At 54.8% G+C, this 81,464-nt stretch carries 62 protein-coding genes; 32 read left to right on the forward strand and 30 right to left on the reverse strand.

What is annotated here, in order from left to right:
* Positions 1-251: hypothetical protein (locus tag ACI9KD_RS02450; RefSeq protein ID WP_414979561.1), on the reverse strand; the 251-nt coding region annotated here is incomplete at its 3' end.
* Positions 252-466: 215 nt separating this feature from the next.
* Here ACI9KD_RS02450 and ACI9KD_RS02455 point away from each other — a divergent pair.
* Positions 467-1,984, forward strand: a complete 1,518-nt coding sequence (locus ACI9KD_RS02455) for a DUF885 domain-containing protein (RefSeq protein WP_414979562.1) — start codon at positions 467-469, stop codon at positions 1,982-1,984.
* Between the two features lie 26 nt (positions 1,985-2,010).
* Here the strand turns inward: ACI9KD_RS02455 and ACI9KD_RS02460 are convergent, their stop codons facing one another.
* From ACI9KD_RS02460 to ppdK, 7 genes are all read right to left on the reverse strand, one after another.
* Positions 2,011-5,334 (reverse strand): mechanosensitive ion channel domain-containing protein, encoded by a 3,324-nt coding sequence (locus tag ACI9KD_RS02460; RefSeq protein ID WP_414979563.1) that lies wholly within the window; start codon positions 5,332-5,334, stop codon positions 2,011-2,013.
* Positions 5,335-5,341: 7 nt separating this feature from the next.
* Positions 5,342-6,259, reverse strand: coding sequence for a DUF3014 domain-containing protein (locus ACI9KD_RS02465; RefSeq protein ID WP_414979564.1), 918 nt, complete (start codon positions 6,257-6,259; stop codon positions 5,342-5,344).
* A 167-nt stretch (positions 6,260-6,426) separates the two neighbouring features.
* A complete protein-coding gene (locus tag ACI9KD_RS02470; RefSeq protein WP_414979565.1) occupies positions 6,427-7,056 on the reverse strand; it encodes a flavin reductase family protein in 630 nt (209 codons plus the stop codon).
* Entirely contained in the window at positions 7,040-7,534 is a 495-nt protein-coding gene (locus tag ACI9KD_RS02475; RefSeq protein WP_414979566.1) for a thiol-disulfide oxidoreductase DCC family protein, read from the reverse strand. The genes ACI9KD_RS02470 and ACI9KD_RS02475 overlap by 17 nt, the downstream gene beginning before the upstream one ends.
* A 32-nt stretch (positions 7,535-7,566) precedes the next feature.
* Positions 7,567-7,782 (reverse strand): DUF2892 domain-containing protein, encoded by a 216-nt coding sequence (locus ACI9KD_RS02480; RefSeq protein ID WP_414979567.1) that lies wholly within the window; start codon positions 7,780-7,782, stop codon positions 7,567-7,569.
* A 114-nt stretch (positions 7,783-7,896) separates the two neighbouring features.
* A complete protein-coding gene (locus ACI9KD_RS02485) occupies positions 7,897-8,868 on the reverse strand; it encodes an NAD(P)H-dependent flavin oxidoreductase (RefSeq protein WP_414979621.1) in 972 nt (323 codons plus the stop codon).
* 30 nt (positions 8,869-8,898) lie between these two features.
* Positions 8,899-11,505, reverse strand: coding sequence for a pyruvate, phosphate dikinase (gene ppdK, locus ACI9KD_RS02490; protein ID WP_414979568.1), 2,607 nt, complete (start codon positions 11,503-11,505; stop codon positions 8,899-8,901).
* Positions 11,506-11,679: 174 nt separating this feature from the next.
* Between ppdK and ACI9KD_RS02495 the strand changes: the two genes are divergently transcribed.
* Positions 11,680-14,082 (forward strand): TonB-dependent receptor, encoded by a 2,403-nt coding sequence (locus ACI9KD_RS02495; RefSeq protein ID WP_414979569.1) that lies wholly within the window; start codon positions 11,680-11,682, stop codon positions 14,080-14,082.
* A gap of 123 nt (positions 14,083-14,205) precedes the next feature.
* On the opposite strand, the gene ACI9KD_RS02500 is transcribed toward ACI9KD_RS02495, so the two are convergent.
* On the reverse strand, positions 14,206-14,466 hold the full coding sequence (locus ACI9KD_RS02500; protein ID WP_414979570.1) for a hypothetical protein: 261 nt from the start codon (positions 14,464-14,466) through the stop codon (positions 14,206-14,208).
* Positions 14,467-14,560: 94 nt separating this feature from the next.
* Complete coding sequence (locus ACI9KD_RS02505; protein WP_414979571.1) at positions 14,561-16,012, reverse strand: amidohydrolase family protein; 1,452 nt, start codon at positions 16,010-16,012, stop codon at positions 14,561-14,563.
* Positions 16,013-16,074: 62 nt separating this feature from the next.
* Between ACI9KD_RS02505 and ACI9KD_RS02510 the strand changes: the two genes are divergently transcribed.
* Positions 16,075-17,535 carry a sulfatase gene (locus tag ACI9KD_RS02510; protein ID WP_414979572.1) on the forward strand — a complete coding sequence of 487 codons (1,461 nt, stop codon included), beginning with the start codon at positions 16,075-16,077 and terminating at the stop codon, positions 17,533-17,535.
* A 33-nt stretch (positions 17,536-17,568) separates the two neighbouring features.
* On the opposite strand, the gene ACI9KD_RS02515 is transcribed toward ACI9KD_RS02510, so the two are convergent.
* The 3 genes from ACI9KD_RS02515 to ACI9KD_RS02525 form a co-directional block, all read right to left on the reverse strand.
* Positions 17,569-19,485: a gamma-glutamyltransferase family protein gene (locus ACI9KD_RS02515; RefSeq protein ID WP_414979573.1), complete on the reverse strand. Its 1,917-nt coding sequence runs from the start codon at positions 19,483-19,485 to the stop codon at positions 17,569-17,571.
* A gap of 68 nt (positions 19,486-19,553) precedes the next feature.
* On the reverse strand, positions 19,554-19,766 hold the full coding sequence (locus ACI9KD_RS02520) for a hypothetical protein (RefSeq protein ID WP_414979574.1): 213 nt from the start codon (positions 19,764-19,766) through the stop codon (positions 19,554-19,556).
* Positions 19,685-20,089, reverse strand: coding sequence for a mechanosensitive ion channel domain-containing protein (locus tag ACI9KD_RS02525; protein WP_414979622.1), 405 nt, complete (start codon positions 20,087-20,089; stop codon positions 19,685-19,687). Before ACI9KD_RS02525 ends, ACI9KD_RS02520 begins: the two co-directional genes overlap by 82 nt.
* Positions 20,090-20,835: 746 nt before the next feature.
* On the opposite strand from ACI9KD_RS02525, the gene dinB reads away from it, so the two are divergent.
* The 8 genes from dinB (at position 20,836) to urtE (ending at position 30,087) form a co-directional block, all read left to right on the forward strand.
* On the forward strand, positions 20,836-21,957 hold the full coding sequence (gene dinB / locus ACI9KD_RS02530; protein WP_414979575.1) for a DNA polymerase IV: 1,122 nt from the start codon (positions 20,836-20,838) through the stop codon (positions 21,955-21,957).
* A gap of 159 nt (positions 21,958-22,116) precedes the next feature.
* Positions 22,117-23,580, forward strand: coding sequence for an agmatinase family protein (locus tag ACI9KD_RS02535; protein WP_414979576.1), 1,464 nt, complete (start codon positions 22,117-22,119; stop codon positions 23,578-23,580).
* A 36-nt stretch (positions 23,581-23,616) separates the two neighbouring features.
* Entirely contained in the window at positions 23,617-24,420 is an 804-nt protein-coding gene (locus tag ACI9KD_RS02540) for a peptidyl-prolyl cis-trans isomerase (protein WP_414979577.1), read from the forward strand.
* Between the two features lie 165 nt (positions 24,421-24,585).
* Positions 24,586-25,905, forward strand: coding sequence for an urea ABC transporter substrate-binding protein (urtA, locus tag ACI9KD_RS02545; protein WP_414979578.1), 1,320 nt, complete (start codon positions 24,586-24,588; stop codon positions 25,903-25,905).
* Positions 25,906-25,963: 58 nt separating this feature from the next.
* Positions 25,964-27,553: an urea ABC transporter permease subunit UrtB gene (urtB, locus tag ACI9KD_RS02550; protein ID WP_414979579.1), complete on the forward strand. Its 1,590-nt coding sequence runs from the start codon at positions 25,964-25,966 to the stop codon at positions 27,551-27,553.
* A complete protein-coding gene (urtC, locus tag ACI9KD_RS02555; RefSeq protein ID WP_414979580.1) occupies positions 27,553-28,638 on the forward strand; it encodes an urea ABC transporter permease subunit UrtC in 1,086 nt (361 codons plus the stop codon). Before urtB ends, urtC begins: the two co-directional genes overlap by 1 nt.
* Positions 28,631-29,398 (forward strand): urea ABC transporter ATP-binding protein UrtD, encoded by a 768-nt coding sequence (gene urtD / locus ACI9KD_RS02560; RefSeq protein ID WP_414979581.1) that lies wholly within the window; start codon positions 28,631-28,633, stop codon positions 29,396-29,398. Before urtC ends, urtD begins: the two co-directional genes overlap by 8 nt.
* Positions 29,392-30,087 carry an urea ABC transporter ATP-binding subunit UrtE gene (gene urtE / locus ACI9KD_RS02565; RefSeq protein ID WP_414979582.1) on the forward strand — a complete coding sequence of 232 codons (696 nt, stop codon included), beginning with the start codon at positions 29,392-29,394 and terminating at the stop codon, positions 30,085-30,087. The genes urtD and urtE overlap by 7 nt, the downstream gene beginning before the upstream one ends.
* A gap of 228 nt (positions 30,088-30,315) precedes the next feature.
* Here urtE and ACI9KD_RS02570 read toward each other — a convergent pair whose 3' ends face one another.
* A complete protein-coding gene (locus ACI9KD_RS02570; RefSeq protein WP_414979583.1) occupies positions 30,316-31,047 on the reverse strand; it encodes a PDZ domain-containing protein in 732 nt (243 codons plus the stop codon).
* A gap of 156 nt (positions 31,048-31,203) precedes the next feature.
* Here ACI9KD_RS02570 and ACI9KD_RS02575 point away from each other — a divergent pair, with 156 nt between their 5' ends.
* On the forward strand, positions 31,204-33,486 hold the full coding sequence (locus tag ACI9KD_RS02575) for an NADP-dependent malic enzyme (RefSeq protein WP_414979584.1): 2,283 nt from the start codon (positions 31,204-31,206) through the stop codon (positions 33,484-33,486).
* Positions 33,487-33,521: 35 nt separating this feature from the next.
* On the opposite strand, the gene ACI9KD_RS02580 is transcribed toward ACI9KD_RS02575, so the two are convergent.
* The 4 genes from ACI9KD_RS02580 to bglX form a co-directional block, all read right to left on the reverse strand.
* Positions 33,522-34,217 (reverse strand): hypothetical protein, encoded by a 696-nt coding sequence (locus ACI9KD_RS02580; RefSeq protein ID WP_414979585.1) that lies wholly within the window; start codon positions 34,215-34,217, stop codon positions 33,522-33,524.
* 51 nt (positions 34,218-34,268) lie between these two features.
* Entirely contained in the window at positions 34,269-34,856 is a 588-nt protein-coding gene (locus tag ACI9KD_RS02585; protein WP_414979586.1) for a hypothetical protein, read from the reverse strand.
* Positions 34,857-34,965: 109 nt separating this feature from the next.
* Positions 34,966-36,795 (reverse strand): glycoside hydrolase family 3 protein, encoded by a 1,830-nt coding sequence (locus tag ACI9KD_RS02590; protein ID WP_414979587.1) that lies wholly within the window; start codon positions 36,793-36,795, stop codon positions 34,966-34,968.
* A 20-nt stretch (positions 36,796-36,815) separates the two neighbouring features.
* Positions 36,816-39,038 carry a beta-glucosidase BglX gene (gene bglX / locus ACI9KD_RS02595; RefSeq protein ID WP_414979588.1) on the reverse strand — a complete coding sequence of 741 codons (2,223 nt, stop codon included), beginning with the start codon at positions 39,036-39,038 and terminating at the stop codon, positions 36,816-36,818.
* A 417-nt stretch (positions 39,039-39,455) separates the two neighbouring features.
* On the opposite strand from bglX, the gene ACI9KD_RS02600 reads away from it, so the two are divergent.
* From ACI9KD_RS02600 to ACI9KD_RS02610, 3 genes are all read left to right on the forward strand, one after another.
* Entirely contained in the window at positions 39,456-40,832 is a 1,377-nt protein-coding gene (locus ACI9KD_RS02600; protein ID WP_414979589.1) for an MFS transporter, read from the forward strand.
* Positions 40,833-41,097: 265 nt separating this feature from the next.
* Positions 41,098-42,228: a sensor histidine kinase gene (locus tag ACI9KD_RS02605; protein WP_414979590.1), complete on the forward strand. Its 1,131-nt coding sequence runs from the start codon at positions 41,098-41,100 to the stop codon at positions 42,226-42,228.
* 2 nt (positions 42,229-42,230) lie between these two features.
* Positions 42,231-43,019 (forward strand): LytR/AlgR family response regulator transcription factor, encoded by a 789-nt coding sequence (locus tag ACI9KD_RS02610; RefSeq protein WP_414979591.1) that lies wholly within the window; start codon positions 42,231-42,233, stop codon positions 43,017-43,019.
* Positions 43,020-43,090: 71 nt separating this feature from the next.
* Here ACI9KD_RS02610 and gap read toward each other — a convergent pair whose 3' ends face one another.
* Positions 43,091-44,119, reverse strand: a complete 1,029-nt coding sequence (gene gap / locus ACI9KD_RS02615) for a type I glyceraldehyde-3-phosphate dehydrogenase (RefSeq protein WP_414979592.1) — start codon at positions 44,117-44,119, stop codon at positions 43,091-43,093.
* A 136-nt stretch (positions 44,120-44,255) separates the two neighbouring features.
* On the opposite strand from gap, the gene hexR reads away from it, so the two are divergent.
* From hexR to pgl, 7 genes are read left to right on the forward strand one after another with little or no spacing between them, the layout of a single operon-like run.
* The gene (gene hexR / locus ACI9KD_RS02620) at positions 44,256-45,140 is read left to right on the forward strand and encodes a transcriptional regulator HexR (protein ID WP_414979593.1); all 885 of its coding nucleotides are present in this window, start codon (positions 44,256-44,258) and stop codon (positions 45,138-45,140) included.
* Complete coding sequence (gene ppc, locus ACI9KD_RS02625) at positions 45,137-47,794, forward strand: phosphoenolpyruvate carboxylase (protein ID WP_414979594.1); 2,658 nt, start codon at positions 45,137-45,139, stop codon at positions 47,792-47,794. The genes hexR and ppc overlap by 4 nt, the downstream gene beginning before the upstream one ends.
* Positions 47,795-47,823: 29 nt before the next feature.
* Positions 47,824-49,650, forward strand: a complete 1,827-nt coding sequence (gene edd, locus ACI9KD_RS02630; RefSeq protein ID WP_414979595.1) for a phosphogluconate dehydratase — start codon at positions 47,824-47,826, stop codon at positions 49,648-49,650.
* Between the two features lie 2 nt (positions 49,651-49,652).
* On the forward strand, positions 49,653-50,630 hold the full coding sequence (gene glk / locus ACI9KD_RS02635; RefSeq protein ID WP_414979596.1) for a glucokinase: 978 nt from the start codon (positions 49,653-49,655) through the stop codon (positions 50,628-50,630).
* Positions 50,630-51,274 (forward strand): bifunctional 4-hydroxy-2-oxoglutarate aldolase/2-dehydro-3-deoxy-phosphogluconate aldolase, encoded by a 645-nt coding sequence (locus tag ACI9KD_RS02640; RefSeq protein WP_414979597.1) that lies wholly within the window; start codon positions 50,630-50,632, stop codon positions 51,272-51,274. Before glk ends, ACI9KD_RS02640 begins: the two co-directional genes overlap by 1 nt.
* On the forward strand, positions 51,271-52,752 hold the full coding sequence (gene zwf / locus ACI9KD_RS02645; protein ID WP_414979598.1) for a glucose-6-phosphate dehydrogenase: 1,482 nt from the start codon (positions 51,271-51,273) through the stop codon (positions 52,750-52,752). The genes ACI9KD_RS02640 and zwf overlap by 4 nt, the downstream gene beginning before the upstream one ends.
* On the forward strand, positions 52,745-53,443 hold the full coding sequence (gene pgl, locus ACI9KD_RS02650; RefSeq protein ID WP_414979599.1) for a 6-phosphogluconolactonase: 699 nt from the start codon (positions 52,745-52,747) through the stop codon (positions 53,441-53,443). Before zwf ends, pgl begins: the two co-directional genes overlap by 8 nt.
* A 22-nt stretch (positions 53,444-53,465) precedes the next feature.
* Here pgl and ACI9KD_RS02655 read toward each other — a convergent pair whose 3' ends face one another.
* Positions 53,466-53,813 carry an ArsC/Spx/MgsR family protein gene (locus ACI9KD_RS02655; protein ID WP_414979600.1) on the reverse strand — a complete coding sequence of 116 codons (348 nt, stop codon included), beginning with the start codon at positions 53,811-53,813 and terminating at the stop codon, positions 53,466-53,468.
* Positions 53,814-54,014: 201 nt separating this feature from the next.
* Between ACI9KD_RS02655 and ACI9KD_RS02660 the strand changes: the two genes are divergently transcribed.
* Both ACI9KD_RS02660 and ACI9KD_RS02665 read left to right on the forward strand, forming a co-directional pair.
* Positions 54,015-55,004: a threonine ammonia-lyase gene (locus ACI9KD_RS02660; RefSeq protein WP_414979601.1), complete on the forward strand. Its 990-nt coding sequence runs from the start codon at positions 54,015-54,017 to the stop codon at positions 55,002-55,004.
* 51 nt (positions 55,005-55,055) lie between these two features.
* Positions 55,056-56,459, forward strand: coding sequence for an L-serine ammonia-lyase (locus ACI9KD_RS02665; RefSeq protein WP_414979602.1), 1,404 nt, complete (start codon positions 55,056-55,058; stop codon positions 56,457-56,459).
* Here the strand turns inward: ACI9KD_RS02665 and ACI9KD_RS02670 are convergent.
* The 6 genes from ACI9KD_RS02670 to ACI9KD_RS02695 are packed head-to-tail and all read right to left on the reverse strand — an operon-like array spanning position 56,440 to position 65,241.
* The gene (locus ACI9KD_RS02670; protein WP_414979603.1) at positions 56,440-58,575 is read right to left on the reverse strand and encodes an alpha-galactosidase; all 2,136 of its coding nucleotides are present in this window, start codon (positions 58,573-58,575) and stop codon (positions 56,440-56,442) included. The genes ACI9KD_RS02665 and ACI9KD_RS02670 overlap by 20 nt on opposite strands.
* Entirely contained in the window at positions 58,572-59,996 is a 1,425-nt protein-coding gene (locus tag ACI9KD_RS02675; RefSeq protein WP_414979604.1) for an SLC5 family protein, read from the reverse strand. The genes ACI9KD_RS02670 and ACI9KD_RS02675 overlap by 4 nt, the downstream gene beginning before the upstream one ends.
* Positions 59,993-60,994 (reverse strand): UDP-glucose--hexose-1-phosphate uridylyltransferase, encoded by a 1,002-nt coding sequence (locus ACI9KD_RS02680; protein ID WP_414979605.1) that lies wholly within the window; start codon positions 60,992-60,994, stop codon positions 59,993-59,995. The genes ACI9KD_RS02675 and ACI9KD_RS02680 overlap by 4 nt, the downstream gene beginning before the upstream one ends.
* Positions 60,991-62,139, reverse strand: a complete 1,149-nt coding sequence (galK, locus tag ACI9KD_RS02685; RefSeq protein ID WP_414979606.1) for a galactokinase — start codon at positions 62,137-62,139, stop codon at positions 60,991-60,993. Before galK ends, ACI9KD_RS02680 begins: the two co-directional genes overlap by 4 nt.
* Positions 62,132-64,087 (reverse strand): beta-galactosidase, encoded by a 1,956-nt coding sequence (locus ACI9KD_RS02690; protein WP_414979607.1) that lies wholly within the window; start codon positions 64,085-64,087, stop codon positions 62,132-62,134. The genes galK and ACI9KD_RS02690 overlap by 8 nt, the downstream gene beginning before the upstream one ends.
* Positions 64,088-64,098: 11 nt before the next feature.
* Positions 64,099-65,241, reverse strand: coding sequence for an MFS transporter (locus ACI9KD_RS02695; RefSeq protein WP_414979608.1), 1,143 nt, complete (start codon positions 65,239-65,241; stop codon positions 64,099-64,101).
* A 142-nt stretch (positions 65,242-65,383) separates the two neighbouring features.
* Between ACI9KD_RS02695 and ACI9KD_RS02700 the strand changes: the two genes are divergently transcribed.
* The 6 genes from ACI9KD_RS02700 to ACI9KD_RS02725 all read left to right on the forward strand — a co-directional run bounded on the left by ACI9KD_RS02700 (position 65,384) and on the right by ACI9KD_RS02725 (position 75,005).
* Positions 65,384-66,556, forward strand: coding sequence for a dipeptidase (locus tag ACI9KD_RS02700; RefSeq protein ID WP_414979609.1), 1,173 nt, complete (start codon positions 65,384-65,386; stop codon positions 66,554-66,556).
* 183 nt (positions 66,557-66,739) lie between these two features.
* A complete protein-coding gene (locus ACI9KD_RS02705; RefSeq protein ID WP_414979610.1) occupies positions 66,740-67,507 on the forward strand; it encodes a crotonase/enoyl-CoA hydratase family protein in 768 nt (255 codons plus the stop codon).
* A 12-nt stretch (positions 67,508-67,519) separates the two neighbouring features.
* Entirely contained in the window at positions 67,520-68,758 is a 1,239-nt protein-coding gene (locus tag ACI9KD_RS02710) for an acetyl-CoA C-acetyltransferase (protein WP_414979611.1), read from the forward strand.
* A gap of 15 nt (positions 68,759-68,773) precedes the next feature.
* On the forward strand, positions 68,774-69,997 hold the full coding sequence (locus ACI9KD_RS02715) for an acyl-CoA dehydrogenase family protein (RefSeq protein WP_414979612.1): 1,224 nt from the start codon (positions 68,774-68,776) through the stop codon (positions 69,995-69,997).
* Between the two features lie 122 nt (positions 69,998-70,119).
* Entirely contained in the window at positions 70,120-73,143 is a 3,024-nt protein-coding gene (locus ACI9KD_RS02720) for a WD40/YVTN/BNR-like repeat-containing protein (protein WP_414979613.1), read from the forward strand.
* A gap of 305 nt (positions 73,144-73,448) precedes the next feature.
* Entirely contained in the window at positions 73,449-75,005 is a 1,557-nt protein-coding gene (locus ACI9KD_RS02725; protein ID WP_414979614.1) for a M20/M25/M40 family metallo-hydrolase, read from the forward strand.
* 21 nt (positions 75,006-75,026) lie between these two features.
* On the opposite strand, the gene ACI9KD_RS02730 is transcribed toward ACI9KD_RS02725, so the two are convergent.
* From ACI9KD_RS02730 to ACI9KD_RS02745, 4 genes are read right to left on the reverse strand one after another with little or no spacing between them, the layout of a single operon-like run.
* Positions 75,027-76,004 carry a dipeptide epimerase gene (locus tag ACI9KD_RS02730; RefSeq protein WP_414979615.1) on the reverse strand — a complete coding sequence of 326 codons (978 nt, stop codon included), beginning with the start codon at positions 76,002-76,004 and terminating at the stop codon, positions 75,027-75,029.
* A gap of 33 nt (positions 76,005-76,037) precedes the next feature.
* Complete coding sequence (locus tag ACI9KD_RS02735; RefSeq protein WP_414979616.1) at positions 76,038-77,051, reverse strand: DUF1611 domain-containing protein; 1,014 nt, start codon at positions 77,049-77,051, stop codon at positions 76,038-76,040.
* An 8-nt stretch (positions 77,052-77,059) separates the two neighbouring features.
* Positions 77,060-77,950: an alpha/beta fold hydrolase gene (locus ACI9KD_RS02740; protein ID WP_414979617.1), complete on the reverse strand. Its 891-nt coding sequence runs from the start codon at positions 77,948-77,950 to the stop codon at positions 77,060-77,062.
* Between the two features lie 55 nt (positions 77,951-78,005).
* Positions 78,006-78,785: a crotonase/enoyl-CoA hydratase family protein gene (locus ACI9KD_RS02745; protein ID WP_414979618.1), complete on the reverse strand. Its 780-nt coding sequence runs from the start codon at positions 78,783-78,785 to the stop codon at positions 78,006-78,008.
* Positions 78,786-78,945: 160 nt separating this feature from the next.
* Between ACI9KD_RS02745 and ACI9KD_RS02750 the strand changes: the two genes are divergently transcribed.
* Complete coding sequence (locus ACI9KD_RS02750) at positions 78,946-80,982, forward strand: prolyl oligopeptidase family serine peptidase (RefSeq protein WP_414979619.1); 2,037 nt, start codon at positions 78,946-78,948, stop codon at positions 80,980-80,982.
* A gap of 30 nt (positions 80,983-81,012) precedes the next feature.
* On the forward strand, positions 81,013-81,464 hold a 452-nt coding region (locus tag ACI9KD_RS02755; protein ID WP_414979620.1), incomplete at its 3' end, for a phytoene desaturase family protein.

The raw sequence follows: 81,464 nt of genomic DNA on the forward strand, positions 1-81,464 counted from the left end.
TCTCGTTCAGGTCTGAGATTAATGGCATGGACCTGCATCTCCACATCTCCGGCACCTGCAATAGGTAGCGCATTGAAATACACTTCGAACCACGAGTTGTTAGCGGCACCCCGAAAGAGCGTGACGGCCATTACATCATTTTGAACGTCCAGGACTTTTTCAGCCTCCTCCGCGTAAGTCTTGGACAAGGAAAGTAGCGCTGTAAAGAATAAGGTGGTGAGTAGGGATCCGAACGTGACGCGATTGCTCATGAGCCGTCTTTATAGGCATATGAGTGTCGATGAAAGAAGACTACCGACCGTAAGGTAAGCTGTCAAATGTGTCTGGCTGTCTGGCTTCCAGGGGTTGGGTTACGGAGTGGCGGTTGTGGGAATGGATGTTTTTCCCCGAGACCCAACAGGCTTGGCTTGCGTTCAAGCGTGTGAATTACAATCATCGAATGTTTCCTGGCATTAGGAGTACAGGCATGAACGCAAAGTGGATTCAGACGTTGGCTTTGCACCTAAGCCTATTTTTAGTGGCTTTACTGGCGTCTTCGTCAAGCCAAGCACAGGTGACTCTGGTCGCGGACAGTGGCTTTGCGTTTCAGGCTATTTCCCAGTGCGAAACGGATCTTCGTTATCTCAATCAGGTCAGCGGATGGCAAGCTTCCTGGCCACAGCAGTGGGAGGCGGTCGTCTCCTCAGGCACAGCTGATATTGAACAGTCGATTGACCACTGGTCCCAGCTGCCCGACGCTCTGGCTACGTTAAAGCAGCAGCTTCTATCCGGTATTACGCTAAATCAGATGGTCCCGAGACCGGTTGCCTTGCGCGTGCATCAACAAGTCCAGGATGTCGCACTTGCACTGAGCTCGGCTAACTCACCTTATCGTTTCACGGACGCTGATACTGAAGGCCCTAAGAGCTGGAACGTCTTGGTAGACGAGTCGGTCGTAGCAGCGTTTAGCAAGTTTGAACTTTTTCTTCGCACCCAGTACTTACCAAAGGCTCAGAGCGACACCGGCCTGTCAACGACGAAGGGCGGGGGAGAGTGCTTTGGAGCAGCGGCGGTTTGGTGGACCAGCTTGGATCTGCCACCGGATGAGATTGCGGCCATGGGCAACAGGATCCTAAAGGAGAATCACGACGCACTTGCCATGACAGGCAATACAGGAGAAAGCGTTGCCGACATCCTTAATCGGTTACGTATCTCTGCTACCACTGACCCAACATCCGCGGAGGAGCTCATAAGGATTTCAGAGCTTGCTCTAAAACGTGCCCAGGAAAAAACGTTGTCTGCGTTTTCCCATGAGGCAAGCGAGCCGATATCGGTAGAGCCTCTTCCGGTCTATATGCAGGCGGCTTTTCCAGCGGGTCGTTATGTAGGGGCCAATAACAGCACGCCTGCCAGTTACGTTATCAATCCGTCGCGGCCCAACGAACGTCGATTGATGGCGGAGGTGATTGCGTTTCATGAAGGGATTCCCGGGCATCACCTCTTTGCAGCGTACCCGCGAGACAAGCCGCCAATCATCTATGAATCAGGGAATTCAGGGCTTGGCGAAGGCTGGGCTCTCTATTCGGAATATGTTGCTCAAGAGCTAGGCCTTTTCTCTACCCCGTTGGATGTACAGGGGATGATTGCCAAACATCTCTGGGCTGCCAGCCGTCTCGTGGTTGAGCCGGGGTTACATGCCTATGGCTGGTCAAGAGAAGAGGCGGTGCAATTTATGTTGCTCAACACGGTGTTAAGCCGCACGGAGATTGAGATTGAAGTGGATCGCTATCTTGCGATGCCGGGTCAGTCGCTTTCTTACATGTTTGGTGCCGATCTGATTTTAGTAGAAAGAGAGCGAGCTAGAAGCGTGTTGGGAGACGACTTTGATATAAGAGCATTTCATGAAGTGGTGCTTGAGACCGGAGTTCGACCGCTGCCCGTTCTGCGCGATGATATCCGGGCTTGGGTGGCTGCGAATTCAGCCGCAGGCCACGGCGATCATTGACCCTGTGTTGTTCTCTTCTGAGGCGTTTATTCGGACGGCATGATGCGAATAGGTAGGGGCTCCGACGCGTCCAGATGTACGTCGCGCTGCGGAAAGGCAATGCTAATCCCTGCGGCATTAAACTCGCGATAGATAATCTGTCGTAGTTCAGAAGAGACTCGTGGGTAGTCCCGAAGTGCAAAACATCTTAACCAAAGCACTAGAGCATTATCGCCAAAGTCCTCGAAGCTTACGTAGGGTGCGGGATCCTCGATGATTTCTGGGTGCCCGTTCGCAACGTCACACAATGTCTGCATGGCCGCGTCCACGTCTGATCCATAGGCGACGCCAATAGGGATTACTAGGCGAAGCTTGGAATTACTCAAAGACCAGTTAGTTACGACACTGGTAATCAATTCCTTGTTGGGAATCATGAGTTCTTTCCCCTCGAAGGTCTCGATGACGGTTGCCCGAGCATTGATCCTTGTCACGGTTCCGTCTGCGCCGCCTGCATGAATGATGTCGCCGACGCGAATTGGACGCTCAAATAACACGATGAGCCCCGAAATAAAGTTTGCGACAATTTCTTGTAGACCAAAGCCGATACCTACACCCAGTGCCGCCACGAGCCACTGAACTTTTTCCCATTGGAAGCCCAGCATTACCAGTGCGCTGGAAAAACCTATGCCCAGGATCAGATACTGCATGAGCATGCCCGCGGCGTATCGGCTGCCTGGGGTCACATTGGTCCATTCTGTGAGTACCACATTGACCAGGGGAGGCAGGTGGCGAGTGATCAGCGACGTGACTGCAATGATCAGCAGTGCTAACAACAGTACCGACAGGGTGATAGTCCGTAGCTCGCCATCGGGCAGGCTCGCATCACTTGTGGTCCATAAAGTGATCGAATCGAAAATCGACAGGGCAGGTAATGCAGGTGCCCATATCCACCAAAGCAGGGCGCCCAGCGAAAGCAGTCGAGTCAGGCCGAGCAATCGCGAGTAGGCGTCAGACAGAGATGCCACCGCGTCCATGTCACTGCCAGCGCTCTGATCCCCTGACTCTTCATCATTGACTTGCTCGGCTCTGGCTCGAAGCTCTTCCCGGGCATTTCGCTCCAGCCCAGATCTGAAAATAATGAGCAGACGCTGCAGGACATTGGTCACAAACAACGTGGCGATAACTGCAGCAACGGAGCCTGACAGCGCTCGTAAGTAGAGGTGGGCTGCAAAGAGCTGGCCGCTCAAATGCATAAACACGATGGATGCCGAGGTAATCACCCCGATCTGCAGACAATGTCGCAGTATTCGATCGTTGCTAAATTGTCCCGAACGCAGCATTCGCAGCGACGCTATGAGAAGAAGCATTGCCGTAGCCATGCTTCCTATCGCGGCCAGTGCTCCGCCACTGTCCGTGGGGGATGATGCTCGACCGAGTACAGTTGTACCGATGGAGCATGCGATAGCGACGGCAAACCAGGGAAGATCTCGAGCGGCGGCGTCGGCCCGAGGGCTGTTCCATTTCAGTAGTCGACGCCCGACGCCGAGTCTATCCGACATGCGCCGGAGGCTTCCCAATACAAAGAGAATCAGTCCGGCGGCTGCCAGCGCACGGCCCACACCCATCACCACGGGATCTCCCTGGGCGACAACGTAGAACGCTCGACCCACGAGCATCAGCAAGCTCGGCAGGGCCAGCGCTGCTAAGAATGTGAGTGTCAGGGTCTTAAAAATGAGGGCTGAACTTTCGTCTCGGGGTCGAATGGGCTTGCCAAGAGTGTCTTCAAGTGCTGTGGTGATTCGTCGATGTAGCAAAGCTCCAAAGGCGATGATAAGCAAGGCGAGAAACAAGGGGTCGCCTATCAGTCGAGACCAGTGATCTTTCAACCGCAACAGGGGTCGAATCTTCCCCAGGGTCTGCAATTGCTGGAGCACTCGCTGGGGATTAACGTAGGCATAGTTGCGAACCCATAGGAGATTCGCAGTGAGCAAGGTTTCGTAATCACCAACAATCGATGCCAGCTCTTCTGTGGCTTGGTTGCCGTCCACCAATAGGCTCAGGAGTGTGTTTCCCGCCTGCATATTTTCCTGCAAAAGCTCTCGTCGCTGAATGTACAGACGTGCGGCCGTGCTAGTTTCAATGTTGTTCCAGGACGATATATCGCCAAGCGTTGCGGCAAGAAAGCCATTGCGATCTCCCAACTCGCGAAGAGCCTGTTCCGTGTCGATCGCTTTGATAGAAACCGTGGCAATTTGTTCGTTTTGATCGGCGTTCTGACCCAGTATCGAGCGAGGGTCCGGGAGGCTGGCGAGTCGAGTGAGCATGACTTCACCGAGTTTTGACTCCAGACCCGCTACGTTGAGTCGACGCTCAGTGAGGTCGGCATCCTGCTTAACTTCATTGATGTTCTTTCGCGTGCCTGCAACGCGCTGCCGGGCCTGCTCAATTTGTGATGACAGCGATTCGAAGCTGCTCACTAACGTCAGGTTGATGTTGACCATCTCCTGCAGTTCAGCACGAGAGTCCGTCACTTGCGATAGGAAGCGTCGCGCCTCAGTGGCACGCTGCGCGGCAGCGCCCTGGCGTTTCTTGGTGGCGGCGTCCAGCAATTGAGTAAGGAGGGTGTCTGCTTCTGCGATAGCTGCGTCGAGCCAGGCCATGCGTGCCGTACGAATGCCATTTGAGGATGGGCCGCTGCGAAGGCGCAGCTCCAGTAAGCTTAGCTCACTATCCAGTAGTCGCTGGTGGATTGCGGATACGAGTGTGTTGATTCTGTCCTCGACGCCTGAAGTTTGCGCAGCGCTGTCAGCTTGCGGAGGATCATCGGCACGACGCCGGCTTATCTCCGCGATACGGTCTCGGGCGGCTGATTCGTTGTTGGCAAGGTTTGATAGTGTGTCCAGGGCCTCCGTACGCTCTTGAGACCAGGCGTCGCGCTGGCTCTGTACGATACTGAGCTCTGTTTCAATGTTTGCCAGTGAGGGATTGTCACCGAGGCGACGCTGGATCGTAGCGGGGGCATTCTGAACATCCCGCATACGATTTTTGTAGTCGGCGATGAGTAAGTCGCTGCTCTTCAGTGTGTCTTTGATTTCTCGGCGAGAGCTTTTGTATTGCTCCAACTGTGCGCGATCCTGGGCTGCCAGCCGAAGTTTGTCTAACAGCGCTACACGGCGCTCTTCACTGATGCCTACCTCATTAGTAAGGACTGAGCGGAGTGCCTCGAGGCTGTTCGTGGTATCAAAATCTTGAGCGAGGCTGAAACTACTGAGCAATACAGCTAGCAGCAGGCTTGATAAGAGCTTGTACGCTGAAACAGGTTTAGCGAGGAAGCTGCGACCGTGGTGAGGCGAAAGCTTTCCCTTCTTCATGCGTTCTTCATGGGTTTAACAGTGCGTTCCTTACTTTCTGCGCCCATTGCTGCAAGGCCTCGGTATTTTCAGGTCCCGTGCGCAGTAGTTGCTTGTGCAGATCGCTGGAGCTCTCGAGTTCTGAGTCCGCGTAGGCCCACATGGCGCCTTTACTTACCAGCGCAGGGGGTTGCTCCCGGGTAGGTGCCGACAGAACGTTTTCGAGCGCAGCGATTAAGGCGTTGTCTAAAGCATCGCTGGGGTAGCCCAGTGCGGCATAGGCACCCTGGAGCAGCGCTCGTTGCTGATGAAAAAGTGTTGCCAGGGTATCCACCGGTAGAGCGGTGATGGTGCTAACGAGCTTGTCGTAGCGCCGATAGCTATCTCGACTGACCCAGTAGTCGGCACCTTCTTGCGTCGTTTTAAAACTGCCCGCAGGTCTAGCGAGATTGGATGTGCGTGTGGGGACTAGTCCTCGTGCGAGTTGGTCGATACTACTGACTCCTCGATCAAGTAAATAGGCTGCGTTGTAGGCGGAACCCAGGCTGTCTCCCGGAGACAGACCCGCTTCAATCACCGCGCTGCGAAGCTGCTGATCGATCTCTTCAGGGGTGGGAGGGCTCACTACAATCTCTTGGACGACAACTTCGTCTACGGGTGTTTCTATGACGTCAGGAGCACTCGCAATGACCACTGGGATGTCTGGTGCCGCCAAGATCGCGTCGTCCGGGCTTGGCCTGGGTGCCAGGCGCATTGTCTCAGGTGTTTCAGCACTCGTCTTTTGCTCCGGGAGAGGACTTTCGTCGTTGCTGTCTTTGTCTCGTGGCATGAGTAGGTAAACGCCACCGGCAAGAATGAGTACAGCTACTGCGGTTACCAAGGTTTGAGTGCTGTGTCGGCCACGTTCGTCGTCGTTGTTAAAGCGGTCATCGCGATCGGCTTGCATGCTAGCTCCCTAATCTGTTGGTCTTTTTAGTGTAGGCGATAAGCGGTCAAACTGTTAAAAGAATTTGACTCGCAAGCCTCTCAGATAAGGCAACAAAAGGGTTGATTGGTTCACTGTGGAATGCCAAAAGACAGTGCTGCATTGTGGCGTTCTGGGTGTTGATAGACCTAGAGTCGCTGTGGGGCCTTACCGGGTTTTGCATACGCCATGCGCTGTAGAAGTGAGCTTTGGTAGTAGCTGTCGAGACCCGATATTGCGACGCTGTCCGTCTTCGCTGGATCCAAAGCGCCGAGCTCATTGATAGCCTCACTCGGCACTTCCAGAGAAACAATCTCACCGATCACCAGATGAGTTCCGTTGATATTCAGCGGTAGTTCATCACGGAGTGTCATTCCCATGCGCACTGCGGCCTCTGCAACGAAGGGTGCTGTCTGCCCGTCGCGCCACAACTCTGTAAGACCAGTAGCTGCAAACTCCGAGACGTTAGCAGGATAGCGTGCAGCGGTCTGATGGGCGGCATCTACGATGCCTGTATGAACGTGATTAATTGTGTAGCTGCCGGTCTCACGGATATTGTCCAAGGTGTGACGCTCGGCGTTATCCGGTCTAAAAATCAGCGCAAGTAGGGGGGGGTGTGAGCCGATGTGCACTAGGGAGCTCATGATGGCGAGATTGCTGTGTCCCGAGGTATTGGCTGTCCCCACTAGATTGGCAGGCTTGTAACCCGTGATGGAGTTGATGAGTGCTGCTCGTTTGCGGCGCTCGAGACCTTCGATGTCACTAGCTGTCAGGTGCATGGAGTTTCTCTGTGAATTGCTTGCCGTAGAGGCGCTTGTATCGCCAAGTTGCCCACAGGGCGTAGACCGCATCGGCAAAGTGACGAATGAGGGGCCAGCGTAAGATGCGTAACACCCGCCCGTGAGTTGTACCTTCCCACGCGGCGACATTCGCGTCAGCACTTTTGAGCCAGCTTCCATCGGCGCGGCGTAGGTGCAATACACGAAGGAGTTGGTCTTTGCCGGGCTCCGGATTAGCCGCGTCTGCAATATCAGAAGAGTTGAATGCATCGTCTTCGATGCCATGAATATCGACAATGCGCAATGAACCCCCCCGAGCTTTGCGAAGCTGGGCTATTTCGCTAGCGCACAGAGGGCACTGGCCGTCAAAAAAAAGGGTGTCCACCGACGGGCTATCGTCGTTATCAATGTTGGTCAAAGCAGTGCTCTCCGACGACGATAAGTCTTTGATTTTGGTTTTGCGTGTAGCGACGGACATTTGCTCAAACTCGGGAGTCGCCGCCCCCCGGACTAGTAGTTATCCTCCGTTGCACAGCTAGACAGTCCCAGCCACTTCCATAGGTAGCAGTAGCCAAAAACACTGTTCCAAAGCAGCGCAAACGCAGCGATTAGAATAAACGCTTGGGGAGCGCCAAAGCGCTCGGCCGTGAGAATCCAGCCTACGATAGTGACAGCGAGCAAAAAGCGTATCGTTCGCTCTACTGTCCCAATATTTCGGTTAATCATTTCACACACTTGTCTTGCAGATTTAACTCATACAGTCTTACGCGCAAAGTGTGCCGCTGGATGGCTTATGTCTGGCACTTCGCTTAGGGATGTTGCTGAGGGCCGTATTGCGCCCTAACGCGGATAGCTGGTCTCGAGCCTATTGAGCGTGTCCTCAAACTCGGCACAAATCTCCGCAAGAATCTCCGCCACTGGACGAACCCCCTCAATTCGACCACAAACCTGGCCCGTCAGCGGTATGGCGGACTCCATGTCCCCGCCAAAATACAGGTCCTGGGGCTTGCCAAACTCGGTCATGGCATTCACCTCTGGCTGTTTTTCGAGTGCGCTTGTGCGCTCCGTACGCAGGGCACGCAAGCCCGGCGATTGAAAACGGTTAAGAAATACAGTGTCCGTCTCATCGGCATTCACAATCGCTTGCTTCCAGTTCTCGTGTACGGGAGATTCCAGAGCTGACACCATGCGAGTACCCAATTGCACGCCTTCGGCGCCGAGTGCAAAGGCGGCCACCATAGAGGCTCCGTCAACAAAGCCCCCCGCAGCAATGATAGGCACATCAACCTTTGATCGGACCAGCGGCAGGAGCACCATGCTGGCAACATCCTGAGGGCTTTTGAAGCCGCCACCTTCTCCGCCTTCGACTATCAATCCGTCTACACCATATTCCACAGCTTTGAGCGCGGATTTCAGATTGGGTACGACGTGAAACACCGTGAGTCCTGCGCTTTTGAGCAACTCCGTGTAGCGTTCCGGGGAACCAGCCGATGTGGTTACGAAGCGTACGCCCTGATCGATGATGAATTGGGCAATATCAGGGTCGCGTACAAAGGCTTGGGCTATATTTACGCCAAAGGGACGATCCGTAAGCTCACGCATGCGGCGGATCTCATCGCGAATGACGTCAAGCTCCCCCGAGGACGTTTCGATAATCCCCAGTCCACCAGCATTGCACACCGCCGATGCCAGCTGCGATCGAGCGATCCAGCCCATGGGGGCCTGAACGATAGGGAGCTCGGCCCCGGTCATTTGAGTGACGCGATTGTCAAATTTCATGCGATCTTTCCTTAGCTTTTTATGTTCAACGATGGTTATGAGTAGGTCGTTGGCGTAACGAACTTAATTGTCGATGTCGGCGAGGACTCGCGCCTGCGCCGCTGCGATTCGGGCGACCGGCACGCGATAGGGGCTGCAGCTCACGTAATCCAATCCCAGGTCATGACAGAAGCGAATCGAGCGGGGGTCGCCACCATGCTCGCCACAAATACCGTATTTGATGCCTTTCTTGACCTGACGAGACTCCTGCACTGCCATACGCATAAGGCGTCCGACGGCACGCTGGTCCAGCGACACAAAGGGGTCGTCTTCTATGATTTTGGCGTTCAGGTATTGCGGAATAAAGCGCCCGGCATCGTCCCGAGAAAAGCCGTAGGTCATTTGCGTAAGGTCGTTGGTGCCAAAGCTCATAAACTCCACAGCCGATGCAAGGCGGTCTGCACCGAGACAGGCTCGGGGCGTTTCCATCATGGTGCCGATTTTATAACGCAGCGATACGGACTTTTCTTTGGTGACTTTGGCGATGCCGCGATCAATGATCTCACTGATCAGGCGAATTTCTCGCACGTTCACAACGAGGGGGATCATGATTTCCGGGTAGGGGCTCAAGCCTTCTTCTCGCGCTTGTAATGCGGCGCCGATGATCGCTCGGACCTGCATGCGGGTGATCTCCGGATACACCACCGACAGTCGACAACCGCGAAAGCCCAGCATGGGGTTCACTTCAGCGAGATCGTTGCGAGCCTGGATGATCTCTTTGGGGTCTTTCCCCAGACGCTCTGCCAATGCTTCTGCATCAGCTTGGTCGTGAGGCAAGAATTCATGCAGTGGAGGATCGAGTAAGCGAATGGTCACTGGGAGGCCATCCATCACACGATAAAGCTCCAGTATGTCTGCATGCTGAAATTCCTGGAGCTTTGCCAGATGACGCTTGCGCTCCTTTCTGTCCGTAGACAGAATCATGGCGCGCATATGGTCGATACGATCGCTGGCAAAAAACATATGTTCGGTCCGGCAAAGACCAATACCTTCTGCCCCCAATTCGCGAGCTTTGGCGGCGTCTTCTGGGGTTTCAGCATTGGCGCGAACCTTCAGGCGTCGATGCTTGTCGGCCCAGGATAATAATGTTTGAAAGTCATCGGAGGTACTGGCCTCAACCTTGGGAACATCGCCAAGCATTACCTCACCGCTTGCACCATCCAAAGTAAGCAGGTCGCCGCGTCTTATCACCGTGCCGTCTGCTGCAGTGGCTATGCCTTCCTGAACAGACACCCGAAGTTCACCACAGCCTGTAATGGCACAGACACCCATGCCTCTGGCAACCACCGCAGCGTGAGATGTCATCCCCCCAAGTTCCGTGAGAATGCCTTCGGCGACACGCATGCCATGGATGTCTTCGGGGGTTGTTTCCCGACGAACGAGAATGACCTTTTTGCCACCGGCTTCTACTTTGACCGCTTCGTCGGCAGAGAAAACGGCAACGCCGGTTGCTCCACCGGGACTGGCGGGCAGGCCTTTGGCCACAACAGTTCGTGGCGCATCAGGGTCGATCATAGGGTGTAAAAAGGATTGCACATGGTCCGGTGATACTCGGAGCAGTGCTTCTTTTTCGTTGATCATGCCTTCGCGGACCATGTCCACGGCAATTCTTACAGAGGCACGTCCAGTACGTTTGCCGCTGCGAGTTTGCAGGATGTAAAAGCGGCCTTCCTGAACCGTGAACTCAATGTCCTGCATGTCACGATAGTGCTGCTCGAGCATGGCTTGGGCATCCAGCAACTCTGCATAGGCGCTGGACATGCGCTCCTGCATAGCTTCGACGGGCAGTGGTGTGCGTATTCCGGCGACCACATCTTCGCCAGCCGCGTTGAACAAGACCTCGCCGAAGAACAGACGTTCTCCGGTCGAGGGATTACGAGTAAACGCAACACCGGAACCTGAGTCTTCGCCGAAGTTGCCAAATACCATGGACTGCACCGTGACGGCCGTGCCCAAAGAGTCCGGAATATTGTTCATCTCGCGATAAACGTTGGCACGGGGGGTGTACCAGGATTGAAACACCGCCTCTACCGCGAGGCGCAGCTGCTCGAAGGGATCCTCTGGAAACTTGACCATGGTTTTGAAGGTGTCTATGACAGCTTGCCAGTCCTCGGCTTCCATCGCGACGTCAGTTTGATAGGCCTTGTCGTCTTTATAGTCTTCGATGACTTTGTTCATGGCATGGGTGTCAGTACCTAAAACAACATCTGCAAACATCTGGATGAAGCGACGGTAGCAGTCGTAGGCAAAGCGGGGGTTGTTGGTCTTGCGTGCCAGCCCTTCGGCTATTTCGTCATTGATGCCTAGATTGAGGATGGTATTCATCATGCCGGGCATGGAGACCGGGGCGCCAGAGCGCACGGAAAACAATAGAGGATTTTCGGGATCTCCAAAGCGAGCGCCCATTTGCTTTTCCACCAGGTCCAGGGCGACGCGATACTCCTGCTCCAGCAGTGTAGGGAGCTTGTTACCGTTTTCGAAATACTCCCTGCAGGTGGGGGTTGTGATCACAAAACCAAAAGGCACCGGCAACTTGAGGGCGGTCATCTCGCAGAGATTGGCACCTTTGCCACCCAAAAGATCTCGGTCGTCCTTGCTGCCCTCAGAAAACAAATAAACGCGCTTGGCCATAAAGCCTGTTCCACTCTATTGATTGTTTGTCGGGCCGATATGGTAACCGACCTTGCTTCTGTGCTCTCTGTCAATAGGCATATTTGTGAATGATCCTCACTGAGGGCGTTGACCCTGTGCGCGAGAGGCATTAGCGTTGACATTGTCAACATAACTTAAAACAAGGTGACTAGCATGCCCGCTCGAAACAACCTGAAGGCCATTCCCGCAGCGCTTGCCGCCGCTGGTTTTGCTGCATCCGTATCCCTGCCTGCTTTGGGGCAAGGCGCCGGAATGCTCGAAGAAGTAATCGTAACTGCTGCCAAGCGTCAGCAAACACTTCAAGAAATCCCTATCGCTGTGTCGGTGGTTAGCGCTGAGATCATCGAGCAGTCACAGGTCCTCGATATTAAAGATCTACAGACCCTGGTACCTAGCCTTAGGGTCACCCAGTTGCAGGGTAGTGCGCAGACCAACTTTATTATTCGCGGCTTTGGTAACGGCGCCAACAACCCCGGTATCGAGCCTTCAGTGGGTGTATTCGTCGATGGGGTTTATCGTTCCCGTGTGGGTAGCGCGCTCGCCGATCTTCCCAAGCTTGAGCGTGTCGAGGTGCTTCGTGGCCCTCAGAGCACCTTGTTTGGTAAGAACGCATCGGCAGGTGTCATCAACGTAGTCACCGCAAAGCCTGATCTGGCGGGATACAGCGGATCGGTATCGGCGACTCTTGGTAACTACAACCAGAAGATTGTTAAGGGAAACTTCACCGGCCCGATTTCTGACAACGTGGCATTTAGCGTGTCCGGTAGCATGAACCAGCGCGACGGTTACTACGACAACCTTGAATTGGAGACCGAGCAAAACGAAATCAATCGTTGGAACCTCCGCGGTCAGTTGCTGTGGAACCCCAGTGATCGTATGGAAGTGCGCCTTATTGCAGACTCGGATGGTATCGATGAGCAGTGCTGTGGTGTGGCTAACATAGTGAACGGTCCAACCGGAGCGGTTGTGCAGGCTCTGGGCGGTAATCTTGTACCTGAGGCACCGTTTGCCTACGAAGGTTTTTATGACTTTGACCCGCAAAACCGTATCGACACGCAAGGCTTGTCCATGCAGATCGATTACGATTTTGACAGCTTTACCCTGACATCTATCACAGCGATGCGAAAGCTAGAGCAGTTCGATCTGGGTGATGTGGACTATACCAGTGCACGCTTGGTGACACCCGATGCGGCGAACCAGCGTGACACAGAGATCGATACTTTCACTCAGGAACTGCGTCTTACCTCAGCGACAGACGGTCCCCTGCAATGGATGGTGGGTGCGTTTTACTTTACCGAAGAGTTGACCACAGAGGGTAGCTTTGGCTACGGAGACCAATTCCGTTCTTATGCTGACTTCCTGACTCAGGCGGGTACGGGTGGCGCACTGAATCTGGCCATCATCGAGGCGATCTACGGCGTTCCGGCGGGTCTGTCTTTTGCAGAGGGGCAAGGTTTCCCAAGTGAGAGTTACGCTTTGGACGACGACACCTTGTCGCTGTTTGCCCAAGTTGACTTTGATCTCACCGAGGCTATGACCTTGACTGTTGGGGCAAACTATACTGAGTCGGACAAGCAAGCATCGGCTAATCTCGTGTCTACCGACGTCTTTGCAACACTGCCCTTTGGCGGCACGCCCTTTGCAGGTTTGCAGGGACTGCAGTTTTTGCCACCTTATCTGAATTACCCCAACTCAGTAGAAGACGGTAAGTCTAACGACGACGACATCACTTACACGGTTCGTCTGGCCTATGACCTGACGCAAAATATTAATGTCTATGGTGGTGTGAGCACAGGTTTCAAGGCAAGTTCCTGGAACATGTCTCGAGACGCTCGTCCGTTGGCCTCTGATCTTGCCGCATTGGGTGCCGCGGGACTCCTCGTACCTAATATCACCGCGGGCACACGTTTTGCCGGTCCCGAAGAGTCAACGGTATTCGAGCTGGGCTTAAAGGCTGAGTTCGATACTGTAAGCGTGAACGTTGCGGTCTTTAACCAGGAGATTGAAGGCTTCCAGTCTAATATCTTTAACGGTGTGGGCTTCAATCTCGCAAATGCGGGTAAGCAGTCTACCGATGGTATGGAACTGGACGTGACCTGGGTGCCAATCGATGGCCTGCGCGTCGGCTTTGCAGCGACATGGCTGGATCCGCTCTATGATGACTTCCAGGGTGCAGTGGGTCCCGATGGACCCCTTGACCTCTCCGGTCAGCAGCCTGCTGGTATTCCCGAGCTGTCTACCAATACCAACGCAACCTACAACTTCAGCATGGGTAGTGTGATGGCCTATGTGCGTCTTGAGCATGTGTATGAGCAAGACGTTCAGGTTGTGGACAACATCCCCAAGGATATTGCGTCGCGTGAGATCAACTCATTCAACGCGAGTGCGGGTATGACTTTCGCCAGTGGCTTGGAGCTTAATTTCTGGGGGCGGAACATCAATGGAGATGAGTACCTGCTGTCAGCATTCCCATCGGTCGCTCAGGCGGGCAGTGTCAGTGGTTACCCGAACCAGCCGCGCACCTACGGTCTGACCTTGAAGTACAGCTTTGAGTAAGTAAGTAGCCGGGCTCTGGCCAGAACGACGAAGGGCGCTCAATGAGCGCCCTTTTTTTATGCTGCGAGTTTTGTTGATTCAGTCGTTCACAACAGTCCGCTCCAGCAATGTCAGTGATGAATCCTAGTCTTTGGGGTTCATGATCGCCGCTTTGGCTTTTTCCATGTCTACTGCGCTCGCAGCTTTTTCCATGTCTACGGCTTCGGCCGCTTTCTTGTAATCAACGCCGTCGGTGCTAACAGCCGCCTTGGCTTTTTCCATGTCCACGGACTCCGTTGCTTTGTCGGTATCGACTGCTTCCATGAGTTTATTTAAATCCTGAGCATGTGCTGCAGAGATAGAGAACAGCGCCGTCGCTGCTACAGAAGCTAGTAAAGTTTTCATGTTGTATTCCTGAATGTGGGTAGTGATCGATCCTGGGGCCTGAGAACTTAGCCGCCGGACCATAACATAGCACTTTTGAGCAAAGCTTGGTCAATCAGTGTTTGCGTCGATGGTCACGCACAATCTTGCCTCGCAAGATCACTAGCCGGATGTCTCGGCTGTGGCGTATGTCGTCCAAGGGGTTTGTATCCAATAGGAGCAGGTCAGCCTGGTAGCCTTGGGCAACCTGGCCCATACGATCCTCCACTCCAAAAAAGCTCGCGGGCACCAGCGTCGCTGCGGCGAATGCGATTTGCGTATCCAATCCCGCCGCGACAAGAATTTCAAGTTCGCGATGTAAGCTGTAACCGGGGATAGCCCAGCCGATAGGTGTATCAGTACCGGCGCCGATGCGGATGTTCCTGGCGGCGAGCCTGGGAATCATGCCTAAGGTCCATTCTCCTGCGACTTTGTAGCTGTTGGGGTCCATATACATCGACGCCTTCCTCCATTCACTGCTTATGGACTCAGGCAAAGCATCCAGGGCTTGGCCCCAGTCGTTTTGCGCAAAAGGCGGGTACTGCGTCATCGCGTTGAGCCTTGCAGTGGGCACTTGGATCGTGGCGCTAAGGCTGGCGAGCACACGCTCACAACGAGCCGGATCCTCGTTTTGGATCGCGGGATCGCGCTGCGCCCTATGAATGCTGCTGCGTAGACTCATACCTGGCTGTTCTTGTCCTGCTTCTAGCAGAACACGGCGTTCTTCAAGCAGGGCGTCAGCGTCACGAGCGCAGTCCATTTCCAGGTTGCGCAGGTGCTCCATCGATTGAACCCTTGGGGCCGCATCCGAGGCGAGCATTGACAGGGGAACGTGAGCGGCGATGGGTAAGTTGTGCAACGATGCTTCTACAACGAAAGCGTCGAAAACTTCCGGAGATACCATTTCATAAATCTTTATGAAATCGACGCCCGCAGCCACTAGCGCGTTGATCTTGCTACGGGCCTGCGCTGCGGTGAGGTGGCCTTCGCCAATACCTGATTCGTCATTACCGCCATACACCACCGGGGAACCATCCAGTAGTGGGCCTGCAAAAAACACCCGAGGAGCCTCGGCACCCGGGCCGTAGAGTGATGCCAATATAGGCTTCAGGCGCTTAAGATCACCCCCGGTGTCGCGAACGCTGGTAATGCCATAGTCGAGAAACAGATCAGGCATGATGTCGATGAAGCGCGAGTCGTAGCTTAGGTGAACATGCATATCCCAAAGCCCTGGAGTCAGGAAGCGGCCTTGCCCGTCGATAATTGCGGCCCCAGTGGGCGCTGCAAGATTTTTCCCCATGGATTGGATGTGTCCTGCATCGATCAAAACATCCTGAGTTTGCATAAGACCGTGTTTGGCATCTACCGGGGTGACGTTGCGAATCAGCAGCGGTAAAGCTTCTGATTCTGGTGCCGCCGACAAAATTCCACTGAGGACAATTAGCGCTAACCCAGCACAGAGCTTCGCTACCTTTATGGGATAGCCAGGAGAGTGGAGGAAGCCGGACTTTTGCGCGCTATAGTGCATCGCTATTCCTTCAACTAAAAAATCAGACTATGCAACTGCGAACCCTGCAAGTACAGAGTTGTGTGAGTGCCACCTTTGCTTCCGTAGCTTTGTGGCTCCTGATGGCTGCACTGTTTTTTCTTCCGTCGGAAGACGCGGTTGCCCAGAGCAATCGTCAGAACGTGCTGGTGATTTACGTCGATGATTTGGGGTATGGCGATACCGGAGTTTATGGCCACAGTGTGGTGAAGACCCCGAATATTGATCGACTCGCCGAAGAAGGCATGCGCTTTACGCAGTTCTATGCGCCATCCGCGTTGTGTTCACCATCTCGAGCGGGCCTACTCACTGGACGCAACCCGTATCGCACGGGAGTTGAAAGCTGGATACCGAATGATTCACTGGTGGCGTTGGGAGACAACGAGACGACGCTTGCTGATCTAGCCAAGGAACGCGGCTACCGCACTGCGGTGATTGGTAAATGGCATCTCAATGGTGGACTGCATATGCAGAACGCCCCGCAGCCCCGGGACTTTGGTTTTGATTATCAGTATGGACTGGCTGCCTGGGTAAAAAATGCGGCGGTGAGGGAATCTACACAGCTACCTCGACGTGGCGCGATGTTTCCGGACAATATGTATCGTAACAATACAGCGGTAGGACCTACGCAGAAATACAGCGCTGAGCTTGTGAGCGATGAGGCCATTGGTTGGCTTAAGAGCGCCTCGGGTCCGTTTTTTCTGCTGTTGACCTACAGTGAGGTGCATACGCCTATCGCATCGCCGCCGAATTACTTGGCGCAGTATCAGGCCCACCTCAGTCAGGAGGCGAAGGACAATCCTTTGATGTACTACTTCGATTGGCGTGACCGACCCTGGCGGGGTCGGGGGGAATATTATGCCAACGTTAGCTACATGGATGCCCAGCTGGGGAGGGTGATCGAGTACCTTCGGGAGAAGGGCGTTCTGGATGACACCCTGGTTATTTTTAGTAGTGACAATGGCCCTGTTACGGATGCCCCCGTAACACCTTGGGAGATAGGTATGGCGGGTGAAACCGCGGGACTCAGGGGTAAGAAACGCTTTCTGTTTGAGGGGGGCTTGCGGGTACCGGGCATTATTCGCTATCCCGCACGAGTGCAAGCCGGACGCATCGAGCAGCGTCCAGCTACGGCTTTAGATGTCTTCCCTACGCTTGCACAGTGGCTGGGCGTAACGGTGAACCCGTCCGTGCCTCTGGATGGAGAGTCGCTATGGCCGCTTATCGATGAGCAGGAATTTGAACGTCAGCAGCTGCTCTACTGGTCAATCCCAACGCCCGATGGCATGGAGTTCGCAGTGCGAGACGGGGACTGGAAACTGATTGTAGACAGCGAGGGCGTGCCCCGACACTTATTTGATCTGGCGAGCGACTGGTACGAACTTAACAACCTGCTCGAGTCTGAGTCTGCGGTCCGCGAGCGTCTCTTGCAGCTGTACGAAGTTCGACGGGCAGCAGTAGAGACCGATCCGCTGGCGCTCGCAAGGAAAAGTCGCGAGCGCTAACCGACAGTCAAATACAGCGATAGAAGGTCTGTACTACCAAGCGATGCCGTAGTCATCTCCATAGTCACTGGCGCCGCCCTGGAAGGTTCCCTGCTTGGGGTCAATCAGAATCGCTGTAATGGGGCTGTAGGTGCGGTCGACGACTTCAACGTTATAGCCCATCTCCTTAAGACGGTCCCGTGTATAGGGCGGTAATTGGCGTGTCACGTCCAGACGACCAGGCTCGCTGACATGCGCACCAAAGGAGCTTTGCATCTGGTAGCTCGTTACGTTGTGTGCTTCGGCGGCCTGCTGCACATTCATGCCAAACTCAACCACGTTCAAAAAGAACTGCAGCAGATTTTGATCCTGCGTGTCTCCGCCCTGTACTGAGAACGCCATGATCGGCTCTCCGTCTTTGAGTGCCAGGCTGGGGGTCAGCGTGGCGCGAGGACGCTTGCCCGGCGCGACGACATTGAAGGGGTTGATGCGCTCATCCAGGACAAAGCTCTGCATACGCTGACTGAGGCCCACCCCACTGTCGCCCGCGATGAAGGCAGGTATCCAGCCACCCGAGGGCGTTATCGATACGACCCAGCCTTCGGCATCTGCCGCTTGGATGGAGGTCGTGCCGGCAATGAAGCCATCGTCATGATCTGCGCCGGCTTGCTGAAATCCGTCCGAACCATCGGCCGTGGCTGAGGGAGGAATGGGCGACCACTCTTCCAAAAGCTTGCCAAAGGGGTTTTTATCGCCCTGGAAGGGATAGGGGTCGCCGGGTCTGGCCGTAACGTCATTTTTCTCGGGCTTGATGAGTGCACGGCGCTGGGCAGCATATTCTTTGCTTAACAAACCTTCGATAGGTTCTGCCGGAGGGAAGTAGGGGTCACCGTAGTAGAAATCGCGATCTGCAAAAGCCAGATTCATGGTTTGGTACAGCGTGTGAATGTAGTTGGCGCTGTTGTAGCCCATCGCTTTCAGGTCATAGGGTTCGAGAATGTTCAGGGCCTGGAGCATCGCCGGACCCTGTACCCAGGTAGTGAGCTTGTAGACATCGATCCCCTTGTAGTTGGTGCTCACAGGCTCTTCGATGTGGACCTCCCAGTGGGCGAGGTCTTCTTCGGTGAACAGACCGCCTTGCTCGCGGGTCGCGCGGACTATTTCCTTTGCAATGTCGCCGCGATAAAAGCGCTCATAGGCCGCATAAATAGCCTCCTTACGGGATTTTCCTGCGGCGAGAGCCTCGGCTTCAGCGTCTACCAGTTTTTGCAGTGTTGCCAGTAGCTCTAGTTGCTTGAATATCTCGCCGCCGACCGGCGCGGCGCGCTGCTCCGGATTACTGTCGTCCAGATGAGGCAGGAACACACGCTTGGAATCTGGCCACTGCGAAATAATGTCTCGACGGCCTTCGATGTTATCCGCCTGCACGCCTTCAATCGGATAGCCCTCAGCCATTTGCATAGAAGGCGCTAACACTTCGGCGAGGCTCAGGCGACCGTACTCCGCGAGCATAACCATAAGCCCGCCGGGGGTTCCTGGAGTGACTGCTGCTAAGGGGCCGTACTCCGGGGGGTACACCATGCCTTTTTCGCGAAAGAACTCGGGTGTCGCGCCGGTGGGGGCAACGCCGAGGGCATTAATGCCCAGGACTTTTCCGGTCTCGGGGTTGTAGATCAGGGCCTGCGTCTCTCCGCCCCAGCCCAGCGTATCCCACATGGTGGATGTCGCGCCTAGCATCGCACATGCCGCATCAACAGCGTTGCCACCCCGAGCGAACATCATGGCGCCAGCACTCGCGGCGAGGGGCTTACCGGTGACTGCCGCCCAATGTCGACCGTGAAGCACAGGCTTTGCGGTGCTTTGCGCGAATGTGGGTGTTACAGCAGCGACGGCCAGTCCCAGACAGATGCCTAGGGTGGTGGCGACTTGGCCAAAAATTGCGCGTTTGTTATGGATATCAGTGTGAACCACGATGTGTCTCCATCGGTTGATAAGCAAAAGAAAGCCTAAGAAGCTACGTAGGCTAGCTTATTTGTTGATCAGTTACTGCCTTCGGCGGGCGCGGGTATCGCTATTGCCGTTCCGTCACGATTCGCTCTGTAATGCGGCGAAAGAATCTCAATGTTATCTTTTCGAATGATGTCTTGTATATGCGAGTGCATTTCCGACGCTATCGGCTGCTTGGCGGAAGGATTGCGGATATAGGCGTTAAGCTCGTAAGCGACATAGTTGTCATCCAGACTGGTTTGCAAAACAAACGGGGAGGCTCCTCCAAGACATGTGTGGCGACACTGGCAGCTTTACAACGCAGTTGATGCACCCGCGTCCACGCGACGTCGTAACCAATGGTCACCGTTGTGTGCAAGAGAGCGCCCGCTTCTTTGGCCTGCGCACTAAAGTTGACAATGTGGTTGTTCATGACAATGGCGTTAGGTACAGGGACTTCTTCATTTTCTGGCATGCGGATACGCGTCACAAAAGCACTTCGCTCAATCACGTCGCCCTCGGTATCTGCAATACGCACCCGATCACCAACTTTAAATCCACGGGTATAGCTGACCACAATGCCCGACATCACATTTGCCCCGGCCGACGTCGAGCCCAGAGAAACGATTACCGCAAAGAATATGGATAGACCCTGGAAAGCGGGGCTGCTGGAGCCGGGGACATAAGGGAACACGATGACCAGAGTGATGGCGATGATCAGTAGGCGAGATAGGCCCTAACTGGTGTCTGCCCCGCCGGGATAAAAGTCAGGCAAAGTATTGAGGCAAGAATGATGCCGAACTACGCAAAAACAAAGCCGATAATATTGACGGCAAGATCCCGGCTCCATGGGAACTGTGTGAATACAAGGTTCAGCCAACTGATTAGCAGAATGGCTCGCAGTAAGCGCCAAACGCCGTTTACAACGCTGTGCAGTGCACGTGCGAGTTCTCTCTTGGTAAAGATTTGTGATCTTGCACGGTGAGGGCTCGCGCGCCGGAACTCTCCGCATCGATCCAGCGATGAACGCCTTTCCGCCAGCGATCGAGTCATCGCCAGGCTACCCATATCATGAACGATACGAGCAGGAGCGCGCCTGCGCGGGATGCAATGTTCACTCAAAAGGCATTGCCCATCCATTGGGCCAGCCAGAGTTCGAGTGTTTCGAGGCTTTGATTCATAGTTCAGGACGGATAGGCGACTCTTTTTCCAGGATGCGTTAAGCCACCCTGACCTGCCCCGCATGCCAATTCTCTCCAGGTAATTTTCGCTTATAGGGCTAAAGCTGTCCGAAGGTGCTTGCCGGACGTCCACGAGCTTTCTAGTATCGTCCCAATGACCGAAGACTCGTCTCCTAGCGCTCGCAAGATCATCCATGTCGACATGGATGCTTTCTATGCCAGCGTGGAACAGCGCGATGATCCTACGTTGCGGGACAAACCCCTCGCTGTAGGGGGCTCGGCCAAACGGGGTGTTGTGGCTGCGGCCAGCTACGAGGCGCGAAAGTTTGGGGTAAAGTCGGCTATGCCCGGCGTTACCGCTCGGCGCCGCTGTCCTCAACTATTATTCGTAAAGCCTCGCTTTGACGTGTATCGATCAGTGTCCAAGCAATTGCACGAAATATTTGCTCGCTATACGGACCTTATTGAGCCGCTATCGCTGGACGAAGCCTACTTGGATGTCACGGCTGATACCGCGGGCATCGGTAGCGCTACAGCAATCGCAGAAGCTATCCGCCGAGATATCCGTAATGAGCTCTTTTTAACGGCCAGTGCGGGAGTGAGCTATAACAAGTTCATTGCCAAGGTGGCGTCGGACCAAAACAAACCGGATGGTGTGTTTGTGGTGAGGCCCGGAGAGGGAGCTGATTTTGTCGCGACCCTGCCGGCTCGGCGTTTCTATGGCGTGGGTCCCAGAACTGCGGAGCGCATGTCGGCACTGGGTATTCATACTGGTGCCGATATACGCGCTCAGTCCCTGATTTTTCTGGAACAGCATTTTGGCAAGTCGGCCCAGTATTTGTACCGAGCCAGTCGCGGCGAAGACTATCGTTCTGTGCGCCCGGATCGTGAGCGGAAGTCTATCGGAGGCGAGCGCACTTATGCTGAGGATTTGATTGTTGACGATGACCTGCGCAATGCTCTGGAGCACATCATCGATATTGTCTGGGAGCGTATAGATCAAAACAGTACGCAGGGAAAGACGGTTACTTTAAAAGTAAAGTACGCGGACTTTCAGCAGATAACCCGAGCGCGCTCGGTAAGCCCTCCTGTTCAGACTCGCGCTGATTTTGAGCGTCTCTCCCGGGAATTGTTAGAAGCCCTGCTCCCGGTAGTCAAAGGAGTGCGTTTACTGGGGCTCACTTTGTCGGGACTTGAATCATCTCCGGGGGGGCTGATTCACGACCCGGAAGGCGTTGCAGAGTCGAGTCCCGTGCAGGAGTCGCTGGCCTTTTGACGCCATCGGGCCTGTTCTTGTGGCAAAGTGTCCATCCATCGATATGCATTGACCCGTTGGTTGCGCGAAGGTATTGAACGGGCACGCTAATTGCTATGTTTCCGGTGGATATGGTTGCTGCAACCGGAGTGTTGCGATTCCCTTTTTAAGGATCAACGTATGATGCACCCCGTAAAACCCGTCCTTGTTGCCACATTGCTCATGTCGTTGGGCATTGCTCCGCTCATGGCAAAACAAGATATGCCCGAGATTCCCCAGGAGCTCGAAGCCACGTTCGATGCCTTGTCTGTTGAGAAGCGCGAGTACCTTATGGAGGAAGGCGAGGGCTTTGCGGGGACCTGGGAGAAACTGTTTGTGCGTCTTCGGGGCAAGAGTGCCGAGGAGTTAGAAGCCTTTGTAGACGCCATGCAATATCTTGAAAGCGCCAGCAAGTTCAATCCCGAAACAGACATGGCCTCTATTCCTTTGAACATCGAGGCAGAGGATTTTAATGGTTGGAAACTCATGAATCCCCGAGTGTTGGCGACCCAGCGAGAGCCCGGACCTATCAATCTAAGCTATTACGCGGAGGGCTCGCGCGGGGGTGTGCAAACTTTTGCGGGCGCTCCCTTGGCAATTTACCCTGAGGATTTGATCGCCGGTGACGTAGAGGTAGCCATCGTCGGCGCGCCCCTTGATATGGGGACCTACTATCGGGGCCAGCGCTTTGGGCCTCAGGCCATGCGCAGCGGTTACTACCAAGCAGGTAATGACATGGCGACCATGGTCAACCCGAGTAAAGTACTGAGTATTGTGGATTACGGTGATATCGCCATCGACAATATGAGCACCGAAATCAGTGTGCATCACGTGCGGGAGCGCATCGCCGAAATCGCCAAGACCGGAGCCATACCTTTCATTGTGGGGGGTGATCACTCCTTGGAATATCCGGACATCGCGGGGCTCGCCGATGTGCATGGAAAGGGTAGTTTTGGCGTTGTGCACTTCGATTCCCACTTTGACGCGGGCAAGGGGCAAGCGCATTACATTACCCACGGTCAGCCTGTGTACCGAGCGATCAAGGAAGGCCATGTAAAAGCAGAAAACTTTATTCAGGTGGGTCTGCGCGGGCCCTGGCCCGGCGATTGGGGTTTTGAATGGATGCGCAATAACGGAATGCGTTATCACCCTATGGCTGAGATAGAGAAGAAAGGCTGGAAAGAAGTCATGGAAGACGCACTTCGCGAGGCTAGAGAAGGCACCGAGAAGCTGTTTATATCCTTTGATGTCGACGTCTTGGATCCCGCTTTTGTTCCCGGCACGGGTACCCCCGTTCCTGGTGGACTAACCATGCGTGAAGCCATTCCCATCGTTCGGGCGCTGTGCACCGAGAGCGAAATGATTGGCTTCGAAATTGTGGAGCTGGACCCGTTGCTCGATAACACCTATCGCTCGGCACTGAATGCTAACTACATCATGCACGCCTGCTTGACGGGTATAGCCATGCGTAAAATGGGCATAACAGATGGATCTTATCTCTCTGACTTGTCTACTGAAGATCAGCAACCTAAGTCTGGTAAGCGAGGACTCAAGGCCGGTGACGCGGAAGAGATCGACCCCGGGTATGGTCGCCCCCGGCCTTAGATGACGGAGATTTTCGTCTGAGGCGCTGAGTGCACAATGAGTAATGGAGGTCTTATAAGCCGATTGCTTAGGGATCCAGTGCTGGCATTTTTTGCATTGGGTGCGTCGCTATTTGTGGTTTTCGGCCTGTTGCAGCGGGAGGAGGCAGCGCCCGTTTTGCTCAGCAAGGGTGCTCAGGCACTGTTGGTGAGCGAATGGGAAATGCTTACGGGACGATCGGCGGATACCAGTGACGTTCGGCGAATTGTCGAAGATTATTATCAGCGCGAACTGTTGTTTCGCGAGGGTCTCAGTCGAGAGCTCTATCAGAGCGATCTCAGTGTCCGCGAGTTGATTATTGAACTCATGCAGCAGCAGGTCACGGGTGAGCTTCCGGAGCCTTCAGGTAAAGACCTCGTCAACTTCTATACGGACAACATCGATCGCTACTATAGCGAAGCCACTATTAGTTTTAGTCAGCGCTTGTTCCGCGCTGCACCTGAAAACCCCGATGAACTGAGAGCTCAGCTGAAGCAGGGTGATGCAATAAGCGATGCTGTGCCACGGCAGGGTAAGGACTTTCCGGATTATGGCGTGAGTATGATTCGGGGCTTGTTTGGACAATCGTTATTGGCGGTGCTCGAAGACCTATCGATGGGTGATTGGCAAGGACCTTATCAATCTCCTGAGGGCTGGCACTACTTTCGCGTCGTGCGGCGTGAGCAGCCAGCACTGTTGTCGTTTGAGCGCGTGAGCGATCAGGTGATGGCGGACTACCAGGCCGCAGCGGTGTCGGAAGCGGTTGCTGCGTTTATCGAGGCAAAGCGCGCGAAGTACCCGCTCAGGATTGACCCAGATTAGAAACTCCCATGCACGGTTTTTGTGCGCACCCCGGGCGTTTTGCTGGAAATTGGTGCAGCAGTCTTCCGTGTCGATTCCCAGCCGTGATGGCTAGTGCCTGCTAACGGTGGCTCGGCTTTTGCAGAGCTTTGTGGATACGCTGGATATCTCATGGAGAAACCGTTAATGAATTGGCACCTTCGCAGGTTTTTCGCAGCTGGCAGCCTTCACTGCCTGACCCTGACCCTGGGCTTAGTGTTATGTCTGATCTCTTTTGGTGCTCGCAGTCAGGACCCGGAGCCTATTCGGGTCGGCGTGCTGCACTCCTTGTCCGGGACCATGGCAATCAGCGAGACGACGCTAAAAGACACTGTGTTGATGCTTGTTGAGCAACAGAATGCTCGCGGTGGGCTACTGGGACGACCCTTAGAAGCCGTTGTTGTAGATCCAGCTTCGGACTGGCCGCTCTTCGCAGAAAAGGCGAGAGAGTTGTTGGTGCGCGAAAAGGTGGACGTTGTGTTTGGCTGCTGGACCTCGGTGTCGCGCAAGTCGGTGCTACCGGTGTTTGAGGAACTCAATGGTTTGCTGTTTTACCCGGTTCAATACGAAGGTGAGGAGTCGTCTCGCAACGTTTTCTACACGGGGGCGGCGCCCAATCAACAGGCTATACCTGCGGTGGACTATTTGATGACTCAGGGAGTCACGCGCTGGGTGCTTGTTGGGACCGATTATGTATATCCCAGGACGACTAATAAGATTCTGCAGGCCTATCTTGAGCAAAAAGGCGTAACGCCCGACGACATCCTCGTTAATTACACACCCTTTGGTCACTCTGACTGGCAGAGTATTGTGGCTGAAATAAAGCGCTTTGGTAGCACGGGAGCCAAGACTGCGGTGGTCTCGACAGTGAATGGTGATGCGAATGTGCCCTTTTACAAAGAGCTGGCAAACCAGGGCGTCAGCGCTACGGACATTCCGGTGATCGCATTTTCCGTGGGTGAAGAAGAGCTCTCAGGTATAGATACTGCCCCCCTTGTTGGTCACCTCGCAGCTTGGAACTATTTCATGAGTGTCGAGGATGATGCCAACTTTGATTTTATCGATCAGTGGCTGGCATTTATCGGCGATGATAATCGCGTCACCAATGATCCCATGGAGGCGCATTACATCGGTTTCAATATGTGGGCAAAAGCGGTGGAAGTGGCCCAAAGCACGGATTCGGATGCGGTACAGGATGCCATCGTCGGTATAAGCGTGCCCAATCTGTCGGGCGGAATGGCGACCATGCAGGCCAACCATCACATCACCAAGCCAGTGCTTATCGGCGAGATTCTCGATGATGGTCAGTTCCAGGTCGTTTGGCAAACCCCCGAGACTGTTGCCGGCGACGCCTGGTCAGACTACTTGCCGGGTTCAAAGAATCTTTTGGCCGATTGGCGGGCGCCTATGCGCTGTGGCAATTATCAGCAAGAGGAAAAGCGCTGCCTGGCGGTAAGCAACGAATAGCGACCCGTTTCCATCATGTTTTCATGCTGCGATTCGACGCTGCGTCCTGGTTAATGCAATGTTGATGCTGCACTCACTGCTGCTTTGCTTGCTGATCACACTGCCGGTGCAGGCCGCGTCTCTGCGTGACTGGGTTGATGAACTCGGCACAGCAGACACCGAGCAAAAACGTGAGCTTCTCGCGCAAATTGCCGCCAGTGGTGACGATAGGTCCGATAGAGTCTTTGATGCCTTCGCCCGCGGCGCGCTGTATCTGGATCGTCGCAGTTTGTCTGTGGTGATCGCACAACGGAAGGGCGCGGCGTATCTGCTGAGCGATGTGCTCACGGGCGAAGATCTGGGCGGCGCAGGACGTCGAGATGTGCGACGTATTGCTATCGACAACAGCCTGCGCGCAGAACTACAGAGTCTGCAGTCCATAGCTCGTTTGTCTGTCAGTGATGAGCAGCAACGAGGCGCTGCCATTGCCGAGATTCTCGCAGCGCCAACCGTAATCGCCCTGGAGGCCCTCGCTGCTAGAAAATCCTTGGAATCTGTTGCGCAATTGCAGGATCAGATTGCTATTGGTTTGGCTCTTCAAGCGCTGGCGGGGAGTGATCCGACAGATATCGAAGCCGCTTTGGTGACATTGCGCGGTCGTGTGGATCCGGTGGTACGCGCTTCGCTGGTGACGCTTGGCCAACGCGAGGACATAGCTGAGTCTATTCAAGGCGAGGCTACGAGGCTTTTGTCTCTGGCGGAGAGCCGCTTGCTTTGGCTGGGACGTCTTGAGTCTTTGTTTTTTGGTCTTAGTTTGGGGTCGGTGCTGTTGTTGTCTGCGGTGGGTTTGGCGATCACCTTTGGCGTGATGGGTGTAATCAATATGGCGCATGGCGAGCTGATTATGCTGGGCGCCTACACCACATGGGTTCTGCAGCAAATGCTGCCCGGTCAGCCCGGCATCGCTCTGATATTGGCGATACCGGCCGCATTTTTGGTGTCGGCTGCAGTCGGTCTGGTGATTGAGCGGGGTGTTATACGTTTTCTCTACGGACGCCCCCTGGAAACGCTACTTGCCACTTTCGGCATCAGTCTGATTTTGCAGCAGGCCGTACGCTCAATTTTTTCACCGTTGAACCGATCTGTAGTTACCCCGCAATGGTTGAGCGGGGCCTGGGAGGTGACGCAGGGTCTGTCTCTGACCTACAACCGGATGGCAATCCTAGTGTTCTCTCTCATGGTGTTTGCGGCCTTGTTAACGCTGATGCGCTACACCCGGCTGGGACTGCAGGTGCGTGCAGTGGCGCAAAACCGTGCTATGGCTAGAGCGCTGGGCGTACGCAGCGCGCGGGTGGATGCTCTGACGTTCGCTTTGGGGTCCGGGGTCGCGGGAGTGGCCGGTGTTGCGTTGTCTCAATTAACCAATGTTGGGCCGAATTTGGGGCAGGCATACATTATTGATTCATTCCTTGTCGTGGTCTTCGGCGGCGTTGGAAACCTATGGGGCACGCTTGTGGCTGCGTTCTCTTTGGGGGTTGCCAACAAAGTATTGGAGCCTGCTACGGGTGCCGTACTTGCAAAAATACTGCTCTTAGTTGCCCTGATTCTGTTTCTGCAGCGCCGGCCGCAGGGGCTTTTCCCTCGTCTTGGCAGGGACGATAGCAGCTGATGTCTTTTTTAAGTGCCTTTGCTGGGGAGCGTGCTTACCGATTCACCGTGACTGCTTTGCTCTGTCTGGCAATCGGCGTGCCCTTGTCGAACCTTCTATTACCCCAGGAATCAAGCTTCGCGCTCTCGAGTTATAGCGTGTCTTTGTTGGGTAAGTACTTGTGCTACGCCTTGTTGGCTCTGGCCTTGGATCTTGTCTGGGGTTACGCGGGGCTATTGAGCCTCGGGCACGGTGCGTTTTTTGCCTTGGGCGGTTACGCCATGGGTATGTATCTCATGCGCCAGATCGGCAGTCGCGGTGTTTATGGCGACCCTGAGCTGCCTGACTTCATGGTCTTTCTCGACTGGCAGGAGCTTCCCTGGTACTGGTTGGGTTTTGATAGCTTTGGTTTTTCGCTGGGCATGGCGCTGTTGGTTCCCGGGTTTTTCGCCTTATTGTTTGGGTGGTTGGCCTTTCGTTCTCGGGTAACTGGTGTCTATTTTTCGATCATGACTCAAGCAATGACCTTTGCCTTGATGCTGGCGTTTTTTCGCAACGAGATGGGCTTTGGTGGGAACAATGGACTAACGGACTTCAAAGAAATTCTTGGCTTTGATATGCAGTCGGACGCGGTTCGTTGCGGCCTGTTTGTCGCTACAGCATTACTGCTTCTTGGCAGTTACATTGGCTGTCGGTGGATGCTCGCTACCCGTTTTGGAAGTGTGGTTGTTGCATTGCGTGATGCGGAGTCGAGGGTGCGCTTTTTGGGATACTCCGTGGCGAGCTACAAGCTGGTGGTGTTTGTCGTATCTGCAATGCTTGCTGGCTTGGCCGGTGCGCTCTACGTGCCTCAGGTTGGGATTATTAACCCGGGTGAGTTTCAGCCGCTTAACTCCATCGAAATAGCGATCTGGGTGGCTGTGGGTGGTAGGGGCACGCTGCACGGCGCGATGCTGGGCGCGGTAATCATCGCCGCAGCGGAGACCATGCTCACCGCTCGCCTGCCAGAACTCTGGCTGTTTGCCCTGGGTGGGTTGTTCTTGCTGGTTACCCTACTGCTTCCTCAGGGCGTTGCCGGCCTACTCGAGGGTCGGCGTAGTGATTGAGTCCGTTGATACACGCCACGGCGTGATTCTCTATCTGGAGGACGTCAGCGTAAGTTTCTCGGGATACAAAGCGCTGAACAATTTGTCCCTGGCCGTTGATAGTGGAGAGTTGCGCTGTCTTATTGGACCCAATGGTGCGGGAAAGACAACTTTGATGGATGTAATTACCGGCAAAACACGCCCTGATCGGGGCTCGGTGTTTCTTGGTCAGGACATTAATCTACTGCAACATGATGAAGCGACGATTGCTCGTTTGGGTATCGGCCGTAAGTTTCAGAAGCCCTCGGTGTTTCCTCAGCAGAGCGTTCGCGACAACCTCGCGTTGGCCGTGCAAGGACATCGCTCTCCCTGGGAAGCCTTGCGGTATCGCCCGAGCACAGCGGACAGGGATCGGGTTGTGGCCTTGCTCGAGACCGTCGCGTTGGATTCCGTGGCCCACAAGCTTGCGGGAGGTCTGTCTCACGGTCAAAAGCAATGGCTTGAAATCGGGATGTTGCTCGCGCAGGAGCCGATGTTGCTGCTCATTGACGAGCCCGTGGCGGGGATGACGCAACAAGAAACTGAACGTACCGGGGAGCTGCTGCAGTCGCTGGTGCCCCAACGCTCTGTAGTTGTGGTGGAGCATGACATGGTGTTTGTTCGCTCCATTGCTCGAAAGGTGACTGTGCTGCATGAAGGCGCCGTACTCATGGAGGGCAGTATCGACGAGGTGCAGTCTGATAGCAGGGTGCGTGAAGTCTACCTGGGCAAAGCATGCTAAGAATTCGGGGGCTCAATCAGTACTACGGCGCGAGTCATACGCTGCGAGACGTAGATTTGAGCGTCGGTGGCGGGCGAGTGTTTTGTCTCATGGGGCGCAACGGTGTAGGTAAAACAACGCTTTTGAATACCGTGCTGGGCTTGCTGTCGGTCCACAGTGGGGCGATTGAGCTTGCAGGTGTTGCCATAGATAAGCTGGCGACAGAAGATCGCGTCGCGAAAGGCATTGCCTATGTGCCTCAGGGACGGATGATCTTCCCTGATCTTTCCGTGATGGAGAATCTGCGTGTGGCTTTGGCGGGGCGTCGGGGGGGTGGCAAAAAAATACCAGAACAAATATTCGATTTCTTTCCGGTACTCGCTGAGATGGCGAACCGCCGCGGCGGGGATTTATCTGGCGGCCAGCAGCAACAGCTGGCGATCGGTCGCGCCCTGGTGCTCGAGCCCCGAATCTTGTTGTTGGATGAACCTTGCGAGGGTATTCAGCCGAATATCGTGCAGCTCATCGCTGAGGTCATTCAGCGATTGCGTTCAGAGCAGGGACTTAGTGTATTGCTAGTGGAGCAGAAGTTGCCCTTTGCCCGGTCAGTCGCGGATGATTTTGCGATTATGGATCGCGGAGCAGTGGTGGCTACAGGTGCTATGGATGAGCTGTCAGAGAGTCTTGTCGGTGAGTATCTGACTGTCTGACCGGCTCGTACTTTCCACTCATCACTCATCACTCAGCCTTAGGGCTACTGACGCTATTTATGTAACGAGCGTCCCCCTCCCAGCGAGTGAAGTGAATAGCGTCAGTAGCCCCAGACTTGGCGTTGGAGTCGGCCAGCGTACCCGAATTGCTTCACAATCCGCACCTGCTGGCCTTGATGGTGCTTTGCTTAACGGCTTAACGGCTTAACGGCTTAACGGCTTAACGGCTTAACGGCTTATGGAGTAGCCGAGTTGCTCCAGTACAAAGCGGTCCTCACCTAAGATTGTCGCTTCGGTGACCTTGCCATGATCATTGAACTTCATGCGTGTGACCTGGCGTTGCGTAAAGGGGTACCCCGTCTCGGTTTCCGTGTCGCTATAGTCCGTGGTCAGGTACACCACATCGCCCTCAGCAACGACCTCGACAACACTGCATTCCGCTGTGCCCCAGTCATCAGCGTTTGCGATGCCGAGATTTTTCAAAACGGTGCTCTTTACATTCTTGGAGGCGATAATGCCGCGATTAACATCCACAGACATCTCTTTCCCGTCACGCATAACGACGGCATTGACCGATTCACCCGGTTGGCCCCGGAAAGTTGTCTTGTCGCGATTTTGATAAGTCGATGGCATGCCATTGACGGAAACAAATTGATCGCCGGCTTTGAGAACGCTGGCAGCGGGTGTTCCCGCTGTGACAGCCATGATCGTCCCGAAGCCATCGCCTTCATCATTTTCCACAGTAAAGCCTAAGCCAACATAGCGTGCAGGCATGAAGACGCCATCATCCGCCATGTGAGCGTCGACATACGCGGTAAAGCCTGCGAGATCGCCGCAGGACGCTTCGAACCAAGCCTCGGCTACGGCCTTGTTACCCGGGCCTTCGTGATGAGCGGCAAAGGCGCCAGAACTGACGCACAACAATGCAGTACCTGCTGCCAGACACTTGAGTGTATTCATGCTTATTCCTTATGATTATCTAAGTGTGTCTTTGGTGTGCCGCCTCTGGCGAGGGACTCAAATCAAGCCTAGACCAGAAATTGTGTTTCCTAGGACTGATTCAGGCAGTGCGGCAGAGTTGGCTGGCTTATACTGTGATTTTTTGGATGCTTTGCCATGGACGATGAGAAGAGCCGCCAGGCGGCACGGGAAGCCGCGTTGCGTTACCACGCTTATCCCAAACCCGGAAAGCTGGAGATTCGTGCGACAAAACCCCTCGCTAATGGTCAGGATCTCGCCCGAGCCTATTCGCCCGGTGTCGCCGAAGCGTGCCTTGAGATCGTCAAGGATCCAGCGGCGGCAGCGAAATACACCGCTCGGGGAAACCTGGTTGCTGTGGTCAGTAACGGCAGCGCGGTATTGGGCTTGGGCAACATCGGTGGCTTAGCGGCAAAGCCTGTGATGGAAGGCAAGGCCGTACTGTTTAAGAATTTTGCAGGTATTGATTGCTTTGACATCGAGCTGAATGAATCAGATCCCGAGAAGCTGGCAGACATAGTGTGTGCCATGGAGCCGACCTTTGGGGCGATCAATCTAGAAGACATCAAAGCCCCCGATTGCTTCATAGTTGAGCAGCGCTGCCGGGAGCGTATGAACATTCCGGTGTTTCATGATGATCAGCACGGCACCGCCATTGTAGTCGGCGCTGCTGTGACCAATGCTCTGCATATTGCAGGCAAGCGGTTCGAAGATATCAAAATAGTGTCTACCGGAGGTGGTGCTGCGGGTATCGCTTGCTTAAATATGTTGCTGAAACTAGGCGTACAACGAGAAAACATATGGCTGTGTGACGTTCATGGACTTGTTTATGAAGGTCGCGCCGAAGATATGAATCCCCAGAAAGCGGCCTTTGCTCAAGCTACCCAGAGTCGCACCCTCGACGACGTTATAGACGGTGCTGATTTGTTTTTGGGGCTTAGTGCGCCGAAGGTTTTGACCGCAGGCATGGTGGGACGTATGGCGCAGAGACCGATTGTCTTTGCCTTAGCCAATCCCACGCCAGAGATTCTGCCTGACGAAGTGCGCACCGTTGCTCCGGATGCAATTATTGCCACGGGACGCTCGGATTACCCCAACCAGGTAAACAATGTGCTTTGTTTCCCATTCATCTTCCGTGGCGCCTTGGATGTGGGTGCCACCGAGATTAATGATGCTATGCAAATTGCCTGTATAGACGGGATCGCAGCACTTGCACGTGCAACCACCAGCGCGGAGGCAGCTGAAGCCTATCGCGGCGAGCAATTGGTTTTTGGTGTCGACTACCTTATTCCGAAGCCTTTTGATCCGCGCCTCATGGGAGTGGTCGCCAGTGCGGTTGCTAATGCCGCGATGGAGACAGGTGTAGCGACTCGCCCGGTTGAAGATTTAGCGGTCTATCGCGAGAAGCTCGACGGATCTGTTTTCCGTTCTTCGATGATTATGCGCCCAGTGTTTGCGGCCGCGGCCCGTTCTCAGCGACGTATTGTGTTTGCCGAGGGTGAAGACGAGCGGGTGCTGAGAACTGCGCAAGCCATCATTGAAGAAATGACGGATATCCCGATCCTTATTGGCAGGCCTGAGATTATTGCCAGGCGCTGTGAAAAGGCAGGCCTGACTATTAAGCCCGGTGAGGATTTTGAGATAGTGAATCCCGAAGATGATTCCCGCTACCGCAAGTACTGGGAGGCATATCTGCGTCTCATGTCGCGACGAGGCGTTACCCCGGATCTCGCCAAAGTTATCATGAGGACTAACACCACAGCGATTGCCGCGATCATGGTGTACTGCAATGACGCAGACAGCATGGTGTGCGGTAGTTTTGGGCAGTACCTATGGCATCTCAATTACGTTCGGCAAATTCTCGCCCATGATGGGGCGCATCCCCGCGGCGCGTTGTCGCTGATGATTACCGAACACGAACCTCTTTTTATCGCCGATACCCATGTGCACCCGGAGCCGACGCCCGAACAGATTGCGGACACGGTGATGGCGGCGGCAAATCACGTACGTCGGTTTGGACTAAAACCCAATATTGCACTTTGTTCGCATTCGCAATTTGGCAATTTGGATATCGATAGCGGACGTCGGGTACGGCAAGCCATGGCGCTACTGGAAGCCCGGGAGCCGGACTTTGCCTATGAGGGTGAGATGCACACAGACTCGGCCTTAGATCCTGAGTTGCGCGCAAGAATTTTCCCCAACTCTCGTTTCGAAGGGCCCGCAAACGTACTCGTGTTTGCCTACGGAGATGCGGCTTCCGGCGTGCGAAACATCTTAAAAATGCGGGGAGGTGCTTTGGAAGTAGGGCCGATCCTCATGGGGATGGGGAATCGTGCTCATATTGTGACGCCGTCGATTACCGCTCGAGGTCTCCTCAATATCTCCGCACTGGCGGGTACGGATGTTATGCACTACGGGTAGTGAACTCTACATGGATGGCGCGCGAAACCGGGGAGCTACTGGCCGCCGAACAGTTTGCCTAGGCCCTGGAGGTCCAATGGCTGTGCTGGAAGCTCAAAGCGCTCAGCGGCAACCGCTTCGCCATTGATGCTAGTGACGGTCATGTCTCTGCCGTAGCGAAGAATGCCCGCGTTTAAGCTGTTCAATCGCGTACGAATGTCCTGACTCTGGGCCTTGGCTTTGGCCTGCCCCGGGGTCATGGTTTCAGCGAAGTCCATCATCTGAAACATCGCGTCTCGAAATTCTTGCGCGCGTTTGTCGGTAGACAGAACGAGAGACTCACTGCGCTCTTCACCACTATCATCAACAAAGCGAATCTCATATACATCGCCCTGAATACCGGCGACAACTTCATTCTTGCCGGTGTCTTGCAAAGAGATGATTTCTGCACCCAGATCGCCATGAATTGCTTGAGGTGCCATGTCGCCGAAGCCTTTTAACATTGCGCCCGCATCAAAGACCATGGGCTGCCCGTTGTTGTAGCCCACAGTATAGAAATGGCCGTCTCGCAAAAGCGCGTAGCCGTCGTTTTGTGCGGCGTTAATGCGCAACATTGCGCCGTTGTACTCAAATTGCGCGGCGTCACCTTGGATCCCACTGATTGACGCACTTCCCGCAAGCACGCTGGAAGAGACGCTTACTCCTAAGGCCATTGCAATGCATGAAAGCATCACGTTGCTAGGTGAGAACATGAATAACTCCGTGTCTGTTAATGCCCAACCCAATGAGCGGGCGAGGGGTATCTAGAGCGTTGTTTCCGTCAACGTCACGGCGCTGTAGTAGCGATACTGCGCAGCCAGGCATACCGGCGCCGCAATGATGAGCCCGAGTCCAAAAGGTAGAGTCGCTAGCATGCAGATGACTGCAAGCAATAGAGCTAACAGGGCATAGCTCCAAAAGTGTGCATGGATAATCCTACGACTGCGTTCCATAGCCGGCCAGAAATCCAGCTTCTGATCTATGATTAACAGCGTAGTGAAGCCATAGATTATGAGTAGGTAGAGGCCTGGCAGGACCAATAAGAACAAACCGATGGCAACGAACAGAGATATAAGAAGAGAGGCAATGAGCAGCGGTAAAAAGTGTTGAAAGCCGTCAAACAGATTGCGGATAGTCACCGTATCGCCACGATCAAGCCTTATGACCATGCTATAGAGACCCGCAAGTAAGAGGGGGTAAATCACGGCGCCCATGAAGGGAATAAGACCCCCAATCATGCAAATTACAGCCATGAGTACGGTTGCGCCCGAAAGCAGAACAGGGTCTTTTCGATAGAGCGTCCAGCCTTCGCTCAAGCAGTCGCCGATGTCCGGGATAATTTGTTTAGTCATCCGCTAAGGCTAGCACAAGCCACTCTGCGATGAACTATTGCCACGGCCACAGCCCCGTACTGTTTGCCAGACTCCAGTGTTTGTCGTGATCAGGATCTGGATGATGCGGCTAGGCGTCCCCATACATTCGCAGACCAAAGCCAAATGGGAATAGGGGCTTCGCGACTGGATCATTGATGGACGAGGCGTCTTTTGGCCATGCAAATGATAAGTGTCCCTGAAAGTCGTAAGCGCCAAACAGCACGTCGGAGATCCCCTGACCTTCGGAGCCCGGGAGCCAGGCGGCGACAAAGGCGTCGGCAGCTGCGAGCTCCGGCCCCACAGGCAGTGGACGTCCAGAGATGAGGACTGCGATCACAGGAATTCCCTTAGCTACAATGTTGGAGATGGTGGCCAGATCCTCAGGATGAGCAATAGCGTGCTCAAGTGTGCGGCCATAGGGTTCGAGCACTTTCATCTCGCCGCGAATCCGAGACCCGGCCTCTACGATGACGTTATCGCCATGACGCACATCGCCCATGCCTTCGGCGTAGGGTCTCTCGCCGATCACCACAACGGCGATGTCATGCTTTGAGGGGTCTGCATCGGCTGCCAAAGGCTCATTGGATAGCACTGCATTGGGGGCGACATCCTGAAGCCCCTCCCAAATCGAGCAGCCACCTTCGATGCTGTCGTTATCTTCTACGCCCTGCCAGGCGATGGTGAAACCGCCGCACTGATGTCCTCGATTGTGCGCGCTCTTCCCGGCGACGAGGATCCTGGCGTTTCGCTGCAGTGGGAGAGTGGCGTTGTCATTTTTTAGAAGTACTAGGGACTTGCGCACGGCTTCCCGAGCGACGCTCCGTGGCTCGATGCCACCGAAACTTTGGTCGTTTGACCAACGGCGTTCAATCGGACGTGGCTTGTCAAACAGACCGAAGGCAAATTTGACCCGCAGAATACGTCTCACTGCATCATCGATGCGGCTCAGCGGCACAGTGCCTTTTTCTACATGGATAAGAAGGTTACGAATGAACTGCTGCCAGTCCACCGAGACCATGAACATGTCGATGCCCGCGTTGACCGACATGCCTACGGCGTCGTAATAGCTTTTGGACAGATAGTCGATACCGTCCCAATCAGAAATCACAAACCCTTCGAATCCCAATTCACCTTTGAGTACATCAGTAAGCAGTTGACGATGTCCATGACACTTGTCGCCATTCCAGCTGTTGAAGGAGGCCATCACGGTGAGAACGCCTTCATCTATCGCAGGTCGATAGGGTGAAATGTGTGTGGACTGGAGCTCATCGAGACTGACCGTGGTTTCGCCCTGATCGATGCCATGGGTCGTGCCGCCGTCGCCAACCCAGTGTTTGACGCAGGCCACAACAGCATCCTCACCCATGTCGCCCTGCATGCCATCCACAAATGGTGCGGCGTAGCTGCCAACCAGCGCGGGGTCTTCGGAATAACTTTCGTAGCTGCGGCCCCAGTGTATGTCGCGTGCCACGGCAAGCGTGGGTGCAAATGTCCAGTCCACGCCTGTCGCCAGAATCTCTCTTGCGGTCGCCTGCGCAATTCGCCGAATAAGATCCGGGTCACGACTGGCGCCAAGGCCGATATTGTGAGGAAAGACCGTTGCGCCGCGAACGTTGCCGTTGCCGTGGATGGCGTCTACCCCGTAGATCAGCGGTATCGCAAGATGCTCGTCATCCGCCTCCATGGAAGCCATCCAGTAGGCGTCATTCATGTCGACCCAGTCGCTCGGGTGATTGTCGCCGGGGCAGGAGCCGCCTCCACTGAGCACGGAGCCGATGTGAAACTCCTTTACGTCCTCTGGCGTGCAAGCCATACGTTCGGGCTGAGTCATTTGCCCAACTTTTTGCTCCAGGCTCATTCGCGCTAGCAGTTGTTCAACACTTGCGTCTAGATTTGAATTCTTCAATTTATTATTCATAGTAAAAAATCTCGCGGGTATTAGACGTGGACTTCAAACTCAGCCCAAAGTGGCGCGTCTGAACTGCCACCTATCCATGCGTGAAACTGCCCCGGCTCTGTCGTCAGTCGCATATCACGGTTATAGAATGCCAGGTCATCAGTATGCACACGGAAGCTTATGCGTTGACGCTCGCCCGGCTTCAAGCGAATTCGCCGAAAGCCTTTGAGTTCTTTGATCGGACGGGTCACGTTGCCCACCAGATCACGGATGTATAGCTGCACGACTTCCTCACCCGCATGGCTGCCCATGTTGACGACGTCAGCGGAAATGTCGAGGCTCTGTCCCAAGCTAATGGAGTGATGTGAAGTGGTGATCTTCACATACTGAAAGCGGCCATAGGATAAGCCGTAGCCAAAAGGGAATAGGGGTTTGAAGCCAGCATCAAGATGGAATGATGTCATGCCTAGGGATGTTTGAGGTGCGCGGGGAGGCACTTCGTTGATATTGACGCAGCTCTCTTCCGTGGCGGGGCGCCCGGTGTTCTTTTGTGCATAGTGAATGGGTACTTGTCCCACAACACGGGGAAACGTCACGGGTAGTTTCCCTGATGGTGATTCCAGTCCGAACAACAAATCGGCAATTGCAGGCCCACCCATAGTGCCGGGATGCCAAGCGTAAAGCACGGCGTCGGCGTGGGCCAGGACAGCTTCGATGGTAAGCGGTCGTCCCGCCATGATTACGACGATGACAGGCTTGCCCGTGCTGGCGACGGCTTCGATCAGGGCCTGTTGGTGGCCGGGCAGATCGATGTTGGCTCTAGAGTGTGCCTCACCGGACATAAAGGCTTCTTCGCCAACGACGATGATGGCAGCATCGGATTTTTCGGCAGCGCTCTTAGCTGAAGCAAAGTTGTCTTCACTAGCTGCTCGGGTGGTCTCCAGTGCTTTGACGTGGTGGATTTCCACCGTGTGGCCAATCAGTTCATCGATCGCTTGTCGACAGGTGACACTGTTTGCTGCATCGCCATCGAAGACCCAAGTCCCCATCTGCTCGTAGCCGTCATCCGCCAGAGGGCCAATAAGCGCGACAGCGTCCAGCTTGGTCGGGATCAGGGGTAAAGTCTGCTGCGCATTTTTTAACAACACACAGCTTTGCATGGCCGCCTGCTTCGCAACCTTGAGATTTGCTTTATTGAGGGGTTCCGGATGTTGAGCGGGGTCCGTGTACGGTTGCTCGAACAAGCCCAGCTCGAATTTAAGTCGCAGTACGCGTTCCACCATGCGGTCAATCTGCTCAAGGGTGATTTTGTTTTCACCCACTAAGTCCTCGAGATGATCGCGATACGAGGAGCTCGCCATCTCCATGTCGATACCGGCCATTGCTGCTTCGTAGGCAGCCTGTTCATCGTCGTGGGTAAATCCGTGGACGCTCATTTCCACAATGGATTCCCAGTCACTCACGACCACACCCTGATAGCTCCACTCCTGACGAAGAATCTGGTTCATCAGCCAACTGTTGCCTGTTGCCGGTACGCCGTTTAGATCGCAGAATGCTGACATGAAAGTAGCGACGCCGGCATCGGCGACGGCTTTGAAAGGGCGCAGATACACATTGCGCATTTCGTTCTCTGGAATATTTGCGGTGTTGTAGTCACGACCTCCCTCTGCGGCGCCGTAGCCCGCAAAGTGTTTCGCGCAGGCGGCAATAGCATCCGGTGCTGAAAGGTCATCACTCTGGAAACCGCGAACCATGGCGGTACCCAGCTCACTGCAGAGATAGGGGTCTTCGCCCAGGGACTCGGCGATACGGCCCCAGCGGGGATCCCGGGTGATGTCGATCATGGGGGCGAAAGTCCAGTTGATACCTGCGCGCGCAGCTTCTTCAGCACTCACTCGGGCACCGGCTTCTACTACCGAAGGATTCCAGGTGGCCGCCTGGCCTAGCGGTATAGGGAACACGGTTTTGAATCCGTGTATGACGTCCCTGCCGATGAGCAGGGGGATTCCCAGGCGGCTCTCTTCTACGGCGAGACGTTGAAGCTCGTTGATGATTTTTACGTCAGGCTCGTTGAGGACGGATCCGACACGGCCTCGGCGAATACCGTTAGCCAACTCTTCAGGTATCCATCCACCGCCTGCCTGGAGCTGACTCATTTGACCGATCTTCTCATCGAGGCCCATGGAGCTGAGTAACTCGGCCACACGGCTTTCTACGCTGAGCTCCCCGTCCGCGGCAAGTTTTTGAGCTGTTTCGCTGTTCATTCGTTTCTCCATCCGCTGTCGTCGCGAGCTCTTCTCAGGTGTAAGCGAGGCCCGAGGTTCTACTCGTTCTGTATGCTTGCCGTTTCTGCGTTGTTTGCCATCGCTGATACCGCGGCGATGAAGATATAGCTGCTATCTTTCAGCACAACAATTTTCGGTCCAAGCGGGTCTGGATTGCGCCAGAACGGACAGTGCGACGCTCTCTTTGATTATTTGATTCTTATATGTCTAAGTATGCCGTGCGCATGGTGAGCTTTGGAGGGTTGGCGTCCGTTCTGTCCCGATCAGAGTCCCGTTGGGCGCATGGTTGTTGTACCGTTTGCGAAGCTACATAAGATCAAGAACATAAGCGACTGTTTCAAGTGCCGCTGTTGCTGACTCAGCGACTTAATAAGAACTCTAAAGAAAAGGCTGTCTATGCATACCGAAGAACTCTCGTTCAGAGAGAAGTTGGGCTACGGGTTGGGTGATACCGCCTCCAACTTTTTCTTTCAGGTCTTTAATCTTTTTCTTATGTATTACTACACCGATATTTTCGGCTTACCGCCCGCGGCTGTGGGCGCCATGTTCTTGATAACAAAGATCATCGATGCGGTCAGTGATCCAGTAATGGGCCTCATTGCAGATAGGACGAACACGCGCTGGGGAAAGTATCGGCCCTACTTACTCTGGGGTGCGATCCCTTATGGCCTTTGCGGATACTTTATGTTCGCTGGACCAGAGATGTCTCAGACGGGCAAGTTGATTTACGCCTATGTGACCTACACGGCGATGATGCTCGCGTATACGGTCGTTAACGTTCCGTACTCGGCGTTGATGGGTGTTATTTCTCCGTCATCGATCGAGCGAACAAAGGTCGCGGGTTATCGGTTTATCTGTGCATTCGCCGCTGGCTGGCTGATAGCTACCTTTGTAGGGCCGCTTAAGAATTTGCTAGGTGGAGGAGATGAGGCGGAAGGTTTTCGTCTCACTATGATCATCTTTGCCGTGCTGTCTGTTGCGCTGTTCTGGGTAACCTTTGCCACAACCAAAGAGCGTGTCGTGCCCCAAGTCACTAAGTCGAATGTGCGTTTGGATATCAAAACGCTGTTATCGAATGGTCCTTGGGCTGTGTTGTTCGCATCAGCGATTGTTACGCTCATGAATATCGCCGTGCGTAATGGTTCGCTCCTGTACTACTTCAAGTATTACGTGGGTGATGATGGCGTTCCACTGTTCCTCATCTTCGACAAGACGGCCGTCTTTTTGTCTCTGGGTCTTCTGTCGATGATTGGTGGCATTTTGCTGACGCGATACCTGGCGGTGCATTTTGAAAAACGTGCACTGATGATTGCACTGACCTTACTCAATGCCGTAACAATGGCCGCGTTTTTTTATATTCCGCCGGAGCAGTACTGGCTCATGGTTCTGGTTAACTGTATTGGCTCGTTTCTTATTGGCCCAACACCTGCGCTGGTCTGGTCAATGTATGCCGATTGCGCGGATTACGGCGAGTGGAAAAGTGGGCGGCGAATTACCGCTTTGGTTTTCTCCACGGTGCAATTTGCCCAGAAGATGGGGCTTGCGGTCGGTGCGGGATTGCTGGGTATAGTCTTGGGCGCTTTTGGTTTTGTGGCGAATGAAGCGCAGTCGGAGACCTCAATGATGGGGATTCGGCTGATGTTTAGCATTCTCCCTGCCGCACTGGCGGTCCTGGGAGCGATGTTCATTTTCTTCTACCGCATAGATCATGAAACCATCGTAGAAATGGAAGAGGCTCTGGCGCTGCGTCATGCGAAGACTGCCGAGGGCTAACTGCTCTTAGAGCCCTGGCGGTGCCGTAGTCGAGCTGTTTCGTTCGGGTCATGTTGCTGTAGGCCTGAACAGTCACTCTTGAATAGAGGTCAGGGTTTAGACCTAGACTCTGGCCTCTTTGTTTGTATCGTGTATGCGGCCAGAATGGACTTATGCCCTCAGATCCTAAGACAATGCACCTCTCGTACGCCACCGTGACAGACCCTGGGGTTGAGGCAGCTTGGTCGTTGCTGTGCGGCAGACGTCAAGTTGTTGGTTTGCCCGGGTGAACCAGCGCGTCCAAAGCGGTTTATCCAAATATCTTAGCGAAGAGCGCATTGCGCGATTTTGGGTGTTTCAGCTGGCCGGCTGGACTGGGCTATCTATTGTGAGTTATTTCAGTCTCAACCTTTGGTACGACCAACCCGAAGCTGCTTATGTGGGACATAACATTTTACAGTCACTACTGGGTGTAATCGTGTCGTGGCCGCTGCGCTATGTTTACCGGCGCGTATGGGACGCCTCACTTGTCCTCAGGATTATTTACATTTCAATTGCCGTGGTGGTTTTCGCAGGTCTATGGGCGCTTCTGCGTCTGGCTTTTTTTCAATGGATGACAAACGAGACGGGGATTTGGTCTGATTTTGGAGGGTGGTTTTTCCCGTCAATTTTTATTTTTATGTGCTGGACGGCGCTATATCACGGTTTTAAATACTATCGACTCGCGGGGGAGGAGCACGATGCCTTGCTGCGAATGGAGTCGGCTAGAAATTTTGAAACCGCGCGAGCTGCGCGTGCCGAAGCATCGGCTAGAGAAGCGCAGCTCGAAATGCTGCGCTATCAACTGAAGCCGCATTTTTTGTTTAACACCATGAACGCTATCCAGAGTCTTGTGGCGACAAAGCGAAATGAACGAGCCACAGAAATGATCAACGCTCTGAGTGATTTTCTGCGTTACTCCTTGTATTCGGACTCTAAGCAATTTGTCTCGGTAAAGGATGAACTGGCAGCCGTCAATCGGTATCTATTGATTGAACAAGCACGATTTGGTGAGCGCCTCAGGGTCGAGATGAATGCTACTGAAGAGGCCCGCGATGAACTGCTGCCGAGTATGCTGCTTCAACCCCTAGTCGAAAATGCGATTAAGTACGCAATTGCGCAGTCAGAGAAAGGTGGAACGCTGATGATCGAGGCTTATTGTGATGCGACGCATCTCAACGTTGATGTTACTGATTCAGGAGCGGATGTGAGCGCGCGTGGTGATGCAGGCACATCTGGGGTGGGGCTGAGTAATATTCGGCAACGCTTGGAGGCTTGCTATGCAGATGATTATTCCTTTGAGCTACATCGAACAGCGGAGGGAGGTGTCCGGGCGGCTGTTCGTATACCACTGGGACATTCCGAGGCGATGAACTAATTATGCGAGTTTTAGTTGTTGATGATGAACCCCTGGCACGAGATCTTCTCTTGGAATTCCTCGCGGGTAGCCCGGAAATAGATGTGGTGGGCGCGGCTTCTAGTGGCCGGGAAGCGATCGCGGCGATACGTAGTCATCGTCCTGATCTAGTGTTGCTTGATATTGAGATGCCGGGAATTAATGGCTTTGCGGTGGTGAAATCTATCCAGGCTGATGACTACATGCCCCTGGTGATCTTTGTGACTGCGTTCAATCAGTACGCAGTAGATGCCTTCGACAAGAATGCGGTGGACTACATTTTGAAGCCTGTGGATGGAGCGCGCTTGCAAAAAGCACTTCTGCGGGCACGGGGGCGTCTGCTCGATGGTTCTAAGGCGAAGCTCCTGAGAGCCATTACAACAGTGGGACAGCAGACGAGGATAGAGGGGCTATCTGTCGAGGAGGCGCTGGAGAGCCATTCGGACGCGGTAGGTCGTTTACCCGTCCGGCAGGGCGACTCTGTTCAGCTCTTGGAGCTTGACGACATTGAGTGGGTGGACGCGGCGGGAGATTACATGTGCGTGCACTCTGGAGGGGAGACCTACATTTTGCGCTGCACCATGAAACAGCTATCGGATCGTCTATCTCTGGGACCTTTTGCGCGAATTCATCGCTCGACTCTGGTGAACCTTAATAAAATTCAAGAGATCACGCCGCTTACCAAAGGCGAATGCCTGCTTCATCTTGGTAGTGATACTCGTTTGAAAGTCAGTCGTAATTACCGCACGGCCATTCAGCATCTCCTGGTCTGACCCGACTCGGCCATCTCTGTCGCCTGCGTTTTTAAGCTTGGCGCAGAGATGGGCATGTGGACTGCAAGGATTTAGGCGCTTTTTAGATATTTCGCCTCGGCGAACAGTGCCGAACAGCTGTCCAGCATGCGATTGGCAAACCCCCATTCGTTGTCGTACCAAGCCATGACTTTCACCAAATTGCCGTTCACTTTGCTGTGATTGGTATCAAAGACGCAGGAGGCCGGACAGTGGTTGAAGTCAATAGAGACGAGGGGGAGCTCATTGATCTGGAGTACGCTACCCAATGGCCCCTTAGCTGCCGCCGACATGATCGCGTTGACCTCGTCCACGCTTGTGTCTCGTGCTGCGATAAAGCTCAGATCAACCAGCGACACATTGATAGTAGGAATGCGTACGGCCATTCCATCGAGGCGGCCCTTCAGTTCCGGGAGTACCAGTCCAATGGCCGCAGCGGCTCCCGTCTTGGTCGGGATCATCGACTGTGTCGCCGCTCGCGCTCGGTAAAGGTCACTGTGATAAACGTCCGACAGCTGTTGATCGTTGGTGTAGGCGTGGATCGTGGTCACATGCCCCTTCAAAATACCCAGCGTCTCGTGCAATGGCTTGACCATGGGTGCCAGGCAGTTGGTGGTACAAGACGCATTGGAGATGATGCGCTCGTCGCCTCGCAGAGAGTGTTCGTTGATCCCGTAAACGACGGTGGCGTCAGCGTCACTGACGGGCGCGGACACCAGAACTTTACGCGCACCCGCAGTGAGGTGCTTGGCGGCTTTGTCACGGCTGGTAAAGACACCGGTGCATTCACAGACGATATCGATATTCAGCGCCTGCCAGGGGAGCTGCTCGGGGTCGCGTTCACTGAACACGCGAATGCGATGTTTGCCGACGTTCAAATAGTCACCGTCGATTTCTACGGGTACCGGGAAGCGACCATGAACCGAGTCGTATTGTGTTAGGTGGGCGTTGATCGCACTGTCGCCAAGGTCATTGATTGCGACGATGTCGATTTTGCCGGCAAGCTCTTCTTCCCGCTCAACCAGTGCTCTGAGAATATTTCGACCGATTCTTCCGTATCCATTGATAGCTATGCGCAGCATGTGATCGCCTCCTGAGCGTTATTTTGACTATAAAAGTACATTAAGAGAGTGCATAACAGATCAAAATTGATAAAAAGTGTAGTTTTTATAAAATTTTAGGTAGAATTACGCCTAATCAAAAAAGCGTGTTTGCGACATGACCGAGACGCAAGACAGCAATTTGCTACACGAGATAGGCAGTGCTTCGCGACGCCTGACAAAGTCAGAGCGTCGTATTGTTGATGCTGTTTTGGACGATCCTCGGGCGGCGACGCGTCTAAGTATTGCGGCCTTAGCGGAGTTGGCAGAAGTCAGCGAGCCTACGGTGAATCGCTTTTGTCGGAAGTTTGAGCCCCGGGGGTACCCTGAGTTCAAGCTGCGCCTCGCGCAATCACTGGTACTCGGGCTGCCCTATGTCAGTTCGTCTATTGCGCCGGATGATCAAACCAGCACTTACACAGCAAAAATATTGGATAGCGCCGTATTGTCCCTCCGGGCGCTGGGAGATCAGCTGCCGCCAGCGTTAGTGGATTCAGTGATCGATAGACTTCTCGCTGCGCAGCACATTTTCTTCTTTGGTCTTGGTGTTTCCAGCGCAGTCGCGCAGGACGCAGAACATCACTTTTTCCGCTTCGCTTTACCCGTGAGCGCTCATGCCGACGTGTTAATGCAGCGCATGCACGCTGCGGTGGCTCGAAAAGAAGATCTGTTTTTTATGATCTCACATACGGGCCGTACCAGAGACCTGGTGGATATTGCGAATCTGGCGACGGCCCGAGGCGCCCACGTTGTTGCGCTTACCGCATCAGGGTCGCCACTGTCAAAGGCCAGTAGCCTCGCTATCGAGCTTGAGGTGTCCGAGGATACGGATGCTTACATGCCGATGACCTCACGCCTTGCGCACCTTGCAGTACTCGATGTTTTGGCGGCCGGTGTGTCTCTTCGTCGAGGAGAGGCATTGCAACCGCATTTACGTGCGATTAAAGAAAGTCTTCGCGCAACCCGTTTTGCACCCTTACCCGGAGGTAAGCACAGCACATGAGTTCTGATCTATCAGCGTCTAAGGACAACAGTGGTCAGGAGTACCGTAGCCTGAGAAGCAATGTGAGCTTGCTGGGTAGTATGCTCGGCGAGACCATGGCCCAGAGTCACGGTGAGGACTTCCTTGCCAGCGTGGAGCGTATTCGGCTTTTATCAAAATCCGGCAGTATGGGAGACGATGCCAGTTGGGAACAGCTGGAATCACTGCTCGGTGGGCTTGAGACGGCGCAGCTAGGGTTGGTGGCCCGTGCTTTTGCGCAGTTTTTGAACCTTGCAAACATTGCAGAGCAGCATCACGGTTTGTCCCGGGAAATGGATGCGGTGAACTCGGCGAGTCGAACGCTCTCAAGAGCGATGGATCTGCTGGGAGAGGAGGGGCTGGATCAGGAGGCAATTGTTAACTCAGTGTCTGATCTCAGTATTGAACTTGTACTCACGGCCCATCCCACGGAGATCACCCGGCGTTCGCTAATTCACAAGTACGAAGAAATTCAACGTTGTTTGGGGCAGCTTGAGTCACCTAGCTTGACGAATTATGAACGCAGTCGTATGGATCGACGCCTGCGGGAGCTCATAGCACAGCTGTGGCACACGCACGAGTTTCGTGAAAATAGACCCAGTCCCGTGGATGAAGCTCGCTGGGGATATGCGGTGGTTGAGAACTCCCTCTGGCAAGCGGTACCTGACTTCTTGCGGAGGCTGGACGATGCTCTGCTGGCCGCCACGGGGCAACGCCTGCCTCTGGATGCGGCGCCGGTTCAGTTCTCATCATGGATGGGTGGTGATCGCGACGGGAATCCCTTTGTGACCGCTAAAGTGACTCGAGAAGTGCTCCTGCTGGGACGTTGGCAGGCGGCGGCTCTGTACCTAAAGACCGTGGATCAACTCGTACAAGAGCTGTCTATGATCGACTGCAACGAAGCTTTGCGCGAACGAGTAGGCGGTACCCGGGAGCCCTATCGCCGAGTTTTGAAGGAGTTGCGCGGTCAGCTTCGCAGCTGGTTATCTGCGTTGGAAGCGCTATTGGACGGCCGGCCGGCCATTGAGGAAAACCTCATTCGGGACGTTGACGCGCTATTAGAGCCACTAATGCTTTGTTACCAATCGCTTTGTGATTGCGGTATGGAGCGTATCGCCGATGGCACGCTCCTTGATTTGTTGAGACAGTTGCGTTGCTTCGGCATCAACCTCGTGCGTCTGGATGTTCGACAGCACTCGGATCGCCACAGTGCTGCTCTTTCAGAGATCACTGAGTTTCTCGGGCTTGGAAGCTACGTCGACTGGGATGAAGAAAAACGCCGGGATTGGATACAGCAGGAACTTGCCAGTCGTCGTCCCCTGATTCCGCAGCACTGGTCGCCGTGTGATGAGACTCAGGAAGTTCTGGATTGTTGCTCCGTAGTCGTAGAGCAGCCGCCCGGTGCGTTAGCTTGTTACATTATTTCTATGGCTCGCCAAGCCTCGGATGTGATGGCGGTTCGACTACTGCTCAAAGCCGCCGGAGGCGGGGAGACCTTACCCATCGCGCCGTTGTTTGAGACCTTGGACGACCTGGATCGTGCGCCACAAGTCATCACAGACCTCTTGGCCGTTGAAGGTGCTCTGGGTCGTTTGCCTGAGCAACAAATGGTGATGATTGGGTATTCGGACTCGGCTAAGGATGCGGGAATACTCGCGGCCGCTTGGGCCCAGTATCGTGCTCAGGAAGCCTTGTTAGAAGTGTGTGCTGTGGCAGGCGTTCGTTTGCAACTATTCCATGGCCGGGGCGGCACCATTGGCCGCGGCGGCGCGCCGGCCCACGATGCTCTGTTATCCCAGCCTCCAGGGTCCCTGGAGTGCGGTCTACGGGTAACTGAGCAAGGTGAGATGATTCGCACCAAGCTGGGTATGACGGGTCTCGCGGTCAAAACCCTTGCCTTGTATACGAGTGCGATTCTGGAGGCGCGCACCGCGCATCCACCCACGCCTAAAGCCGACTGGCGTCACACCATGGATCGCCTTGCTGCGGACTCCTGCGATGCCTATCGCGCAGTTGTTCGCGACGACCCGCGTTTTCTGACTTACTTCCGCCAGGCAACTCCCGAGGGGGAGTTGGGAGCACTGCCACTGGCCTCGCGGCCTACCAGTCGAAAAAAGGATGGAGGCATTGAGTCCCTAAGAGCCATACCCTGGATATTTTCCTGGACTCAGAACCGGCTCATGTTGCCCTCATGGTTGGGAGCGGGTGCCGCCTTGACCAAGGAATTGACTGATCATGGCGACGGCGTAATCTCAGAAATGTTTCGCGATTGGCCGTTCTTTGCCACGCGAATGTCGATGTTAGAAATGGTTTATAGCAAAACGGATTCCCGACTGTCTGCACACTACGACAGCAAGTTGGTAAATCCGGATTTACTGGGTATTGGTGAGCAGTTGCGCGGTCAGTTAGATAATGATGTCGTGACCGTGCTTAAGGTGCTGGGACAGGAGAGCTTGCTCGAACACCTTGACTGGACGCGGGAATCGCTAGAGTTGCGAAACATCTACACGGGACCTTTGAATGTGTTGCAGGCAGAGCTTTTGGCGCGTCTGCGTCGAGACGCTGACGACGATACTCGACAGGCCATCATGATTAGCATTGCAGGCGTCGCCGCCGGCATGCGTAACACGGGCTGACCCGAGGGTCGGTTCAAGGGAGAAAAAATATGATTCAACTACACAGCACGGTAGCGAAAGTCACTGAGCAGATCGAAAATCGTAGTCGCGGTCCGCGACAGAGCTATCTAGATCTTATGGAGCGCAGCCGGGATCTTCGGCCTCAGCGCGGCCAGTTGTCTTGTGGGAATCTTGCGCACGGCTTCGCCGCTTGTGGGGATGATGACAAAGACAGCATCCGGCTCATGGAGTCGTCGAATATCGGTATTGTCACGGCGTTTAACGATATGTTGTCTGCGCATCAGCCTTATGCTGAGTATCCTGACAAGATTAAATCCTATGTGCGCGCCGTCGGTAGTACGGCTCAGGTTGCAGGTGGTGTGCCGGCTATGTGTGATGGTGTCACTCAGGGCCAGGTTGGTATGGAGCTGTCGCTTTTCAGTCGCGATAACATCGCTCAGGCAGCCGGTATCGCTCTGTCACACCATATGTTTGACGGTATTGTATGCCTTGGTATCTGCGACAAGATCGTTCCCGGGTTGGTAATAGGTATTCTGCGTTTCGGCCATCTGCCCGCGTTGTTCATTCCTGCAGGCCCAATGCCTTCCGGTCTTCCGAATCCCGAAAAAGCGCGAGTCCGCCAGTTGTTTGCAGAGGGCAAGGTCGGTCGTGAGGAATTGCTGGTTGCAGAATCTGCGTCGTATCACAGCGCGGGGACCTGCACGTTTTACGGGACTGCCAATAGCAATCAGATGGTGATGGAGGCGATGGGGCTTCAGCTTCCCGGTGGTTCATTTGTGAATCCCGGTACCCCTTTGCGCGAAGAACTCACTCGCGAGGCCTCAGAACTTATTACTCGAATAACGGCACAGGGACGGGATGCTCGCCCGCTAGCCGAAGTAATCGATGCGCGATCTTTTGTTAATGCCATCGTCGCGCTATTGGCGTCCGGTGGCTCCACTAATCACACGATCCATTTAGTCGCCATGGCGCGCGCTGCTGGCTTGGTCATCAACTGGGATGACTTTTCTGAGCTCTCCGGGGTCGTGCCTTTGTTGGCGCGCGTTTATCCCAACGGGCAGGCGGACATCAATCACTTCCACGCGGCAGGAGGCACGGGATTTATGTTTCGGGAGCTTCTGGACGCCGGATTGATGCACGGCGATGCAAACACAGTCTGGGGGAGCAACTTTGAGGATTACACGCAGGAACCCTACTTGGAGGGCGATAAGCTGGCCTGGCGCCCCGCCGCGGATAAAAGTCTGGATACAGACGTATTGGGTACAGTGGAAAAGCCGTTTTCTAGTGAGGGTGGTTTGCGCCTACTGACAGGTAACCTCGGACGCGCAGTGATCAAAGTGTCGGCGGTAAAACCGGAGCACCGTAAAGTGGTGGGTCCTGCAGTAGTGATCGATAGTCAGGACGCTCTAGCCGGAAAGTTTGCCGCTGGTGAGTTGAATCGTGATTGTGTGGTCGTGGTTCGATTTCAGGGCCCGAGAGCCAATGGCATGCCGGAACTACACAAGCTGACTCCGTTGCTAGGGTCTCTCCAGGACAAGGGTTTTTCTATTGCATTGGTTACCGATGGCCGCATGTCTGGTGCATCGGGCAAAGTGCCGGCCGCGATTCACGTTACTCCTGAAGCAGCGATGGGTGGTGCCCTAGCGCGTTTACAGAATGGTGACATGCTTACGCTGGACGCCGATACCGGGACTTTGAGCTGCGATATCAGTGACGCCGCGCTTGCTGAGCGCACGCCTGCAAAGACGCCCACTGACAGTGAAGAAGGCGTGGGTCGCGAGTTGTTCAGTATGTTTAGAAAAGTGGTAACTACGCCAGAGGCGGGTGCCAGTGTGATCTTTGATGAGACATTCTAGCAGTGGCTAAGCCCTGGCATTTGCTGGCTGATATCGGCGGCACCAACGCGCGCTTTGCACTCGGTGATGTGAGCACCGGGGAGATCAGCGACTTACTGACGGTGTCTGTTGTAGATCATCCAACCTTTAGCTCTGCGCTGCAGTTGTATCTTTCCACGATCGAATCCTCGGGTGATTGGGATGAACGCCCCATCGATGGCTGTCTCGCGGTCGCTTGTCCGACAGATCGCGATGTCGTCACCTTTACTAATCGCGACTGGGTGATCGACCGCAAAGACCTGGCATTCAGTTTGGATATTCCCAGTCTCCAGGTAATCAACGACTTTGAGGCGATCGGTCACGCTGCCGCGAGGTTTTCCGAAAATGATTGGGAGCAAATCGGTGGTGGCGAGCCCAGACCCGATAAGGTCATTGGGGTGCTAGGACCGGGCACGGGTCTTGGCGTCTGTGGTGTGCTGCCCAGTGCAACACAGCTGAATGTGATGGCTGGCGAAGGCGGACACGTCGATTTCGCTCCCGTGGGTGATGAGGAAATCGAGATCATTCGTCTGCTCCTGACCCGTTATCGGCGAGTGTCGGCGGAGCGCGTGCTCTCCGGCGCTGGTTTGCAGAACATCTACTGGGCACTGTCGCAAATGCACGGCGCAGAGCATCGTCATGCCACGCCGGCAGACATCAGTGCGGCAGCCCTGGCTGCGGAAGATCCCGTGGCGGTCGAGGCTCTGGCGGTTTTTTGTCGCGTGCTAGGCAGTGTGGCAGGTAATCTTGCGTTGACCTACGGCGCGCTCGGGGGCGTGTATATCGCCGGAGGAATTGTGCCGCGTATTTTAGATTTTGTCCGCCAGAGTGATTTTCGTGAACGTTTTCTTGCCAAAGGGCGTTTTCGCGATTACCTCGATGACATACCGACGCGCGTTGTGACCCGACAGAATCCGGGTTTGTTTGGCGCACTTCAATCTCTGCAGAGTAGGCATCAATAATGAGCGATTCTAGAGGCATTCTTTCTCAGGCACCTGTGGTGCCAGTACTGGCAATTGAGGATTTGGATCACGCGATCCCCTTGGCAAGAGCACTTGTGGCCGGTGGTATCCCCGTACTAGAAGTCACCTTGCGGACGCCTGCAGGCCTGCCTGCTATCCGCGCTATCAGTGAGGCTGTGCCCGATGCGATTGTGGGAGCGGGAACGGTCGTCAATGCGCGCGACTTTGAGGCAGCCGTAGAGGCTGGTAGCCGCTTCGTCGTGACGCCTGGTCTAACCCAGGGCATCCTCGATGCGGCGGTAGGCTCCAGCGTGCCTCTTATTCCCGGGGTTGCTACGGTGAGTGAGCTGATGCGCGCCTTGGATTACGGCATTGATTGTTTAAAGTTTTTCCCTGCCGAAGCTTCTGGGGGCGCAGCGGCCCTGAAGGCTTTTGCTGGCCCTTTCCCCAACGTGGATTTTTGTCCCACAGGCGGGATTGGTCTGCACAACATCGATGATTATCTGGCATTGACGTCAGTGCTGACCGTCGGCGGTTCCTGGCTGACCCCCAGTGGACTGCTTGCAGCACAGGATTGGAATGCGATTACCCGGCTCGCCCGTGAGGCGGTGGACCATGTATTGGCTTTTAGGGCTAAGTCATGAATGACACTACGGTAGAAGCAATTGAGGCGGGTATGGATCTTTTGATCTTTGGCGCTCGCGGAGACTTGTCTGCGCGCAAGCTTTTTCCTGCGCTTTATCACCTGGATAACTGTGAGTTGTTACCCGCGGGCGTGCGGATTCATGCTCTCGCGCGGGAGGATATTTCGCTAGAGACGTTTCTCAACGACATCAAGGTTCGTGTGCGCAAATATGTCGATGATAGTCGTTGGTCAGAGGAGCAATGGAAGAGTTATGCGTCCCGCTTCGTTTATCACCGCATTGATTTCAGTAGTGCCGATGACTTTGGTGCTCTGAGCGGGGTGCTGGCAGAGGAGCGTCCGGCTTTGTTTTATCTCGCAACGCCGCCGTCGCTGTTTGACCCTATTTGCGAGCACTTAGGAGCCGCAGGTTGTTTGCACGGCGACCGACGATTGCTTCTTGAAAAACCTATTGGCCACGACCTCGAGAGTTGCAAGGCAGTGAACGATACGGTGGGCGAGCATTTTTCCGAGGAAGCGATTTATCGCGTAGACCATTATCTCGGGAAAGAGACCGTTCAGAATTTGCTGGTGATGCGCTTTGGTAATCGTTTTATCAACACGCAATGGGATCAGGGCTGCGTGGATCACGTGCAAATCACTGTCGCTGAGCCCATCGGTATTGAAGGCAGGTGGTCCTATTACGACGGCGTGGGACAGCTTCGCGATATGGTGCAAAACCACATGATGCAGCTTTTGTGCCTGGTGGCCATGGAGCCGCCAAACTCCATGACGGCCGAAGGCATACGTGACGAAAAAGTAAAAATCGTTCGCGCCCTGCGCCCTATCGATGAAAGCAACGTGCAGGATCACGCGGTCCGAGGGCAGTACGCCGCTGGATGGCTGCGCGGAGAGTCGGTGCCCGGTTATCTCGAGGAAGAGGATTGCCCGGCGCAGGATAGCCAGACTGAGACCTACGTAGCGCTCAAGGCATTTATCGATAACTGGCGCTGGGCCGGGGTGCCGTTTTATATGCGCACCGGTAAGCGCATGCCCGAAAAACTCACTGAGATCGTAATTACCTACAAGGCCTTGCCACACAATATATTTGCCGGTGCGGGTAGTGAAGACGTGCCCAACCGTCTGGTTATTCGCTTGCAGCCCAACGAAGGCATCGAAATGCAGATGGTCTCCAAGCAGCATAGCCTGCGTAACAAAATGGGTTTGGTGACTAAAAATCTGAATCTGGATTTTCTGGGATCCTCTGAACTGGACAGGATTCCTGATGCCTACGAGCGACTCTTGCTTGATGCAATAAATGCTGACCAATCGCTATTTGTGGGCCGAGAGGAAATCGAAGAGTCCTGGCGTTGGTGTGATGCGTTGATCGATGCCTGGCAAAAACGCGCACCGACGCTGCAGCCTTATCAGGCAGGTTCCTGGGGGCCTACAAAAGGCGAACTCTTGATTGAAAAAGACGGAAGAAGCTGGCATGTCTGATAAGTATTTTTTGGAGTTTGAAAGCCGCGCTGCCCTGGACGAAAAAATGGCGGAGGACGTTACGGCAGTGCTGCAACAGGCCATTGAGCGTCGCGGTAAAGCGAGTCTGGTGGTGTCGGGTGGCAGCACGCCCAAAGGTTTTTTTCAGGCCATGGCAGACAAAACGATTGACTGGTCCAAGCTGACGATCACCTTGGCCGATGATCGCTGGGTGCCACCCTCCCATGAAGATAGCAACGATCGTCTGGTGCAAGAGAATATGCTCCAGGGTCCTGCCAGTGCAGCAAACTTTGTTCCTCTGGTGACCGAAGACGCTCATCCCCGGGAAGCGGTAGCCGCTGTTAGCGAGAGTTTGGCCGATCTAGGGACTGTTGATGTAATGATTCTTGGTATGGGCGGCGATGGGCATTTTGCATCGCTCTTTCCCGATAGCGAAACGCTAAAGCCGGGGCTTGATCTGCGCAGCGGGAACACGCTCATTGCCGTCGACCCTCCCGTGGCACCCCATGCTCGGATGAGTATGACTTTGCCGAGAATATTCGATACACGGCATTTGCTGGTGCACCTGGTGGGAGATGATAAGAGAGCTATTTGGGATAAGGCCCGCGCTGAACAAGACCCCGAGAACCTGCCCATAGCGGCGGTGATTGCCAGCCAGTCACCTCTCGCAGAAGTTTATTGGGCGCCTTAGCTGCGCCCTGAGGCCTAAACCATCAGATAATGTCCAGCAGAAGCTCGTTTGGCCTACCGAGCACGGCCTTTTGGCCGTTGATACCAATGGGACGCTGGATAAGCCGTGGATCGCAGGCCATGGCGGTAAACACCTCATTGTCCGAGGCTGTATCTGAGAGGCCCAGCTTTAGCGCATCTTTTTCACGCAGAAAAACTCGAGGACTGACATTGCCCATCTTTCGGGCGATATCACGCAGTTCGTCTTCGCTAAGCATGTCGCTTTTGTTCATGTATTTATGCACCTCAGGTTCGACGCCGTTCTCCTGAAGCAGGGCGAGCCCTTTCTTTGAGGAGCCGCAGCCGGTGTGATGAATCAGTGTATAAGGCATGTTTGAACCGTCTTGTTGAAATGTGCGAAGAATTATCGGTCAGGGAAATCCCGATAGGAAGTGCTCATCGTACTTCGGAGGCCCCTTTTTTAGGAGAGGAAAAAGAGCTGTAGTAACTGGCGTCGCCTGAGCGTTGATAAAGGCTTCGTAGTTGGAATGAAGAGGGTTTAGGATAAGCTTCCTGTTTAGCAAGGTCCTGACATGCACATAGTGGATAAACCTTCTTTTGCTGATATCGAGGCCGCGGCGCAGCGTATCGCGCCTTGCGCAACACGCACGCCATTATTGCAAAACCGTTTCCTTGATGAACAGACCGGAAGACGCGTCTTTCTGAAGCCCGAAACCTTGCAAGTCAGTGGGAGTTTTAAGTTTCGCGGGGCCTACAATCGTATTGCAAAACTGACGCCCGCTGAGCGTAAAGCCGGTGTGATCGCTTGGTCTTCTGGGAACCATGCCCAGGGCGTGGCCGCGGCGGCAAAGCTTGAGGGGGTGCCGGCGCGAATAGTGATGCCGGAAGATGCGCCGGCCATCAAGCTGGAGAACACCCGGGCGCTAGGGGCGCAGGTGATTACCTATGATCGCTACCGTGAGGATCGAGAGGCAATCAGCTATGCCTTAGCGGAGCGGGACGGTGGCGTGATCGTTCCGTCCTACGATGACCTGGACATCATCGCGGGGCAGGGTACCGCGGGCCTGGAGATATTCCGGGATGCCGCCGCGCTGTCGGAGCCTCTGGATGCTTTGTTGATTTGCTGTGGCGGTGGCGGACTCACCGCGGGCTGCGCGCTAGTCGCAGAGGCCCTGAGTCCTGAGACCGCAATCTTTTGTGTGGAGCCGCAGCACTACGATGATCATGCGCGGTCGCTAGTGTCCGGTGAGCGTGAAGTCGCAGATACATCCCGCCCGTCTATTTGTGACGCACTGTTGTCGCCCACGCCGGGGGCCCTAACTTTTCCTATCAATCAACGCTTGTTAACGGGTGGGCTTGTGGTGTCTGAGTCAGAGGTAGAAGCCGCCATGCGTTATGCGTTTCGGGTGTTAAAGTTGGTAGTTGAGCCGGGCGGAGCGGTAGCCCTGGCTGCACTTTTATCGGGTAAGCTCGACGAACGATACAGCTCCGTCGCTGTGATACTCAGTGGTGGTAATGTGGATCCTCGAGTATTCTCAGACATTCTCACCAAGGGCAGCTAGATGTCAGCAAATGCCAGGGAGTTATCTAATGAAAGCTGTGAGGCTTAGCCTGTGAGTATCAGTGCCTTTGACCTGTTCAAAGTAGGGATAGGCCCCTCCAGTTCACATACGGTGGGCCCCATGGTTGCGGCCCGTCGTTTTGCTATGGGTTTACAGGACGCGGGTCTACTGTCATCAGTGTCTAAGTTGAAGGTTGAGTTGTTTGGATCTCTGGGCGCTACCGGCGCTGGTCACGGTTCTCCCAAGGCAATCATCCTGGGCTTGATGGGTGAGCTTCCGGAGTCGGTAGATGTGAATGAGATCACGTCTTGCGTGGAATCGGTTCGTGAAACCGGCGCTCTAGACTTGCTCAGGACTCATTGCATTGCATTTAGCTATCGCGATGATCTCATCATGCATCGCCAGGAATCACTGCCGTATCACGCGAACGGGATGCGCTTCAGCGCTTTTGACAACGACGGCAATACCTTGGTAAGCGAGGTTTTTTACTCTGTCGGTGGTGGTTTTGTGGTGGACGAGTCGGCTGCCTCGGGAGAGCAGCTCATCGTGGACGACCCCACTGTGTTGCCATATGCCTTTAGTACCGCGGACGGACTGTTAGCGCTGTGTCGCGAGCATGGTCTGTCTATTAGTAGCTTGATGATGGAGAACGAAAAAGCCTGGCGTCCTGAAGCTGAGATCCGCAGGAATCTGCTGGCGCTTTGGCAGGTGATGGATGCCTGTATTGAGCGTGGTTGTCGCACAGAAGGCATTATGCCCGGAGGGCTTAAGGTGCGTCGGCGGGCGGCGCAGCTTCATAGACAGCTTAAGAGCCAGTCAAATGATTTTGGCGATCCGTCCTTGAACACCATGGACTGGGTGACGCTCTATGCATTAGCGGTGAATGAAGAAAACGCCGTGGGTGGCCGCGTTGTCACTGCACCGACGAATGGTGCCGCGGGTATTATTCCGGCAGTGCTCAAATATTACTTAACGCACTGCCAGGGCAGCAGTGAGAACGATATTTGTCGATATCTTCTCACTGCGGCTGCCGTGGGCATTCTCTACAAGATCAACGCGTCTATTTCCGGGGCAGAGGTGGGCTGTCAGGGGGAGGTTGGTTCTGCCTGTTCTATGGCAGCGGCGGCTTTAGCTGACGCACTGGGAGGTACTCCGGCCCAGGTTGAGAATGCGGCAGAAATAGCGATGGAACACAATCTTGGCCTGACCTGCGACCCTATTGGTGGTTTGGTGCAGGTTCCCTGCATTGAGCGAAACGCTATGGGCGCCATCAAGGCTATCTCGGCGGCGCGCATGGCGCTTCGAGGCTCAGGAGAGCATTACGTGTCCCTCGATCAGGTTATCAAGACCATGCGTGACACCGGCCGGGACATGCAGGACAAATACAAAGAAACGTCACGCGGGGGGTTGGCGGTGAACGTGCTGGCTGTGCCGGTCAACTTTGTTGAGTGTTAGGGGATGCCCAGGGGCCGAGCTTTATCAGCGCACAGTGACCATAGCGAAGACAGGGCACCCTGAGGCCTGCGAGCTGCAGCACGTCACCCGAGATCGGCCATACGCCACCCTCGTGCCAAGCGCTGCTGTGCTGCACGAAGTCCCCATCTTCAGGGTTCAGTAACTCTAGATCAAACTGCTTCCCGCTTACGCAGGCCGGTAGCCGAATTATCGGAGGTTGGGCGTTTTGCGGGTACCCGCGGCGAAGAACAAAAAGGAGCCCTCCGGACATGCTTGCGTTGAACATCAGCACGGCGTCCAGGCTGGGTTCGTCGATATCTAAATAGTAAAAATCTGCGTGAGAGAGACTCTCGCGCTCTGCTTTGAAAAACCTTGTCCACCGTTGGACGGTGGAACGTTCCTCTTCCCGAAGTTCCTGAGGATTTAGCTCGAGACCCATATGTCCCTGCAATGCAACGATGCAGCGTGTTGATAGCGGCAGGCGAGCTGCTGATGTGGATGAGGGACTGGCTCCCACGTGTGTCCCGATAAGGGCCGGTGGTAGCAGGCTACTGACATGCTTCATGACATCAAAGCGCTGCATTGGATCCATACTGTCGCTGGGCCAGATTCGGTGACTGTGCGCGAGTGCTCCGGCGTCTGTGCGACCCCCGCCGGCAGCACAGGACTCAATAGTGATATGCGGATAGTGGCTGTGGACCTCCTCCAGTAAGGCATACCAAGCCTCAGTCATCGCTATCGGTGTTGCCATACTGCCAAAGCCGACCTGAGCATGGTCGCGATTCATGTCCCACTTGAGATAGTCTGGTCCGCAGTCTTTGATCAGACGATGCAGGCATTCGAGTATGTGATTTTGGACTTCTGGGAGGCAGAGGTTGAGCAAGTACTGTTTTCGGCCAGATACCGAATCGCGATGTGGCATACGGATCACCCAATCATCGTGTTCCTTAGCGACCCGAGAGTCGAAGGTGACCATTTCGGGCTCTACCCATAAGCCAAAAGACATGCCCAGTTTTCGGGCGTACGCCGCAACGGGTTTTAAGCCTTGGGGATAACGCACAGGGCAGGGTATCCAATCGCCGAGTCCGCAGCCTATGCCTACTCGGCCTTGCATCCAGCCATCGTCCAATACAAAGCGTTCGGCACCGAGTGCTTGAGCCTCGTCCATGAGTTTGCAACTGCTCTTGGCATCGTGGGTAAAATAATTCGATTCCCAGCTATTAAAATGTACTGGCCTGGCGAGTGTTGAATCGAAACCTTTGCGCGTGTACCAGTAGCGGCGAAACTGACTACGCAGGCCATTAACCCCGTCCTCGCTCAATGCGAACAGGGCGGGAGGACTACTCCAACTCTGCCCCGGGTTCAGGCAGACTTCACCTGCCTGAAGTGCAATGCCTGCCTGCAAGCTATGCCCCCCGGCAGGAGATGGCTCAATCCGTAGTCTGTGATTGCCGCTCCATTCGAGGCTTGTTAGAAACACCTGCTTTCGTTCTTGACTAAAGCCGTGTTCACCGCTGATTAGGCAGGGAAAGCTTTGGTGGGAACTGCGTCCTCGATTGCTGCTGATGTCTAGGGAGTGTTGTCCGAGGAAGACTCGCTCACACAGCAGTTCATTCGCCCAAAAACCACCGTAGCGCTCCACTTCTCTATGTGACGGGGGCAAGGGCATATGTATCGAAGCGAGCCAGTCTACATTCAGGGATGTGTCGTATGAGGTGTTGGTGATGGTGCTGTGGCTAGAAAAGACACCAGATGCCGAGCTTTTGATGGAGATGTTAACGGCAACTTGGGACTGCGCGTCTGCTAGTTGGACGTCTAAGACATCAGGTGATGAGCAGCAGTTGACGACACTCAAGTCGATCAGTAGCGCCTGGCCGTTGCGTCGAGCAAGCAAGGCTGTCTGCGCTTGTGAATACCCGTCTTGTGTTGGAAAGCCCTGGGGTCGAAATTCGCTATCAAGTTCGCCGTGGGGTGTGAGCGCGTTGGTAAGTAGCGGGATTTCGCTGAGATTCAGATCTTGGGGCAGTAGACCGCCTAAATAGCAGACCTGAAACTGATTTTCGGAACAGTCAACAAGCAGCGTACTGGAGCCGGCATCCAGGCGACTCAGGCTCACACCGGCAGCGCCTTTCCGAATGACAGCTTGGCCCGTCCATTGAAGAAGAGTCGATTGCTAATCAGTGCAACTGCAATACAGAAAAACAGCGTGACCGCCATAAGGTGGATGTAGTGAATGGGCGTCCACACAAAAGAGAAAATGGCGTAAAGCGCGACACCACTGACCAGGGCGATCCCCGCTGCTCCCGCCGCGACTCCACTGAACACGAGGCCCACAATAAACACCGAGAGTATGGGCATGCTCAGCAATCCGTTAAGTTGTTGCACAAGATTGATAATGCTTTCGGCGCCATCGTAGACCGGCACCAGGAAGAGAGAGCAGGCGACGAATACGATGGAAACGACTACGTTGAGTCGATGCACATTGGCGTCTTTATTCACATACGGTTCGTGAAGATCGATGACGTACAGCGTCGACGAAGAGTTTAAAACACTGTTGAAGCTGGTGAGCACCGCCGCGACCATCATCGCTGCGAAGGTGCCGGAGAGCCATCCGGGCAGCAGATCAGCTACCAGTGTGCCAAAGGTTGCATCGCCGATATCGCCGTAGAGTTTGTAGGCGCAGATACCAGGAATAACAATAATCGCTGGGACTATGAGCAAGCGTATTGCCGCTGCAGCGAGAACACCGCGTTGGGCTTCCTTTACGTTGGGAGCTGCCATAGCTCGCTGGGTAATTGTCTGGTTGGTGCTCCAGTAAAAAATCTGGATGAATAGCATGCCGGTAAACAGCGTCGTCCAGGGAATGGGTGAGTCCGGTCCGCCGATCATGGTGAGACGCTCCGCAGGAATACCGGAGAAATCAAAGTCAATGGCATCTAAAGAGAGCCAGACCACGAGAAGACTAAGGCTTAAGAGTCCGATGCCGCTCAGGGTGTCCGATACGGCGACTGCGCGTAGACCGCCGAAGATTGCATAGGACGAGCCCAGTGTTGCGAGCGCACAGGCGATAGTCAGTGTGGATGCCTCAAGGCCGAACATGGACTTGAGAAATAACGACCCCGTGTACAGCATGATCGGAAGATATAAAAACACGTTGCCCATAAGAAACAGGATCGAAACCAAAGAGCGCAGCGATTGTCGTCCGTAGCGCTTTTCCAGTAGCTCTGTGGTGGTGGCGCAGTCGTAATGGTAATAGATGGGCACAAATACAAAGGCAAGTACAAGTAAGCCGACCACCGCAGCGAGCTCCCACCAGGCGAGCAGCAGCATCTGATTGCCGTTCATACCCACGAGTTGATCTGTACTAAGGTTGGTTAAGGTGATGGAGCCAGCAATGAAGTACCAAGATAGTGTTCGTCCGGCTAAAAAATACTCAGCGTTATCGTCTCCGCTTCGCGGTGCTTTTCGGCACTGCAGATAGGTGAAGACGGCGATGGCCGCGGTTATGGCCGCAAAAACCACGAACTGTGTATTCATGACATGACCTTGCGTAGTTGTTCGGCCGCGCGCTCTGGCGTTAAGTCTCTTTGAGATTCACCGAGCATCTCAAAACCCACCATGTGTTTTCTTACCGTTGCGGAGCGAAGCAGGGGCGGGAAAAAATGGGCATGCAATTGCCAGGGTTCTTTACTCGCCGATGTGGGTGCCCCGTGCCAACCCATGGAGTAGGGGAAAGGTACACAGAAGAGCTGATCATAGGCTCCAAGCAAACGTTTTAGTATGTCAGCCAGAGAGCTGCGCTGAGTGGCCGTTAGATCCTGCATCCTGGCTACCTGATGCAAGGGCAGTAGCAAAACCTCGTAGGGCCAGGTTGCCCACCAGGGCACGACGGCGATCCAGTGATCGTTGCTGCAGACAACTCGTTGGGACTTGCCACGTTCTTTATGCGCGTAATCGAGCAGCATCGGTAGCCCGTGCTTGTCGAGATAGGCAGATTGCTGGCGGGCCTCCACGATGATTTCACTAGGTAGATTGTCTAGAGCCCAGACCTGACCATGGGGGTGGGCGTTCGAGCAGCCCATGGTTGCCCCGCGGTTTTCGAAAATCTGTACGTGCTCGTAATCTCGGCTCAGCGAGGCTGTTTCGTCCGCCCAGGTTCTAATAACGGCGAGAAGTTGCTCTTCGTCCATGCTCGCCAGTGTTAGATCATGTCTTGGGCTATAACAAATCACCCTGCAGCGGCCCTCTACACTGCTGGCACGAAAAAGAGCGTCGTCCGATTGAGTGGGCCCGGCTCCAGTAAGTAGTGCCGGATAATCATTATCGAAAACGAAGACATCGGTGTATTGCGGGTTTCGTGCGCCTCCAGCGCGATCGTTACCGGGACATAGGTAGCAGTCGCTGCTGTAAGAGGGTTCTTCGGGCGGGGTTTCTTCTACCTGACCTTGCCAGGGGCGTTGGTCCCTTTGTGGCGAAACCAGGACCCAGCGATCAGCCAATGGGTTGTAGCGGCGATGCGGATGATTGTCGCTCATGTCCAATTCCATGCTTGCGCGCCCGCAACGGCTTTTACCCAGCGAACTTGTGCGACGCCAAAGCCTGCGTCGCTAAATCGGTAGCTGATGATGCGCTCAAATGCTGCCTCTTCTCCGATAGTCACAAACGCTAGCATTGATCCCCCGAAGCCACCGCCAGTCATTCTTGCGCCGATGGCGCCGGCTTGTCGTGCTGCGTCTACCAGAGTATCAAGTTCGGGGCAGCTAACGTCGAAGTCGCGAGAAAGGCTCTCATGGCTTGCGTACATCAACTGACCGGCATTCTCTATTTCATCGTTTGACAAAGCTGCGGCGAAAGTCAGCACACGGTCATTTTCGCTAATGACATGGCGCGCGCGCGCCTTGATGGTCTCATCTGATAGCTTGAGTAAGTCTTGAGTGTGAGCATCCCGTAAGGATTTTCCTAGTTGGATCTCTGCAGCTTCTACCTCCGTACGCCGTGTCGCGTAACCGCCATCGGCAAGCGCGTGACTGACACCAGAATCAACGATCGCTACCACGAGCTGTGGAGGAATACGTACCGAACGAATGCTGTGCTTGCGGCAGTCCAGGAGCATTGCCTGATTCTCTTCTGCGAAGGTTACAGCGAACTGATCAAGAATGCCGCAAGGTACGCCCGCGTAGTCGTGTTCTGCTTGTTGGCAAAGCAGTGCACGTTCCATCGCGGGTAACGCATGGTTGCTGGCCAATTCAATGAGTGTGGCAAAGCACAGTTCCAGGGATGCGCTGCTGGATAAGCCTGCGCCTAAGGGCAGGTTGCCGCCAATAACAATGTCCATGGCCGGTACGTGAAGGTTTCGCTGTCGGTATTGGCTCAACACCCCTCGCAGGTAGTCTGTCCAGTCGCCGGTGCGAGGATCTGGTCCATTTAACTGAAGTTTGGCTTCACCTTCACGCGTGCTCAGAATGCGAATGGAATTGTCACCGGTGGCGCTCGGTGCAGCGACTGCCAGGGTGTACAGATTGATGCCCATGGGTAGGGCAAAGCCCTGCGAATAGTCAGTGTGGTCGCCAATGAGATTGACGCGCCCGGGAGCCTTCGCTGCCCACATCGGTTGCGAGCCGCTGCGCTCTTCCAGTGCCTGTCCCAAAGAGGTGAGCAGGCCGTTGAGAGAGTCAGTCATTTGCCTGCTGCCAGATTGAGTAGTCACCCTGGGCCAGATCCAAGCTGCCCAGAATGCAGCGCGCATCCTTGGCTTCGAAACGTCGGGTATCCGCGGAGAAATTAAACGCGAATGTCAGCGGCCCTCGACGCCGGACGCGCAAGCCTTCCTGGAGAGGTTTATAAGGCGCCTCTGCGGCGCTAAGGATTTCCTGAATCACCAGCGTCAGAAACTCTGAAGGCACATGCGCGTTGATGTAGTGGTTGTTGCCGGCGCTGTACCAAAGGCCTGCGCCATCGTCGCAGCGTATTCGCGGCTCGATGGTGCTTTCTACAGATTCGTGCCAGCGACTGGCTTCAAAAGTGTGTCCGGCATACGCGAAGGGTCGCACCGCGCCGCGGCGCATGCTGTCTACAGCGACCACCCGCAGGGGGATGATTGTCTGGATAGGGCCCGGAGCGAGCGCAGTAGGTAGTGCGCAGTGCTCATCCCGTGAGCCGCTGCGAGCGCCGATGAGGCAATTGACCCTGGCCGCTTTCGCCCGAGCGATAAATGTCGCATCTACAATCACCGTGCCGGGAATGATCAGCAGTTTGTAATCCTGGAGGTTTGATTTTGCATCAACAATGTCGATATCCAAACCTAGTGCGCGGGCAGCGCTGTAATATTGAAATGTGCTTTCTAACTGATGCATACCCGGAGCGTGGGGTTGGATTGTGCTTGCCCAACACGATGGATAGTCAAAGAGTAGTGCGATGGGTGCTTGCGTGCTGCCGAAGGCCGGTAAGCTCTCAAGCTCGCCAGCCAGTTGGCTAACCGAGGCCCAGGCAGGCGCTGCTTCGCCAGTAGGCAATCGCAATGCGGCGTGCATTTGCTCTTGGGCCCGGGGCAGTTGTTGATACCTGAAATAGCTGACGAATTCGGCGCCATGGGCGACCGCTTCCATACCCCAGAATGCCGGTGCGCTATCCAGAGGTTGTGCATTGGATTCCGCCCAGTTCACGGGGCCAGGTTGTTGTTCCATTACCGCGAACCGGCCACGACCCACAGCGCGATACAAATCATGATGAAACGCGGCCCAGTCAGGATGACCGATGCGGCGATAACGTAGCTTCTCATCGTTGCTGAACCAGCCTTGATCGAGAAATCCCAGGGGATAGCTGTCCCAGCTTGCAACATCCAAATCTTCGCCGACGGTAAAGTGATCAAACTCGACGAAGTTGCCCATGAAATTGTGCGTCACCCAGCGGTCGGATCCCTGGGAGTCCCTAAGTATCTGTCGTTGCTCAGCATTGAAGTCCCGCACCTGATCAGAGGCGAAGCGCCAATAGTCCAGACGATGGGCGGGATTAACTTCGGTAACGGTGAGGTTGGGTCGGCCCACCTCGGCAAAGCTTCGATATTCCTGACTCCAGAACACTGTGCCCCAGGCTTTGTTTAATGCGTCAATGTCCGCATGACGCGCTTCCAGCCAACGCTGAAAAGCGCGCTCATCATCCTCGGCATAACTCAGCGTAGTCTCGTGACATCCGTATTCGTTGTCGAGTTGCCAGCCCACAATGGCGGGGTGTGTCGCATAGCGGTCGATCACTGCTTGACTGATTCGTGTGGACTCGGCGCGGTACACCGAGCTTGCGAAGCGATAGTGGCGACGTGAACCAAAGCGTCGAACGTGATCCTTGCTGTCTACGGGCAGAATCTCGGGGTAGCGCTCGACCAACCACAGCGGTGGACAGGCCGTGGGTGTGCACATGATGATCTGAAGGTTTTCGGCGGCGAGAGTGTCTATCGCTGAATCCAGCCACTCCCAATCAAAGTGACCTGGGCTTGGTTCTATACGTGACCATGCGAACTCGGCAATGCGCACAAGCTCTATTCCGCCGCTGCGCATGGTCTTTGCCTGTTCGGCCCATACCTCGCGCGGCCAGTGCTCTGGGTAGTAGCAGACGCCGATAGAAGCTAGAGCCATGGTTCACCTCATCAAACAGATAATCGTCGTGCCACCACTAACGCCAGAACGACGGCTATGGCACCGGAAAAGCCCGTCCAACCCAGTCCGATAGAACTGGTGACCGCTCCACCCATAGACGAGCCAATACCTTGACCAGAGTAAATCATCGACCCATTCAAAGCGAAGGCGATGGTCGCCGCGGGACCCGCAGCCTGAGCCAGCTGAGTCTGAATAACCGGGGAGGTGCCAAACAATGCGGCAGAGTTGAAAGCCATGGTGAATACCAGTACCGGGATTGAAAAGGCGGCCAGGTCAAAGAGCATACCCACAGAAAATAGTAATTGCGTCAGCAAGACGACGGCTAGCAGTGTTGTCAGAGCGGTACGGGCGCTGAGCTTGGCTAGCATCGCGCCGGCCGGAAGCCCCAGGAGGCTACCAAGCCCTGTGGAGATTTGAATCGCGGCAATGCCTGACCCGGTAATCCCCGTGGACGCGGTGATTACCGGCCCAATGTAACTCACCGTAGCGAACGTGCCGGCAAAGCCCAGCATGGTGATGAGCATGAACTTGGGGTTCTCACCTTGAAGCGCACGACGAAAGCTAGAGGCACCGGGCTGGGGTACATGAATGTGTGCAGGGGCAAACAAGCCAATCACCACCAGTGCCACGCCTGCTATGGCCGCGGCGAGCCAGAATGCTGAGCGCCAGCCGTAGACGTCACCCAGAATACTTCCAGCCGGCATGCCGATCAGGAATGCCAATGTGTAACCCGCCAGTACAGTTGCTATAGCCTTGGGCCTGTCTGCCTCAGGAACCAGGCTTACTGCCAATGTCGATGCCAGAGGTAGTGTGAGCGCCGCAAAAAAACCGGCGGTGAATCTGATGCTACCTATGATGATTAAGTCGGGTGCGATCGCCGATCCGACATTCATGAAGACGAGAATTGTGAGGACGCACAACAGTAAGCGCTTGCGGTCGAACTTTGAGAGCAGTCGAGCGAGGATAGGCCCACCAATACCGCAAGCAAGCGCAAACACGGTTTGTAGTTGACCAACGCTAGCGATACCAACGCCAAGGTCCCGGGACATGGGTTCGATGAGTCCGATATAAATAAATGCGCTGGTGCCTAGTGCGAAGGGGGCAAAGACTAGGCTAAGGAGTCTGGTGTTCAAGAAGTTGTTTCCACAGGAACAGGGGCTTTGAGTAAGGGCGCTCACCGTACGTGGCAATCCTAGTGAAGATCAAGCGATAAGCGGCGTATTGCGCGGTACTATAAGGACAAAATTCGCACAGTCGAGTAACGGAGCAAGCATCATGCGATGGGCTTTGACAGTAGGTCTTATTTTTGTGGCGGCTGCGGTCATTGTTTTCAGTTTAGGGCCTGGTCGTCTTGAGCGGTCGTTGAATCAGGTGCTGGATCATGAGCCCTATGCGATATCCGCCGAAGCTAAAGCCTTACACGCGGATCTTATCGTTGGTGACTTACATACAGACAGTACGCTGTGGGCACGAGACCTTACCCAGCGCGCTGATCGTGGCCACGTTGACCTGCCAAGGCTCCGTGAAGCTAACGTTGCACTCCAGGCATTTACCTTTGTGACACGTTCGCCCAAGGGTCAAAACTATGAAAGTAATGACGCCGGTGCCATGGACAATATTACGCTAGTGGCGTTGATCCAACGCTGGCCTATGGCTACTTGGTCTAGTCTTACCGAGCGTGCGCTTTTACAGGCGCAAAAGCTGGCACAGATTGAAAGAGAAGACCCTCAGTCTCTGCGGATACTGCGCAGCCGAGACGATCTTGAGTCCGTGATGCAGGCGCGTGCGAAGGGCGTGCCCATGGTTGGGGCTCTGCTGGGTATCGAGGGGTCTCACGCGCTGGAAGGGTCTCTGGAAAACATTGACAGATTGCGTGATGCGGGGGTGCGCATGTTCGGCCTGCACCATTTCTTTGATAACGCGCTAGGGGGGTCTTTACACGGCACGGGTGGCGGAGGTCTCAGCGGCTTTGGCCGGGATGTCGTAAAACGGATCGACGAGCGCGATGCGATTATCGATGTCGCACATTCATCAGAGCAAAGTGTTCGTGATGTTTTGGCTATGAGTGCCTCGCCCCTTGTGGTGAGTCATACAGGCTTTCAGGGCTATTGCCCGACCCCTAGAAACATCGGTGACGAGCTTATGCAACAAATTGCAAGGGGTGGCGGTTTGATTGGCGTGGGCTACTGGGACGCTGCGATCTGCGATGTTTCTGCTGCCGGAATAGTCGGTGCTATTCGCTATGGGATTGACCTTGTGGGGGTCGAACACGTGGCTCTGGGTTCTGATTATGACGGCAGCACCACGGTGCCTTTTGATACCTCGGAGCTTGCGGCACTCACGCAGGAAATGCTCAATCAAAACTTCAGCGAGGAGGAGATCCGCAAGGTTATGGGCGGTAATATGCTGCGCTTCCTTCAAAAATCTCTTCCTGCGAACGACCCTTAATCAAACTGCCGTTTGCGTGTCACCTACGGACAACTTTGCCGAGCGCTGCCGCCCTTGGAGCGGCGCGTGTCGCGATGCACAATTCCTGCCGATAATTTGTTCTGCCCCCAAGGGGGTCTGCGAAGTGCCTTATCAGACACATAAGCCGTAGGCATATAATTTTTAATTAAAAAGGAGTTCAGCATGTCAGGTAACGAAGTTCTTACAGAAAAGATTGATGGTGTTCTGATAATCACCTTAAATCGTCCGGAGGTTAGAAATGCCGCTAACCGGGCATTGGCGGTAGGGGTTGCTGCAGCAATTGACGAGTTGGAATCGGACGACAGTTTACGCGTTGCGATTCTCACCGGTGCTGGTGGAACTTTCTGTTCCGGCATGGACCTCAAGGCGTTTGTTACCGGAGAGCTTCCTCAGATAGAAGGCCGGGGGTTTGCCGGTCTGACCGAGTATCGCTCCAGCAAGCCTATCATAGCGGCAGTAGAAGGCTATGCCCTGGCAGGCGGGTTTGAGCTTGCGATCAGCTGTGACCTTATCGTGGCCTCTGACAGCAGTAAATTCGGCATACCCGAGGTAAAGCGCGGACTCGCTGCCGCCGCGGGTGGCCTGGTCAAATTGCCCAAGCAGATCCCTTCACGCATTGCGATGGAACTGGCGTTAACCGGAGAATTCATCAGCGCTTCTCGCGCCTACGAGCTGGGTTTGATTAATCGAATCTCAGAGGCGGGCAAGGCGCTTGAGGACGCTCAAGAATTGGCAAAGAGTATTGCAGCGAACGGCCCGTTGGCTGTTGCAGCGAGCTTGAAGGCGGTAGCCGGTGCACAAGATTGGAATAGTGATGAGATGTTCGCAAAGCAACAAGAGATTGTTGGACATGTATTTACCAGTGAGGACGCCATCGAGGGTGCAACAGCCTTCGCACAAAAGCGCGCACCCAACTGGAAAGGCAAATAGGAGTTTAGAGTTATGAACGAAGCCTGGATTATCGACGCCTGTCGGACACCTCGTGGTATTGGCAAGAAAGGGAAGGGCGCTTTAGCGCACCTGCATCCTCAGCATCTCGGCTCGACCGTTCTTCGAGCGCTCGCCGAGCGCAATAACATCAACACTGCTGATGTAGATGACATTATATTTGGTACCAGCTGGCAGCGCGGTACTCAGGGTGGCGACTTGGCGCGCATGGCCGCGCTGGATGCGGGCTACGACGTACGTAGCTCAGCAGTCACTCTGGACCGTTTTTGTGGATCAGGCATTACGTCGGTGAGCATCGCTGCGGCGTCGATCATGAGCGGCATGGAGGATCTGGTCGTAGCCGGTGGTTGCGAAATGATGTCGCTGTATGGCTCTGACCCTAGTCAGTCGCCCTTTATGGATAACGGCAATCTGCATCTGCGGGAAATGCACCCGCAGCCACATCAGGGTGTTTGTGCTGATGCCATTGCGACCTTAGAGAATATTCCCAGGACAGCCCTGGATGCTTTGGCCATTGCTTCGCAGGAAAACGCAGCGGCGGCTATCGCAAACGGACACTTTGATCGCAGCCTGGTACCGGTACTCAATCCTGACGGTAGCGTCGCGCTGGATCGTGAAGAGTTTCCGCGTCCTGAAACGACGCTTGAAGGACTCGCTGCGCTCAAGCCCTCTTTTGAGCCTATCGCCGACTATCCTTTGGATGAGCAGGGCACGACATTTCGCAAGTTGGTGACTCAGGTGTACCCCGGCCTTGCCATCAATCATGTGCATCATGCCGGCAACTCCTCGGGTGTGGTAGATGGCGCTGCGGCCTTGCTGCTGGCTTCTCCAGAATACGCAAAGGCTCACGGGCTCAAGCCTCGGGCGCGGGTAGTTGCCATGGCGAACATGGGTGACTCCCCCACATTAATGCTCAATGCTCCTGTGCCTGCGGCCCACAAGGTCCTTAAAAAAGCGGGTATGAGTCTTTCGGACATCGACCTTTTTGAGATTAACGAGGCTTTTGCGGTGGTTGCCGAAAAGTTTATCCGGGATCTTGATCTGGACCGCAGTAAGGTGAATGTGAACGGTGGAGCCATGGCTTTGGGTCATCCCATCGGTGGTACGGGTTCTGTGCTGATCGGTACGATTCTTGATGAGCTGGAACGCCGTGATCAACAGTTTGGTCTGGTGACCATGTGTGCCGCAGGTGGAATGGCGCCAGCGATTATCATTGAGCGGATAGCCGCCTAAATCGGGAGAAGGTATTTGTACGAATTCAGCAAGGCTTCATTGGCCTATCAGGATAGTTTGCGTGCCTTTATGGACGCGCATATTTACCCCAACGAGGAGCGGTATCGTCAACAGCTGGATGCCGCCGAAGATCGCTTTGGGTATCTACCGATCATGGACGAGCTTAAGGCTAAGGCACGGGAGGCGGGGCTGTGGAATATGTTTGTTCCGCCCAAACTGGCGGAGCATGTAGATCACGATGGATTGAGTAATCTGGATTACGCGCCTTTGGCGGAGCTCATGGGTCGCGTGATTTGGTGTCCGGAAGTCTTCAACTGCAACGCGCCGGACACCGGCAACATGGAAGTCTTCATGAAGTACGGTACGCCAGAGCAACAGACCGCCTGGCTGACACCGTTGCTTAATGGTGACATCCGTTCTGCCTATGCGATGACCGAACCTCAGGTGGCATCCTCCGACGCGACCAATATTGAACTCTCCATTCGCCGTGACGGCGACGACTATGTTCTCAATGGTCGTAAGTGGTTCATCTCCGGTGCGATGTACGAGCGCTGTGGCATCTTTATTGTGATGGGCAAGTCTGATCCGGATAACCCCAGTCGTCACCAACAACAGTCACAAATACTGGTTCCTAAAGGTACTCCGGGTCTGAAAATTATTCGGCCGCTTACAACCTTGGGATATGACGATGCGCCCATGGGGCATGCAGAGCTGCGTTTTGATGAGGTACGCGTGCCGGCGGATAATATTCTGTTGGGCGAAGGACGCGGTTTTGAAATCGCTCAGGGGCGTTTGGGCCCTGGCCGCATTCACCATTGCATGCGCTTGATCGGCGCAGCCCAGCGATCTTTGGAGCTGGCCTGCGATAGGGTCACCCGACGCAGTACCTTTGGTCGTAAGCTCAGCGATCATCAGTCAGTGCGCGAGGACATCGCCCGTAGTTTTTCCGAGATAGAGATGATGCGGCTGCTGGTGCTAAAGACCTGCCAGCGCATGGATGAAGTGGGACCCAAAGGCGCAATGGATCTTATCGCTGCGAGCAAAGTGTCGGTGCCCATCATGGCGCAGACGGTCATCGATCGTTGCATGCAAATGCATGGGGCGGGCGGTCTTACCGAGGACTACCCCATGGCTGAGGCCTACAACTATGCACGGTGGTGTAGGCAGGCGGACGGATCCGATCAGGTGCATCTTATGGCGCTGGGCAAGCAGATCATTCGCCAGTACGCACCGGAGTAAATAAAAACGCCGAGCTGAACCTCGGCGTTTTTTGGTTTTTAGAAAACATGGCGACACTGCAATTGTCGCTTCCTGTCTCCGGTGTTACTGTCACCGGCAACTCAATGCCTTGGAGTTTTCCCGTGAAAAGAACGGCTTTCCTTTTTTTGTCAGCCCTGCTGCTTCCGATTGATGCCAGTTATGCGCAGAACTTCGATGCGCTCGAGTATCGCAATGTTGGCCCGACCCGGGGTGGGCGCGTGACAACAGTGGCAGGCACCGTCCAGGAGGCCGGGACCTTTTACCTGGGCGCCTCCGGTGGTGGTGTCTGGAAAACCACAGATTACGGCACGAGCTGGAACAATATCTCCGATGGTTATTTCGCATCACCGTCTATTGGTGACATCGCGGCATCGCAGACCGATCCCAACCTTCTTTATGTTGGAACGGGATCTGAGGGTCTGCGTTCCAATGTGATCCCTGGAAAAGGCATGTATAAATCTGTCGATGGCGGCAGTAGCTGGACGCATATAGGGCTTAAGGACAGCGGCCATATCGGTGCCGTAGAAATTGATCCCACGAACAACAACGTCGTCTGGGTCGCGGCTATCGGTCAGGCCTTCAGTGATAACCCAGAGCGAGGCGTTTACAAAACCATTAATGGTGGAGAGAGCTGGGAGCAGGTTCTGAGTATCTCTGATGCCGTGGGCTTCGCCGATATCGAACTATTGCCTAACAACCCTGAAGTTGTTTTTGCGGCAGCTTGGAAAGCGCGACGTCTGCCTTGGTCGATTAACAGCGGAGGCACCCAGGACGAGGGAGGGTTGTTCAAGTCTATTGATGGTGGCAGTAACTGGCGCAGAATCAGCGAAGGGTTACCCACCGGTTTGATTGGCCGTATCGATCTGGCGATTTCTGCCTCGGATAGCAGCATTGTTTATGCGCTGGTAGAGGCCCCGGGCGAAGACGGAGGCCTGTATCGCTCTGTCGATCAGGGCGAGACCTTCACTCAGGTCTCGTCAAAGAAAGGTATTCGTAACCGACCGTTCTACTACGGCAACGTTGAGGCTGATCCCACAGACCCCAATGTCGTGTACGTGATGGCGAGTAAGTACTTTAAATCGGTAGACGGTGGTGTGAACTGGGAAGAACTGAACCCACCGCATGGCGATAACCATGATATGTGGATTAACCCCAATGACTCGCAGCTGTTTATTCAGGCGAATGACGGTGGCGCTAACGTTACGCATAACGGGGGCGAAACCTGGTCTAGCCAGTTCAACCAGGCGACCACCGAGTTATACACTGTAGATGTCGATGACCAGTATCCCTACTGGCTCTATTCGGGCCAGCAGGATAACGGCACAGCGATCGCGGTGCCCAGTCGATCCCCTTACAGCGTTCAGAATGTAAATGCCTGGCTCATCGAGGTCGGCGGTTGCGAGACCGGACCGGCAATACCCAAGCCCGGCGATCACACGACGGTGTATGCCAACTGCAAGGGACGCTTTTCTGTCTTTGATAAAAGCACCGGCACCGAGCGTAGCTACTATGTGGGCGCGACCAATATGTATGGTCAGAACCCTAAAGATCTAAAGTATCGTTTTCAGCGCGTGGCACCCATAGCGGTCTCGCCACATGACCCCAATGTGGTTTATCACGGGTCGCAGTTTCTGCACCGCACGAGCGATAACGGCGTGACCTGGGAGACTATCTCGCCAGATCTGACGGCTTTTGAGGCCGACAAGCAGATGGCGTCGGGATCACCGATCACACGAGACGTAACGGGTGAAGAGGTTTACAGCACTCTCTACTCGATTCGTGAATCCGCTATCGCACCCGGCGTGATCTGGACGGGTTCCAATGACGGCCCTATTCACGTGACCCGTGACGGCGGAGACAGCTGGAAGAATGTTACGCCTCGGGGCCTGCCCAAAGGCGGTCGCGTCGATTCCGTAGAGCCGTCCCGGCATGATCCTGCGGTGGCCTACGCCGCGGTGCTGCGTTATCAGCTGGGCGATACCAAGCCCTACGCCTATCGAACATCCGATTACGGCAAACGCTGGACTTTGATGACAGACGGTAAGAACGGTATCCCCGCTGACCACCCTGTGCGCGTCGTGCGAGAGGATCCAGTTCGACCGGGGCTGTTGTACGCGGGCACAGAATTCGGCCTGTTTGTCTCTTTTGACGATGGGGGCAATTGGCAGTCTTTTCAGCAGAATCTGCCGGTAACGCCGGTCACGGATATTCGCATTCATCGCGATGACTTGGTTGTGGCAACTATGGGTCGCGCGTTTTGGGTGCTGGACGATATCTCAGCACTGCGTCAGGCACCGATGCCTGATGTGGCTGACAGCGTGGTGTTGTTTGAGCCTGCATCAACCCTGCGCTATCGCGATCGGCCTAGCTATGACGCTCCGGATCCCAAAGCTATACCCCAGTACCGGACACCCTCGGCGATCATTGACTATCATCTCCCTGAGGGAATTGACGGTCCGGTTACGCTCGAGATAGTGGATGCCAACGGCGAGACGGTGAACGCGTTCTCCAGCGTTAACGTGATGGATAGTAAAGATCAGGGCGAGCTCATCGATAGCATGGCCCTGAACGAGGTTCGCTACGTTAAGCAAAGCAGCTTAACTGTGAAGTCGGGCATCAATCGCTTCCATTGGGATATGCGTTATCGAGGTCCTTGGCAGAAAGACGAGAAGAAGCGTTTCACTGATGGCGCTCTGGCAGCAGCCGGCACCTACCGCGTAAAGCTGGCCGTGGGTGACGAAGTTCTGACGCAGCCACTGACCATAATCATGGACCCGCGGGTGCTCGAGATCGGCGTTAGCGAAGCGCATGTACAAGCGCAGCTTCAATTGCAGCGGCAGGTGCTTGAGCTTCTTGATCGCGCGCGGCGCATAGCCCAGAGCGTGGAGGAAGAACTCGAAGCACTTGATGAGGATGACGACTCTGATCGCCGCAGCGCACTGGAGTCGGCTAAACAGCTTCTCGTGATGGAAGAGGGCATCTATATGCAGCCGCGGCTTGTTAGCCAGATCAGCTACTTATCGCGTATGTTGGATCAGGCCGATCAGGAGCCTGGCGGTGAGGCGTTGGCTCGTTTTGCCGAGCTGACTGCGGAATACGATGCTGTGCTTGCAGGCCTAGACTAGCTCCTTATTTAAGGATCATCGGGCTGCCGGTGATCCTTACTCCCCTCGCTAATGGGGGGAGGCTCGTTTCGTAAATAACGCCCGCAGCCCTGCGTCCGGAATGCGTATAGGCTCCATGCAAGCGTGCGCAACGTGCGAAGTGAGCGTCCCCCAATTTAGCGACCGTAGCGAGTTGCGCACGCTTGCCGTGTGATTGCGCAGCGAGTTGTCCGGGCTTGCCAGATCACAGCGCTGCAATTGTTCACCACAGGAGGTAATCTTGCGTCTTGGTTATCTGCCATCAACTTTTTAAGGATGCTCCCTTCATGAAGCGTACGTTTAGTTTCGGTTTGTTTGCTTTAGCTCTCGTCTCACCTTTGTACTCTGTGGCACAGGAAGTAGGGCGACCTCAGTACTCCATTGATATGAGCTATCCCTACGATTACAGCTCTATACCGGCGTATACCGATGATCACGCGGCGATCTACAAACATATCGACGCCAATCTCCCTGCCCATGTTGAGAATCTGCAGCGTTGGTTGCGCCAGCCATCCATCAGTGCTCAGGACGTGGGTATTGATGCAATGGCTCAGCTCCTCGTGGATGATTTTCGGGCGATGGGTTTTCAGGAGGCTGAACTTGTACCTACTGATGGGCATCCTGGTGTGTGGGGTTATTTGGACTCTGGTGCGGCAAAGACCTTGATGGTCTACATGATGTATGACGTGCAGCCGGTGAACCCTGATGACTGGCAGTCTCCACCCTTTGCGGCAGAGCTGGTCGACCACGCGACCGGCAAAGTGATCATGGCCCGAGGCGCTACGAATCAGAAAGGTCCGCAGCGGGCGTTTCTCAACGCTCTGGAGTCGATCATCGCGGTAGAAGGTAAGCTGCCGGTGAATCTAATGATTACGGCAGAAGGAGAAGAAGAGCTTGGTTCGCCGCACTACCCGCAAATTGTCGATAAGTATGAGGATCGACTGCGTACTGCTGATGGCGTTATTTTTCCGATGAATATGCAATCACCTGCCGGAGATCTTAATCTCTTCTTGGGCGTAAAGGGCATTGCTTACTGGGAGTTGGAGGCGCGAGGAGGCAGCTGGGGCGGCCCGGTGACCTCAGAGATCCACGGTTCCTACAAAGCGGCATTGGATTCGCCGGTGTGGCGTCTTATTCAGGCTCTGGCACTACTCACATCACCTGATGGCAATACGGCCATGGTTCCCGGCTTCTATGACGGTATACGCGGACCCACGGAAGAAGAGCAGTCCCTGATCGCAGCCTCACTGTTGAACAACGACCGCACAAGCGCACTGAAGGAGGCATTTGCCATTGAGCGCTGGATCGACGATGCAGGCCCAGAGCAGCGAGCTATGGAGCTTACGTATTCGCCGACCCTAAACATCGATGGCATCTACGCGGGTTATACCGGCGAGGGTGTTAAGACTATTCTGCCCCATGTGGCGACCGCGAAAATGGATTCTCGCCTACCAGTAGGTATCGATCCCGAAGAGCATATGGACAAGATTCGCGCCTATCTCGATGCCAATGGTTATAGCGATATTGTGATGCGCAGACTGTCCAGTTATCCCGCAGCCCAAACCTCCATCCAAACACCGCTGGTGCAGGCGGCTCTGGGCGTTTCTAAAAAGTACGCGGGCACACCGTCGGTGAATCCCCGTATTGCCGGATCCGCCCCGTTTTATCAGTTCACCCAGCGACTTAAGCTTCCTATGATGCCCTGGGGCATGGGCTTTGGTAGCGGCGCGCATTCACCAAATGAGATTATGCTGATTGAGCCGGCAGAAGGCAGCGGGGCTGCGGGGCTTGCCGATATCGAAAAAGCCTACGTGGACTTTGTTTATGCGCTATCTGGTGAGTAAAGGCGGAGTGATGCTGTCCTCTTAGCCCCAAAGTGCTGCGCCGGGTAGGCCTACGATGCCACCCGGGCGGTATTCCAAGCCATTGTCGATATCGTGGGCTAGCAGCAGGGGCCCATCGATATCCACGAACTGACAAAACTGCGCTACAACGTAGCTCGGCGCCATAGAGAGCGAGGTGCCAGTCATGTTTCCTACCATTAACTGCATACCCCTTGCCTTAGCCGCTCTTACCAGCGCCAGGCCTTCCGTAAGGCCACCACATTTATCAAGCTTGATGTTCAGCACATCGTAACGCTGTGCAGCGAGCTCGAATTCCTCAAGTCCCAGGCAGGATTCGTCAGCTCCCAGTGGAACGGGCGACGTAAAGCCTTCCAGGGCCGCATCCTCACCTCGGGCTAATGGCTGCTCGATCATGGCAACGCCGAGTTTCTGACAGGCGGGAAGATATTCCTTGAGCGCTTCGAAGCTCCAGCCCTGATTAACATCAATGATCAATGTAGCGTCGGGCCGCGCCGCGCGAATTCCCTCCAGGCGTTCGATGGGGTTCGTGGCGTCGAGTTTTATTTTAAGTTGCGGAAACTGCGCTGCGGCGGCGGCGCGCTCGGCCATGACCGAAGGTGTTTCCATGCCTATCGTAAACACGGTGACCAGTTCCCGGGGAGTGATGTCCAATAGATTCCAGATACGTTGGCCAGCGCGCTTGGCGCGGTAATCCCAGAGTGCACAGTCAAGGGCATTGCGCGCGCCGCAAAGCGGCATGAGCTCTTGCAAGGACTCGGGGCTAGTGTCTGCATCGATGCGACTGCTTACCCCGTCCAGATCAGCCGCCATGCTCTCGGCGGTCTCATCCAAATAGTAGCTGCCTACGGACTCCCCGCGTCCTACATGCCCGTCTTTTTCAACCGTTACGAGGATCGTTTCTGTTTCGTGAAAAACATGCCCAGTAATGGCAAAGGGAACCTTCATGGGGTAGGAGGCGATATCTACGGTGATTTTCATGAGATTCGGGCGTCCTGTTGGCTTCGGAACTTATTAGGAAAGTTGATCAATGATTGCGCTAGTGCCGTTCACCATCGGATCGACGCAGGGAAGTCCGTACTTCACAGATAGTTGTGCCAAATAAGCTTCTCGTTCTCCCGCTGCAATCGACAGTGTGTTGACGCTGATGCCCGCACAGCGAATGTTTGGATTGGTGAGTGAGCCGATGGCAATCGTGCGCTCTATAACCTCGCCGATGCTGGGTAGGGGATAGTGCTCCCAGCCTTCAATGTGAGTGCGCCCCCCCGCATGGCAAACCACAAATACATCGGCCTGCGACCCGATGAGTAAACCATGGCTCACTGCCGCATACCCGGGATGATAGATGCTGCCCTGGCCTTCGATGATATCCCAGTGTTGGGGATTATTGTCTGGAGATAACATTTCTGCAGCGCCCGAAATAAAGTCAGCGACAACACAGTCAATGGGAATACCTGTTCCAGCGATCATGATGCCTGTCTGCCCGGAAGCGCGAAAATCAGCGCTGAAGCCGGCTGCCCGCATATCTCGTTCCAACTGCAGCGCCGTGTACTTTTTACCCAGTGCGCAGTCGGTACCGACGGTGAGCAGGCGTTTTCCGGAGCGCTTCTTACCGCTTGCCACAGGGAGATCTGTGGGCGGAATTCTCACGTCTATCAATTTCCCGCCGCCGGTGGCTGCTGCATCGCGCAGAACCGCGATGCTATCTAGTCGGGTATGTAAGCCCGCAACAATATCGATGCCTGCGGCCGCCGCATCGCAGAGTGTGTCCAGCCAGCCGTCGGGAATACTACCGCCTACCAGGGCGGTTCCGACAATGAGCGAGCCAATGCCGGAGTCTGCCGCGACGCGAACAGACATGTCCGGCAGATTGAGGTCCAGCGCCTCATCACTCAATCGCAACTGACCCGCACAGAGTTCCGGGCGCCAGTCAGCGATACCTTTACCTGTTTTGGCATAGGTGGCGCGCGATTCGTCGCCCAGAAAAATCAAATAGGGACTGCGAAGCTGAAGGGTCTGAGTGTGCATTTTTGGGCCTAGGCTCGCTGGGCATTACTATGGATGCCGTCTGCAATTTCTTGAAGCAGCGGCGTCGGAAGGTCATGTGCCATGCCCGGTAAAATTCGTAGTTCGCAGTCAGGCAGGTGCTTGGCGGTATCGATACCGCACTCGACTTTGACCAGCGTGTCTTCTTCTCCATGAATGACCAGAGAGGGGGCATCGATGGTCGACAGCAGCCGACGCCGGTCTTTGGCAACGATAATTGCAGCCAATTGTCGCGCTACGCCCGCGGGATAGTAGCCGCCACGCTCGACCGCATCTGCAGCAGTCTGACGAATCTCATCGTCATCTTTAGGATGAGTTCGACTCTGTAGTGCTTTTCGCACGCGAACGTTGCGTTCGACAATAGACGCGTGGTCGTCTGGGTTGTCCGGTTTCAGGAGTAGAGCCTTGGTCGCGTCTCGGTCCGCTCGAGGCAAGGAGCGATGACCCGTGGTGGACATGATGGAGGTAAGGCTAAGCGTTCGCTTGGGGTAATGCGCTGCGATGAGCTGGGCAATCATTCCGCCCATAGAAGCACCGACGATGTGCGCCTGTTCAATGTCCAGAGCATCCAGTAGTCCTATGGCATCGGCCGCCATGTCCTCTAATGTGTATGCCGAAGGGGCGGGTAGCTTTAGGGTCTTTAGGATCACGAGCCCCGGGATATTGGGCATTCGTTCGTGGTCTAGACGGCTCGACAGTCCGATATCGCGATTATCAAAACGCAGAACGTGATAACCGTGATCGACCAGCGAGTCACAGAACGCCTGAGGCCAGCCGGTTAGCTGTGTGCCTAAGCCCATGATCAGTAATACCGTCGGGTTGTCGCGGTTACCGTGTGACTCGTACTCAATGGTGATGTTGTTGGCACTTATGTTTGGCAAAAGCTGAGCTTCCCTTGGTTAGTAAGAAGTTAATAATACGTTTGTAAAGGCGCGTCTAGCGGCCGGTGAATTGCGCTTTGCGACGCTCCACAAAGGACTTTACACCTTCGGCGGCGTCTTCACTTTTCATGATGGGAATGAGCTCGCTGAACATCTGCTTTGCGCAGGCCTCGCGATTGTTCTCCAAAGAATACCGGCTCGCTTGCAGTAGCCCCTGCACACCCAAAGGAGCAGCATCGGCTATCGAGGTCGCAAGTTCCAACGCTCGGTCAATTTGAGCGCCGGGTTCTGTGAGTTCCTGAACCATGCCCCAGCGCAAGGCATCTTCGGCGCTCCACCTGTCTCCGGTAAGCAGGACGCGTTGTGCATTACCCCAGCCAATTTCTCGGGGTAAGCGGAACGTTGCGCCGCCACAGGGAAACAAGCCGCGCTGGACTTCAAGCATCTGAAACTGCGTATCGGTAGCAGCAACGCGAATTTCGGTATTCAGGAGCATCTCAACGCCCCAGGTAAAGCAGTAGCCCTGGACGGCCATAACAATGGGTTTACTGTGTTGTGGACCGCTCACACCCATGGGGTCGATTCTGCCTTCGCCGATGGGCCAACCTTTACCGCCGCCAAAATACGGCGCCCATTGATCCAGTTCCACTCCGGCCGTGAAGTTGCGACCTTCTGCAGACACTACGGCGACACGCAGGTCTGGATCTGTATCCAGACGATGAAGCTCTTCAGCAAGCGTGCCATACATTTCCAAGCTGAGAGCGTTGTACTTCTCAGGTCGTGTGAGGTGAAGATGCATGATGTGGTTTGTGGTAGTGACTTCTACCTGTGGCATGATGTTCGTCTCCTTAGGTTTGGCGGACAGTGTACGTAGCAACGACGCCAAGATTAAACGATTCGACGCTGTGATTTGAAAAAAAACTATAACGCGCCGACACTGCTCGGCCAATGCCGTTTTTGTGTGTGCAATAGATTTGAGTTTTGGATGGTGACGGATGATTGCAAAAGTTTTTTTGGTCTCAACGATGGTGTTTCTGATGGCCTGTAGTGAAGAGTCGGGAGTGAACTCCCCAACAGATAGCGGAGCTTCCATGCCGAGATCGCCTGCTTTGGAGCTTCCCTATGGCAGTTGGCCGTCGCCGATTAGTGCGGCTTCTCTGGTAGAGGGGAGTCGAGGGATCGGCGGCGTAAGTAAAGACGGTGAGTATTTTTATTGGTTGGAGTCCCGACCGGAGCAGGGTGGCCGAAACACCGTTATGCGCTGGCAGCCCGGGACAGAACCAGAAGAGCTTTTGAGCGAACCCTTTAATGTACGCACGCGGGTGCAGGAGTACGGCGGAAGCAGCCTGCTCGTCCATAATGGTGTGCTCTGGTTCAGCAACTTCAGTGATCAGAGACTGTATCGATTTGTTGTCGGTGAAGAGCCGCAGCCCCTTACACCAAGTTCGGCGTTGCGCTACGCGGGTTGTACTTTTGACATTAGTCGAAACCGTTTGCTGTGTATTCGCGAGGATCATCGTGGATTGGCCGAGCCAGTGAATACGCTGGTGGCGCTTAGCCCGGAAGAGGAGAGCGAAGGCACGATATTGTTCTCGGGCACGGATTTTGTGTCGGCTCCTCGCCTGTCCGCCGACGGTACGCACATCGCGTTCACCAGCTGGATGCACCCCAATATGCCCTGGGATAGCACCACATTGCACAGCGCTGATTTTGACGATCAGGGTGGTTTTGTGAATCTCATTACGCACAATCCGGATACTAGCGAGTCGCTGATAGATCCCCAATGGCGTCAGGACAATGCGCTCATTGCACTGTCTGATCGTGACAATTGGTGGAAACCCTACATCGTCACGGGAACAAGCTTTAAAGCTATAGACACGGGTTTGGAGAATGTAGAGATAGGGGGCGCAGACTGGAGTATTGGTAGCCGTTACTACTGGCTGTTGCCCGATGGAAAAATGTTGCTTGTTGCACGGCGAGGGAGCGTGGAGCAATTGGTATTGCTCGATGATGCCGGCGGACAACGGGTGCTGGATACCGGTGCGGTGAGTTACGGCAGCATGGTGTTTGATGAGGAGAAGCTGTACTTCACTGCGGGTTTTGCAGATCGACCGTCAGCCCTTGTTTCCGCGAGTCTCGATGGGACGATCCAAGAAGTCATTCGCCGTTCTTCTGATTCGGCCTTAGACCCACAGTGGGTTCCTCTTTACGAGCAAGTCACCTTCCCTCTGCCTTCGGGCGGAGAGGCTTACGGTGTGTACTTCGCCCCTAAGAATCCCGACGCGGCTGCAACTGCAGGCACCGCGCCTCCGTTGATTGTGAGCGTTCACGGTGGACCAACTTCTGTCGCAGGCGTGAGCTATCGGCCCGAGCATTACTACTGGACCAGTCGTGGCTTTGCGGTATTAGACCTCAATTACCGCGGCAGCACGGGGTTTGGTCGGGAATACCGTCGAGCGCTCTACGGACAGTGGGGTATCACCGACGTTGAGGATGCGTCTGCGGGAGCCGCATGGTTGGCCGGGCAAGGCTTGGCTGATGCCGAGCGTTTGATTATTCGCGGTGCTAGTGCCGGGGGTTATACAACGCTGGCTGTACATGCGTTTTATGACACTTTTGCGGCGGGCGCGTCCTACTTCGGTGTGTCGGATATCGAGGCACTGGCCAAGGATACACATAAGTTTGAGTCCCGTTATCTGGATCAGCTTGTTGGGCCTTATCCTGAGCGTAAGGATTTGTACGTGGAGCGCTCACCAATCCGTCACCTCGAAGGTTTCAGTGCGCCATTGCTGCTTCTGCAAGGACTTGATGATCCCATCGTTCCGCCTAATCAATCCGAGATGATTTATGAGGCGCTCAAGGATCGCGGTATACCTACGGCATATGTTGCTTTTGAAGGCGAGTCGCATGGTTTCCGAAAGGCAGAGAATCAGATAGCCGCCCGGGAAGCCGAGTTGTATTTCTATGCCAAAGTTCTTGGCTTTGATCTGGCCGACACATTGCCGGGAATCCCGATCGATAATCTGGATTAAACATCGTAAATCGGTGAGACGGAGTACTACGTGAGCGATACAGCTATAGATGCCATAGTCATTGGTGCGGGACACAACGGATTGGCTTGCGCGGCCTACCTTGCCAGGGGCGGTCTTAAGGTACGGGTGCTGGAGCGTCGCAATGTGATTGGCGGCGCGGTACTGACTGAGGAGTTTCATCCGGGGTATCGCAACTCGGTGTTTTCTTACCTTGTGAGTTTGCTGGACCGCGATGTAATGACAGACCTTGAGCTCGAAAAGCACGGTCTGACCTTGCTGCATCGCCCTGGAGGCTCTCTCTCACTACTTCCCGGGGCGCACATGTATCTGCCGCGAGACACGGCGGCGGCCCAGAAGGCAATCGCAAAGTTCTCTAAGGCGGATGCACAAGTCTATCCGGCGTTTGAAGACATGTTGGGTGATATGGGCGAGCTGGTTCGAGGTATCGCAAAAGATATCCCCCCCAACTTTGGGGGTGGCTG

This window comes from Congregibacter sp. (genome assembly GCF_047617445.1).
Classification (GTDB): Bacteria; Pseudomonadota; Gammaproteobacteria; order Pseudomonadales; family Halieaceae; genus Congregibacter.

Coding starts and splice junctions, on each gene's coding strand:
- ACI9KD_RS02455 (WP_414979562.1), top strand. CDS start 467: ATGAACGCAAAGTGGATTCAGACGTTGGCTTTGCACCTAAGCCTATTT.
- ACI9KD_RS02460 (WP_414979563.1), bottom strand. CDS start 5,334: ATGAAGAAGGGAAAGCTTTCGCCTCACCACGGTCGCAGCTTCCTCGCT.
- ACI9KD_RS02465 (WP_414979564.1), bottom strand. CDS start 6,259: ATGCAAGCCGATCGCGATGACCGCTTTAACAACGACGACGAACGTGGC.
- ACI9KD_RS02470 (WP_414979565.1), bottom strand. CDS start 7,056: ATGCACCTGACAGCTAGTGACATCGAAGGTCTCGAGCGCCGCAAACGA.
- ACI9KD_RS02475 (WP_414979566.1), bottom strand. CDS start 7,534: ATGTCCGTCGCTACACGCAAAACCAAAATCAAAGACTTATCGTCGTCG.
- ACI9KD_RS02480 (WP_414979567.1), bottom strand. CDS start 7,782: ATGATTAACCGAAATATTGGGACAGTAGAGCGAACGATACGCTTTTTG.
- ppdK (WP_414979568.1), bottom strand. CDS start 11,505: ATGGCCAAGCGCGTTTATTTGTTTTCTGAGGGCAGCAAGGACGACCGA.
- ACI9KD_RS02495 (WP_414979569.1), top strand. CDS start 11,680: ATGCCCGCTCGAAACAACCTGAAGGCCATTCCCGCAGCGCTTGCCGCC.
- ACI9KD_RS02500 (WP_414979570.1), bottom strand. CDS start 14,466: ATGAAAACTTTACTAGCTTCTGTAGCAGCGACGGCGCTGTTCTCTATC.
- ACI9KD_RS02505 (WP_414979571.1), bottom strand. CDS start 16,012: ATGCACTATAGCGCGCAAAAGTCCGGCTTCCTCCACTCTCCTGGCTAT.
- ACI9KD_RS02525 (WP_414979622.1), bottom strand. CDS start 20,089: ATGTCGGGCATTGTGGTCAGCTATACCCGTGGATTTAAAGTTGGTGAT.
- dinB (WP_414979575.1), top strand. CDS start 20,836: ATGACCGAAGACTCGTCTCCTAGCGCTCGCAAGATCATCCATGTCGAC.
- ACI9KD_RS02535 (WP_414979576.1), top strand. CDS start 22,117: ATGATGCACCCCGTAAAACCCGTCCTTGTTGCCACATTGCTCATGTCG.
- ACI9KD_RS02540 (WP_414979577.1), top strand. CDS start 23,617: ATGAGTAATGGAGGTCTTATAAGCCGATTGCTTAGGGATCCAGTGCTG.
- urtA (WP_414979578.1), top strand. CDS start 24,586: ATGAATTGGCACCTTCGCAGGTTTTTCGCAGCTGGCAGCCTTCACTGC.
- urtB (WP_414979579.1), top strand. CDS start 25,964: ATGTTGATGCTGCACTCACTGCTGCTTTGCTTGCTGATCACACTGCCG.
- urtC (WP_414979580.1), top strand. CDS start 27,553: ATGTCTTTTTTAAGTGCCTTTGCTGGGGAGCGTGCTTACCGATTCACC.
- urtE (WP_414979582.1), top strand. CDS start 29,392: ATGCTAAGAATTCGGGGGCTCAATCAGTACTACGGCGCGAGTCATACG.
- ACI9KD_RS02570 (WP_414979583.1), bottom strand. CDS start 31,047: ATGAATACACTCAAGTGTCTGGCAGCAGGTACTGCATTGTTGTGCGTC.
- ACI9KD_RS02575 (WP_414979584.1), top strand. CDS start 31,204: ATGGACGATGAGAAGAGCCGCCAGGCGGCACGGGAAGCCGCGTTGCGT.
- ACI9KD_RS02580 (WP_414979585.1), bottom strand. CDS start 34,217: ATGTTCTCACCTAGCAACGTGATGCTTTCATGCATTGCAATGGCCTTA.
- ACI9KD_RS02585 (WP_414979586.1), bottom strand. CDS start 34,856: ATGACTAAACAAATTATCCCGGACATCGGCGACTGCTTGAGCGAAGGC.
- ACI9KD_RS02590 (WP_414979587.1), bottom strand. CDS start 36,795: ATGAATAATAAATTGAAGAATTCAAATCTAGACGCAAGTGTTGAACAA.
- bglX (WP_414979588.1), bottom strand. CDS start 39,038: ATGAACAGCGAAACAGCTCAAAAACTTGCCGCGGACGGGGAGCTCAGC.
- ACI9KD_RS02600 (WP_414979589.1), top strand. CDS start 39,456: ATGCATACCGAAGAACTCTCGTTCAGAGAGAAGTTGGGCTACGGGTTG.
- ACI9KD_RS02610 (WP_414979591.1), top strand. CDS start 42,231: ATGCGAGTTTTAGTTGTTGATGATGAACCCCTGGCACGAGATCTTCTC.
- gap (WP_414979592.1), bottom strand. CDS start 44,119: ATGCTGCGCATAGCTATCAATGGATACGGAAGAATCGGTCGAAATATT.
- hexR (WP_414979593.1), top strand. CDS start 44,256: ATGACCGAGACGCAAGACAGCAATTTGCTACACGAGATAGGCAGTGCT.
- ppc (WP_414979594.1), top strand. CDS start 45,137: ATGAGTTCTGATCTATCAGCGTCTAAGGACAACAGTGGTCAGGAGTAC.
- edd (WP_414979595.1), top strand. CDS start 47,824: ATGATTCAACTACACAGCACGGTAGCGAAAGTCACTGAGCAGATCGAA.
- ACI9KD_RS02640 (WP_414979597.1), top strand. CDS start 50,630: ATGAGCGATTCTAGAGGCATTCTTTCTCAGGCACCTGTGGTGCCAGTA.
- zwf (WP_414979598.1), top strand. CDS start 51,271: ATGAATGACACTACGGTAGAAGCAATTGAGGCGGGTATGGATCTTTTG.
- pgl (WP_414979599.1), top strand. CDS start 52,745: ATGTCTGATAAGTATTTTTTGGAGTTTGAAAGCCGCGCTGCCCTGGAC.
- ACI9KD_RS02655 (WP_414979600.1), bottom strand. CDS start 53,813: ATGCCTTATACACTGATTCATCACACCGGCTGCGGCTCCTCAAAGAAA.
- ACI9KD_RS02660 (WP_414979601.1), top strand. CDS start 54,015: ATGCACATAGTGGATAAACCTTCTTTTGCTGATATCGAGGCCGCGGCG.
- ACI9KD_RS02675 (WP_414979604.1), bottom strand. CDS start 59,996: ATGAATACACAGTTCGTGGTTTTTGCGGCCATAACCGCGGCCATCGCC.
- ACI9KD_RS02680 (WP_414979605.1), bottom strand. CDS start 60,994: ATGAGCGACAATCATCCGCATCGCCGCTACAACCCATTGGCTGATCGC.
- galK (WP_414979606.1), bottom strand. CDS start 62,139: ATGACTGACTCTCTCAACGGCCTGCTCACCTCTTTGGGACAGGCACTG.
- ACI9KD_RS02690 (WP_414979607.1), bottom strand. CDS start 64,087: ATGGCTCTAGCTTCTATCGGCGTCTGCTACTACCCAGAGCACTGGCCG.
- ACI9KD_RS02700 (WP_414979609.1), top strand. CDS start 65,384: ATGCGATGGGCTTTGACAGTAGGTCTTATTTTTGTGGCGGCTGCGGTC.
- ACI9KD_RS02705 (WP_414979610.1), top strand. CDS start 66,740: ATGTCAGGTAACGAAGTTCTTACAGAAAAGATTGATGGTGTTCTGATA.
- ACI9KD_RS02710 (WP_414979611.1), top strand. CDS start 67,520: ATGAACGAAGCCTGGATTATCGACGCCTGTCGGACACCTCGTGGTATT.
- ACI9KD_RS02725 (WP_414979614.1), top strand. CDS start 73,449: ATGAAGCGTACGTTTAGTTTCGGTTTGTTTGCTTTAGCTCTCGTCTCA.
- ACI9KD_RS02730 (WP_414979615.1), bottom strand. CDS start 76,004: ATGAAAATCACCGTAGATATCGCCTCCTACCCCATGAAGGTTCCCTTT.
- ACI9KD_RS02735 (WP_414979616.1), bottom strand. CDS start 77,051: ATGCACACTCAGACCCTTCAGCTTCGCAGTCCCTATTTGATTTTTCTG.
- ACI9KD_RS02745 (WP_414979618.1), bottom strand. CDS start 78,785: ATGCCACAGGTAGAAGTCACTACCACAAACCACATCATGCATCTTCAC.
- ACI9KD_RS02750 (WP_414979619.1), top strand. CDS start 78,946: ATGATTGCAAAAGTTTTTTTGGTCTCAACGATGGTGTTTCTGATGGCC.